Consider the following 89203-nt stretch of genomic DNA (forward strand, 5'->3'; position numbering starts at 1 on the left):
AGGTCTCGCCATCGGCTGCGTGGGAGATGCGAGTCTCGATCATCGGCTGATAGATAATGGCGTGGCCGGGCGCGATCTTCTGCACAGCCGCGTCCTTATGCTGCAATGACAAGGCGCCTTTCACCGGCATGACGATCACCACGTCATAGCTGGCTTCGCTCTGCAACTGCACAAAGCCGGAGCTTGAAATAAGCCGCGCCATGATGGCGTGGGCAGCCGCCCCGGTGTCATGCGGCTTGAGCACGCCCAGATACATCTGCCAGGTGAAATCGGGACCATCCAGGTCACGCGCACAGCTCCAGTCGAAGAACTTACAGATATTTTTCTGGAAGCTGTCGAAGTCCGTGCCTTCGCATTGCCAGGTCTCAATGGAATCCAAAGGATTGCCCTGCATGCGGTTTCGTTCCAGCCCGTAATCTGTCATCTGGCACCTCGCCAGAAAGAATCGATATGGAAGTAAATCAAAAGAACCTCCCTTGAAAGGGAACGGCTATCCGATAATAAACCGGGAAGGCCGTATTCCGAAAAAAACGTCTAGTCTTCCGGAATAATCCACAGCACCATTAAGTACAATTCGATCTACGATCGTAATTTAAAGCAATTTTCCTAAATTATCCATAAAACGAATGCGTTTATCCAAATTTCGCCTGACATTTCTTATCTATATTAAAATCCCTCAAATAAATACGATCGCACTGTTTTAACGCCAACTTATACGCCCGGCTTGAGGCAAGATAATGACTTACCATTTCCTTATAAATAACGATCGCATTGCCCGACCGCGTCAATCACACCGACGCCACAAACATATGTCACAAGAATTGCAAAACCGCTGGCTATGGTCTATAGGCCGCCACTTCTGAATACCCTCCCCATCGCACCGTCTGGGGGATAGCGGGTAAATGACGGGCGTCCACCTTTATCCACCCCGTACCGGGGCGCTTCTCAAAGGAACGCAAAAATGAGCGCAGATACCACTCCCCAATCCAACATGAAGGCATCGCTGCTGGCTGAAACGGTCGAGCACGTCGATATCACTTCGTATGACGCCCGTCCGATCATCGACTCGATGCGCAAGATGTCCTTCTCATCGCGCGATACCGCCCGCGCCGCCGACATCTTCAACATGGCCCTGGCTGACAAGGGCTGCTCGACCTGGCTGATCCTGGCCGGCTCCACCTCGGCCGGCGGCTGTATGCACGTCTACCGCGACATGGTGAAGTTCGGCATGATCGACGCCGTGGTCGCCACCGGCGCCTCGATCGTCGACATGGACTTTTTCGAAGCCCTGGGCTTCAAGCACTATCAGGCCGCCGGCCCGGTGGACGACAACGTGCTGCGCGACAACTATATCGACCGCATCTACGACACCTATATCGACGAAGAAGAACTGCAGAACTGTGACCACACCATCCTGGAAATCTGCAACCAGCTTGAGCCGCGCCCCTATTCATCGCGTGAGTTTATCTGGGAAATGGGCAAGTGGCTGGCCGCCGGTAATGCCAAAAAGGAAGGTTCGCTGATCCAGACGGCTTACGAGAACGGCGTGCCGATCTTCTGCCCGGCTTTCGTTGACTCGTCTGCCGGTTTCGGCCTGGTCAAGCACCAGAAGGAACGTATTGCTGCCAAGCAGCCCTACCTGACCATCGATGCCGTGGCCGATTTCCGTGAACTGACGGACATCAAGATCGCCGCCGGCACCACCGGCCTGTTCATGGTCGGCGGCGGCGTGCCGAAGAACTTCGCGCAAGATACCGTCGTCTGCGCCGAGATTTTGGGGGTCGAAGCCGACATGCACAAATATGCCGTCCAGATCACCGTCGCCGACGTGCGTGACGGCGCCTGCTCGTCCTCGACGCTGAAGGAAGCCGCCTCGTGGGGCAAGGTCTCGACCACCTATGAGCAGATGGTCTTTGCCGAAGCCACCACGGTCGTGCCGCTGATCGGCTCTGATGCCTATCACCGCGGCGCCTGGCAGGGCCGTGAAAAGCCGCGCTGGGCGAAACTGTTCGCTTAAGGGGTGATTTTGGCCTCACGCAATATTCTGTTCAAAAAAGCGTGAGACCGGGAGATTATCCCATAAAATGCGGAGATATTTTGTGCATCGCACTAGCATTTTCCGCATAAAGTATTAAGTAAGGGTTCGAAGCTATAACTCATAATATGAGTCGGCTTTACAGCCAGATAGCTACAAGTTCGTCACCGGGATCATCCCCCCCCTCGAAACCGGTGGCATGCGACGGAGACCATTGCCCCCCAATGGTCTCCGTTTTGCGTTTTAGGACCATCGCGCCCCATCAGGGTTTCGCTAACGTTTTGCGTTTTGGGTTTAAGCAGGCGCTTCGCTACGGCTTGCGGCGATAGATTGTGAAATTGTCCCAGTCCCCCTCTACGCGCGACACGGCCCGATAATGCCGGGCCAGTTCGTCGGTAATAGCGGCTTCACGCTCAGGCAACCGGCAGCCCATGAAAAACCCTCTGTCTGACACCACCAAGAAATCCGGCTGTGTGGAAAAAGCCACCGCCAGCGGATCCTTGTCGGGCGTCGGAAAGGTGCACATCAGGTGCATGGCATTGAAATACTTCGCTTTCGGCAGGGCTCCCGCCAGAAGATAGACGTAATGACCACGACCGGTGACCAGCAGATTATCACCCGGTTTCAGACCGTTTGCCTTCAGACTTTCGGCCGCGCGCACATTGCCAAGATAATCCGGTGGACCGAAGGGGCCAGGATTGAAAAGCGTGTAGCCCTCGACGATGAAGGGCTGAATGGCAGCGGCCAATATGTAAAGCCCCATCCAGACGACACGCCACCGCGCCTTGAAGTCTATCCCGTAATACAACACGGCGCAGAACAGGATCAGGGTTGGCGGCACAAGTGTAAAGCCATACCATATGACCAGTGACTGATTGACCAATATGCCCGCCACGGCGGTTACGTACCAAATCATGATCAGAAATATGAACGGCGAAGACAGAGCCGTTTTCAGACGCGGCAAGCGCATTACCGCCAGCAAAGCGCCCGCTGTGATGACCAGCATGGGCTTGTAAAAAGCGGGAAAATGCCAGAGCCGAAGCAGGAAGCCCAGATGCAGGGAGTCCGGTTTTTCGGACATATCGACCTGGGATCGGTCAATCGCTGTCAGAACGACGGTGTCGAAAGCGTCTTTGAAATGCCCGATTGCCGCAAAATAGAGGCCACAGGCGATCGCTGGCGCCGCTCCCGCGGCACAGAAGAGGGCAAGCGCTTTAAAATCCCTTTGCCGCCACGAATGCCAGGTCACCCAGCCAAACAAACCAAGGGCGGTAAAGGCCGCCGTCTGCTTGACCATGACGGCGCACCCCATCAAGAGGGCGGCCAGAGCCAGCGCAATGAGGTGCTTTCGGTACATTTCCCCCTCGGCCCTGCCAAGCTGAGCAAAGGCTTCGATGGTGAAGGCGGCCTCGATCAGTTGCGTTGGTGAGGATACGCCCATCAGGAAAAGGGAATAGAGCGGGTAAAGGACAGCCACAAGCAGGGCAAATCGTCCTGAGCCGGCGCGCCTAACCAGCCTGAACAGTCCAAACGCCCCCCACAGCGTAGCGAGCATTTCTACCGCCTTGATGACGATCAGATTGGCGCCAAACAAGACCTGGAAGCCCGCCATGATAGCAAATATGCCGGGCGCCTTGATGTCGTAGCTGGCGATATAGGGCGGCTCTCCATTGAGCCAGCGCGAGGCGACCACGCTGTAGAATGCCTCATCGTCGTGGATCACATGCAAAAAGGGCAGGCGAACGATAAGGGTGCAGAATAGCAGGACAATAAAGACCCACAGATAAGGCCGGCCGGAAGCCCTTTGTCGCGCGATGTCAAAGAGACTTTGGAGACTGGACATGACACCTGCGGCGGAAAGAGTTGACCGCCATATGCGCAGAAAAACGTAAAAATTTAGCGTGGATAGCCGGGCCGCCAGGCCGCAAATAATTAACGCCGCCTTAAAATGCGTTAACCATTTAAATACCTGATTCTGCGTAGGGTTCGGGCATGACCACACCCATCCGGCCTTCCCTAGCCCAAATGCTGAACCCGCAGCCGCCCGCAGTCGCGAAGCCGGCGCCGGGCGCCACCGGATTTGCCAGCGCGCTCCAGGCGCAAAAGGCGTTTTTCCAGCAGGTCGCCGCCCCCAAAATCACGCCGGCCACCTATACGGCGGCGGAGGTCGCCAAGGCCACCGGAAGCGCCCCTTCTGCACCGGCACAGTCCCCCGCCATGCAGGATACCAGCCAGCCTCTGCGCCGCCCCGGCTCTTACCTCAACATCGTGGTTTAACACGCTTTCGCGCGGCGCATTTTTTCAAAATGCTGAAAGCACTTGCTTTCGCAGGGAAAATTATGTTCTTTAAACCGAAAGCCGCTGAGCGTACAGGGGTTTAGGGATGATGGACACCATATCAGGCAAGGTCAGGCTTGAAGATATCGCACGGATCGCCGGCGTATCGGTCGCCACGGTTTCGCGCGCCCTGAACGATTCCCCCGCCGTCAATCGCGTCACCAAGCGCCGCGTCTGGAAGATCGCCCGCGACCATAATTACGTCCTGAACCAGGACATGCCGATGTCGATGTCGGGTTCGCAGGCCACCATAGCCATCGTCATTCCGCCGCCGCATGGCCGCGAAGGCCGCTTTTCCGACCCCTTCTATCAGGAACTGATCTCGGCGGTGGGTGAGGCCGCACGCGATATGGGCTGTGACCTGCTGCTGTCCCACCTGACGCCGAGAAGCCAGAACGACCTCGCCACCCTGATGGCCAATATCAAAGCCGACGGCGTCATCTTCCTGGGCCAGAGTTACCTGCACGACCGCTTCAACCACCTGGCCCACTCGACCAACAAGTTTATCGTCTGGGGGCAGGAAATTCCCGGCCAGAAATACTGCACGGTCGGGTCGAACAATCTCCAGGGGGGCACACGGGCCACCTCTCACCTGGCACGCCTGGGCCGCAAACGTATCGCCTATTTCGGCGAAACGGAGGGCGTGGAGATGAAACTGCGCTACCAGGGCTATCTCAATGTCCTGTCGGAAAACGGCCTGGCGCCCGATCCGCGCCTGGTCGTTTCCACCCACTTCGAAATCGCTTCGGCCGAGGCCGCGGTTCTTAACCTGATCAGCAAGGGAATCCGGTTCGACGGTATTTTTGCCTGTTCCGACATCATCGCCTTCGGCGCCATCCGCGGCCTGATGCGCGCCGGCCTGCGCGTGCCTGAGGACGTTTCCGTGGTGGGATATGACAATATCACCCTGGCCAGCCTGACACATCCGTCCCTCACCACCATATCCCAGGATCTGGCGCGCGCCGGCAAGCTGATGGTCTCCAAGCTGATCGGCTCCATTTCCAATGACGAGAGCCATTCCGAGATCGTTTCCACCGAACTGGTGGTCCGAGAATCCTGCGGCGGCTGAGGTCGCGGGCGGCAGACAGCCGTAGGCGCTGTCGTGTCAGCGGCGCTTTGTTAGCGCTAACTTTGCATAAATTTGCAATTTTTTATGCAAATCGTCAAAAACGAAACGCCACAACTTCATATACAAAAGGGGTAATTTCGGGCATTTTGTACGATTTTTTCGCCAAAATAGTGCCAAAAATGGCGAAATTCGTATCTCGAAAGCCACATCATTACGAATTGTACAGGTTTTGGCCTGCAAAATTTTGCAAAGCATTGCAAAAAGAACCGCGTTGTATAGATACTCACGTTCAACAGGCGCCGTCAGAGTGCCGTGAGGGTTGAGATGTCTAAAGGCGAATGTCCTGCACTGAGAACAGGGCAAGCGTTGAAGATCGAAACGCAACACCAGGAGGAAACCTTATGCGTAATTCCAAGGGTCAAAATGCAGCGCTGCGCACGCGCCTGCTGACCTGTGGCGCCACCGCGGCCATTGCAACGGCCTGCGCTTTCGCCGCCCCCGTTATGGCCCAGGATACGGCCGCCGCCGCCCCGGCGCCTGCTGAAGATACCACCACGATCGTGGTCACCGGCATCCGCCGCGGTATCCAGGACGCCATCTCGGCCAAGAAGAAATCATCCCAGATCGTCGAAGCTGTCTCGGCCGAAGACATCGGCAAGCTGCCGGACGCCTCGATCGCTGAATCGATCGCCCGCCTGCCGGGTATCGCCGCCCAGCGCACCAATGGCCGCGCCCAGACGCTCAGCATCCGCGGCCTCGGCCCGGATTTCACCCTGACCACGCTGAACGGCCGCGAGCAGGTTTCGACCAACGACAACCGCTCGGTCGAATTCGACCAGTATCCGTCCGAACTGATCAGCCAGGTCGTCGTCTACAAGACGCCGAACGCCGGCATGGTGGCTCAAGGGCTTTCCGGCACCGCCGACCTGCAGACCGTGCGCCCGCTGGCCTATGGCAAGAAAGCCTTCGCGGTTAACCTGCGTGGTGAAATGAACTCGGAAGATGCGGCCATCGGCGGCATGAAGAATACCGGCAACCGCTTCTCGGCGATGTATATCGACCAGTTCGCCAACAAGACCATCGGCCTGGCCCTGGGTTACGCTCACACCGACTCGCCCTACCAGACCCAGAAGAAGGAATCCTGGGGCTTCCCGTCCTGCTCGGCCTGTCTGCCCGCGGACCAGTCCCTGCTGATCACCGGCGGTGAAAAGGACGCCGTCGATTCGTCGAATCTGAAGCGCGACGGCTATATGGGTGTTCTGGAATTCAAGCCGAATGACCAGTTGCACGTTACCCTCGATGCCTACCACTCGGATTTCAACGAGTTGCAGCGTATCGCCCGCCTCGAATATCCGCTGGCCTGGGGCGCCAACCAGCTTCAACCCGGCTACACCACCAATGACGAGTTCGTCACCCACGGCGTCTTCACCGGCGTCAAGACCGTGGTTGAAAACTACATCAATCAGCGCAAGTCCAAGCTCGATTCGTTCGGCGCCAACGTCAATTACGACCTGAACGATCACTGGTCGCTGATGGCCGATCTCAGCACCTCGAAGGTCGTGCGTGACGACGCCCTGATCGAATCGACGGCCGGCACCGGCCCCAGCGGTTCGGGCGCCACCGACACCATCACCTTCGACCAGGGCGCCTATGGCCTGACCACCCTGTCGGGTGTGGTCGATTACAGCGATTTCGACACCGTCTTCCTGACCGATCCAGGCGGCTGGGGCGGCCCGCTGGCCAACCGCGCCGGCTATGTCAAGACACCGCACATCACCGACGAAATCAAGGCGGCCAAGGTCGCTGCGACGCGCAAATTCGACAACGGCTTCCTGAGCGGCGTCACCTTCGGCTTCAACCACACCGAACACACCAAGGCCAAGGTCGGCGTCGAAGGCTATATCGGCATCAAGGGCGCCGCCTACGCCGTGGTTCCGGAAGCCTATCGCACCGGCACCACCGATGCGAACTTCCTCGGCAACAACAGCGGCATGATCTCCTATGATGCCCTGGGCCTCTACGAATCCGGCTTCTTCGCCTTCAAGGAAGACACCACCACGGCCTCGCTGCAAAAGACCTGGTCGGTGACGGAAAAGATCGACTACGCCTATGTCCGCGCCGATATCGACACCACCCTGTTCAATATCCCGGTGACCGGCAACATCGGCGTCATGTCCGAGCATGCCGACCAGAAGGCCGTTTCGCTCTATACCACCGGCGGCGGCGATTCCGCACCCGTCACCGGCGGCACCAACTATACCGACCTCCTGCCGTCCCTCTCGCTGAACTTCGCCGTGGCTGACGACACCACCCTGCGCTTCGGCGCCGGCACCACCATCGCTCGCCCGCGCATGGACGACATGGCGGCCGGCACCGGCTTCAGCGTGGTGACCGACGGCAATACGTCGGGCAGCACCATCAATGGCCAGCCCGTTTACTGGACCGGCGGCGGCGGCAACCCGGAAATCAAGCCGTGGAAGTCGAACAACTATGACCTGTCGCTGGAAAAATATTTCGGCCGCAAGGGTTATGTGTCGGCGGCGGTCTTCTATAAAGATCTGACCACCTTCATCTTCAACCAGTCGATCATCCACGACTATACCGGCGTGCCCCTGCCGAGCTATTGTACGGTCACCAGCGGCACGACCTCGACCTTCGTGTGTAACAATGCCGACGCCAACCGCATCGGCCTGACCACGGCCCAGGCCAATGGCCAGGGCGGTTACATCAAGGGCCTGGAACTGTCGGCCTCCGTCCCCGGCGAACTGCTGTGGGCGCCGCTCGATGGCTTCGGTGTCATCGTATCGGGTTCGTTCAACGATTCGAGCATCAACCCGACCGGCCATGCCAATATGGATGTGCCCGGCCTTTCCAAGCGCGTGATCAATGCCACGCTCTACTACGAAAAGTACGGCTTCTCCGCCCGTATCAGCGGCCGCAACCGCGCCGACTTCCTGGGTGAAGTGCCGAACTACACCAACACCCTGGAAAACCAGTGGGTGCATGGCGAAACGGTCTATGACGCCCAACTCGGCTATGCCTTCGAGAATGGTCCGCTCAAGGGCTTCTCCCTGTCGCTCTCGGCGCAGAACATCACCAACGAACCCTTCACCCTCTATCAGGGCAAGGGCCAGCGCGACCATACCATCCGCGAGGAAAAGTATGGCAGCACCTACCTGTTCGGCGTCAACTACCGTTACTAGGGCCTGACGCAGACCCAAAGCGCATCCGCCGGTCTTCGGATCGGCGGATGTTTTTGTTTGTAAAGTGTGTAAGCTGCGAAAAACGGGGACATCCATGCCAGCAGAACCCATCCGAAAACTCGTCATCCTGGGCGGCGGCACGGCCGGCTGGATGGCGGCGGCCATGGCCTCGCGGACCTGGGGGCAGCGCCTGAGCATAACGCTTGTGGAATCCGAGGCCATCGGTACGGTCGGGGTTGGCGAAGCGACCATCCCGCCCCTGATAAAGCTGCTGCGGTTCTTAGGCCTCGATGAAGACGTGACCCTGCGCAATATCCAGGGCACGTTCAAGTTCGGCATCGAATTCGATGGCTGGCGGCGCAAGGGCGAAAGCTATATGCACTCCTTCGGCACGCCGGGCGCGCCCATCGGCATCGTGCCCTTCTATCAGTACTGGCTGCGCCGTCACCTGGCGGGCGAAGACTGCGGCTCGCTGTGGGATTACAGCCTCAATACGCAGGTATCCCATGCCGGGAAGATGTCGCGCGAACCGCGTATCGAAGGCAACCTGCCAGGGCCGGAGCGCGCCTTCCATTTCGATGCCGGCCTGCTGGCGCAGTTCATGCGGCGCGGCTGCGAGGCATCGGGCGTGGTGCGGCGCGAAGGCAAGGTCTCCGGCGTCAATCTGCGTCCGGAAGACGGTTTTGTCGAGAGCCTGACCCTGGACAGCGGCGAAATCATCGATGGCGACATGTTCATCGATTGCTCCGGCTTTGTCGGCGTGCTGATCGAGGGCGCACTGAAGGCCGGTTACGAGGACTGGACGCACTGGCTGCCTTGTGATCGCGCCGTGGCCGTACCCTGTAAGTCATCCGGGACTGTCCTGCCCTATACGCGTTCCACGGCCCATGCGGCGGGCTGGCAATGGCGCATTCCGTTGCAGCACCGCACCGGTAATGGCCATGTCTTCTGCTCCGGCGCGATGAGTAATGACGAGGCCACGCGCATCCTGCTGGAAAATCTCGATGGCGAACCGCTGGCCGACCCCCGTGTCATCGGCTTCCGTACCGGGCGGCGCAAGGCGACCTGGGTCAAGAACTGCGTCGCGCTGGGTCTGGCCTCCGGTTTCATGGAGCCGCTGGAATCGACCTCCATCCACCTGGTGCAGTCGGTGATGACGCGCTTTCTCGACTTCTTCCCGGATAAGGACTTCAATCCGATCGAGATCGCGGAATTCAATCGCCGCTGCCGGCGCGAGTATGAATATATCCGCGATTTCCTGGTGCTGCACTACCACGCCAACGAGCGCGACGAACCCTTCTGGCGCGACTGCCGCAACATGGTGGTACCGGACTCGCTGGCGCACAAGATTGACTATTTCCGGCAGCATGGGCGTCTGCTGGTCGAGGAGGGCGATCTGTTCCGCGAGGATAGCTGGGTACAGGTGCTGATCGGTCAGGGCATCATGCCGAAAGCCGCCTCGCCGCTGACAGAAACCGTGGGGCAGGAGGCGTTGGCCAGTTTCATGAACGGCATGAAGATGGCAATGGACAAAGCCGTGGCCGCCATGCCGACGCATGATGACTTTATCGCGCGCCACTGCGCAGCCACCACTGTTTAAAGATTGTCCCTAAGCCAGGCGGCCGCATCGGCGCGCAAAGGCGCTTTCTTGCGGAAAGGTACGGAGAAGGCTGCGGCCGTATCGGGATGGGTCAAACCGTCGTAGAGCTTCAAGGTCACGTCGGTGCCGGCCGTCTTCAGCCGGGCATCGAGATTGACCGCATTGTGGACGCCGACCACCGTGTCGGCGCGGCTCTGCATCAGCAGGAAGCGGGTATCCAGCTTACGCGCATAGGTCACAGGTTGCGTCTCTTCCGGCCTTGGCCACTGGCCAAAGGCCTCTTTCGAGGCCGGCACATCGAAGGGATAGAAGTCATACGGGCCAGCAATGCCGACGCAGACCTTTAAAGGCGCGCCTTCGCCGAGGTAACGCGGATCGAGCGCCATCATGGCCGCTTCATAACCACCGGCCGAATGACCGATCACGCCCAGGCGCTGGATATCACCGCCGTAGGCGCCGGCCTGAGCCATGACGTGCTGTATGGCCAGGGCATTGTCTTCGAGGAAGACCGGGTAGAGCACCTGCGGCACCAGGCGGTAATCCGGGATGACCACCAGATAGCCCAGGGCCGCCAGGGAATGCCCCATCCACACATAGTCGGCTTTCGAGCCTGAGTTCCAGCCACCGCCATAAAAGAAGACCAGCACAGGCAGATCACGACCGCCGCCTTTCGGCGCATAGATATCCAGTTTTTGCCGCGGATCATCACCAAATGACACATCGCGCGCCACACGCGTGGCCTCGTCCTTCGGCGTGAAGGTATTGAACAGGGACAGGGTGTTGCAGGCAGCCAGAAGCGGCGCCAGGCCCAGCATGGCAAGCAGGGAACGTCTGGCCATGCGCTCAGGCACTGAGGCTGACGCTGGATTTTTCGGTCGGCGGCTTCGGCCGCAGACGTATCCCCTTGAGGAACAGCAACAGCGCCTCCCAGTGAATGCCCCAGACAACACCGAGCGTCATCAACGGCATGGCGAAAAAGAGATACAGCAAGGTACGGTCACGCAACGGCTTTCGTATGGCCGTAAAACCGGCGAACAGCACCTGTTGATCGCCTTTTTTCAGGTCAATTTTCAACGCGAAGGTCTCATCCGGCACGATCAGATCGAAGCTGTAGGCCATGTCCATATCCATGAAGGGCGAGACATGCAGGCGCTTTTCACTGGCCTGGTGGATGCGCTTTCCGGATTGCCGAACCGGCAGGACATAGGAATGGCGGTCGCCGAAGGTATTATTGACCTCATAAACCACCGCCTTCATCACACCATCGGCCGATTGCAGGAAATAGAGGCTGATCGGATTAAAGACGAAACCGAGCACGCGCGGCATGGCCATCAGGAACAAACGGTCGCCGTGGGTATATAATCCGTGTCGGGATAATAGCCTTATCATCCGATCACGCAGCGGCGCCGTCCGGGCCTGCGCCTTGTCCGGGCCGTGGTCGCAGTCATGGAAGCTAAACAGATTGAAGCGGTTATGCGAGAAGAAAAGCGTCTCTTTTGGCTGATCGAGATCGATCAGCAGCTGGAAAATGCGGTAGGTCAGGCGGTGGGCCTTCGGTACAAACCGCTGATGGATGACCTCACCTGTGTAGATTCCGGCCTGAAGGGCCGGCAAGGGCGACTGCCCGTCCGCGCTGATGCGCGGAGCCCGCGCGGCCTCTGAGCGCACAAAGCTTTCCACTATTCCGCCGCCTCTCGCACCGGCTCTTCCCACGGATTGTACGAAATGCGGCTCTGGTGCCAGTCGAAATCCCATGGCCGGCGCTTACCTGTGATCGCCTCGGCCACGGCCAGGCCCGATTGCAGGCCGTCCTCATGGAAGCCGGAGCCGAAATAGGCGCCGCAGAACCAGCTATGGTTTTGCCCCTGCAAATCCGCCAGCCGGCCTTGCGCCGCTATGGCGCGGGCATTGAAAAGCGGATGCTCGAACACGATGCGCTTGATGACTTTCGCCGGATCGACCGCGTGCGTCGGGTTAAGGGTAACGAAGTAATTCCGGTCGGTTTTCAGCACCTGCAGCAGATTCATCCAGTAGGTGACGCAAAGCTGCTGTTCATTGGAAGCTGAGCGTTCGCCCATATAGTTCCAGCTTGACCACGCCGCCCGGCGCTTTGGCATGAAGGCGGCATCGGTGTGCAGCACCACCTCGTTCGGGGTGTAGGTAAAGGCGCCGAGCGTCTCAATTTCATCCACGGTGGCATCGGCCAGCATCTTCAGCGTCACATCGGCGTGGGTGGCGAAAACCACCTGGTCGAACAGATGGCTGACGCCGTTCTGATCATGAAGCACAACGCCTTTCGGGCCGCGCGTCACCCGCCTGATGGCGGTGTGGGTGCGGATACAATCAGCAAACGGCGCGACCAGTTTCGTAACGTAGGCTTGCGCGCCGCCGATAACGCTGCGCCACAGGATGCGGTCCATGATCTGCAGCAGGCCATGGTTCTCGAAGAAGGCGATAAAGGCGCGGAAAGGGTAGTCCATGATCTGGCTTGCCGAGGTCGACCATATGGCCGCAGCCTGGGGCAGAAGATGGTCGTCGATAAAGGCACGGCCGTAATTGCGGTCCTTCAGATAGTCGCCCAGCCGGTAATTCTCACGGGCGCGGGCGGCGTGATCTTTCGGCGCTTCCCGATAGAAACGCATGATATCGAGCAGCAGGGAAATAAAGCGCGGCCGGAAGAGGTTGCGCGTCTGGGCGAAAAGGCCTTTCAGGCCCAGGCTCGAATATTCCAGCCGGCCCTTGTCAATGGAAACGCCGAACGACATGTCGGAAAGCTGGTGCGGCACGTCGAGATGTTTGAAGAGTTGGACGAGATTGGGATAGCAGGGCTCATTGAAGACGATGAAGCCCATATCCACCCACAGCGGATTTTCCTCCGTGCCGACATTGACCGAATGGCTGTGACCGCCGACATCAGCCTCGCTTTCAAAAACGGTGATGTCGCAGGTGTCATTCAGCATCCAGGCCGCTGACAGGCCGGCGATACCGGTGCCGATAATGGCGATCTTGGACTTTACGGGGATAACCATTGCGTTGCCGTTATGCTTGTTTTTCGTATGGAGGGTTTACGCCCGCCCACGCCGCATGGATCACCGGGTGTGATCCACTGCGGACATGGCGCCGTAAAAGCAGCAAATACGCGAAAATAACCCGCCTGATAGCTGAATTTCTGAAACGGACAAAATGCACTTTGACCGCGCCCTCACAATCGGCTCTTCTGTCCGCATGATATCGCCGGATCAGAAGAACTGCGCCGAAACGCCCGAAGCGCTCATCACGCGCATTGCCGGCACAAGGGACCGCGCCGCCTATGCCGCCCTGTTCACCAGTTTCGCTCCCCGGATCAAGGCGTTTGTCATGGGCCAGGGAATGACCGCGCAGGAGGCCGAGGATCTGGCGCAGGAAGCCCTGCTCAATGTCTGGCGCAAGGCGCACATGTTCGACGCCTCGAAGGCCTCGGCCGTGACCTGGATCTATTCCATCGCCCGCAATCTGCGCATCGATGCCGCGCGCAAAGCCAAACGGGTCAGGGAACTGCCCGAAGACCTGTGGCAGGGTGACGGCGACAAGGCCGCCGATGAACAGATTGTCGACACGCAATCGGCGCAGGCCGTCGCCCGACTGCTCGATGGATTGCCGCCCGAACAGAAGGATATCCTGCGCCTGTCCTTCTATGAAGACCTGTCGCAAAGCGATATCGCCAAAACCCTGTCCATACCGCTGGGGACCGTGAAATCCCGCCTGCGCCTGGCCATGACGCGCCTGCGCACCGCCATGGACGGCAAGAGTACCGGAGTAAAGTCATGAGTGCCGTTCACCATCCGGGTGAAGATCTTTTATGGGACTATTTCCGCGGTGCGCTGGCGCCGGGCCTGCGTTTGAGCGTCAGCACGCACCTCGATCTGTGTCCAAACTGCCGGGATGACCTGCGGGTCTTCACGGCGATTGGCGGCGCCATGCTGGAAAAGACCGAAGGCGTGGCGATGTCGGACAGCGCGCTTGACTTGGCCCTGGCCCGGATTGAAAGACCGGTCGAGCTTCCGGAAACGAGCAATTCGCCAGTGCCTGCACCAACCAGGGGCCCGGCGTTCCTCGAAGGCTTTGAATTGCCGCCGTCACTGCAAAACGTCGACATTCGCAACCGTTATTTCGTCGCGCCCGGTGTCTGGATGGCGCCGATTGCCTTGCCGGACGATCCAAAGGCGGCAAAGACCTACCTGATGTGCGTCAGGGCCGGCATGGAAATGCCCGAGCATACCCATCGCGGACGCGAAATTACAGTCATGCTTCAGGGGCAATACCGGGATCACAAGGGGCTTTACCAGCGCGGCGATTTCAGCCAGTGCGACGAGGCCGATGACCGCCACATGCCGGTCATGATGGGTGATGTCGACTGCCTGTGCCTGGTGGCGCAGGAAGCCGCGATCATCCCCAAGACCTGGCTGGGCTGGCTGTTGAAGCCCATTGCGAGGATATAGTCATGATCCGCGCTTTTGCCGTCACGCTCTTACTCGTGCTGGCCTTCATGCTGGCCCTGGATTTTGCCTGGCTCAGCCTGACGGCCGAAGCCCTCTACCGGCCGAACATGGCCGGCCTGATGCGCGCCAAGCCCGATCTTGTGCCGGCGGCGGCCTTTTATCTGCTGTATGGCATAAGCCTGACCTGGCTGGTCCTGTTTCCCGTGCTTTTCGGCGGGCGCGGACGTCCCTCTCTCATCGATCTGTCCATCAAGTCGGCGCTGTTCGGCCTGGCGGCCTATGGCACCTATGACCTGACCGCCCTGGCAGTGATCCGGGACTGGCCGCTGCGCCTGAGCCTGATCGACATGGCCTGGGGCATGGTCATCACCCTGGCCACGGCGCTGCTGACAGCGGGCGCGCTCAAGGTCTTGAAGCTCAGGCTCTAGGCCGGCCTTTGGCCACGGCCACCTTTGAGCGCGGCGGGCGGGCCAGCACATCCGATATCTGCCAGGCGGCGGCCACGATGGCATCGAGATCGACACCGGTCTTTATGCCCAGTCCCTTCAGCATGTAGAGCACGTCCTCGGTCGCCACATTGCCGGAAGCGCCCGGCGCATAGGGGCAGCCGCCCAGCCCGCCGACCGAGGAATCGATGGTGGCAATACCGTAATCGAGCGAGGTCAGGATATTGGCCAGGGCCTGGCCGTAGGTGTCATGGAAATGGACGGCCAGTTTGTCCGCCGGTATGACCTTCAGCACCGTATCGAGCAGGCGCGCCACATCTCCGGGCGTACCGACGCCGATCGTATCACCCAGCGAAATTTCATAGCAGCCCATGTCGAGCATCCGTTCCGCCACGCGCACCACGGCGTCGGGCTGGACCGGCCCTTCATAGGGACAGGCGATGACGGTCGAGACATAGCCACGTACCCGTATATGGTCGCGCGCCGCCGACTCCATTACGAAGCCAAAGCGTTCCAGACTTTCCTCTATCGAACAGTTGATATTCTTCTGGCTGAAGGTTTCCGACGCCGCACCGAAAATGGCCACAGAGGTGGCGCCGGAATCACGCGCGGCTTCATAGCCCTTCAGATTGGGCGTCAGAACCGGATAGGTCACGCCCGGCGCGCGCGTGATGCCGGCCACGACCTCCGCGGCATCGGCCATCTGCGGCACCCATTTCGACGAGACGAAACTGGCGGCCTCGATATGTGTCAATCCGGATGCGGACAATTGGTCGATCAGCGCGATCTTGTCGGCGGCGGGTACGATCTCGGTTTCCGCCTGCAAGCCATCGCGCGGCCCGACCTCGTAAAGGGTGACGTACTTGGGCCTCACATTTCCAGAATTCATTTGGTTTCCTCGAACAATTCGCGGCCGATCAGCATCCGGCGGATTTCCGAGGTGCCGGCGCCGATCTCGTACAGCTTGGCGTCACGCCACAGTCGGCCGACCGGGAAATCATTGGTGTAGCCGTTGCCGCCGAGGCACTGGATCGCTTCGCCCGCCATCCAGGTCGCCTTTTCAGCGGCATAGAGGATGCAGCCGGCGGCGTCCTTGCGCGTGGTCTCGCCGCGATCGCAAGCAGCGGCCACGGCGTAGACATAGGCGCGGCAGGCCGCCCAGGTCGAATACATGTCGGCCAGCTTGCCCTGCATCAACTGGAAGGTGCCGATGGGAGCGCCGAACTGTTCGCGTTCGTGGATATAGGGGATCACCACATCGAGACAGGCGCGCATGATGCCGAGCGGCCCACCGGACAGCACCACGCGCTCGTAATCCAGACCCGACATCAAAACGCCGGCTCCGCGTCCCTCCGTACCCAGAACATTTTCCGCCGGCACCTCACAATCGGCGAACACCAGTTCCCCGGTGTGCGACCCGCGCATCCCCAGCTTGTCGAGTTTCTGCGCCACCGAGAAACCCGCAAAGTCCTTTTCGATCAGGAAAGCCGTCATGCCTTTCGAGCCGGCGGCGGGATCGGTCTTGGCATAGACCACCAGAACGTCCGCATCCGGACCATTGGTGATCCACATCTTGCTGCCATTGAGCACATAGCGGTCGCCTTTTCTGTCGGCGCGCAACTTCATCGACACCACATCCGAGCCCGCGCCGGTTTCCGACATGGCAAGCGCCCCGACATGCTCGCCGGAAATCAGCTTCGGGAGGTATTTCGCCTTCTGTGCCGCATTGCCATTGCGGGTGATCTGGTTCACGCAGAGATTGGAATGCGCACCGTAGGACAGACCAATCGAGGCCGAGGCACGGGAGATTTCCTCCATGGCGATGGTGTGGGCCAGATAGCCCATTTGCGCCCCGCCATAAGCTTCCGGTGCAGTCATGCCCAGCACGCCCATTTCGCCCATCTTGCGCCACAGCGGCATGGGGAACCGGTCGTCACGGTCGGCGGCCTCGGCCAGCGGCGCGATCTCGATTTCGGCGAAGCGTCGCACGCCTTCGCGCAAGGAGTCTATTTCCTCGCCATGGCCGAATTGCAGATGGGGAAAGTCGATCATCGCCTGCCTCTTTTTCTTATACCTCCCCAGTTTACTGGGGAGGGGGACCGCGAGCCTCTTGGCTCGTGGTGGTGGGGATTCTTGCTTTACTTACTCAATCTCAACCAGCAGCGCCTTGTCAGCCACCTGATCACCGGCCGCCGCATGGACCGCACGGACCACGCCCGCCATCGGTGCCTTCATGGTGTGTTCGATCTTCATGGCGCCGAGGATCAGCAGTTTCTGTCCTTTCTCGACGCTTTCCCCGATCGTAACGAAGACATCGATCAGCTTGCCCGGCATCGGTGCCTTGACATCGCCGGAAACCACAGCCGCCTCGCCGGCTTCCGACTTCAGGTTCAGCGGCGCCTGCGGCGGCAGGTTGAGCCGCCAGCCGGTGATGTCATTCCATGGCGAGGTCGGATCTGCCGCAGAGGGCGCTATCTCGCTGTCGGGCCAGGGCAGGAGCAGGCGGTCCTGATGGCGGGCGATAAAGCCGGTATCGATCTCCGCCAGCGCAAACGCCTCGTCCGATACCACCCGCCGCAGGAAACCCAGATTGGTCGCCAGCCCGCGCAGTTTCGTCTCGATCAGGGCTTCGCGCATCCGCGCCAACGCCTGTTTTCGGTCCTTGCCGTGAACCACGATCTTGGCGATCATCGGGTCGTAAAACGGGCTGACCGCATCGCCAGTTTCAACCGCCGATTCAATGCGCGCCGCCGCCGGGAAGTCGAGCCGTTCCAGTGTTCCCGTCGCGGGCAGGAAATCGTTCTGCGGGTCTTCGGCATAAAGCCGCGCCTCGACGGCGTGACCGGTGATCGTCAGTTCTTCTTGCCCCTTCGGCAAGGGTTCGCCCGCTGCCACGCGCAACTGCCATTCGACCAGATCAAGCCCGGTGATGGCCTCGGTCACCGGATGCTCGACCTGCAAGCGCGTGTTCATCTCCATGAAGTAAAACGGCGCGTCTTCGATGCCTTTCGACACATCGACGATAAACTCCACCGTGCCGGCGCCGCGATATTTGATGGCCTGCGCCGCTTTCACCGCCGCCTCGCCCATCGCCTCACGCATGGCTTCCGGCAGGCCGGGCGCCGGCGCCTCCTCGATGACCTTCTGGTGGCGACGCTGCAGCGAACAGTCACGCTCGAACAGATGCACCACATGCCCGTGTTCGTCGGCAAAGAGCTGGATTTCGATATGGCGCGGCACCTCGATGTATTTCTCGATCAGCACCTTGGGATCGGCAAAGGCATTCAGACCCTCGCGTTGCGCCGATACAAGGGCATCACTGAAATCCTCGGCCCGATCGACCCGTCGCATCCCCTTGCCGCCGCCACCAGCCACGGCCTTGATCAGCACCGGATAGCCGATCCGCGCGGCCCCCGCTGCGAGATGCTCCGCGTTCTGATCATCACCATGATAGCCGGGCGTCACCGGCACGCCGGCGGCCGTCATCAGCGCCTTGGCGGCCCCTTTCAGGGCCATGGCGCGGATGGCGTCCGGGCGCGGGCCGATAAAGACCAGACCGGCCTCCTCGCAGCTTTCCGCGAATTCGGCGTTTTCCGACAGGAAACCATAGCCGGGGTGGATGGCCTGGGCGCCGGTTTCCAGCGCAACGGCGATGATCCGGTCGCCACGTAGATAACTGTCACTGGCCGCCGCCGGACCGATCAATACGGCGCGGTCTGCCTCGCGCACGAAGGCCGCGCGGGCATCGGCATCGGAATAGACAGCGACGGTCTCCACGTTCATCCGTCTACAGGTACGGATGATGCGGCGGGCGATTTCCCCGCGATTGGCGATCAGAATGCGTTTGAACATCAGGCCGTCCAGTGGGGTTTGCGTTTACCGAGGAAGGCGGCAATGCCCTCGCGGCCTTCATCGGAGGCGCGGCGCGTGGCGATGCGGTGAGCGGTCAATTCCCCCTTGTCGTCCATCTTCGTGATGTCATTTATCAGATCCTTGGCGTCGGCAATGGCTTCCGGACCGCCGGCCAGCAGGGCCTCGACCACCTTGGCACCCTCGGCTTCCAGCGCGCTTGAAACCTCATGGATCAGGCCGATGCGCAGGGCCTCAGCCGCGGTGAAGCGCTCCCCGGTCAGCATATAACGCCGCGCCGCCGATTGGCCGATTTTGGCGATTACGAAGGGCGAGATCACCGCCGGGATCAGGCCCAGCCGCACCTCGGTCATGCCGAAACTGACCTCCGGCTGGGCGATCACCACATCGCAGCAGGCGACCAGCCCGACACCGCCGCCGAGCGCCGCACCGTGGACCAGTCCCACCACCGGCTTGGGGCAGGTATTGATGGTGTCGAACATCTTCGCCAGGGCCAGGGCGTCCTCGCGGTTGGCATATTCGTCCTGTTCGGCGGCGCGCTTCATCCAGTTGAGGTCGGCCCCGGCGCTGAAACTGGCGCCATGGCCGGCCAGAACAATGACCCGCACGCCGTCCTGCCTGCCAAGATCGGCGAAGGCGTCGGTCAGTTCGCCGATCATGCCCTCATTGAAGGCATTATGGACGGCGGGGCGATTGAGAGTGACGCGGACCACGCCGCGTTCGTCGGCGTCTACGGTAATATCCTGCATGGTGGGTTCCTTTCGGCATTACGGCGGTTACATCCTGAAGACACCAAATCTGGTCGGGGCAATCGGGGCGTTCAATGCGGCGGATAGTCCCAGGCCCAGTACGCGGCGGGTATCCGCGGGGTCGATGACGCCGTCGTCCCACAGCCGGGCGGAGGCGTAATAGGGGTGGCCCTGCGCCTCGTAGGTGTCGCGGATGGGCGCCTTGAAGGCGGCCTCGTCCTCGGCGCTCCATTCGCCGCCCTTCGCTTCGATGCCGTCGCGCTTGACCGTGGCCAACACATTGGCCGCCTGTTCACCACCCATGACCGAAATCCGTGCATTGGGCCACATCCACAGGAACCGCGGATCGTAGGCGCGGCCGCACATGCCGTAATTGCCGGCACCATAAGACCCGCCGATGATGACGGTGAATTTCGGCACAGTGGCGCAGGCAACCGCCGTGACCATCTTGGCGCCGTGGCGGGCAATGCCTTCGTTCTCGTAGCGCTGCCCGACCATGAAGCCGGTGATATTTTGCAGGAAAATCAGCGGGATGCCGCGCTGGCAGCACAGTTCTATGAAATGCGCCCCTTTCAGCGCGCTTTCGGAAAACAGCACGCCATTATTGGCGATGATGCCGACCGGATAGCCGTAGAGATGGGCGAAACCGCAGACGAGCGTCTCGCCGTACAGCTTCTTGAATTCATCGAATTCGGAGCCATCGACCAGCCGGGCAATAATCTCGCGGACATCGAAGGGCTGGCGCGTATCGGCGGGGATAATGCCGTAGATTTCCTCGGTCTCGTGGAGCGGCTCAACCACCGCCCTTGTCGCCAGAGATACCTGCTTCGGGCGATTGAGATGACCGACTATGTGGCGGGCAATGCGCAGGGCATCGGCGTCATCGGCCGCCAGGTGATCGACCACGCCGGACACGCGGGCATGGACATCGCCGCCGCCAAGATCCTCGGCGGAGACCACCTCACCGGTGGCCGCCTTGACCAGCGGCGGCCCCGCCAGAAAGATGGTGCCCTGGTTCCGGACAATAATCGATTCGTCGCTCATGGCCGGCACATAGGCGCCGCCAGCGGTGCAGGAGCCCATGACCACGGCGATCTGCGGGATATCGCTGGCCGACATCTGCGCCTGGTTGAAGAAGATGCGGCCGAAATCGTCCTTGTCCGGAAAGACCTCGTCCTGGTTGGGCAGGTTGGCGCCGCCGGAATCGACCAGGTAGACGCAGGGCAGGTTGTTGGTCTGCGCGATCTCCTGCGCGCGGAGGTGCTTCTTGACGGTCAGCGGGTAATAGGTGCCGCCCTTTACCGTGGCGTCGTTACAGACAATGACGCATTCGGTGCCGTTGATGCGGCCGATGCCGGTGATCAGGCCCGCTGCCGGCACATCATCATGATAGACCTTGTGCGCCGCCAGGGCGGAAAATTCGAGAAAGGGCGAGCCGGGATCAATCAACCCGGCAACACGATCGCGGGGCAGAAGCTTGCCGCGCGCCGTATGTTTTTCACGTGCCGATGGCGACCCGCCCTGAGCGATGTGCGCGGTCAGGCTTCGCAGGTCATTCACCAGCGCCTGCATCCGCGCGGCATTGGCGCGAAACTCATCCGAGCCTGTGTCAATCTCGCTCCTGAAGGCGGTCATATGATCCCTGTCTCACGTTTTCAGGGAGGATAGTACGCGCCTGGCCTCAATTGGAAAAATTGATAGTCACAATTCTGTGCATAGACAATATCTATAAATAGGTGCTTCCACATTGCTGTAAGCAATGTGACAAGGGCGACTGCCCGCCCGAGCTGATGCGAGGAGAGCCTAGCGGCGTTTGAGCGACAAAAATGGAACTATATCTTCTGCGCTATTTTCTGGCGGTGGTCGAAACCGGCAGTTTCACCAAGGCGGCGGCCGCCTGCCTGATCACCCAGCCAACGCTTTCGGCCGGAATCAAGCGGCTGGAAGAGCAGTTGGGCGTCGATCTGTTCGTGCGCAACAACAAGCGCGTATTTCTCACGACGGCCGGTTCGCGCTTTTTGCCGCGCGCCAAGGCGATCCTGCACGAAGTCAATATGGCTTCAGCCGAAATCTCCCGGACCGAAACCGCCGATGTGTTGCGGCTGGGTGTGCTGCAAACCCTGCCGGCAGCCCTGGTGGCGCGTCTGCTGGCCGGCTTCTCGGCGGCACATCCCGGCATCCGTTTCGATCTTTATGACGGCAGCGAACAGGAACTGCTGAATCGCCTCGATGAACGTGGCCTGGATTATGCGCTTTCGCTGCGCCGGGTCGCTGACAATACGAGCCTGCCGCTCTTTGAGGAAGGTTACAAACTGGCCCTGCCTGTCACGCACCGGCTGGCGGGCGAGGCCATCATACGCGGCGAAGACCTGGCCAATGACTCGATGATCGTCCGTTCGCGCTGCGAAGTGCTGAGCGAAACCAGCCGCCATTTCACCGATCGCAATGTCCGCCCGCCGCTCGTTTACCGCACGGCGCAGGACGAGCGCGCCCTCAGCATGGTTGGTGCCGGCGTGGGTATAACCGTCATGCCGGATTGCTACCAGGCGTCCGATGTGGTGCGGATCCCCATGCGTGATTTTAATCCGCGCCGCACGGTGGCGCTGTTTTTACCGCGCTTCGCCCTGCCGGATCGTCTGACCGGCGTGGGCGACGCCTTTCAGCGTTTCGCCGGCAACTTCTTCGGCCACGCGGGCTGACGCCTGCGGCATCATATAGTCGCGGGTGATTGGCAGGGTATCGAGCCGCTTGGCCAGTTGCACCTGGAAGACCATGAGGTCACCGTAGCGAAAACCGAGTTCGCACCAGCAGAGATAAAATTCCCACATGCGGCAGAAGCGGTCGTCATAGAGGGCGGCGATCTCCGCGCGGTGCGCCAGGAAGCGCTCACGCCAGTGCCGCAGGGTCTCCGCATAGTGCAGGCGCAGGGGTTCGATATCGGTGATGTATAGCCCGGATTTTTCGACCGAATCCGTTATTTCCGATAAACTCGGAATATAACCGCCGGGGAAGATATATTTGTTGAGCCAGGCCGAACGCCCGCCAGTCTTGCCACGCCGGCCGATGGTATGGATCAACGCCACGCCGTCGTCCTTCAGCCGCTCCGCCACGGTCTGGAAATAGCCATCAAAACCGGCCAGCCCGACGTGCTCGAACATGCCGACGCTGACAATGCGATCGAACAGGCCGCTGACCTCGCGGTAATCACATAGTTCAAAACGCACACGCGCATTGACGCTGGGCGCCAGGGCGCGCTGTTCGGCCACAGCCAGTTGTTCGGTCGAAAGCGTCACACCAGTGACATTGACGCCCGCCTGCTTCGCCAGGTGCAGCGCCATGCCGCCCCAGCCGCAGCCGATATCAAGCACGCTCTGGCCTGGCGACAGATAAAGCTTGTCGGCGATGTGGTCCTTCTTGGCAATCTGCGCCTCTTCCAGAGACGCCTGGGACGACTGAAAATAGGCGCAGGAATACTGCATGTCCTCATCGAGAAACAGGCGATAGAGCTTCTCCGACAGGTCGTAATGGTGCGCCACATTGGCGCGCGAGGCACTGAGCGAATGGGCCGGCAGGAAGCGCTTGATGCCATGCAGCAGACGCGAGAGCCAGCCGCGATCGGGCGCGTTTTGCAGGTTCAGCCCGATCAGTTCCATCAGGTTCCAGAGGCTGCCTTTTTCCACCACGAGGTCGGCCTCCATGACCGCTTCGCCGAAATAGAGATAAGGATGCAGGCCGATCTTGAAGGCCGTCCAGGGACTGTTGATCCAGATGGCGACATCCAGATCGGGCCTGTCCGGTATCAAATTGCCGAAAGTAAAGGTCTTGCCGGGATTGATCCGAACAGTCAGCCTGCCTTGCTGAATAAGAGCCTGAAGATATCTCTGCAACATGGCGATCTCCAACGCTTCTGGGGTGGTAACAGAAGAAAACGGCGGGCGCAAAAAACCGATAGGGTTCACGGTTTGGGAAATAAGGAATTGGTTAAGGCGGAAAGTGTGAAAACTTTTGTGTAAATCGTCATCAAAGGCGTTGACCGGCGAAAAGTTTGCCCCTATAGGTCGCCGCCTTCGCGGAGAAATCGGCGGAGACTACCACCTAAGTAAGTGCCCAGGTGGCGGAATTGGTAGACGCGCTGGCTTCAGGTGCCAGTGGCTTAACGGCCGTGAAGGTTCGAGTCCTTTCCTGGGCACCATTTAGGTGAATTTCCCCTTACATATCAAAGCGTTATTTGGGGTTAGACACTCAGGTTAGACAGCCGGTGTTCACACTCTGTCTCTTGGCAGGCTGTTGATTGCCCGCCGGGCCATCTTCCTTTGGTTGACATCCTTAATGTAAATCTGAAGGGCTTTATCGCTGGCGTGGCCCGATATGGCGCGCGCGGTTTCGCCGTCGCAACCGGCTTCGATGAGGCGACGGCAGGCCGCCTTACGCAGGCCGTGCGGGCTGCGCAGTTCGGTGATGCCGGCTTCCCTGGCGCTGTCCCTGATCCAGTTGCTGAACCCTTCCTGAGACAGAGGCTTGCCGGTGCGCTTATTGACCAGGAACATCATCTGATCTTTTGGCCACAGGGCGATTTCCTCAATGAGGATCGGGTGCATCGGTATCCATAGCCGGGTGCCGGTCTTTTGCTGCACCACGGATATCTCATCAGCACGCACATGCTGATGGCCCATCTTGACGATATCCGACCGGCGCTGGCCGGTGAACAGCAAGAGATAGAGCGCCAGGCGCTCGCGCGTGCCCGGCCCCCAATAGGCAAGGTACTGGTCGATTTCCTCATCCGTCCAGGGCGCAAAGCCATCGCCCGCCTTGGGGAACTTGAACCGCAGCATCGGATTATCCGTGCGGAAGCGGCGGTCGACGGCGAAGTTCAGCAGGGTATTGAGGCGCTTCAGATAGGTCAGGGCCGCGCCCGGCTTATCCGCCATGCGGTCCTTGATCCTGATGATATGCTCGCGCTGCAATCCGCGCACGGTCTGTGCGCCAAACTTGGTTCGGAAGTCCTCAAAGATTCGACGGTAGTTCTTTTGCGTGGTCGCCGTCAGGCGCTTGAACTCGGCGCTGTTATAGAACTGGACGATCAAGTCGGTGATCGATCCGGGAACGATCCGCCCGGCGCCAAGCGGCTCCCGGTCTTCCCACTGGCGAACGGCGTCGTTATATGCCTGGTCAAACTCGAAAGACCCAAACTCGCCCTTGATCGCTATCGCCTTCGCGCCGCCGCGCCGATAGTAATAGCGCATTTTGCCGTGACGGTCGGTGTACGCCTTGACGAAATCGTAGGTCTTAGTGAGCTTTGCCATCTAGTGCGGCGTCCCATGAGGATATTTCGGCGGCGATATGATCACCTTCAACGGTTTCCGGCAAGTCGCCGGTTAGGAAATTGAGCGTGATGGCCCCGGTGCGGGTATCGATGGTGGCGGCGCGAACCACCTTCCCTGCCTTTTCGGCCGCCTTGATCGACCGGGCAATGTCGTTTTCCTTCACGACGCGGATTCGGTGAGCGGTCATATTACAGAGGTCCGCAGTTTGGGCAGTAATGGGTGCCGGGCCTGTGATCGCAGGGTTCGATCATTTTCCCGGCGTCGGAAATGTGGTCCAACTCGTGCATTTTTTGCACAGGTTGCATGGAGGCGCGGAACTTCGGGCCGCAGGTCGGGCACAGATGGTGCTCGGTCTTGGCCTGGCCGAACGTGCCAAAACTGACGGTCAGCCAGCCTTTAGGATCGAACCGGCTTTCGGTTTGGTGTGTTGCGCCGCAGCCCATTTCACAACGGAATTCGCGGATGGTAGCGATGGTCATTGCCCGGCCTCCAGCGCCTTAGCGGCGGCGCGCTTTTCGAAATACGCCACGCGCCACGCCTCGGCTTCTGCTGGATCACCCAGCACGCCTTCGACGCCGCGCCGGGCGCACATGAAGCCGCAGGTCATGTACTCGATCTGCACGGCGCCAGCGGCAATGGCCTTGGCGCGGGCCGACATTGCCACATCATAGTGTTCCTGATGGGTGCCCGCGCTTTGTATCCAGCGCCTAGCCACGCCGATCTTATCGGCCATTGCGTCAAGTTCCTCGCGGGTATCCGCGATCAGGTGCGACATTTTCATGCGGCGGAACTGCCCGACCGGATATTTATACATATCATCGACATAAACGGTCATCGCGCTCTCCAATCAAAAAAGCCAAGCGCGCCCTTAACCGGGATGAATTCACACGGCTGCGGGTCGCGCAGAATGTAGCCGTATTCACCGAAAAACCACGGGCTATCCGAAGCGGTGACGCAATCCACGATTTCAACGCTTCCGATAATCCCGCCGCGCTCGATATTGCCAAGGGCCGGGCGAATGTTGACTCCTACGTTCAACATCATGAAATCGAAGGCTTGCCGCGTTTCCTTGGCGCCGGCAAACAGACTGGCATGGATCGCCACGCGGCCACGGATATTGGTTCGGCGTGGGCGGTTCTCGATATCTTTTCCGGCGTGCAGAATGGCCCATGCCCACGGCTGGCGCACAGAGATTGCCATTTTCGGAAGTGACGAGGCATGGGTCATGCGACGTTCCTTTCGGGCTGCGTTTCAGCATGGGGGAAGTTGGCGCGGGTCAGGGCCTCGGCCATGGCCGGGCAGACGCTGTTGCCGATCTTGGCGATCTGGTGTGTCTTCGGCAGGGGGCCGGTCTTTTCATTCCCCGCGTCGGTCGTATAGGTGCAGACCGGATCAAGGATATAGCTATCGGGGAAGCCCTGGGCGCGCGCGAGTTCGCGCGGGGTGAGCATCCGCATCCCGATATCGGCAATGACGTATTCCTGCCCCTCGATAGTGACGGTTATGAGCCCGAAGCGATCCTTCGTGGTCACGGTGCCCATGGGGGCGTCAAGGCCGTGTCCGTCGATTTCATTGCCATAGTATTTGCACAGGAAGGCCCTGACCTCGCCAACGTGCATCCCGCCTGCGGTCACGGTCGGCATGGGTTCGTCGGTGGCCTGGCCATCGGCGCAGGTGCCGCGCAGCTTGATCAGATTGGACGTGACCAGCGCCGAATCCTGCGAGGCCGTGACTGTCGGGAAGCTTTCGGTGACTTCGTGGCTGCCGCGACCGCGTTTCTTGCCCTTGCTATCCACATCGCCATGGGCGGTGCGGACGAAATGGGCAGTCACAAGGTTCTGGTTGCTGCCCGCCTGGGTGATGGTTGAAAGCGGCGCATCCGCCGCCCGGCCCTCGCCCTGATAGAAGCCGCCATTGTGCTGCGCAATGAAGGCGGCGACCATTTCAGGACTTGTTTGCATTTTCTGCAAAGAAGCCTCCACCAGGCACTGATGCGCGCCTTCGGCGGTAATGGTATGGGTCGGCTCATCGCAGCCCTGCCATGGCTTGCCGCTGTTACGCATGGTCATGACATGCGGAGCGATGATTGCCAGTTCGCCGCCCTTGGCCGTGGTGATAGTGGCCAGCGGGTCTTCGCCGGAGCGTCCGGCCCCGCCATTGCTGGTATGGGTGATCGGCACCACGAACGGATTGACCACGGCCATTTCGCCGCGATGGGCGCCGGTGACCGTATTGAACGGGGCGTCGATATCCGCTGTCCGGTCGCCGCCGTGGTGGGTCAGGGGCACGATGAACGGCTTCGCGCTGTTGACGACATAGCGCATGATGCCTGCGGCGATGCGGCGGCAGGTGGCTTCCTTGAGCGGCTTCGCGCGCTCAAAGATCGACGGGCACGGTATTGACCAGTCGATGCACTCCGCCGCCGTGCGCCACGGTTTCAGCTTGCCCGCCTTCACCGCTTTCGATTTCGGGTCGCCATGGGTCGGCTTCGGCCACACAATGGGCTGGCCGTCGCTGCGGGCGATCAGGAACAGGCGCTTGCGGATGGTGGGGGCGCCATAGTCGCACGCCTTCAGTTCGCGCCACTGGATGCGGGTATAGCCCGCCTTTTTCAGGGCCTTGATCCAGCGGCGGAACTCATCGCCCCGGCGATCCGGGCAGGGCATCAGCCCCCGCTCGGTTTCGACCAGCGGCCCCCATTGCTGGAACTCTTCGACGTTCTCCAGCATGATGACCTTGGGCTTCAGGTGATCCGGCAGGCGCGTGGCCCAGTGGACCACCACCCATGCCAGATCGCGGATATGCTTTTCGACCGGCTTGCCGCCCTTGGCCTTGCTGAAGTGTTTGCAATCCGGGCTGAACCACGCCAGGTCGACCGGGCGGCCCGCGACCACCTCCAAAGGATCTACTGACCAGACCGACTGGCAATGGTGGCGCGTGGCCGGGTGGTTGGCCGCGTGCATGGCCAGCGCCGCCGGATCGTGGTTGATGGCCTCATCCGGCTCATAGCCTGTGCCCGCCGCGATGCCGGTCGATGCGCCGCCGCCGCCGGCGAAGTTATCGACAATGATGCCCCTGCCCGCCGGGCGCTGGGGCGTGTGGGTGGGGAATTCGAGAACGGGGGCGTTCATCGGGCCGCCCCTTGGCCGCGCTGCTGGCACCACTTTCCGAAGTCCATTGCGATGCCTTCGGTTTGTGTCTTTAGGTAATGCTCGTAAGCGATTTCGTCCGGCGTCTGCTCGCTGCGGCGCTCCGGGTCATTGCGGTAGGCGAATTCCTCGCGGGTGCGCTCTTCTTCGGGCTTTGGGAACAGCTCAAGCCGCGCGCCCTCGTTCAGCACCTTCAGGCGTTTCTCTACATCGGCCAGATGGGCGATAATTGCAGAACGTGCGAGGGACCAGGGGACATTGTGCAGCCGCGTGGTGCCGTTGCCGGGAATACCCAGTTCGAGGCCGCGCGCCGGGCGGCCAAAGGCATCCCGGATATTGGTCTGCTGCTCGCGCCCTCGCCGTTCGGTCTCGATGGACTTTTCCACCTCATCCAGCAGGGCTTTGCCGTTTTTCAGTTCCTGATAGCAAAGGGCGATATCGAGGGCGGTTTGGTAGCTCAGCATGTCGGGCGCTCCCGCCCGACGCTTGCGCGCCGGGCTTTAAGTTGCGGTGAAAAGGAAGGGTGGAAAATCAGGAGCGGCAGGCGCCCGGCCAGTATGGGCCGCCTGCCGCTATCGCCACGGGTTGCCGCCCCTGAGGGTTCAAGGGTCCGTGGCTGATGGGGTTAGCGGGTGCCGTAAACCACCTGCACGTCGGCGCGGTCGGCGATATCGGCGGCGATTTCCTTGAAGACCGCCTGGCGGACGCGTTCGGCGCGCTGGAGGGCGATGCCCAGTTTCAGGCTCTGGCCTTCCAGCTTCCAGCGCAGGCATGACCGGACATCGACCGTGGCGCCATTGAAGTAGACCGGAATGCGCAGGGCGAATTCTTCCGGAATAGTCAGAGCGCCCTTGCTGCCCTTGGCCTGGGTGTCATCGACATACTCGAAGCTTTCATTGTCCGAGTTCAGACGCACGGCCTTGGTGAAGTTGACATTGCGCACCGCCTGAATATCCATGGCGACCTCCAGCAGGGTGGCCGGATCGGGTGCGGACACATCGCAGGCGTTTTCCTTGAGGAAGCGGCCGAACTCAAGCTGTTCCTGCCACTTGCCGCTGATGCCGTTCCACAGGGTCCATTCTTCCGAGAACGGCAGGTCAAGAATGGCCATATGGTCCGCGTGATCCGGCGTTTCCGGCTTCTCGTGATAGTCCAGCACGGCCACGATGCGGTTGCGGGCAATATCAGCGAACAGCAGTGTACCGGGCATCCGGAAGCGCTTCACATAGTCGACCAGCGAGTCGGCATCCTGAATGGTGACCGACACGGCGATGCGGGTGGGCTTGTTCAGCAGAAGGCCGTGATCGTCCTTGGTGGGATCATCGGCCAGTTCAAACCCATTTCCCCGCTCGCCCAGAATGAGCGTGGTGCCATTGGGAAGGGTGTGAATGCGTGACTTGGCGGCATCGCGGCCCAGTGCGGCGATGGTATCGATGCCGTCTTCGGTAATTTCTGACATGGGGTTTCCTTTGTCTGTCAGGGGTGGGAGAGCGGGTTAAGCGCGACCGGCGCGGGCGTCGGCGGTATCGACGAACATGTCGCCCTGGTCGGGATCGGCGCGCAGCAGATCGCCATCGACGTTCGACCAGAAGACGGCCTCCGGCGTCGGGTGGGTCGGCAGCTTCGCCTTGATGTCGAAACTGAGGGTCTTCTGGGTGCCGCCATGCTTGTCCGGCTTGACAGTGACCTTGAGGGTCAGTTCGCCGGCTTTGTTGGTGGCGTCGACGGCCTTGACCACGGCGGCCAGTTCGTCGGTCAGGCGATCTGCGATCACGCCCTTACGGGCCTCGCGCAGGGTATCGGTAAAGGGTTTCATGGAAGGCTCCGTTTGGTGGGTGAAGGAAAAAGGCGCGGCGGGCCTTGGGGGCTGTTGGGGGCTACGCCCGCCGCGCCAGGTGCGCGCGCCGATTCAGGGATGGTCCCGGCGCGCGAAGGGGTCAGTGGATCAGGGCTGCGACCCAGTGCCAGAGGGCAAAGCCGCCCCAGATCAGGCCGCCGATGACGGCGATGACGGTGCAGACCAGCCCGGCGAACAGGCCGATGCCGATGGTCAGCAGGCCGGGCATGTCGGTTTCGACGGCGTCTTCGAGATAGCGGTCTTCCTTGGGCGACCAGGGGTGCGGATCGGGTTTCATGCGGCGGCCCTTTCATCCCGGCCGATCTGGCGGCGGCGCGCGAAGGATGCCCAGTCACGCGACCAGGGCGGCGGCACATGGAACCGGCGGCGCTGGTGCTCACCGAACAGCCACCAGTTTTCCGGATTGGCGGGCCTGAAGCGGCTGTCGGGATAGACCCGCACCTCGCCTTCGACCCAGACATCGAACCAGGTCTCGTTGCCGTCCTTACGGTGGCCGCGCAGGGCGTAATAGGTCTGGTCATGCACCAGCGGCCCGCCCTCTTCGACGCAGACCAGCAGGATGTAATGGGGCTTATCCGGCACGGGGGCGACGGGGCGCAGCATGGTCAGGGTCCGGCTCATTGCGCGCCCCCTGCCCGGCTGTGGCGGTCTATAAGGGCCGTCATGTTGCGGATATGGCCGTGGATGTCGGCGCGCTCGGCGGGCGTCAGGTCTTCGGCCAGACGCCGGGAAAGACCATCGCGGATATCCTGCGCGGCGGCGACCCACAGACGGGCCAGACAGACGCTGACATGGATCAGGCCGTCGTCGCCTTCCGTGAAGCCGACAGACCGGTTGATGACCTCGCGGCGGCGGAAGGGCGCAGGCTCCGGTTCGGGGCGCGGCATATCGAGCGGCGCGCGGCGGGCGATCTCGTTGAAACGCTCCAGTCTTTCGGCGCGGCGGGCCTGCTCGGCGGTATCTTCGGGATCGTGCAGGCGGTAGGCTATCACGTCCCATCGGTGGTCGCCTGCGTTCCATTCTTTTTCTGACGAAGGTTTATAGACGACCAATGTGCCGTGCTCACCCCGGCGGGCTTCGGGCTTTCCCCAGGTGAAGCCCAGCGCCTCTTCGCTATTCAAGCGCAAGCGTACATCGAAGGTCTGGCCGTTGCGGGCCGGGATGTCCTCGCCAATGCCAAGGGCAATCCAGCCGTTGGTTTTGGTTGCCGGGGCGCTCATTGGGCACCGCCTGCGGCGTGCGCCGGCTGCGGGCTGGCCGGTTCGGTGCCGAGGTCGGCATCCATCGGCGTGAGCGCGATAATCCAGCCGATCAGCACCGCGACCAGCAGAATGCAGGCCACGGCGCGAAAGAACTCAGTGTAAATCTGTGAAAGAGACATAGCCCCAAACTCCCGATAGTGGGTGTGTGGGGGAATATGTGCGCAAAATTGCGCCTATGTCAACGCATTTTTGCGTCTATTAATTCATGATGCGCGCAAAAACGCGTCTATTTGCTTGCAGGTGAGGGTTGTAGTGGTTCGCCACGTTTCAGCGCTGCTTTCTGTTCGTTAACCAGTTGATGAAAATCCACACCTTCCGGACACATGACAGTAGCCTCCCAAGTGCCACCATCCTTCATGATTGCCTCAACCCTTGGAATTCCGCAGCCGGCTGGTGTAACAAATTGCTCGGCGACACGGCGCCAAACCGATATCGGCGTGTCGGCGCTGCCGGTGCCGCTGCCGAGCGCCCCTTGCATCAATATCGTATTATCAGATTTGTGCACCTCGACAATGTACTTGCCGCCGTTAAGCATCACCGGGTAGCGAGGCCCAGAATAAGCGAACATGGAATGCGTTTTAGCTTGAGTGGGGCTAGCAACGAGAGCAATGGCGCCGAATATTAAGACGTAGGTTCGCATTGAATTTTTCCATCCTTCTCAGCACATTCTCTGATGTCAACTTTAGAAGAATATGCGGGCGTCCCGTAGTCGGTAATGCACCGACGCCTCATTTCTTCGATTACAGCCTTTCGATTTTGTACGTGGCCGTTATCGATGACTGCGTATACCCCTGTCGATAGAGGGCCGGCCAATAAAGTAGCAACGTCGGCGGCTCCGCGCAGAAACCCCTTGTTGTTATACTGCATCGCAATATTTCGAGCTTCCAAACAGGATTGCGAATTGTACAGTGGGTCTGCTTTGTCGAATTCAGAAAGTACCTGTTGTGGAGTTGTGGCAAAACAGGGAGACGCCACAAACAACAAAAGTAAAGCGGCTGAACGTTTCATATCACCACCAATTTAAATCTTTCGCACAATAGCAACAACCCGACCAACAACTTCCATAGAGCCATCAGTTGCGGTGATTGTGCTCACGTTTGGATTGTCAGAAGTCAAAAGGAACCCATAGTTGGTTGGGCGCAAGCGCTTAATCATTCCATGTCCGTACTGGTTAATCGCCCACACTTGATCAAACATTCTCGGCGTTTTCTGGCTAGAATCAACGAGTACAAGATCGCCATCAGCAATAGTTGGATACATTGAATCACCAAAGCCTGATGCCCAAAACAACGATTCAACCGGCGCCGAAGTGAGCTGTTTTATCCAGGCACGCGAGAAAGACATCGGTTGCGATTCAACTGGTGCGTCATACATGCCGCCGCTACCCATGCCGAAACGCAAGTCGATCTGCTCCACGCTCACCTTGTCTTGATCGGCATCTGCGAGTTCAACGTCAAAATTGTCAGCTTCATCGTCGCCAGCTTCCCTTTGGGTAACCGGAAGCTTCTCCACGCTGAGGTCAATTCTCGGTGTCTGCACACCAGCAGTGCGGGCAAGTAGGCTGACAGTTTCCGCTTTAAGCTCTGACATAGGTTCATCTATTACGGCGCGCTGAACGTACGACGGATGAAGACCCGCTTTCTTCGCCCATGCGTATGGGGTCCACTGCCGCACCTCCATTACCTCAAGCAACCACTCACGAAGTTGCGCGATCCGGAGACGTTTTTCTTCCTTCTTATCCATAGGGAATTAGTCGCATAATTGCGGCTACCCGCAAATAGACGCAAAATAGCGCTTGATTGAACGCAAAATTGCGCCTATTTCTGGCGCTATGTCTCAACGCATCCATCATTTTGAAGAGCAGTGTTTGTCTGCCGGCGTCAAACCGGTTCAAGCGCTGGTGCAAGCGAATCTCCATAGGTCACTATGGTGGAAGTGGCGATCCGGGAAGGTCTCTCCAACGCTTGAGCGATTTGAAGCGGCTGAACGGGGCTTACAGGAAATTTTGGCAGGACGTGTCATGCCGACAGCTTCGCAGGCCGACGCGGAGGAGACTACCCGAATTGACGTGCCGGTTTCGGGACAACCCGCCGGGGAATATCAGGGCGGTGCGGTATGACCAAGCAAAACTGCCCCGTCAGCCTGCATGGCGTTACCGAACGCGCCTTCGACCAGATCGGCGGCTTCGATGAGGTGCTGACCGTGCTGGCCGCCCGCAAGCGCGGCGCGCTTTATGACATGATCGATCCCGACCGTGACCCGACCAAGGCGGCAAAGCTGACCTATGCCGACGCCCGCGCCCTCACCCGCGCCGGGGCGACCGCCCTCGCCGAAGACCTGGCGCGGCTTTGCGGGATGCAGCTTGTGCCGCTGGGCGGCGACGGCGCGCCGGTGCCTGTGGAACTGATGACTCGGACATCGGCGCTAATGACCGAGACCGGCGAGGCCGTTTCGACCGTAGCCGCCGCCATAGCCGATGGACGGCTGGAGGGCCGGGAAATCAAGGATATCCGCACGCAGGTGCAGGACGTTATCGAGGCGGGTTACCGCCTGCTGACCGATCTGGAAAAGGGAGGCTGACCTATGTTCGATGGGGCTGGGCGAAATCATAAGTACGTATCCAATGGCACGGGCTGGACCGAGGCGCGGGGCGAAGAGGCCAAGCGGCTGTGGATTGCCGGGCGTTCGGCTTCGGAGATCATGCGGGCGCTTTCGACGCCCGAACACAGGCTTACCCGGAGTGCGGTGATTTCGTATATTCACCGCGCCCTGCCGCAGGGCACGAAACGCGCCACGGTGGCGCCGCCCGCCATGGGCAAGCGCTTCGCCTGGACGCTGGAACGCCGCCGCCGGGCGGCCGAACTGAAGGCCGAGGGCCGGACGCCGACCGAAATCGCCGCGGCGATCAATGCCGGGTTGGCGGACGATGAACGCGCCTCGGTGCATTCGGTGCGGGCCATGCTCAAGCGCGATGCCGAGCGTGACGGGCCGCCTGCGGCTTCCATGCCATGGAGCCCGGCGGCGGTACGGCGCATCGGTGAACTCTGGCAGGCGGGGCATTCGGCGCCGGAGGTGGTGGCGCTCACCGCCGGGGAACTGGATGACGGGCGCGAACTGACGGTTCAGGCCGTGCGGGGCATCGCCGAGCGGGCGGGCTATCGCCGCCCGATAGACACGTCATACCGCACACGCGCCATCACGGCCCGCGCCAAGGCCACAGCCGCCCGACCGCCCGCCACCGTTTCGCCGCGCGAGTATTTGGCCCCGCCTGAGCCGGTGCCTTCGCTTAACGTGACGCTTTTTCAACGGGGTGCGCGGTGCTGCGGCTTCGTGACCGGCGAAACGCCCCAGGGCGAGGCGCTTTATTGCGGCCTGCCGGTCGATAGCGCCACGCGGCAAAAGCTTTACTGCGCCGGTCATCATATCCAGACGCACCGGCCATCGCCGCCGCGAAAGATCAGTGCGCCGGCATCGGGCCTGCGCCGGTCGGGCGGCGGCAGGCGGGATAACGGCTTCCTGTCGCGGTGGGGCTGACATGACCGGGACCGCGCCGGCATTCGGGCGGCGCGCCGCCGCACCGGCTGCCCCAGACGCACATCGGGCCGAGACCCTGGCGGAATGCGGGCGCAGCGTGGCCGTGGCCCTGCTGTGTGTCCGCTTCGACAAGTGCGGCGCGGTTTCGGCCTTTGGCCTGCTGGAGGATGCCCGGCAGCGGCTGGTGATCGCCCTGGCCGTGCGGCAGGCCATCACCGGGCTGGACGATATCAGCGCGCTGGCCCGTACGCTCAATGCCTGCCGCCAGAACGGTGACCGCATCGGCGGGATCATCGATGCGGTCAGGACGGATTTCTTCAATGAGCGCCGCGCGGCGCTGAACGCACAGGGATGGATCGGATGACACCACTGCAAGGCAAGGTGCTGACGGCGATCGAAACGCTGACCCATGACGGGGTATGCCCCTCCTATGACGAAATTGGCCGCCTGATCGGCCTGCGGTCGCGCGGCGGCGTGCGGCGGGTGATCGATGCGCTGGAGGCGCAGGGGCGGATCGCGCGGACGCATGGACGGGCGCGGACGCTGACCGTGCTGCCGGAAGGCGACCTGATGGCCAAGATGCGCGCCCTGATCGCCACCGAGGGTGAATATCTGGTGGGGCGGGCCTTCAAAGCCTGCTGCGCAGAACGCGATGCGGCGGCGATCAATGGGAGGCCGATGTGAGACACCGGTTAATGAATATGGCGCGATGCCTGATCTCAAAGATTGGGCACGGCATCATTCTTCAGATGAAAAAGGCTTTGGGTCAGCACCCATTCCCCGTCCTTATTCTGTTCTCTGACGAAATACGCGGCAGTTATGTGATCCTTGGTTCGTCCGCTGGCCAAGTCCTTGTAACGCAGTGCGATGTCGAGCCTGAGGAGGGCGTCAACGTCTCCAAAGGCCTCCAATGTCGTCGGGCTCAGATGTTGCTTTTCTATGTGAAGTTCCACATCACCCAGCGCATGAGCCGCCAGAACGGGAATGTATCTAGGCTGGGCTTGGTTATATCTTTTCTGTTTTTTCAGGCGTTTAAAAAAATTGGCGACGTTCTCGTCTTGTTTAAATGTCGCGGCCTGAAACCGCGCATAGACCAGGATCATCTCAGCCGGAGAATTACCGGCATTTTGGATCTGGATGGTTGCACTGGCGTAATCGGGATCCGTGAAACTGGCCGGAGCTATCTCGATCTTGCTGGGAACAAGCCAGGCCCGGTTGGTGTGCGCCGCGCGGAATGCAGCCGAGACACCGATGGCCGTGGCGATCGCACTGCACAAGGCTATCAACAGATTCCAAACCTGGGTGGGGTCTGTGGGAAGGGCGAAGCCCTGCGGCCACTGCGGATGCTTCAAAGCGTGAACAACTGCTTTTGGCAAAGGCACATTTGCGATGTTCAGGTACATGATGAAACCAAAGAAAGCCAAAGCGGCAATAACAGCGGCGTAGGCTTTAAGGTTTCGATACAGGAACGGGTTCATTCTACACCCCCCAGTGCTGAGGCGTTAACCTTATCCGTAAATCGAAAGCCCGGCAAGGTACGGCCTTCCGAGGTGCGGTCATGAGGGCCGATCCGGACAAGCATCATGTGCCCACCGCCGCCGATGCGGCGCGTTGGTATGCCCTGGCCGAGGTGGCGCAGCAGATCGCCACCGGCTCATCGAAAGCCTGGCATGAACTGGAGCGGCTGGCGAAGGCGTGCGACAAGGCGACCGTGTTCGGGCCGCTGAATGACATAAATCACTGCTGCCTGCTTCAGCGGATATCTTATGCTGCGGCCCACTCGCTTGAGCCACATAGGTTCGATGACATGCTGCGGGATCACGCCGAAGCGGTGAAGGCCGCCTTCTATGACTGGGAGGCGGGGCGTGGGTGAGATAAGCCATATTCCCTTCAACATAGAGGCCGAGCAGGCATTGCTTGGCCTTTTCCTGTACGATCCATCGCTGATGGCGGAGGCCGGTGGGCTGCGCGCGACCGATTTTTACGACGGCGGGCATCAACTGATCTATGCCGCGCTTCAGGGATTCCAGTTCCGGGGCGAGGCGATCACCGGCCCGGCCATTGCCGCGAAGCTGGCGGGCGAGGCGAATTTTCAGACGCTGGGCGGCGCGCCCTTCCTGTACACACTGGCCGACAAGGCGCCGGCGGCAACCATGCTGGCGCATTACCGGGGGCTGGTGGGTGACCTGTCGTCGCGCCGCGAACTGGTCCGTATGGCGGACAGCCTGAAGGCCGCCGCCGCCGGTGGCGATGAGACCGCCGAGGGGCTGATCGCGCGGGCGGAAGCTGCCCTTGTGCGCGTGGCCAGCGGCGCAGGGTTTACCGATAGCTGGGTGAATGTGGGCGCGCTGGTCGACCGGGTGGGCGATATCCTTTCCGGACGCGCTGCGCCGCAATACATCACCACGGGCTATGACGGCCTCGATGAGGTCATGGGCGGCCTGCGCATGGGCCGGATGATGGTGCTGGCCGGGCGGCCGAGCATGGGCAAATCCGCCGTGATGACCGCCATGGCGCGGCGCATCGCCATGCGCGGCATACCGGTCGGGGTCTTCAGCCTTGAGATGGATGAGGATGAGGTGGGCTTACGCATGGCCTGCGATGCCGCCTATGATCCGGATGATCCGGATTCGCCGGTCTATTACGATGCGCAGCGCGGCAAGATACACCCCGACGCCGCGCGCAAGCTGGCCCTGGGGGCACAGACCCTGCGCGGCCTGCCGATAGAATTCGACTGCCGCCCTGGCCTGCGCACCTCACAGATCGCCATGGCCGCAAAGCGGCTGATCCGCAAGATGGAAAAGGCCGGTTACCCCAAGGGCGTGCTGATTGTCGACCATCTGCACATCGTGGCGCCGGAAGAGGAATATCGCGGCAACCGCGTGGCCGAGGTGGGGGCGATGAGCCACGCCCTGGCCATGCTGGCCAAGGAAACGGGCTGGGCGCTGCTGGTGCTGGCGCAGCTATCGCGCGAGGTCGACAGCCGCAAGAACGCCGACAAGCGCCCGCAGATGAGCGACCTCAGATGGGCGGGCGAAATCGAGCAGGACGCCAATACCATCAGCTTCATTTACCGGCCGGAAAAGTACCTGCGCGAGCCGGAAAACAAGGCCGATCTCGATGCCTGGCAGGAATACGAAATCGAGAAGGATCGCCTGCGCGGCGTTCTTATGCTGCTGAACGAAAAGAACCGGGGCGGGCCTACGGGCACCGAACATGAAATGCGAATATCACTGGCACACAATGCGCTGTGGGAAAGGCGGGCGGCATGAGCGCGACCCTGATGGACATGGCGGCGGACCTGATGCCCGCGCGCTGGGGCCTTCGGGCCTTCGAGAAGTTCGTGCTGGAGCAACTGGGACGGATGGCCGACAACGAGACGGATGACTGCTTTCCGGGCCTGCCCTATATCGCCAAACGGACGGACCTGAGCGTCGATACCGTGCGGCGCTGCATCCGGTCACTCAGCGAAGGCGGATGGCTGGCCGTGATTCCGCGCGAACGGGCGAACGGGGCCACCACATCGCACATTTACCAACTCAACGCGGCGCAGATTACCCAGGCGTGGGTGACCCAGCGGGCCGAGGAAAAGGCCGCCAAAATGGCCGCCCCCCCTAGCACACAGCCGCCCGCCCCCCCTAGCACACAGCTAGGGGGCCCCTTGCTCCCTGCTAGGGGCAATATAACTGATATAAATATAAATAACTCTCTCTCAGGCGCGCCAGCGCGTGAGGATTGGAAGGCTTTCGAGGCCGAGGTGACCGAAGCGGCAGGGGATGCACCTGACCCGACCGCGCCGGGCATACTGGCGGTCTATCCGCTGATGGCGCTGCTGTCGGTCGAACCGGCCTGCACCATGACCGAAATCACCCAGGGCGTGCGCAAGGCGGCGGGCTGGTACGCGGATCGCAACCTGAAACACAAGATGCGCAACTGGGACATGGCCGTGAAAATGGCTCTGGAATTCCGCGATATGCGGCTGGCCGGGCATCCGGTGAAAGAACCGGCCAAGGCCACGCCGGCGGCCTCCGAGGCCGATGTCTCGGCGTGGTCGATCGAGCGGTGGCGCGGTGCGGTCAGGGCCGTGAAGAACCGGGGTGGCGGGGTTTGGCCGCCCGGCTGGGGGCCGGAGCCGGGCGCGGAGGGATCGGCGGCGCCGCCGGAAATTGTGGAATTGTGGAAGGGAGTGACGGCATGACGCGGGCTGTGGCGGAGAAGGGTCGGGAAATGGAAATGCGGGCCCGCTGGGCAGACGAAGCCGCCAGAGAAGACCGCAAGGATGCAGTGGTCTATGCCCGGCATGTGATCGGCGATGCGGCGAACAAGGTGGGTGATGAGGCGATCACCGATATCGTGCTGCCGACCATCGACCGGATCATTCAGGGCGGCGTCGATCTGGTCGATCTGGCAGGCCATGAAGGCAAGGGGTTGGTCAGGGTGCTGCGGGTTTCCAGCCTGGGCGCACGCCTGCGCAAGATCGGGGTCAGCGATGAACTGGCGGCAGTGGCGCTGCGGTTCAGCCGGGATTTCGAGAAGGCGCGCATCGGCGGCCTGACCGCCAACTATGAAGGCGGCGGCGGATCGAAGCGCGCCTGTGAGCCGGAACGCTGGCTGGAGGCTATGGAACGGCTGGCCAGGGCCTCGGCCAAGCTTGATCATGACGAACGGGTGGCGGTCTATGGCTATGTGCTCTTCGACGTGTCGGCGGCCGATCTGGGGGCTTTCCTGTGCGGTGGGCTGTCTCACGACCATGTGAACCATAAATTTTTAGAAAAATTTCTACTCAATAAGTCATTGAATAAATTGGCGTTGTTCTATGAGGATTGCGATTGGCGGGAGTTGAATGGGGTAAAACAGGCAAAAATCGCTTGAAGTTGGTCGGTAAAATGGTCATTTTTTGCATGAGCGCGAACTGTGTCGCAACACTGATTTGGCCTATTCAAAGGGCGGTTTCACTCCGGTGAAGCCGCCCTTGGCATGTCTGGAGGGATGATGGCGAGACTGACCGCCCTGCCCTCGCGGATCGGTGCCTTGCCGTCACGACTGGCCAAGCCTGCCGATCCGAACCGGGGACCGACCCAGCGCATCCGGGACGATGCGGCATGGCGCGCCTGGTACAAGACCAAGGAATGGCGGGAACTGAAGGTCGCCTGCCATTTGCGCGATAACTACACCTGCCAGATGTGTGGCAACGTCTGCGCCGGCAAGTATCCGGCGTATGACAGTCCGGTGGCTGACCACAGGCGCGCGCATAGAGGCGACCGCAAGCTGTTCTTCGACCTCGGCAACCTGCAAACCCTGTGCAAGTTCCCCTGCCATGACAAGCATAAGCAGGCGGAAGAACAGGCGAGCATTCACCATCGCGGCGTTTGGGACTGACCTCAATAGGGGGGGCGGTCGAAAGTCTGGCGGGCCGGTTGGCCCAAGACCCGCGCCCAAGTCATTCGGAGATTTTTTTTGTCTGAGCCCAAAAAACCGGCACATCTCGATTTGCTGGGTGATCCTTGGACGGAGTTGAAAGACCCGCGTGGCCGCAAGCGCCACAAGCGATCACCGCAAATAGCTGAAAAGGTTGCGGTTTTGAAGGCTTCTGGCATTGCGACTGTGGACATTGCCCTTCGGGTCGGGCTGAGTGAACCGACGCTTCGGCAGTATTATTTTCGGGAGCTTTCCAACGGCGCCGCCCTGGCGCAGGCGGTCCTTAACGAAGCCATGTGGTCAAAGGCCATGGCGGGTGTCGTGGGGGCCGCGCGTTATCTGCGCGAGGAATTCGAGAAGGGGCAGATAGAGCGCATCGCGGCACCCGTTACGCCAGTCAAAGAGGCGGCCATGGGTAAGAAGGAACAGCGGCAGGAAGCCGCCAACCAGATTGGCGGACGTTACGCCACGCCGGAACCGCCCAGGCTGAACTGATCAGATGGAATGGACTACAGCCTGCACTGACTGGCGCGAACGGATCGTCGCCAGGCAGTCGCTGATTCCTGCACCTCTGTTTCCGGATGAAGCGCAGGCCGCCCTGGATGTGTTCAAAGGGTTGCGAATTGTCGATGCGGCGGGCAGTCCTACCTTCGGCGAATCCTGTGAGCCGTGGGTGTTCGAGTGGGTGGCCGCGATCTTCGGGGCCTATGACAAGCCCCGCAACAAGAGGCTTATCAAGGAATTCTTCCTGTTGATCAGCAAGAAGAATTCAAAATCTACCATCGCCGCCGGGGTGATGGTTACGGCTTTGATCCGCAACTGGCGGATTGGCGCTGAATTGATCCTGCTGGCGCCGACAATCGAGGTCGCCAAAAACGCCTGGAAGCCTGCCGTCGCCATGATCCGCGCGGACCCCGACCTGAGCACCTTGTTGCATATTCAGGAAAGCGTGCGGACGATCACCCACCTGAAGACGAAGGCGGAACTGAAAGTCATCGCCGCCGATTCCGGCACTGTGGCGGGCAAGAAGGCTGGGTTCGTCTTTGTCGATGAGTTATGGGAGTTCGGCTTTCAGGCGGACGCCGAAAACATGCTCACGGAAGCCACCGGCGGCCTGGCTTCGCGGTCTGAAGGGTTCGTGATTTACGCATCGACCCAGTCGGACAAGCAACCGGCAGGGGTATTTGCCGAGAAGCTGGCCTATCACCGGGGAGTGCGTGACGGTGAAATCGATGACCCGCATAGCCTGCCAACGCTCTATGAGTACCCGGAGGCCATGATCGAGGCGGAAGCCTATCTCGATCCTGAAAACTGGTATGTGACGAACCCGAATCTTGGACGGTCGGTCGATATCGACTACCTGTTGCAGGAAAAGGCGAAGGCTTTCAGCCCGGTGGCAAAGGGCGGTAAGAAACAGTCGTTCCTGGCCAAGCATCTGAACCTCGAAATCGGCCTTCGCCTCTCCGCCAATCGCTGGCGTGGTGTCGATTATTGGGAGGCCGCCGCCGACCCGACACTGCGAACTCTTGAAGCCATACTCGAACGCTCGGAAGTGGTGACGATCGGCATTGACGGCGGCGGCCTGGATGATCTGGTAGGGCTGTCAGTCATTGGGCGGGAGCGCGAGACGCGCCGCTGGATGGTCTGGGCCAAGGCTTGGGCGCATAGCGACGTGCTGTTGCTTCGTCAGGACATCGCCACCCAGTTGCTTGAGTTTGAAAGCGATGGCGATCTGATCGTCTGTGACGATCCGGAGCAACCAAACCGGGACGTTGCCGAGATCGTGGCGATGATCAGGGACCGCGACCTTTTGCCCGCCGCGCATGGCGTCGGCCTCGACCCTTTCTGTATTGCCGGGCTGGTGGACGAACTGGCGATGCGCGGTATCGACGGTGAGCTACTGGCCGCCATCAGGCAGGGCAGCGCATTGTCGCCGGCCTCCTGGGGGTCCGAGATCAAGTTAAAGAACCTGTCGCTACGTCATGGCGGCTCGCGTCTCATGAATTGGTGTGTGGGCAACGCGGCCGCCGTGGTTCGTGGATCGGCAATCCTGATCACAAAAGAGACGGCGGGCCGGGCAAAGATAGACCCGCTGGTCGCCATGTTTAACGCGGTCATGCTGATGAGCCGCAACCCTGAACCGTTTATCACCCGCTCGGTCTATGAAGACCGGGGCATTCGCTCATTTTAAGGACACGCATGGATTGGAATCGCTTCCTGCCGTTCGGGGCTAAACCCGCGACGGCGGCCCGGCCGTCTATCCATGCCGAGGCGGGGGGCCGTGTTTTCAATGGGCTGGATGACCCGGCCCTGCTGGAATATATGCGTTCTGGCGGCTCCGAACGCGCCAAAGAGGCGCTGTTCAATACGACTGCCTTTCGGTGCTGCGAAGTCATCTCCGGTGTCTGTGGCGCGTTGCCTTTCCGCCCGGTGCGTAAAGACCCCAATGGGAAGCTGGTCGAGGACCGTGACCACCCTCTTTACGATGTGCTGAACGGCGCGGCGAATGAATACCAGACCGGCGGAGAATTCCGTCAGCTTATGACGCTGCGGGCACTTACGGATGGCGATGCCATTGCCCGAAAGGTTTATTCTGGCACCCGTATTGCCGGTCTGCTGCCGCTCGACAACGTCACCGCCAGCCTGAACAACTACGGCCAGCCGGTGTACATGGGACCGAAAGGACAGATTCCGGCGACCGAAATCTTCCATCTCCGAGGCATTTCGATCAACGGCATAAATGGCCTGTCTAGGGTTCGCCTGGCGGCCCGCGCTATCGGTCTATCGCGCGAAGCGGAAAACGCCGCGATCAACATCTTCAAGGGTGGCGCCGCACCGGGCGGTGCCATTACGCATAGCGGCAAGCTATCCGACCCTAGCTTCGAGCGCCTGAAAAATCAGATTCGCACCGAATACACGGGCGCGGAAAACGCCGGAAAGTGGTTCCTTCTCGAAGAAGGCATGACCGCCAACCCGTTCGGTGCAACGGGCAAAGACAGCCAGTTGATGGAGCGGTCCATTCACCAGGTTGAAGAAATTGCCCGCGTCTTCGGCGGCGTGCCGCGTCCGCTTCTGTGCGTGAACGACACCACCTGGGGCTCCGGAGTGGAACAACTGGGCATCCTGTTCGTGCGCTTCACCATGCTGCCCTGGTTCACAGCATGGGAGGGGCGCGGAAAGCAGTCCCTCCTGACCCTCCCCGAGCGCAAAATATATTCGCTGGATTACGATGAGCAGGAATTGCTGCGCGGATCGATGAAGGACGTCGGCGACTTCCTCGCCAAGGTAGTCGGCGGCAACGGCAATAACGGGGTTCTGACCCAAAACGAAGGCCGGGACATGCTCGGCTATGGCCACCATGCAGACGGCGACCGTCTGGCTTACAATTCCGGAGATTTGAAAAATGTCCCTGCGCAAGCTTCCTAAAGTCAAAGCCTTCGTCAAGCCGGATGGCTATGAATGGGATGCCCCGGCTGACCTGCTGGAAAAGTGGACCCCGCAGGCGGCGGAGGCCGATTCCGGCGCCAGCATCTCGATCTATGACGTGATCGGTTATGACTACTGGTCAGGCGGTGGTTTCACGGCGGCGCGCGCGGCGGCCGCGTTGCGCCAGATCGGCCCGAATCCGGTCGAGGTGCTGATCAACTCGCCCGGCGGCGATATGTTCGAGGGGTTGGCCATCTATAACACCTTCCGCGAACACCCTGCCGAAGTGACCGTGAAGGTTATGGGCATGGCAGCCTCTGCTGCCTCCATCATCGCCATGTCCGCCGACAATCTGCTGATGGGCATGGGGTCTTTCCTCATGATCCACAATGCGTGGGGGGTGGTGGTTGGCAACCAGAACGACATGCGCGCCACGGCGGCCACGTTCGCTGAATTCGATGCTGCTATGGCGGAGATTTATCAGGCCCGTACCGGCCTCGATCTGACTGTGATTGAGGACATGATGGACGCCGAAACCTGGCTGCGCGCCAGTGAGGCCGTCAGCAAAGGGTTTGCCAATGGCACCATCGACACGCCCGAAAAGACAGGCACGAACGCGCGGGCGACCGTTAGCGCGAAGCGCCGCCTCGATACCATTCTCGCCCAGGCGAACATGCCGCGTGCCGAGCGGCGGAAGCTTCTGGGTGAAATAGCCGGCACGCATGACGCTGCCGGAACGGCTACGCAAGACGCTGGCCCCGACCTGAGCGACGGCATTGCCGCGCTGATTCAAACGCTCCGGGGCTAAGCCCCTTTTTCACAAGAGGAACCAAAATGAAATCTTCCACTCTCAATGTGGTGGCGGGTGCGGCTGTGCTCGCCGCTCTGACTGCTGCCCGCACCGCGCCGGTCGATGCACCTGCGCGTCGTCGCGGCGTGCTGGTGGCCCGTGCCGACGCGGGCAATGCCCCGCAGGTGCTGGCCGAACTGCAACGCGCCTTCGCCGAATTCAAGGACGCCAATGAAAAGGCCCTGAAGGGAAAGGCCGATGCACTGGACGCCGAAAAGCTGGAAAAGACCAATGCGGCCATGACTGAGCTTCAGGCGGAGTTGGACAAGATCAATCTGCGGCTTGCTGCCGCCGATTCGGGCGGCGGCCCGGCTCTGACGGCCGAACGTGTCGAGCATCGCAAGGCGTTCCGGAATTTCTTCTGCAACGGGGTTGATGCCGGCCTCGGCGACCTTCAGGTGAAGGCCGGCCTGACCAGTCAATCGAAGCCGGATGGCGGCTATCTGGTGCCGACCGAAATGGAAACCACCATCAACCGCGTGCTGGGCACCTCTTCGGTCATGCGCCAACTGGCCAATGTCCGCGCCATCGGCACGTCGGAATATACCGCCCTTGTCAACATGGGCGGCGCTGGTTCCGGCTGGGTGGGTGAAGAGGATGCCCGAACCGAAACCGACACGCCAAAACTGCGCGAAATCCTGCTGTCGGTCTGCGAAATGTATGCCGAGCCCTATGCCACTCAGGTCATGCTGGATGACGCCTTCATCGACGTGGAAGCCTGGCTGGCGGACGAAGTGCAGACCGCTTTCACCGACCAGGAAGGCGCGGCCTTCATCAGTGGCACCGGCGGTAAACGTCCGCGTGGCCTGTTGGATTACGACACGGTCGAGAATGACAGCTATGCCTGGGGCAAGATCGGTTACAAGGTCACTGGAGGCGCGGCTGGTTTTGCCGCCACCAACCCAGCGGACGCGCTGATCGATCTCTACTACGCCCTGAAATCGGGCTATCGCGCGAACGCGTCGTGGCTGACCTCCGACAAGGTCATGGGTTCCATCCGCAAGATGAAAGACGGCCAGGGTAACTACCTGTGGGCGCCGCCGGCCTCCGCCGGGGCCGTGCCGACCATCCTCGAAAAGCCGGTCTACACCGACGACAACATGCCCGCCCTGAGTGCCGGTGCGCTGCCGATCGCTTTCGGCGATTACAAGCGCGCCTATCTGATCCTCGATCGCGTCGGCATCCGCCTGCTGCGCAACCCCTACAAGGTCAATGGCAAGGTCGCCTTCTACACGACCAAGCGCGTCGGCGGCGGCCTGGTCAACTTCGAGGCGGTCAAGCTGCTGAAGTGCTCCACGTAACCTGAAGGCCGGGGCAAACCCTCGGCCTTTTCTCGCCTTACATCCTTTATCTCAGAGGTAATTCCATGAAAGACATTCATTCCGGCCTGTCAGCGGTAGCGCTGATCACGGCTGCCGTCCTCGCGGCGGATAACACGCCCACCGCTCTCGACCTTCAGGGGTACAACGCGGCTGAAATCATCCTTGCCATTGGCGCCGGTGGCATCACCTTCAGCGGTACGAACAAAATCGAGTTCGTTTTGACCCATTCGGATGACGATACGACCTATACCGCCGTCACTGATGCCGACCTGATTGGCGTTTCCGGGACGACGGGGGGCATCATCAAGGCCCTGAAGGCCGCCTATGCCGGCGGAGTTCATCGCTTCGGATACAAGGGCGGCAAGCGTTACCTGAAGCTGCTGGCCGATTTCTCAGGCACGCACGGCACCGGAACGCCAATCGCTGCCCTTGCCCTGCTGGGCCACGGTCACGACAACCCTCAAGCTGACCAGGCTTAATCCATGTTGAACGTCGTTGTCATTGAAACCGGCCCCCTGTTTACGCTGGACGAAGCGAAGGCGCACCTGAAGGTCGACTTCAGTGACGACGACGCGATCATCGAAACCTATAGCAACAGTTCGGTGGCCCTGTGCCTCCAGTACTGCAATCGCGATCTGGTGCCGTACTCTGATATCGCTGTCGCGGCCTTCAAGGCTGCCGCCCTGATGACCCTCACTGACTTCTATGAAGGGCACCAGCCTGTGATTAGCAGCGACAGCCCGGCCGGCCGAATGCTCAACCCTTATCGCTGGCTGCGAGTCTGATGGCGCGCGCCCATTTCACCGATGATTTCGACTATGCCGTGGTGGGTCGGTCTGTGACCATCAGCTACAAGGCGGGCCGGGATTACACGGTGAAGCGCGATTGCCTGGATAAGGCCATTGCCGCCGGCAAGGCCACAGAATTGCCCGCCCCTTCGCGGCCGGAGGCCGGTCATGGCGGTTAGCGTACCTACCGCTGGGGATCTGCGCTGGCGCGTCCGGTTTGACCGGCGGGCCACGGATTCGGCGAACACGGACGGTAACCCGCAGGGCGACTGGAAGCCGCTCATTGCCTCGCGCCGCGCCAAGTTGCTGCCGACGAGAGGCGGCGAAATCACCATTGGCGACCGCCTGGCCGGACGCTCCAGCTTCGATCTGTGGGTGCGCGCCGACAGCGAAACCCGACTGATCCGGCCCTCTGACAGGGTGATCGATATCACCTCGGATGACTGCACCCGCCACCGCGTTTTCGATATCCGCTTTGCCGAGGTCATGGATGAGCGCGGCATGTGGATTTTGATGCAACTGGAAGCCACCCAGGGCGAGGATGGCCGCCATGACTGAGGTGCAGGGCCTGAACAAGTGGGAGCGCCAGGTGCGACGGATTCCGGGCTCCGCAAAACAGACGCTGCGGGATACGCAGGGTAAGAATGCCGAGAGGCTGGCCAATTCCATCCGGGCCTTTGTGCCGCGCGGCAAGACGAACAAGCTGTTTAAGTCGATCAACTGGCGGCGCGGCCCGATGCCGGGTGGCGCAGGCGCTACGGGTGCGTTTCGCATTCGGCAAAAAATCCTCACCGATCGTCAACTGGTGCTGATGGATGATGACCTGCTGGTGACGGTCTATGAAGGCAATGACGATGCCTATTATGCGAAGTTTGTCGAGCATGGCACTAAGGCATCCGTTGCCCGTGATCTGAAACAGACCCGCGCTGAACGGGCACGTGGCGCGTCGGTTCGGGTCAAGCGGGCACACCATGCCACAAAGGCAAAGCCGCACTTCTACCCGGTGATCCGCGCCTATAAGGACAAGATCAGGCGGTCGAACGCAGCCGCCGCCAATCGCGGCATCAAGAAGGCGGTGACAGGATGATCGATCCGGCCGATGCCCTACAGGCCGCCGTGGTGGCCGCCGTGCGCGCCCTCACCAATCCAGGGGTGACCATATATGAGGAGCCGCCCGCAAAGGCGGTTTACCCTTATGTCAGCCTTTCCGGTATCGTCGTCACTGATGACGGCGACGGTGATTGCTACCTTGGCAGCGTGGCGGAGGTGACCCTGCACCTGTGCGACCGCGCCGACACCGGCACCAAGGGGGTCAAGCCCATCGGCAAGCGCCTGCTGGCGGCCCTAGATACGGAACTGACCGTCGCCGGCTTTGAGGTGGTGGTTCATGAGGCGCTGCCCGCCCTTTATGCCGCCGACCCGGAAAGCCCGGTGCGTGGCACCCTGCGGTTCCGATACGACCTTGCGCCCATAGCGTAAGCTTCATTCACAAGCCCTGCCCCGGAAACGGGGCTTTTTTTATGAGAGGACGGCCACAATGACCGAACCTGTATATCCTGATGTCGTTTCCGGCTCCAAGCTGCTGGTGCAGATCGGCGATGGTGCCGATCCGGAAGTGTTCGCCACGCGCTGCATGATCAACACCACGCGGTCGATCAGCTTCACGGCGCAGATGATCAACGAAAATATCCCGCCCTGCGATGAAGAGCACGCCGATGATCCGGCCTGGACCTCTTCGGAGGTGGATACGATCAGTTGCGGCATCGAAGGCGCCGGCTTCCTTGATGTGGCTGATGTCGATTTCTTCTTCAACTGGCTGGCATCCGGCCTGGCAAAGAACATCAAGTTCAAGGTCAACAAGGCCGGCTCCAGCGTCTTCAGCGGCGCGTTCAAGCTGTCCAACTTCGCCCTGACGGGTGACCGCAAGAACAAGGCGACCGCCACCATCTCGCTGGTCAATGACGGGCCGGTCACCATCGCGGCTGTGGCCTGATCATGAGCCGTAACGCGACCACCACCCTCGCTTTCGCGGACGGGATTCACACCTTTCGGCTCGGTATCGCCGAACTGGAAGAGCTTCAGGAAAAATGCAATGCCGGGCCACGGGTCATCCTGTCGCGGATCGATACCGGCGCCTGGCGCCTGAACGATATCCGCGAGACCCTTCGGCTGGGCCTGATCGGCGGCGGCATGAAGCCGCTGGAAGCCCTTCAGCTTATTGATCGGTATGTGGAACCCGGCCAGCTTGTCGACCACGAACGTCCGGCCCTGATGGTGCTTTCGGCGGCCCTGGTGGGGTCACCGGACAATGAAGGCACGGACGATGAAGCGGGGGAGATGACGGGGGAGACGCAGGCGAACGTCTCCCCGACGGAAAGCTGAATTTCGCCGCCTTTTACCGCATCGCCGGGGCCATCGGCGTGCAGTTTTCAGAACTGCGCGCCATGAGTCTTTGGCAATTCGACCAAATCTTCCGGGGCTGGCGTCAGGCCAATATGCCACCGGAGACACCGCCGCCCACACAGGCCGAATTCGAGGCCGCAGACTGGAACTGGTAAATGCCGCAAACCGAGCTTGAAGCCCTCATTTTTCAGATGGATGTCAATCTGTCTAAAATGAACAAGAAGCTGGACAAGATGACGGCGGACACAAAGAAAACGTCATCCCAAATTCAGCTTCAACTCGATAAGGCCGGCGGGAGCATTTCCAAGAATTTCACCGGCGCCATCGAAGGCGCGGCCAGTCAGGTGCCGATTCTGGGGGATGCCCTGATTTCGCTGGGCGGCCCAGCGCTAGCGGCTACGGCGGCTGTCGCCGTGTTGGGCGTGGGTCTGCATAAGGCCCGCGAGGCGATGGACTGGGCGGCGGAAACAACCGACCTGGCCGACCATATCGGCATCACGACCGAAGCCTTGCAGGAATACAATTTCATCGCTGATGAGTTTGGCGTCAATGTTTCCGATATGCAGACCGGATTGCAGGCGCTTAATGCGTCGCTTGGCGCTATCCAGACCGGCGTAGGGTCGGCCAAAATCGAAAAGGCATTCGCGGCCATTGGGATCAGCAAGGATCAGCTTGCGAGCATGAATGACGCAACCGATTTGATGCCATTGCTGGCCGATCGTATCAGCGATCTGGGCACCAAGGCCGAACGGGTGCAGATCGCCAAAAAGCTGGGTATCGAGACCCTGCTGCCGATCCTAGAGCAGGGCTCGGACGGTATCGCCGTCATGACGCAGCGTGCAAATGATCTCGGTCTGGTGATCGATGGAAAGACCGTTTCGTCACTCGACAACCTCCAACGTCAGGCGGAAATTGCCAGTCAGCGGATCGATGTACAGCTTAAGAAGGCGTTCATAAATCTCGCACCAGCCATCACTGGGGCCACGACCGCCATCGCCGATTTCACCCAATGGCTGGCAAAACCCGCCCCGACAAATCGGGGATCAATGGGCGAATATCTGCTCAATTTGGCGATTAATCCGCAGCAGGTTATCCGTGATGCGGTCATGTCCGGTGAATACAAGAAGCTGGCCAATGCCAATGGCGGGAGCGACCAGGGCTTCAACAGCAAAAAACGTGGCCGTCTTGATTTGCCGTCTGGCTCTGCTGAGGGCGACAAACCCACAACCCCCACAAAAGCCCAGGCCACGGGTGCGATTCAGCTTATCGAGGCCCTGATGGCCGAGGATGCGCGGCTGGCCAAACAGTATGAAGACGACAAGAAAAAGCTGGCCGCCGGTCTGAAACAACGCGAGATCACCCAGGCGCAATACGATGCCGCCCTGGCCGAACTGACCCGCGAATATAAAAACAAGCAGTCCGGCACCTTCGTGACCCGAAAGGACTATACGCAGGATCAGGAAGACCGGTACGGCAAGATCGAGAAAGACACGCTGGGCACCCAGAAAGACCGGGATATCAATATCATCGATCCGATGATGAAGCTGCCGCAGGTGGTCAATCCGGCCCGCGAGGCCCTTGAGGGTCTGCGTTCTGTCTCGCGGGATATCGCCTATGATCTGGGCGAGGCCCTTGCCTATGGCGATGATCTGGGGGATGCGGTGTCGCATAGCTTCCGCCGCATCGCCGCCGAGTGGATCACAGGCGGACTGGATGACATATTCGCCGCCCTGCTGGGCAAGTCAGGCAGTTCGAGCGGGGGGCTGCTCGGCTCAATACTGAACGGCATTGGCGGCGGCATTACCGGCGCGCGCGCCGGCGGCGGCATGGTTTCCGGGGCGGGCAGCTATCTGGTGGGCGAGCATGGCCCGGAAGTCTTCACGCCCGGCCTCAATGGCAGCATCATCAATAATAACGCCCTGCGCGCCCTGCAAGGCGCACGCGCCGCCGGTTCGCAGGCGATACGGGTTCAGGTGGAAGCCTCGCCCTATTTCGACGTGCGGGTGACGCAGATTGCCCAGCCGATGAGCGAACGCGCCGCGCAGGTGGGGGTCTATGGCGGTGCGCAACTGGCGCGGACGCAGGCCGCAAAACAGCAACGCAGCGAGATGTACTGATGGCCGCCATTTTTCTGCCTGCCCTGCCGAAGCCCCGCAAGTGGACGCCGCACTATGTGTCGGCGGGTAATGACCTGTCGTCGCCCGCCGCCGCTGCCACGCAACGCATCCTTCGGATGGGTGACCGCTGGTCGGTCACCGCCACCTTCCTGAACGTCAAAATGGATAGCAACGGGCGCGACTGGGTGGCCCAGATGCTTCTGGCCTCACGCGCCACGGCGCTGTGGGCATTACCCCTGCCGAAGGGCGGCGTCGGTGCGCCGGGCGCGCCCGTGGTCGATGGCGCGGGACAACTGGGAACAGCGCTCGATGTGAAGGGCCTGACAGCGGGCTATGCCTTCAAGGCCATGCAATGGGTCTCGCTGGTCAGTGGCGGCCGCCGCTATCTGCATATGGTGACATCCGGGGTGACGGCGGACGGCACCGGCAAGGCGACCCTCAATATCCTGCCCATGTTGCGCGTCTCGCCAGCGGATGGGGCCACGCTGGAGGTGGCCGCGCCGAAGATCGAAGGGCTGTTGCCGATCGATCCGTCCTGGCCGATCAATCCCGGTGATATCGTGGAATTCACCGGCAACTTCACCATTACCGAGGCCCGCTGATGGCGCTCGATCCGGACATGCAGGCGGCGCTGGCCGGTGATGTCATCGGCCTGTTCGTGGCGGTTGAGATCGAGCATCCGCTCGGCACCATCCGCCTGCTGGATGGGGCCGGGGTGCTGGTCTTCGGTGGCCATACCTTTGTGGGGCACGATGACGCCTATGGCTCTTTGGGGGCGCTCGATATCTCCGCCGATGGCCAGGGCAATGAAGCGCCGACCGCGCAGATCGCCATCAATGTGGCGGATATGACCATCGGGCCCGCGCTCTGCACCCCTGCGGCGCAAGGGGCGGCCACATCGGTCTGGGTCGGGGCCTTCAATCCGGTCACCGGTCTGGTGCTGGGTCAGCCCGATCTGCGCTTCTATGGCGAAATCGACACCATCGACTGGGACCGGGCAGCGGACGGAACGCCATCGCTGCAAATCGAGGCGGTTTCCGGCTTCGAGCGCTTCTTTGAAAACGATGAGGGCAACCGGCTCAATGACACCTTCCATCAATCCATCTGGCCGGGGGAAAAGGGACTTGAATTCATGACCACAGTGCTCGACCAGATTCCGTGGGGCATTGCCGGGGCCAAGCCGCCCCTGACCAAATCGGGCACGGCCTGACCAGATGGAAATGGTTCACCGCATCGCCTGCGCTTCCGAGACGGTGGCGCAGTATATCGACGCGCGCTTTCAGTGGGGGCGTAAGGATTGCGCGCGCATGTGCGCCGCGCACGTCCGGCGCATGGGCCACACGGTTTCGCTGGTCAAGGCGGGCGATTATTCATCGCTCAAGGGTGCGAAGGCGGCCCTGAAGCGTGCCGGTTTCGACACGCTGGAAGCGGCGCTGGATGCGCGCTTTGACCGCATCGCCCCGGCGGCGGCCCTGCCCGGCGATATCATCGCCCTGCCGAGCGATCACGAATTGCCCGCCCTGGCCGTTCGCCTGAGCAATAATGCCGTGCTGCACACCTCTAACGGTGGGTTCGCGGTATCCGAACCTCTGGCCTTCGTCGCGGCCTGGCGCGTACCCTGTCTGATCGGGTCGCCGCATGTCTGATCCGATCACCTGGGCCGTCGCGGCCATCAAGGCTTATGGCGCATGGGCGGCGCAGCACGCGATTGCTGCCGCCGCTATCAAGATCGTGGCCACGGCTGTGGTCACCAAGGCCCTGACGCCGAAGGCCAAGGGCATAGGCGCCACCGGCACCCAGACCTCTTTCAAGGCCGATCCACAGGCGCCTTCGCCCTTCCTGATCGGTCGCACCGGTACGGCGGGCTACAATGTCTTCACCTATCCCAGCGGCGAAAAGAACAAGTATCTCAACTTCTTCACGGTGTTTTCGCGCTTCGGGCCGCTGAAAGCCTTCGAGGCGTTCACCGCAAACAAGGTGACCCAGACCTTCAATGCGGGCGGCACCCTGACCAGCGGCGGCACCTTCGCCGGCAAGATGTGGCTGATCGCGGCGCTGGGGCTGACGCCCGCCACCGCATTGGCCACGCCGACCGACCTGACCACCTCCGGCCCGGTGGCGGAATGGACCTCAGATCACAAGCTTTCCGGCATGGCGGCGCACCGCTGGACGCTGGAGTTCGACAGCAAGGTGTACGCCAATGGCGTGCCGCAGCCGCTCAGCGTCTGGCAGGGCATCCGGGCCTATGATCCGCGCCTTGACAGCACCTATCCCGGCGGTATCGGCGACCAGCGCGCCGATGATCCGGACACCTGGGGCTATGACAGTTACGACAACCCCTACACGGTGGCCCTGACCTATCTGCTGGGCTATTGGGAGAACGGCAAGCGCGTCGGCGGCGTGGGTCTGGCGCCCGCCATGATCGATATTCCGGCCTTCGTGGAAGGGGCCAATGTCGCCGATGTCAACGGCTGGAAGGTCGGCGGGGAATTCACCTCACAGGACACCAAGTGGTCGGTCCTGACCAATATCCTGCAAGCCGGGGGCGGTGAGCCGCTCAAGATCGGCGCGAAGGTCAGTTGCCGGATCAATGCGCCGCGCACGGCGCTGGCGACCTTTGGCGAAGCCGATGTGGCCGGCGCGGTGCATGTGCCTGGCGTCCGGTCACGGCGCGAGCGCAAGAATTCGATCATCCCGCGCTATCGCTCCGAGGCGCATGACTGGCAGATGGTGGCGGCGGAACCGATCACCGCCCCCGAATATCAGGCCGAGGATGGCGGCCTGCGACAAAAGGAAACCGAATTCCCGCTTGTACAGCAGGATGAGCAGGCCGGGCAACTGGCGGGCTATGAACTGGTCAATGGCCGCGAACTTTATCCGATCACCATCACGGCCAAGCCGGCCTGGATGGGCTATCGCCCCGGCGACTGCATCAATCTGAACCTGCCGGAAATGGGGCTGATCACCCAGAAGGCCATCATCCTCAACCGCGATCTGGACCTGGCGACCGGCACGGTTTCGATGACCCTGACCAGCGAGACGGACGGCAAGCACGCCTTTGCCCTGGGCCAGACGGCCGTGCCGCCACCGACGCCCGGCCTGACCGTGCCCGATTTCACGACCATCATCGCGCCCGCCGTGGAAGCCTTCCATGCCAGCGTCGGTTACCTGACCAGCGGGGCCAATGCCCTGCCCGCCATATCGATCACCGGCGTGGGGGATAACCCCTTCGCCAAATATATCGTGATCGAATATCGCGTGGTCGGGGCAGCGGACTGGATCGAATGGGCGACGGCCCCGGCCACCACGACCGCCTTCACCATCACCGGTCTGGATGCCGGGCAAACCTATGAAATCGCCATCTCCTATATCTCGGTGCTAGGGGTGCGCGGCGCGCGGCGTGTCTATGGCCCGTTCATCACCGGGGCGGTCAATGCCAACCAGTTGGGCGGCATCGATGGCGCTACGATCATCAACGGCCTGAACACCAATATCGAGGGGCTGGCCAAGGAAATCCTGAGCCGCCAAAATCTCGACGCCTTCACCAAGGCCACCTTCTATGACGGCGACGGCAAATCGATCAAGACGGTGGCGCTCAATGCCATCGACAAGGCCGACAATGCGGTCAGCACGATCAACTTCATCGGCGCGTTCAATGCCGATCACAGCGCCTTTATACTGAACGGCGGAACCGTCAGTGTGGTCGATGCCGATGGCGTGACAAAGACGCTTTCGACCTATGTCAATGCGGTATCGACCAAGGTGGGCGATTTGGAAACGACCGTCGCTATCCAGCAGGAATCGCTGGACGGCATCACCGGCAAGCTTACCTTAAGCGTCACGGCGCCGGGCGGCACCGGCGGGATCGTCATCGGGGCGGGCGAGGCAGGTTCCTATATCGGCATGGCGGCCGGGGAGTTCGCCATTTTCGATAATTCCGATCCGAGCGTCTACACCATCGTCTTCGGCTATGCCTCCGGGGTGATCACCCTCAATTCGGCGATCAAGATCAATGGCGCGGCGGTCATCAACGGCACCCTGACCATCAATGCGGTGCCGGTCAATTTCGTCATCGTGCCCGCCTATGCCAAGACGGCGATGATCTATCACGGCGATGACAGCACTACCTTTACGCTGTGCGAGACCACCATCACGCTGGATACAGACGGGTATCTGGAGTGCAGCGCCAATGTCTATCAGGGCTTCCCTTCGGGAGACGATAACTGGAACATATGGCTCTATGTCGATGGCGTGGCCGATGAGCCGACCTCGTACATTCAGGGCGACTGGACGCAGGTTCAGGTGCGCCTCGATACCATCAAATACAAGCCCGCCGGCACATACACCGTGACGCTCAAATGGAAGGGCGGATCGACGGTTGAAAACGTTGTCGGTGTTCTGTTCGCCAAGGGACTGGAAAAGACCTCATGATCTATGTGTCGTATCAGCCGACTGTGCCCGGCGGTAACAGCGGCCCCATCGTGCAGGTGCAGCGCTGCGCCCGCATCGTACCCGAAAAGCTGTCCCTGCCCATCGTGGAAGTGTCCGAGATGCGCGATGACTACGGCACGAATTATGAGGTGGTTGACGGCGCCGTGGTGCCGAAAGTTTAAACCATGACAATTTCAGCCCCGACAAACCCCGCCCTCTTCCTTGAGGACGGGCTGACAGCTTTCGCCCCGACCGGTGGCGGCACCTTCACGCGAAAGGGCCTGAAGGCGGGCCTGGCATATGTGTATGACACCGGGGCGGATGGCGTGCCCAAGTCATTCGTGGCCGGTCTGCAAGCCTCGGTGCTGGACCTGTCATCCGGCAATGAACAGTATGTCGTCACCATCGAAGGCGGCAATGCCGTTGCGACCGATGGCGACGGCAATGTCAGCCTGACCGGTGAGGTACGCGGGCTGGACGAATGGTCGATGTCCGTGGTGGATCAGCAGGATGTGCGCGGCTTCTCTACGCTCGACCCGCTCGATAATACCCTTTGGCGTTATATCCGCCTGTCGATACAGGTCAGCGGCACCACACCGCAGATCGCCATGACGGCCTTTATACGCCCCCTGTCGGACATGGAAGCGTATGAGTTCCATGAACTGATTCAGCTTCAGGTTTTCACGGCGGAGAATATCCAGAACGCCATTGCCTGCTGGCTGCCCTGGGCAAACGGCGTGGCGGGTGGCGGGCCGAACAGCGATGGCAAATATCCGATCTATGACGGGTTCGGTCATTCCTATCTGCTGGCCTGCCCCCGGCAATGGTCGGCGGATTTTCAGGTCGATGTGCCCCTGAGCTTCGGGGCTATCGGCGGTCCCTTCTCGCATCCGGCATCCGAGGTCTTTGATACGCTGGCGGATTGCCAGGCGGTCTATCCCTTCGCCACCTCGCTGGCGCAGGAAATGGATTTTCTGGCCATGCAAAAGGCGTGGAACACCGGCCGCAAGATTGGCAGCCCGCCCATCCCGTACAAGATGTGCAATGCCGATCCGGAAAGCCAGACGAACTTGACCTGCGTTGCGGGTCTGACATGGGTGGAAGCGGCGGGCGCGCGTCTCAATTTCTCGGCGCTTGGCCCGAAAACCAGCGATGACCATTTTGTCGATGACTATGGTTTTGCGCTCACCAGCGGCACGCCCTGGATGAATGCCGCGACCTATGATCCGGGCGAGCATGACGACGCCACGTTTGGCAGCGGGGAAGCCGCCTGCATCGACACCCGCACCGATGGCTCCAGCCCGTTTTTCCAGTTCGGCCAGGAAGTGACGCTTTCGCCCGGCCGCTACACCGCCACCTGCACCTATGAGGCCAGCCGCGGCGTTTCCTATGACCACGGCAACCCGACCGTGCCGACCGCCAACCTGGCTTTCTTTGCCGATAGCCCCGGCGTGGGGGCCAATTTCAGCGGTCGCGGGCAAACCTCGCGGCCTAACGTGGCGGCGGCCGATGCCACCGATACGGTGACCATGACCTTCGATTTCGAGGTCACCGAAGAGGTAACAAGCTGGTACACGCTCTCCGCCTATGGCTGGGCCGACTGGCATGTCACGGATATGGATATCGTGCCCGCCCTGCTGAACTGCGCTGTGCTCATGACGCGCGACGGCGCGCCTGAGCATTATCCGATCATGCAACCGCTTTCCGGCCTATGGATCGAAGGGCCGGGCGTGACTGGTGTGACTGGCGTGCTGTGGAAGTCCTTCACCAATCTGGACGGCAATGTCGCGTCGTTGCGGCTGTGTAACACGACCGGTTTCGACTATGCCCTTGAAACCAGCGATGGCGCCTATCTGGTCGAGATTGACCATTGCAATGAATTTGGCAATCAAGCTGCCTATCGCCATCGTCCTGGCAGCTATAATGCCGGTGAAAACATCCGCTTCACTGGGGGCGGCATCTTTAACAATGGCGTCGGCATCGACAATATCGGCGGCGCGGAAATCACGCTGGACAAGACGGCGCTAGATTTCTGCACGCAACTGGTCATCAACAATAATGGCCGCATCGAATGCACGAACGTCCACTGCGAAACCAATACGCCGACCGATGCCGACAAGCCGCTGTGGCACCTGATCGGCGGCCAGTTTACGATGTTCGGCGGCATGATCCTGATCGCCGGCACGCCCTACACCTCGCCCTGTGCCATGATCAAAAGCGAGTATTCGACCGCAGTCTTTGAAGTGTTCGGCACAGAGCCATACAACCTGTCATCCGATCCGAATGGGGCGGGCAAGGGCGCCATCATGGAAGGGCCTGGCCGGTTCATCAGCCACGGCATCCGCAACAGCGGCAATCCGAACCTGGGGCCGCTGTGCGTCTCATACGCGCCTGTCATGGATGCCCTGAGCGGCGCGGGCCTTATGCCGGAGCCGAACGCCTATACCGCCGATCCGAACGGCATCCTGATCGAAGGCGGGGCCTTCCCGGATGTGCCGGGGCAGATACCCATTACCGCATCGATTTCCGGCAGTGTCATGACGCTGCCCGGTGCGCCTCCTTTCCAGATCTATGAGGGGATGCGGATTAAGGGTCCGGGCGTCAAGGGCGAGCCACTGGTTAGTTTCATTGATGGTGGCGGCACGGGCTGGGCCGGAACCTATCGGGTCAGCGTGCCGCAGACCCTTTCCGAACGCGGGCTGACGGTCGGCAAGGATGCCCAGATCGACCGCTGGAATACCGACTACGGCACGCTGGAATGGTCGGATGATCATTCGATAGATGGCGGCAACTGCCTGAAGTTCACGAAGAACAATGACGGCCTGAATTCGGAGCTTCGGTTCCTGTTCCCGGCTCAGCCCGGCGCCGTGGCCATGGGATTCATGAAGTTCCTGTTTCCGGTCGATTACGCGCCGGTCGATCCGGAGCAGACGGTGCCACTCTATTACCGTCTGCGCTGGGTGAGGTCGATCGGCACGGATAGCTACCGCCGCCCCGTTGTGGTCAAGGAATGGGAGACCGGTAACGAAACAATAAACGTGCTGCGCGCCGGTTCGATGACCCCTGTTTTGCGCACGCTCAACACCACCCACAGCGATGTCAAAAGCGACCCCGCCGATGAGGCCAGCACGCGCGCGCCGGAAGGCACGACGCACCTGGCGGTCTTTATCGGCACGCAATCCCTGCCGGCTGGGCAGGTCTTATACATGAATATCCCGATACTCAACTTCCTGCGATAGGGCCTCAACACATGGACGAACTCGGTTACATCGGTGAAGAACGCCCGCTGCTGATCCGCAAGGGCGCGCCGCTTGGTCCCTATGCCGCCACCCTGACCGATGCCAATGGCCAGCCGGTCAACCTGACCAACTGCACAATTCCCTGGGTGATCAAGAAGTACTGGAAAGACGCCGAACCAGTAGCTTCCGGCGTATTCGAGGTGACCGATGGTGCGTCCGGGCAATACACGGTCTTCATCGATCACCAAGACACAGATGTCCTTTTCGCTGGTGGCACTCTGAACGAACCGGCCTCCATGGGACATTGGCAGGCTGATGTGGTCGATGCCGCCAATGTCCCGCAGCCGCTTTATTATGGCCAGGTGCGCGTGCAGCGGGATTTGATGCCGTGAGTGATTGGAACGTGCAGTGGCCGCTGCCGGCGGCGATTGTAACGCGCCGCCCGGCCGCGCAGGAGATCGTGAGGATATGGCACGGCGGGCCGCTTAATATCGGCGGTTCATTATCGGGACACGTCGCTGCGTCTGCGGCCGTTGCCGGTCATGTCAAGCTGCGCCAAAAGCTTTCAGGCGGCATCGCGGCTGCTGGTGCAATGGTTGGGGCTATCGCCTCGCGCCTATCGTTGGCTGGCCATATGGATGGCGAAGGCTCGCCCGCCGGTCAACCTTCGCTACGTGTGGCGCTCTCCGGTGCGCTGAGTGATGTGGCGGCACTGGCTGGGACCATCTCCGGGCGTTTGGCTATGGCTGGCCATATGGCCGCACAGGCAAATCTGGCGGGCAATATCGCCGGCCGCCTGGCTGTGTCGGGGTCCGTAACGCCTGCCGCGCCTATGGTCGGGTTCGCATCGGCGCACCTGAGGTTAAATGGCGCGCTGGCCGGCATCGCGTCGACCTCCGGCACGGCGGCGGCGGCTTTGCCCGTATCGGGCGGCATCGCCTCCCAGGCCGCGCTATCAGCGACTGTGTCGGCACGGCGAGCGTTGACAGGATCGGTGGCTGCCACTGCCCTGCTGAGTGGATCGATCAGCGAGAGCGAGGCGGCCGACCCTCTGCGCGGTGGCTGGAATACGGAAGCCCTCGATGCGGGCATCCTCACCTTTACGAACGATGATCGCACCGTCACCTCTCCCGGCGCCACCTGGCCAGGCGTGATTTCAAAGGCGTCGTTCTCTTCGGGCAATATCTATCTGTCGGTGAGGTTCGACGCTTATGAATATGGCGGCATCGGCATCAACGATTTCGATAAGTCGCATGAAATCTACTTCGGCTGGGATGGCCAGATTTACACGTCTTCCGGCGGCACCATTGACACCATCACGGGCTTCGCAGCCCCTTGCGATATCGATGTGGCCATACGGACTGACGACCACCTTGTGTGGTTCCGGGTCAATGGCGGCAACTGGAATGATGACGGCACCGCCGACCCCGAAACCTCGACCGGCGGCTATCCTCTGCCGGGTACGGGCCTGACCTACTACGTCCAGGTCGGATTGCCCTATTTTGCCGGTTCCCAACGCACTCTGAACACCGGCACGGCCGCCTTTGCGTATCCGCCGCCGGCGGGATTCACCCCGCTTCAGGAATAAGCTTTCAACAAACGGAGACTAAACCATGCCCGGATTCTCGGACTATCTCGAAGACAAGATCACCGACTGGCTGACCGGCACCGACATGCCGGCTGCGCCCGCCGCGCTCTACATCGCGCTTTTCAACGGCGACCCCACGGATGCCGGAACCGGCGGAACCGATGTCACGACCGACATTCGCGCCGCCGGCCGTGTGGCGGCGGCATTCGATAAGGCCGGTGGTTCCATGACTTCCAATGCGGTCGTCACTTTCGGCCCGGCCGATACCGGCCCGGTCACCTTCACGCACTTCGCTGTCTATGATGCTGCGGCCGACGGGCACATGCTGGGATCGAATGCCCTGGCGGGCGGGTCGAAAACGGTCAGTGCCGACACCGAGGTCTTTTTCGATGTCGGCGACCTGACCTGGACCATTGATTAAGCCGGTTCACGCAGGGCGTTGCGGGCAGCGGCGGCCAGAAAGCCGCTGCGGGTCAGGCCGCGTTGTTTCGCGGCCTTGTCCACCTTCTCGACCAGGCGCTCATCCATTGAAACGCTCAGGCGCGTGGGTTTGCCCGGCAGGTCATATTCGACCAGGGCGAAGGCGACCATATCGGCCAGGCCCTCGGCCTCTTCCGGATCAGCCTTGATGTCCTCAACGGATCGCAGGCGCGGCATATCCTCGCCATCTTCCTGCATGGCTTCGATATGGAGATCGAGTCCATCCTTCGATTTACGCAGGGCCTCTTCGATGGTTTCGCCACCTGAGGCGAGGCCGGGGAAGTCGGGGAAGGATACGCCATAGGCGCCCGGCTCCCCGTGAATAACGGCTACTATATGGGTCATGTGAAGTCTCTTATGAATAGGGATTACAAACGGTTTGTAATCGCAAAGAACTGAGCGTGAAGGGGAGTGGTTTTCACCACTCCCAGCCTGCCATTCGGTAAATATTGCGAAGAGTGCCGATCGGGATTTCCTTGGCTCCGGTGTCGACAGTGACTGTCTTGTGGCCCGGTTTCTTGAAATTCACATGATCGCCCTTCCCTTTTCGCCTTGTCCATCCTTCGCTTTCGAGGCGCTTGATGATTACCGAGGGGCTCACTGTGCTTTTTGCGTTCATTCCATTTGCAACTCCGTGTGTTGTTGATGTGTAGAAACTACACAATTTTGCGTACCGCGTCAACATAAATTGCGCAGAAACTACACAATTTTAGCCGTTTCCGATTTCACGGGGACGGCTTTTTTATGCCCTAAGGAGGGGCTGGGACTATGATGAAACTGCTGAAAAACAAGAAGGTGCTGGGGGCGCTGGTCGCCCTTGGGGTGGCGGTGGCGGCCGCGCTGGGCACGCCCCTGCCCGACTGGGTGGCCTCGGCGGTCACGGTCGCCATCGGCGCTTCCGGCAACTGACCGGAGATGACCGCTGTGATTGAATTCCTGACCGCGAAGGCCGGGTGGATCGTCGCCATGGCGATGGGCCTTGTCGGTCGCCTGCTTTACCACACAACCCTGGTCCAGCGGGGGCGCCGCAAGTTCTTCAGCCGCGCCCTTCTGCTGGAACTGCCGATTGCCGTGGGCATGGGCTGCATCGCCCATGGCTTCTGCGCGCTTCTGCGGATCGAAGGCGATGGCGCGGCGGCCATCATCGCCGCCGTGTCCTACATCGGCCCGCACTGGGTCGATGCCGTTTACACCGTCTGGCTGGCGCGCGTCGGCGGCGAAAAGAAAGACTGACCATGACAATCAAGACTCTGCAAACCCGCCTCATCGAGGCGGGTTTTTCCTGTGGTCCGGCCGGGGCGGATGGCGTCTTCGGCGCGAAGACCTTGACCGCCGCCATGGGCTATGTGGCCCGCCGGCAGCCTGATAAGGCCATCTCAGACCGCGCTGCGCTGATCCTTCAATACTGGAAGCCGCAAAGCGACCAGAACCCGCAGGGCTGGTCATACCTCCGGCTGATTCACTTCCTGGCGCAGGTCTGCCATGAAACGGCCGGCTGGACGAAGTTCGAGGAAAACCTGCACTACACCACACCTGAGCGCCTGATGGCGGTCTTTCCGTCAACCGTTAAGACGCTGGCGCAGGCGGCGGCGCTGATCAAGGCCGGTCCGCAGGCTATCGCCAATCACGTCTATGCCGGTAAGAACGGCAATGGCGATGAGGCGAGCGGCGACGGCTGGCGCTGTCGCGGGCAAGGGGATATCCAGATCACCGGCCTGAAGAATTACAAGCTCTATGGCGATGCCATCGGCCTGAACCTGGTCGACCATCCGGATATCGTGCAACAGCCGGATGTTTCGGTGCGGGTGGCGCTGGCCTATTGGCGGCTGAATAGCTGCAATGCCTGGGCCGACCAGGGCAACACGGCGCGCATCACCCTGCTTATCAACGGCAAGGGCATGGAGGGGCTACAGGCTCGCAAGGATAAGGTGGCGCGATTGAGGGATGTGTGGGGGGTATAGGGGGGCCTGAATCGCCTGCGCCTTCGCATTGTGGTAGATACTGTCCGCGACTCACAGGAGAGCGGATATGGCGAAGTCCCCAAAGAAAATAGATCTGATTTATTTAAAGCATAATATAGATCAGTTTAACCTTGCTGCGCAGCGGGCGGCCGAAGAGGTACATATAGGCGGCAAGGTCATTATGCTACCAATAGCCGCGCATACCTTGCATTGCTTTGTAATCGAGTTGAGCTTTAAGTGGATTATTGCTACTCGCACCGGCGAAATGGAACATGGTCACGACTTAACCTCACTGTTCAATAAGATTGATGATGGAACCAAACAAGCCATCTACATGTTTATGGGCGTTTCCACTGCTGATCAGCCGGTTTTTCTGAAGAAATTAGCCGACATGGCAACCGACTTTATGGATTGTCGTTATTTTGCCGAGGACATGCCAGGGCTTAAATTTGACCCGTCGTTTTCAAGTAAGCTAGCGAACGCAATGGTCGAGTTGATCAGCCTATCACCGAAAAGCAAACCCACAGGCTGACTTGGCTAGGGTGGCAAGTAGCGAGGTTAGGGGCGCTTAAATTCCCACCGGCTCGCCGTTTGATGCAATACGTGTATTGCATAGACCGGCCTAAAGCGTTACGCTCGATTTGAAGCGTTGGCGGACTCTTTCGAGCCCGCCCCCGCTTTGGTTCCTGATTTAATCAGGTGGCTTTCTGAGCCGGATCAGCGCTGTGATAATGCCCAGCAAGACAGAATTCACAAACTGATCCGGTATCAGAATTACCCCAAAGTCTGCCAGATGAATAATCATCGCGGCCTCCTTACTAGGGGTGCGCGGCAAACACAGTGCCTGCCGCGTGCATATAATCCCATATTTTCGAGTTAAGGTAAGAGGTGACGTTTCCGTCACCCTAAGATATTTCGATTGACTCTGTTAACCGATTGAACTTCTTCAACAATTGACAGTAACAAAAAGAACCATACAAAAGAAATTAATCTAAATTACCCATATTATGCGTGTGAAACACCATAAAAATAGCCTCACTTATTGCATTTTCCGGAAGATTAGAATCGTTCTCGCAGGCGTTTCTGATTCGGCTAAGCAAAATTGCGACTAGATAGGTACGGGCCGGTCTGAAGACGCCTATTCGAGTGCGCTATAACCGCCCTGCCAGGGCTGATGGGCTAGGATAAATATATAATCACCTGGTGCCGGGCTTCGAGTTCGCTCGACCCCACGAACACCCGGTGCTCGATCTCCGCAACCCGACGCGAGCCGCAGTCCATGCGGTCGTCGACTATCACTCGCACGGCCTCGCCAATTCTCGGGCAAATCAGAAGTCGTGGCACGACAAATCCCTCGATCTCTTCGCGGGATTCGTAGTCGTAAAAGCTGTAAACTATCCCGTCAGCCAAGCGCTACTCCGCTCCGATCGCAATCAGGTCCAGAAAGGCCGGCACGCCGGCAGCGGCCAGACTTCGGGCTTCATCGATAGAAGTGACGGCCGTGTAGATATCAATGCAGCGGGATTCAACATCAGCAACAATCTGGCCGACGAACGCCTGGAGTTCCTTCAGGTCTTCAGCTTTAAACTGGCCCGGATAGGCTTCTTCGATGACACCAACCAATGACGAAATGGCATTGAATCGGTCCATCTTGGCTTCGTCCAGGGCCGTAAGGGTCTTTTGAATCGCATCAGTCATTCCGTGTCCCTTTGATAAGCGATCCGGATACCACCTATAGAACCGTCCGGCTTGCTGTAGACGACCAGGCTGTGGCCATACTGGTAGTATTTGAGAACATATCCGCGATAAAGTTTCAATGGGCGTCGCACATAGCCACTCCCCCATGTGCGTATCTGCCCGGCGTCGGTGTCCAGGCATTTGATGGCCAGCAATTCCTTATAGTGCGGCCACGACAACTCGATATAAACATCCTGCGCGTCGGCGGGCAATTGGCCCAATGCGGCGTCGATCTCGGCCATGACCGTTCGCGGCGCCGGCGGCGGCGGGGCAGCGAGTTTCATTGAAGGCCGGATGCTAAACTGTGAGGCAATGGCCGGTCCGAAAACGCCCATTCGACCTGCTCTATGGTCAAGGTGCCGCTGATCCGCGCTTCATTTATCAGTTCGTGCACGGTGAGGCGTAGCGGCACCTTCCCCGGCCGGGTGATGGTCAGCACCTCATCGGGGTGCAGTTCCTTCAGCATCGTTTCGGCCTTCCAGTTTTCGGTGCGTGGCCACTTCATTGAAACCTCCATTTGTTCCTTTTTCGTTCTCATTGAAAAAAGAGTCAAGAGGTGACACGCAAGTGGCACGCAACACGCGCCAAACCCTGAACTTATATAAGCCGTCTTGCGGTTCTTTGCTGGCCTATGCCATTGATTTTATTAAACTGGCTTTGCCTTGCCAAGGCATACGTCGTTGCAACAGGCAAGTCAGGAAATATAGATTATCTGGATTAATATTCTCGCCTATGTAATAGCGGTAGCAGCTTAAGATTGCAGAGGTGTGGCATGACCCTAAAACTTAAAGAAGTGTTCACCCCAGGTGGTCAGCCTTCGGTCACTTATGTAGCGCGGGACCACTTGGAACTAGAGGATGCCATTAGGAAGGTGCTGGCCCAAGGATATACTCTCAACGTGGTAACTGGGCCAACCAAGTCTGGCAAAACTGTTCTTTGCACGAGAGTTTTAGACACCGGTTACAAACACGTCGTCGTTGAAGGCGGGCAGGTACGGACGGAAGCTGATTTCTGGTCAAACCTGGCTCACCAACTAAATGTCGCTCAAAGTGCCACTAAAAGCAAAACTGAAACTGACGCCTGGAAAACTGGCGGGGCAGTTGGTGGGGGCTTCCCTGGAATCGCCTCAGCCACTGGCAGCCATGATGTGTCTGGCGGAACTCAAACAACGAGCAGTTTAACCTACCAAAATTCGCTCATGCTAAACTCATTGAAAAAGCTGGCCGATGACGACGTTGCGCTCTTGGTCGACGATTTTCATTACATCCCGTCAGACGTGCAGCGGAGCATAATTCAGGCGTTGAAGGGGCCGATATTTAAGGGGCTTTCTGTGATTTTTTTAGCTGTCCCCCATCGCGCTTTTGATCCCATTACTGTCGAGGACGAATTACAAGGTAGATTCAAGCACTTCTCTATTCCGCCTTGGTCTATATCTGACCTTTCATTGATTCCGAAAAAGGGATTTGATGCGTTAAACGTGCAGTGCTCAACAGGCTTACTTAATAATATTGTTAATGAAAGCTTCGGCAACCCTCTCCTTGTACAGGAAATTTGTAGTAATATATGCATCCGTTCCGGAATATACAGTAAGTCAGATGTGGGCGAAACAATCGACCCAAAGCTGCTTGTTCCTACATTAGAGGACGTGGCCCAAAGCAAGGGCTTTCCGAAATATCGTAAGCTCAAAGAAGGCCCGCAGGCGCGTAAGGAAAGGAAGGCGCGTAGATTAAAAAGTGGTGGGACTGCCGATATTTATGAAGCACTCATGCTCGCGTTGTCGGCGCTAGGACCGAAACCAAGAACACATTACGATGAAATTAGATCTGCTCTGAAGGATCTCATGGAAGAAGGCCAGCTTCCACAAAAGCATGAAATTTCAGCGGCACTAGCCCATATGAGCAAAATAGCCCGCGAGAACATCGAGGGGGAGCCTCCATTAGAGTTTGTAAAAAGTGAGGACGCACTCGTGATAACAGACCCGTTTTTGTTATTTTACATGAAGTGGGAAAAACAGAAATCGTCGCCAGGGTCGGCATTAAACTGAGCGCCCCCGATCAAGGGTGAGCTTTACGGCCCAGATAACGGTTAGACACTGACCGAAAATCTTTAGTGTTTTCAGTGAGCGTTTAACGGTGGTTAGACACCTCATTTAGTTGAAACGACACACTATTGTGAGTCCTTTCCTGGGCACCATCTTACCATCTGCACATGCCCGCAGATGATTGAAAAACCCAATAAAATCTGCTACTTTGACAAGGCTAAGACCTGTCATTGTCGCCCTGTGTCCGCACAAATCGCGGGCTGTCCTGGGTCTAATCCTGGGTCTGATGCCATGGTTTCAATTTTCCCAGGTGGCACCCGCATGACTCTTTCCGACCCCCAAATTCGTAGCGCAAAACCTCAGGACAAGTCCTATTCGCTGGTTGACAGCAATGGTCTCAGGCTCTTGGTCAATCCAAATGGCAGCCGGCTATGGAAAGTGCGCTATTTCTTCGACAAGAGGGAACAAACGCTATCGCTTGGCGCTTATCCGAACCACAGGTATTGTTATCCGCTTAAATGAGGCTTGGTTCGCTGGTGGAAATCCACAAGCCAGCAGCCGACGTGAGAGCGTAGCGCAGGCCTTCATGCAACTGCTCTGTAGGGAGCGTAGTGTCGCGCCCTCTGACGTGGATTGCGCCTTCACGAATATCGCTATTATGACGGACGGAGCCCCAAAAAAAATTAGCGACGCAATCGTCATATACGACACAGTGTATGGCGGTTTGCGCCTGACTGAAGATTTGTATCATCACTTCTCGGAATATGCGGCGCAGCTTGATCGCGCCGCCGGACTTGCAGGTCGAGCGGCTTTAGTGCCGGACGATGTAACGGAACGAATAAAGCTATGGGCTGAAGAGCTCGAGACCGCTGATGTTCTTGCGAACCCCGTGATGATCGCTCCGGGAGGGATGTACATGGTTTATAAACCTGGCAGTACCGTCGGGATGTACTTTCAGGGCGTTCTCGTGAGCCGCGAGATCGTCGCACCTCGTTTGATTGATCTAATGAATGATGGTCAGAAACAATTGGCTTACATCTATGATCATAATGGACGGAAGTCATTCGTCAGCCACGAAGAAATACAACCAATTGATGATGACTCGCAGTTTATCTACTGGAACCCTGACGAAAATACGTTTCATGAACTTGATGAGGGTCGGGATCAAACAGCGACCGAGCAAATTGATAAGGACACGGTGCGGCGAGTGTTTCGCCCCGGTAGTATCGTGATGATACCTCACCACGGCACAATGGTGAAAAGGACGCTACTGGGGCCACGCCAGGTCTTTGATCGAATGGGAATGACGACGATCCAATATGAATATTCAGACGATAACGGCGTTGGATTGGTGATGCACGATCAAATCCAAACTACCGGTGCCGAGTGGGGGTTAATCGGTTGGGACCCGGTGTCAAACCAGTTTAAGGAGCTGCCTTCCTGATGGAATTCCGAATAGCCGATACGTTCACCGACAGCCTCGGTCGATTAACCGCTCAAGAGCAGAAGGCTGTCAAGACGACGGCGTTTGATTTGCAGATGAACCCGTCGGCGCCGGGGCTTTCGTTCCATCGGATCGACAAAAGCAAGGACGACAATTTCTGGTCGGTCCGGGTCAATGCCGACATCCGGCTGATCATCCACAAGACGGCGTCGAGCTTTCTCCTCGCCTATGTCGATCATCATGACGACGCCTACAAATGGGCGGAGAAGCGCCGCATGGACCGACACCCGGTGACCGGGGCCATGCAACTTGTCCAGATACGCGAACGTGTCGAGGACGCGGAGATTTATCAGCTTCCGGTCATCAGCCAACCCGCCAGTCCCGCAAAACCCAAGTTATTCGACAATCTGCGCAAGTTCGAAATCATGGCTTTTGGCGTGCCGGAAGACTGGGTTGACGACGTGCGCAGCGCGACGGAAGAGACTTTATTCGAGGTCATCGCTCATCTGCCGCAGGAAGCTCAAGAGGCCTTGCTCAAACTGGCCGTCGGAGAGACGCCGGAAGCGCCTGTTGAGACACCCGATACGGTTGACGCGTTCGCGCATCCCGACGCCCAGCGCCGCTTCAGGCTGGTTGCCACTTCTGAAGACTTGCAGCTTGCGCTCGACTTTCCCTGGGACAAATGGGCAGTGTTCCTTCATCCGGCGCAGGAAGCACTTGTCAGCAGGTCGTTTTCCGGCCCTGTGCGCGTTTCGGGATCGGCCGGCACCGGCAAGACCATTGTCGCGCTGCACCGCGCCGTCCATCTGGCGAGAAGTCAACCTGAAGCGCGCGTCCTGTTGACGACTTTTTCAAAAGGGCTGGCCAATGCGCTGGCGCGTCGCCTGGATTTGCTGGCCGGGCACGACGCGGGGCTGAAGGCTCGAATTGCCGTGAAGGCGTTTTCCGCTGTCGGCTACGATCTGTATACCGCCAACTTTGGGCAACCTAATTTGGCTTCGACGGCCCAGGTGCGCAATCTACTCGCCAAAGCGGCTTTGGAAGTAGATGGACATAAATTTTCCACGACCTTTCTGTTCAACGAATGGTCTGAGGTCGTCGATGCTTGGCAGCTTGGGAACTGGGAGGCCTATCGCGATGTGACGCGGCTTGGCCGCAAGACCCGGATTGGTGGCAAGCAGCGCGAAACCTTGTGGGCTATTTTCGATAAAGTGCGGGCGGCGCTGGCCGAGCGCAATCTTGTCACTTGGGCCGATGTTTTTGGCAGACTGACGGATCATTTCCAACGAACGGACAAGAGAGCATACGAATTTGCCATCGTTGACGAGGCGCAAGATTTGGGTGTGGCAGAGGCGCGCTTTCTGGCGTCCGCCGTGGGTGTGGACGGCAACGCCCTCTTTCTAGCCGGCGATCTTGGTCAGCGCATTTTTCAGCAACCATTCTCATGGAAGGCATTGGGCCTGGATGTGCGCGGTCGTTCGTCCATACTTCGAATAAACTACCGTACGTCACAGCAAATCCGCTCGATGGCGGATAAGTTGCTGCCTCCGTCCGTCAGCGACGTTGACGGTAATGTGGAAGGGCGGAAAGGCACGATCTCGCTTTTCGACGGTCCTGCGCCTGACGTGCAGACCTACTCGACCCCGGATTCCGAAAATGACGGGGTGGCGGTATGGATCAAGGAACAAGTCACCAGCGGCATGAACCCTTGCGAAGTCGCAATCTTTGTTCGATCTGATGCCGAAATGCCCCGCGCCAGGCAGGCAGCAAAGAAGGCCGGGTGTGATGTCGTAGAGCTTGACGATAAGTCTGAGACTGCCGACGGAAAGGTGAATATCGGCACCATGCACTTTGCCAAAGGGCTTGAGTTCAAAGCCGTAGCGGTCATGGCTTGCGACGATGAGGTTATTCCGAACCAGGAACGCATCGAAACCGTGACAGATGAATCCGAGCTTGAAGAGGTTTACAACACAGAGCGGCACTTGCTGTATGTCGCATGTACCCGCGCGCGTGATCACTTGCTGATTTCTGGCGTTGATCCTGCCTCGGAATTTCTGAGCGACCTGTAGCGATACCGTTGATTTGTAGCCTTTCCAAAATACAACGGATTCGTGCGAATGCTGGTGGACATCAATGGTTATGTTGGTGTAGCTTAAGACCGTCTCTAGAACCCAGCACGCAAGCTTGGGGGAACATTTGGGGGTTCTTTACTCCCCGCACCTTTCCAATAGAAAATTGAATCAATTGACTATTTCAAAGGTGAGAGTTCTTTCCTGCACCATTAGGTTGTTCGCTTTCGTCCTCGAAAGCTGGAAAAACCTTTAAAAATGTGCTGATTATAAGACGCTGAGTTCAACTCCGTCCGCCGGAGTCCACCCGCATCCGCCCTCGTTGGGGGGGGCATTTGAGGGGATTTCTCAGCGGTGCGGTCCTAGTTTTAGGACAGACGCGATGGCACTTTTGGATAGGCGCCTTCTGACTATCACAGCAGGCGAAGAATAAAGATTAGGATTTCGGTCCGCACGACTGAACCTAAAATTCCGCCTTCAATCTGAGACACAAATTGAAGGCGGAATGTAGCTTTCTTTAGTAGCGGTAATGATCCGGTTTGAACGGGCCATCGACCGGCACGCCGATATAGTCAGCCTGTTCCTGGTTCAGCACGGTCAGTTTCGCACCGAGCTTGGCCAGGTGCAGCAGGGCAACCTTTTCGTCGAGGTGCTTCGGCAGGGTGTAGACCGACTTGTCATAGGTCTTGCCGTTCACCCACAGTTCAATCTGCGCCAGGGTCTGGTTGGTGAACGAGGCCGACATGACGAAGGACGGGTGTCCGGTGGCGTTGCCCAGGTTCACCAGGCGACCTTCGGAGAGGACGATGATCTTCTTGCCGTCGGGGAATTCGACGTGGTGGACCTGCGGCTTGATTTCGTCCCACTTGAAGTTGCGAAGGGCGGCAATCTGGATTTCCGAGTCGAAGTGGCCGATATTGCAGACGATGGCGTTGTGCTTCATCTCGCGCATGTGCTCCAGGCGCAGCACGTCCTTGTTGCCGGTGCAGGTAACGAAGATATCGGCCGTAGCGGCCACTTCCTCGACCGTACGGACCTCATAGCCTTCCATGGCGGCCTGAAGCGCGCAGATCGGATCGACTTCGGTGACGATCACGCGCGCGCCGCCATTGCGCAGGCTCGCGGCCGAACCCTTGCCAACATCGCCATAGCCGAGCACGACCGCGACCTTGCCCGCCAGCATGACGTCGGTGGCCCGGCGGATGGCGTCAACCAGGGATTCGCGGCAGCCATAGAGGTTGTCGAACTTCGACTTGGTGACCGAGTCATTGACATTGATGGCCGGGAACGGCAGGTCGCCCTTCTGCGCCATGGCATAGAGGCGGTGAACGCCCGTGGTGGTTTCTTCGGAAACACCCTTGATGGCGTCACGGATGGCCGAATAGAAGCCGGGCTTTTCCTTGAGGTAGCGCTTCATCACGGTGTAGAGCGCTTCTTCTTCCTCGTTCTGCGGATTGTCGAGCAGGGCCGGGTTTTGCTCGGCCTTCGGACCCAGTACGCAGAGAAGCGTGGCGTCGCCACCGTCATCGAGGATCAGGTTCGGATAACCGCCGTCATGCCATTCAAATATCTTGTGGGCGTAGTCCCAGTATTCTTCCAGGGTTTCGCCCTTGATGGCGAAGACCGGCGTGCCTTTGGCGGCGATGGCGGCGGCGGCGTGATCCTGCGTCGAGAAGATGTTGCACGACGCCCAGCGCACTTCGGCGCCGAGGGCCTGCAGGGTTTCGATCAGCACGGCGGTCTGGATCGTCATATGCAGCGAACCGGCGATGCGCGCGCCCTTCAGCGGCTTGTCCTTACCGAACTCCTCGCGCGTGGCCATCAGGCCCGGCATTTCGCCCTCGGCGATGTCGATTTCCTTGCGCCCAAAGGCGGCGAGCGAGAGGTCTTTTACAATATAGTCGGCCATGATCAGATTCCGTTTCAAGAGATATGAGACGGCTTATAACGATCCGGCAGCGAATTGGCAATAAACATATAAAGATATCTTTATATGGCGTCGGAAGTCGGTGCCAGCCACAGCCTTCCGGCCGGCACATCCCAGTAGGTATGCAGACGCCTGAGAACATCCAGGCCGAGCGTGACATCGTGTTCCAGCACATTGTCGGAAATCTCGGCGGAGAGGTCATGGAATGCCATGCCGCCGATATGGATATCGCGGACCGGGCTCAGGGTGAGCGTGCGCAAGCCGTTGATATCGCCGCCCAGGGCCGTGGATTGCGGGCGACCGTCCAGCAGGCCGTTCCGCTTCGCCCAATGCCTTCGCAGGATCAGCGCGGTATTGGCGCCTGTATCAAGACTGGCGCGGACCGGCTGGCCTTCCAGTTGGATATCCACTACCAGAGCGCCCTTCGGACTACGCGACAAGGGAATTGACCTCATGCCATTCGCCGGCCGCTGGCGTCGGAAACTGGCGCGCTGAGCCGGGCCATCGAGATCGAGCGGAAAGGATGACAGGATATCGCGTCCGATCAGCATATCCGAGGTCAAACCGGCCTGCCGCATCGGCAGGATCATGACAGGCGCCGTGTAGGCCGCATCACCCGCACGGATATGTACCGGCGCACTTTCACCCGCGGTAATCTGCCCATAGACGGCCTGCCCCCGCCGTTCGCTGATCGCATTGAGCCCGAGGTTTTCGGCAACCCCGGCATCCATCAGGGTGGCGCTGGCGCCGCAATCGAGAATACCCTGCAAGAATTGGCCGCCCACCATGACCGGCATAATCAGGCCCTCATTAGTCAGGCGCAGATCGAAGCCCACGGCTTCCGCGCGAGCCATGGAAGCGGTAAAGCCGAGGGCCGTAAAGGCAGTCAGAATCTGGCGGCGGTCGAGAGTCATGGCGGCAGAATATTAGCCGAAATGAGCAGAATTTGGGTGCCGGCATGGCGCAATTGGACTAATCAAGGCGCAAAGCTAAGGATTTGATGATGAACGCACCCGCTTTTTTACTCCGTCATGACTGGTCAAAGGACGAGATCGCCGCCCTTTTCGATCTGCCCTTTATGGAACTGGTCTTTCAGGCCGCCACGGTGCATCGCCAGCATTTTGATCCGTCCGAGGTGCAGCTCTCGCAGCTCCTTTCGGTGAAAACCGGCGGCTGCGCGGAAAACTGCGGCTACTGTTCGCAATCGGCGCATTTCGATACCGGCCTGAAAGCCGGCAAGCTGATGGCGGTCGAAAAGGTGCTATCGGAAGCGCGGGCGGCAAAAGGCAGCGGGGCACAGCGCTTCTGCATGGGGGCGGCCTGGCGCGACCTGAAGGACCGCGACGTACCGGCGCTGGCCGCCATGATTGGCGGGGTCAAGGCTATGGGCCTGGAGACCTGCGCCACGCTCGGCATGATCACGCCCGATCAGGCGCAGGCGCTGAAAGACGCCGGCCTCGACTATTACAACCACAATCTCGATACCTCACCGGAATATTACGATTCCGTGGTCACAACACGGACCTATCAGGAGCGGCTGGATACGCTGCAAGCCGTTTCCGACGTCGGCATGAAGACCTGCTGCGGCGGCATTATGGGGATGGGCGAGGCGCGCGCGGACCGGGTGTCATTCCTGCACCAGTTGGCCACCCTGCCGCATCATCCGGATTCCATCCCGATCAATAATCTGGTGGCCATTTCCGGCACGCCGCTGGGTGACAAGGTCGGAAATGATGGCGGGATTTCCGGCATCGAATTTGTCCGGACGATCGCCGTAGCGCGCATCCTCTGCCCGAAGTCGATGGTGCGGCTATCGGCCGGCCGCAACGAGATGAGCGAGGAATTGCAGGCCCTGTGTTTTCTGGCCGGCGCCAATTCGATCTTTATCGGCGACACGCTTCTGACCACGCCCAATCCGCAACCCGGCACCGACGCCCACCTGCTGCGCGAACTGGGCTTAAGGCCGATGGGTGTCATAGAAAATTGACGTTCGGCGTGCTATCTTCAAGGCTATGAAAACAGAAAAGAAAACGGCAGCCCCCCAAATCTCCGCCGCTGAAATTGTCCGCCAGTTGCGCCAGATCTATGACGAAGCCGTGGCTGCGCTCCAGGCCGATCTGCAAGCCTATCTTTCCACCCGTCAGAAACCGTCGCGGCCTTTACGCGATGCCGGGCGCTACTGCTATCCCAAGCTGGCGATCGTCTGGAAGGGTGTGCTCGATGACGAAGACGAGGCGCTGGTCATGGCCAACCGTCATCCGGAGGTCAATCGCGCCTATGCCCGCTTTTCGCGCCCCGGAACCTATTCCTCCTCGATCACCCGGCCGGATATTTTCGGCGACTATATCGAGGAACAACTCGATCTGCTGATCCGCGACTATGGCGCTGAATGCACGGTGTCTCTGTCCGATCAGGAAATCCCCTATCCGTATGTGCTCGACGGTGCCGGGCTTGATCTCAACAGCGTTTCGGCCATCGATCTCTCCCGCCATTTCCCGGCCACCGAACTGGCCCTGATCGGCAATGAGGTGGCCGACGGTATTTCGTTCATCGACGCCGAGGGCCATCATCCGCTGGTGTTGTTCGATGGGCTGCGCAGCGATTTTTCCATCGCGCGCCTGAAGCATTATACCGGCACCCCAGCCGAACATACCCAGGGCTATATCCTGCTGACCAACTATAACCGCTATGTCGATGTCTTCGTCGCCTACGCGCTGGAGCAGTTGAAAAAGCCGGAAAGTCCTTACACGGCCCTGTCTTGCTGCGGCAATTTCACCATCACGAAGGATACCCCCGATCCGGAGGCGATGATCGCTAACTCACCGTGGCGCAAGCACCAGATGCCGGCGTATCACCTGATGGCGCCCGGCCGGCAGGGCATTTCGCTGGTCAATATCGGCGTTGGCCCGTCCAATGCCAAGAACATCACCGATCACCTCGCTGTCATGCGGCCGCACGCCTGGCTGATGATCGGCCATTGCGGGGGCCTGCGCGCCTCACAAAGCATCGGCGACTATGTGCTGGCCCATGCCTACCTGCGCGACGACCATGTGATGGACGATGTGCTGCCGATCGAGATTCCCATTCCACCGATCGCCGAAGTGCAGCAGGCATTCCATCAGGCGGCGGTGCGCGTCACCGGCCAGGATGGCGAAGACCTGAAAAAGCGCCTGCGCACCGGCACGGTGGTCACCACCGACGACCGCAACTGGGAACTGAAATATTCGCTGTCAGCCCGCCGGTTTTCGCAATCGCGCGCCATCGCCATCGATATGGAATCGGCCACCCTGGCGGCCCAAGGTTATCGTTTCCGCGTCCCCTACGGCACGCTCCTCTGCGTTTCCGACAAGCCGCTGCACGGTGAACTGAAACTGCCGGGCCAGGCCAATCATTTCTATGAACGCGCCATCGCCGAACATATCCGTATCGGCATCGAGACGGTCGGCATATTGCGCGACTTCGGTCCGAAACTGCACAGCCGCAAGCTCAGGGCGTTTGACGAGCCGCCGTTCAGGTAATTCATTAAGCTCCTCCCCCGGTGCCAAGGACCGCGAAGCGGTGGAGAGGTAAACAACAGACAACCGCGATTGTGGCTTTACCCCTCCGTCTCGACTTAGCTAACGCTTGCTCGACACCTCCCCTCCAAGAGGGGGGGATCAAAAGAAAAAGGAGCGGGTTGCTGTTAAGGCAAACCGCTCCAGTCAGATCAATGGACCTCCATCCATAGGCTGTAACCGGTGCGGGCGGGCGTCATCTGACGCGGGCTTGTCGACAGGGGTTACATCCTGATATGATTGTGCGCCTTCTGGCCCTCACTATCGAATCAAGTTGCTGTGAATGTTGCCGTTTTCGGCCGTCTCCCTTTCCACTGCTGCGCAAAAAAAACTGCCTTACGAGGCGGTGGGCGCACGGCTGGAAGGCTGGCTGGACCACGCCTTTGCCGCCGGTTTTCTGTCCGATGGCGGTGCCCTCGGTCGGTATAGCTACCTGGTGGCACAGCCTGTCGCAAAATCGCACCTGGCCTGTGACGATCCGCGCGAAACGGCTGATTTTCTGCGCGAAGCGACCGCCCCCATCACGGCCGATCACCACCGCAGTGATCTGCCACCGTTTTCCGGCGGGCTGGTCGGCATGGCCGCCTTCGAGCTGGGCCTGCGGCTGGAGGGCATGAAGCGCCGACCCTTCCGCATCGAGGGCCGCCAGCCGTGGCCCGAACTGGTCATGCTGTGCTATCCGGCGGTTATAGCTTTTGATCATCACGAGCGCACCCTGACCGCTATCGGGCGGGGGGCAAGCCTTGCCGAGGCCGAGGCCGCGCGCGACGCCCTGGCGGCGCTCTATTCCGCAACCCCCGCATCCGCTCCGCACACTGCGCCCTTTACCGAAAGGCCCCTCGACCTCGAAACACCGGACGAGGTCCACGAAGATAAAGTAGCCGCGCTGGTGCGGCAGATCCACGCCGGCGATCTGTTTCAGGCCAATCTGGCGCGCGGCTGGAGCGGTCGGCTGAAACCAGGCGCCAGCCCCGGCCGGTTGATGGCGGCGCTGCATCACAAGGGCGCCGCCCCTTTCGGCGGCTTCCTGACTCTTGGCGATCGGGCGGTCCTGTCCAACAGTCCGGAACGCTTTATCGCGCTGGACAGCAAAGGCCACCTGGAAACTCGCCCGATCAAGGGCACCCGGCCGCGTGGCCAGACACCGGATGAAGACGCGGCCCTGGCCGTCGAGCTTTCCGCCAGTGCGAAAGACCGCGCCGAAAACCTGATGATCGTCGACCTGATGCGCCACGATCTCTCCAAGGTGGCGGAAGTCGGCAGCGTAAAGGTCACCGCGCTGAATGCATTGGAATCTTATCCCAATGTCCACCATCTCGTCTCGACCGTCACGGCGCAACTCCAGACTGGAAAGACAGCCGCCGATGTGTTGTGTGCCACCTTCCCGCCCGGCTCGATTTCCGGCGCCCCCAAGGTACAGGCCATGAAGGTGATCTGTGAGATGGAGGCGGCGCGCGGCCCCTATTGTGGGTCGCTGTTCTTCATCGATGCCGGCGGCGCCATGGACTCAAACGTGCTGATCCGTACCCTGGCGCTGGAAAAAGATGAGGCCGGCTGGCATTTTCGCGCGGCGGCCGGCGGCGGCATCGTGGCCGACAGCGACCCGATAGCCGAGCGCTTGGAGACCGAAACCAAGCTGTCCCTGATCAGATCGGTTTTGGAGGGTTAGGGGCACAACGGGCAGGTGACCTCCGAGCCATTGCGCGGATGGTGCATGAAGGTGTCCTTGAAGACGGTGCCCGTCTTGAAGAAATTGCCGATGGGCGAATCGTAATCGTATTCCACCTCGGTCAGGATCAGGCTTTCACCGACCGCAATCTGATCGGTCGTGATATCCGTGATCGCCTTGTCAGTGTTGGTATGCTTGGTCCAGTTGGAAGGCTCGCTCCAGTCCACCGTCGCCTTTTTCGTGCTTTGCATCGTCACCGATGTCAGGCGAATTCTCAAGGAGGTGCCGCTGGTCGGGAAAGGGTCCAGCATATTGGCGCCGATCGCCCACAGATCGGTGATATTGGTCGGCGTCAGGGTTTGCGACTGCGCCGCCAGATCGCCTACCGTGGCGGCCAGGTGCGAGACGCGGCGCGCGGCCATCATGCCGAGCGTCAGTTCGGCCATGCCGAGATAAAGCAGGATAAGAATCGGGGCGACCAGGGCGAATTCAATGGCGGAGACGCCGCAGCCGTCAGCGGCGAAGCGTTTGCCAAAGGCTTTCAGCGTGACCAGGCGGTTGAGGCGGCGCAGGGAGATCATGTTAAAACGGCTCGTTTCTGAAAACGGCTTTGGCGGAGACAACCGCATCGTTATTGCCCAGCTTGGAAAGGGCGCCATCGAGCAGGGGCGTGATCAGCGGCCATTCGTAATAGACGCGCACCATTTGGATTCTGGAGCCCGGACCGATATTGAAGTTGAAACTGGATGCCTTGAATTTGCCATCCTCGATCGGCGGCGGCGCATTCGACAGGTCGGCAAAGCTGCTGTAGGTCTGGACATCGACCTGAAGGCTGCTGATGCAGTTGCCGCCCAACCAGCCCATCTTGTCACAGATCTTCTGCTTGAACTGCTCAACACTGGTATTGGCATTGGTGGTCAGGCCCGTGCGGATATCCCGCGATGCCCTGTCCGTGGCGTTATCGAGCGTAACCGATACCAGGAAAATCAGCGCCAGTTCGGCGCAGGCGCAGATCAGGAAGATCAAGGGACCGGCCACGAGTGCGAACTCCACTGCGGTGGAACCGCGCGTGTCTTTCAGGCCCCGAATGGCCCTACGAAGGTCCGCAAGCCTGGCTCGCATGGTGGTTTTCGCGCCCCTGTTTCAATAGTCGCCCCCAGATTACAGTGTCGCGGTCAATAGTCCGTTAAAGCCGGTTTACAATTGTCACCGGCCAGGGACACAGGTCTTACGGCGTGACGCCCGCTGCCGCTGGCGTGCCAAGCGCGACCGGCGAACTGGTGCCGGCATTGCTGCTGCCGGTGTCTTCCGAGGTGCAGATCGTCGAACAGACCATCAATGACGGGGTCAGGCCCTTGTAAACGGTGATGGCGCCCTTTTGCGAGGCGGTGACCACCACCTCGCCATCGAATAGCGGACGGCCCATCTGATCGGTAATGATGACGCTGGAATTTCCGAAGCCCTTGCCGACAATATATACGGTGCGGGAATCGACAACGTTAACATCGGCGATGTCCGGATTGGCAACAATGACCGAACCCGCCGCGCCATTCAGCGATATGCGCGCCGAATGGTTCTTCTCAACCACCAGGCGCTGGGCAGCGGAAGCGCTCGAAGCGATGCCTGAAGAAATGAAAGCGGCGGCGAGCACAAAGGCCATCACGCCAGTCGATTTGATATTCATGTGTTTCATTATCCAAATGGCTCGTGTTTCGCAGGTCACCCGAAACCGTTTCGGTCCCTTCAGTGACTTTATAAGGATCATGCGTAAGGCCCGCGTTAGGAAACAGGCTAAATAAGATTTGTTTAAATTTGTTAAACGCAATATTAACATGAAAAAATACGCATTAATACAACGATAAATATCGTTAAATCAAATTAAGGTTAATTCAATTTAATAGTAACCGCAGATTAACTATAGAATAATTTTATTTTCATTTGATTGTTTACTTCAATTTAATCATGGCTTGCTAATTTGATCTCGTGTTCGGGGGCAAATGAGCCGTTTACTCGGTACCCGATACGAAAATGGTTCACTTGCTTTAAAATTATCCAGGAGAAATCACATGACCAAGTTCTTCAATCGCTTTGCCAAGGACGAATCCGGCGCCACCGCCATCGAGTATGGCCTGATCGCCGCTCTGATCGCCGTCGCCCTGATCACCGTTCTGGGCGCTGTCGGCACCAACCTCGGCCTGACCTTCACCAAGATCTCCGACTCTGTGAAGCCGGCCGCCTAAGCCTAAAAGCTTAGTCCTGACGGACTGAAAGTATTCGGGCCGCAGACGAAACACTGTCTGCGGCCCGTTCTTTTTAGCCCCTATACTTGCAGGTGCAGGCAGATGTTCAAGCAATTTCTGGCGGATGAAAGTGGCGCAACAGCCATCGAATACGGCCTGATCGCCGGTCTGATCTTTCTCGCCATCGTCAGTGCGGTTCATTACTACACTGAAAGTACTGAGGCTATGTATAACAAGATCGGGACCGCTGTCGGGGGCGCGACAAACCCCGGCTGATAAGCACTGCTTAACCCGGACCTGCTACTTACACACGGCCACTCATCTCGTTCGAGGTACTGTCCGTGTCGATAACCATACTGCTGGCCTGTCTGTATCCGATCGCGCTTTTCTGGGCCGCAGTGTCTGATCTCACCACCATGACCATTCCCAACCGCCTGACCCTTGGCCTGGCGGTTCTTTTCGTGCCGGTCGGCCTGCTGGCCCATCTCAGCCTGTCGCAATGGGGCATCCATCTCGGCCTGGGCCTCGCCGGACTGGTGCTCGGCATGACGCTTTTCGCCCTGCGTTTCATGGGCGGCGGCGACGCCAAGCTGATCGCGGCGGCCTCTTTGTGGCTTGGCCTTCATGGCTTTGTGGCCCTGCTTCTCTATACGGCGATCTTCGGCGGAGTCCTGACCCTGGGCCTGCTGGCCCTGCGCCAGTTCTTCTCGCTTTATGCTCCCAAACTGCCGCACTGGCTCGGCCAGCATCTGGAGCCGAAGGGTGGTATTCCCTATGGCATCGCCATCTGCGTCGGCGGCATCGCCGCCCTGTGGCAGAGCGATTTCATGAGCAGCCTGCTGCCCCTGCCGGCGCTCTAGGTTTGCGGCACCGGACGCCAAAATCCGGAAACCTTCATGAATCTAAAGAATTATGCGCCCGCACACTTTCTTTAGTCGGACGTTAACTAACCTTAAGCGAAGATTCCTTAAGTTCAATTTCGCAGATGATTTGGCCCGCATGACGCGGACTGCCGGATTTTCTCAGAGTCAGATTTTCTCAGGGGATATGGGGTCAATGAAGACGTCACGCTACGCCGTTATCGGTCTCGCGGCCATCGCGGCGCTGATCCTGGCCTTTCTGGTGCGCGGCATGATGGCCGGCAGCGGATCGCACAAGGCCGAAGCCTCCGTCCAGGCGCCGCCGGCGCAACCCACCGTCCGCGTGCTCGTCGCCGCCCGCGACCTGCCCGCCGGCGCCCGCATCACCGAGGCCGATCTCAACTGGCAGGACTGGCCGGTCAATACCCTGAACCCTGCCTACATTGTCGATGGCGGCGCGCCCGCCGCCGCGGCTCCGGCCGCCGGCAGCGAAGATGCTGCGGCAAAGAAGGGCGATTCTAAAGAGGGCCCCGTCGCCGTCAAGAAGCCCGGCAGCGAACTGGTCCAGGCCGTCGCCGACAAGGTGGCGCCGTCTCCCACCAAGGAAGCCTATGTTGGCGGCGTGACGCGCGAAGCCATTCTCGCCAACGAGCCGATCATCGACGCCAAGATCGTCCGCGCCGACGAAGGCGGCTATATGGCCGTCATGCTCAGCCCCGGTATGCGCGCCCTGGCCGTGCCGGTGAGCGTCGATAATACTGCCGGCGGCTTCATCCTGCCCGGCGACCGCGTCGATATCCTCGTCACCCATCAGACGCCGCGCACGACGGGCGGCGGCACGATCGATTCGGTCCAGCCGGTCCTGCGCAATATCCGCGTGCTGGCCATCGATCAGCAGGTCAATGTCGAAGAAGGCAAGCAGAGCGTCATCGGCGCTACCGCCACGCTCGAAGTGTCGCCCTCTGACGGCCAGGTTGTTACCCTGGCAAAAGCATCCGGCACCCTGTCCCTGATGCTGCGTTCCTATGCCGATGCCGCCGGTCCGTCCGGCGCCGTGGCTGCTGCGCCCACTGGCGCCGGCGACAAATCGGTGCGCGTCTTCCGACCCGACCAGACCACAGAGGTAATGGTGTCACGATGATCTCTCTCACCCGTCCCCTTGCCATAAAAGCGGGCCTGAGCGCCGCGGTTCTGGTATGTCTCCTTGGCGCGGCATCCGTTTCGGCGGAGCCGCGCACCTACGCATCCACCGGCGGCCTTCAGGTCCATACGCAAACCGCGTCGGTCAAGACGCAGGTTCTGAACCTCTCCAAGGGCCGTTCGGCGGTCATCGACCTGCCGGTCGACGCCAGCGATGTCTTCGTCTCCAACCCCGCCGTTGCCGACGCCGTGCTGCGCACGCCGCGCCGCATCTTCGTGCTCGGTGTGGCCAACGGCCAGTCCGACGCCATCTTCTTCGATGGTATGGGGCGCCAGATCCTCAACCTGTCGATCATTGTCGATGCCCCGACGGATGGCCTGGCCGACGCGGTCCAGCGCCTCTTCCCCGGCACCCATGTGGAGGTCCAGAGCGTCAACGGCCATGTCGTTCTGTCAGGCATCGCGCATGATGCCGGCGAATCCGACCAGATCGGCCGTCTGGCCGCCAGCTTCGCCGGCTCTCCCGATAATGTGCTCAACCTGATGACCATCGCCGGCAAGGACCAGGTGACGCTCAAGGTGCGCATCGTCGAGGTCAACCGCTCGTCGATCAAGCAACTGGGGCTGTCCAGTTCCATCACCTATAATGACGGCACCAAATCCTATTCCTTTGGCCGTCCCAATACCTACGGCGCCAATGGCAGCTATCAGGGTGGCAAGGGCCTTTGCTATGGCCAGGCCAAGACCGCGACCTTTGACGGCTCCACAACCACCACAACCACCAACGGCGGCACGACCACCACGGTTACGAATGCCGGCAAGCTGGCCAACGGCACCAGCAGCGATGCCTGCCTTGAAGCCTTTGAACATGCCGGCCTGGCCCGCACCCTGGCCGAACCCAACCTGACGGCGGTTTCCGGTGAGTCGGCCAAGTTCCTGGCCGGCGGCGAATTCCCCGTGCCGACCGGCGAAGACGACCAGGGCCGCGTCACCATCGAGTTCAAGCCCTTCGGTGTCGGCCTCGGCTTTACACCTGTGGTGCTTTCCGGCGGCCGCATCTCGCTCAAGATGTCGACGGAGGTCTCTGAACTGACCAATACCGGCGCCTTTACCGTCACCGGCGGCGTCACCATTCCGGCGCTCAGCGTCCGTCGCGCCGAAACCACGGTCGAGATGCAGTCCGGTTCATCGCTGATGATCGCCGGCCTGTTGCAGTCGAAATTCAAGGAAAGCCTCGATTCCCTGCCGGGCATGACCTCCCTGCCGGTTCTGGGCTCGCTGTTCCGCTCGCGTGACTTCCTCAATGACGAAACCGAGATGGTCGTGCTGGTCACGCCCTATATCGTCGACCCCACCAACCCCGACGCCATGCAGACGCCGGCCGACAACCTCCAGGCCGCCGGCGACATGAGCGCCACCTTCATGGGGCAACTCAACAAGATCGTCAAACCGGCCGCCGTTGCCTCCGGGCAGCCCCCCGAGCCTTATCAGGCGCCCGTCGGCTACGTGATTGAATAGGACACAGGCATGACACATCTTTTACGTCCTTTGGCCTTGACCACCGTCCTGCTTACGGCTCTTTCGCTCGCCGGCTGCGCCACCGATTCCGGCAAGGCAGGCAGCATGGCCCTGACGGCGCCGACGCCCACCGAGCAGTATCCGCTTCAGGCGCAGACGATGACTAAAACCATCAACCTGCGCATCAATCCGAACGGCCTGTCGGGCAACCAGCGCATAGCGCTCGACCAGATCGCCCAAAAGGCAGGCTGGACCTCCGGCGCGCCGGTAAATGTCGAAATCATCACCAGCGGCGATCCGGCCGCCATCGCCGCCGGACGCACAGTCGGCGACTATCTGGTCGATAACGATGTCGCCGCAACCAGCCTGTCGCAACTGAGCCAGGCCGGTCAGCCTGCCGATATCGTCACGGTCAATATCGTCGATTACCGCGCCCGCACCTATGCCTGTGGCCAGACCTGGGAAAACCTGGCGGCCACGCGCAACAACACGCCTTACCAGAACTTCGGCTGCGCCGTTTCTTCCAACCTGGCGGCCCAGATCGCCGATCCGCGCGACCTGCAGACACCGAGGGCCGCTACATCGGCGGACATGGGACGCCGTTCCGTGGTGTTCGACAAGTACCGCAAGGGCGACGTCACGTCTTCGGCGAAGGACGACAACGCCACGGGCGCCATTTCCAACGCGATCAAGTAGAGCAAGGCAGATCATGGCAAACCCCGCCAAACATAATGACCCCTTCGACAGCCTTGATGACCTGGACGATGAGTTCGTCGACTACAAGGCCAGGCTCGATGCCGAGGACGACTATGCCGTGGACAGCTACGCGGCGCCGTATGCGGCGGAAACCCCGGCGCGTGATCCGTTTGCCGACGCGTTCGACGACGAGCCGGAAGCACTCCCGGCCGACCTGCAACGCCAGGCTTTCGCGGCCCCGGCCTCCGGATCGGCCGCCCCTTTGAGTTTGCGTGAACCGACCGGCCTGCATTTCAGCCATGATGATGAGGATATCGGCGCGATTTCCATTCCGCGCATCGCCATACACTTCTTCCCGGACAATGAAGGCTCGGTCGCGGCCTGTGACGCGGCGGCGCTCGACCGCCGCATGACACGCGCCCAGTCTCTGGTTCGGCGCGGCGGTATGGCCGAGGCGATCGAAACCTACCGCAACGAGCCCACCCCCTCGCTGATCTTCGTCGAAAGCGCCGCGCGCGGCCGCGACCTGCTCGATCAGCTTGGCCAGCTTGCCGAGGTGTGCGACGCCAATACCAAGGTGGTGGTCATCGGCGCGCATAACGACATTTCCCTTTACCGCGAACTGATCCGCCAGGGCGTCAGCGACTACCTGGTAGCGCCGATCCAGCCGATGCAGTTGATCAAATCAATCGCTACCCTGTTCAACGATCCGGAAACGCCCTTCGTCGGCCGCACCATCGCCTTTGTCGGCGCGCGCGGCGGCGCCGGTTCTTCCTCCATCGCCCACAACTTCGCCTACAATCTCAGCGAACAGATGCAGTCGAACACGGTCATCGTCGATTACGACCTGCCGTTCGGCACTGCCGGCCTCGATTTCAACCAGGATCCGCTGCAGGGCATGGCCGAGGCGCTGAACGAACCGGACCGCCTCGATTCCGTGCTGCTCGACCGGATGCTGGCCAAATGCACCGATCGCCTGTCGCTCTTTTCGGCCCCGGCTGCCCTCGACCAGGACTATACCGCCGACCAGGACGCCTATGACGAGGTGACGCGCAAGGTGCGTTCCGCCGCGCCCTACATCGTCATGGACCTGCCGCACCTGTGGTCGCCGTGGCTGAAGGCGAACCTGATCGCCGCCGACGAGGTCGTTATCGTGGCCACGCCAGACCTGGCCTCTTTGCGCAACGCCAAGAACATCATCGACCTGCTCAAGCATTCCCGCCCCAATGACTCCGCGCCGAAACTGGTGCTGAACCAGACCGAGATGCCGGGCCGTCCGGAAATTCCGGTCAAGGATTTCACCGCTGCGCTCGGCATCGAGCCCTGCGCCCTGATTCCTTTCGACGCCAAGCTGTTCGGCCAGGCGTCAAACAACGGTCAGATGCTGAGCGAGGTCGCGCCCACTGGCAAGGTGGCCGATGCCATGGCGCAACTGACGGCCCGCATCACCGGCCGCAATCCGGAACCGAAAACCAAGAAATCGTCCTCCTTCCTGGGCAATCTGTTTAAGAAGTGAGGTTCTGAACGTGTTTGGTAAACGTCCGACCGAAGGAGCTCAAGGGGCAGGTACGCGCGCCCTCGCCGATGCGGCCAGATCCGGCCCGTCGCCGCTGGAGATCCGCGCCCAGGCCCTGAGTGCGGCCCCGCCGCCCGCCTCGGCCCGGTCGGATATCGCCACGCGTCCGCAAACCCTCGACGCCAAAACACCCGCCCAGAACACGGGCGCACCGCGCGCAGCCCTCCCCGAACTGTCGCAGGAAAAGCGTGTTGGTGGGGATAGTGGCGGTGCAGCGGCGGCCAAGCCGAAGCTCGCCCCCAACAAACTGAGCAAGGGTCTGGAGCAGATGCACCAGGCGCAGGCGGTTACCGAGATCGTCCGTGAGCAGTCGGACTATTACCACGCCACCAAGACGGCGATCTTTAACGCCCTGCTCAATACAATTGATTTAAGCCAGCTCGCCTCGCTCGATCATAAGGCCGCCTCCGAGGAAATCCGCGATATCGTCGCCGAACTGGTGGCGATCAAGAACGTGTCAATGTCGGTGGCCGAACAGGACAATCTTGTCCAGGACATCATCAACGACGTCCTGGGCTATGGCCCGCTGGAGCCGCTGCTGGCGCGCGACGATATCGCCGATATTATGGTCAATGGTGCCACGCGCGTCTTTATCGAAGTCGGCGGCAAGGTGCAGCTCACCAATGTGCGCTTCCGCGACAACCAGCAACTGATGAACATCTGCCAGCGCATCGTGTCGCAGGTCGGCCGGCGCGTTGATGAAAGCTCGCCGGTCTGTGACGCCCGCCTGCCTGATGGTTCCCGCGTCAACGTCATCGCCCCGCCGCTGGCGCTCGATGGCCCCACGCTCACCATCCGGAAATTTAAAAAAGACAAGCTGACCATGCGCAACCTGGTGGAGTTCGCCTCCATCAGTCCGGAAGGGGCACGCGTGCTCGGCGTCATCGGCGCCTCGCGTTGCAACGTCCTGATCTCCGGCGGTACGGGCTCCGGCAAGACCACCCTGCTCAATACCCTGACCGCCTTTATCGATCCGACTGAACGCGTCATCACCTGCGAAGACGCCGCCGAACTCCAGCTCCAGCAACCGCATGTGGTGCGTCTGGAAACGCGCCCGCCCAATCTCGAAGGCCAGGGCACGATCACCATGCGCGACCTGGTCAAGAACTGTCTGCGTATGCGCCCCGAACGCATCATCGTCGGCGAAGTCCGCGGCCCGGAAGCCTTCGACCTGCTCCAGGCCATGAATACCGGCCACGACGGCTCAATGGGCACGCTGCACGCCAACTCGCCGCGCGAAGCCGTGTCGCGTCTCGAATCCATGATCACCATGGGCGGCTACGGCCTGCCCTCACGCACCATCCGTGAGATGATCGTCGGCTCGATCGACGTCATCGTCCAGGCCGCCCGCCTGCGCGACGGTTCGCGCCGCATCACCCACATCACCGAGGTGCTGGGCCTGGAAGGCGATGTCATCGTCACCCAGGACCTGTTCGTCTATGAAATCGAGGGCGAGGACAAGCAGGGCAAGATCATCGGCCGCCACCGTTCCACCGGCATCGGCCGCCCGCGCTTCTGGGACCGCGCCAAATATTACGGCCTCGAACGCGAACTGGCCGAAGCTTTGGATGCGAGTGAATAATCCATGCTCATGACCATCCTGATCGCCTTTCTGGGCTTCGTCATCATCGCCAGCCTCGGCTTCGCCTTCACCGGCGGGGGCGGCGGTTCGGCAGCCCTGACCAAGCGCACCCAAACCATCGGTCTCGGCAGCAATACCCGCACCAAGCAGCGTCAGAAGGCCCAGGCCAAGACCCCCGAAGAGCGCCGCCGGCAGATCACCGAGCAGCTCAAGGAAGCTGACAAGCGCGAACGCAAGGCGCGCCTGACCCTGCGCGCGCGGATGTTGCACGCCGGCGTCACCCCGGATATCACCAAGTTCTGGCTCTATAGCGGCATCCTCGGCGCCGTGGTGTTTGTCATTCCGCTGCTGGCCCTGGGGCACATGCCTTTCCTGGTGCGCCTGCTGATCGCCTGCGGCGCCGCTTTCGCGGCCTGCTATGGTCTGCCGCGCTGGGTGCTCGGAATGATGGCGACACGGCGCATCAAGAAGTTCACCGAAGAATTTCCCAACGCCATGGATATCATCACCCGCGGCATCAAGTCCGGCCTGCCGGTCAATGACGGCCTGAAACTGGTGGCCAAGGAATGCAGCGCGCCGCTCGGTCCGGAATTCCAGCGCCTGGTCGAAAATGTCGGCGTCGGCATGTCGCTTGACGGTGCGCTTGAAAAGATGAGCGAGCATATTCCCGCGCCGGAACTGCGCTTCTTCACCATCGTTATCGCCATCCAGGCCAAGACGGGCGGCAACCTCTCCGAAGCGCTCGGCAACTTGTCAGCCGTGCTGCGTGCGCGCAAGATGATGCGTGAAAAGATCAAGGCACTCTCCTCCGAAGCCATTGCCTCGGCTTCGATCATCGGCGTACTGCCGCCGGGCGTCGGCATCATGATTTCGATCGTGCGTCCGGAATATATCGCGCCGATGTTTACCGATACGCGCGGGCAACTGATGCTGCTGGGCGGCGCGACCTGGATGTTCATGGGCATCATGATGATGCGCAAGATGATCAACTTCAAATTCTAGGGCGAGCAAGCACATGACCGATTTCGCCGCCTTTATCATGACGCCGGGCAACCTGGTCTTCGGGTTCGTCGCCGTCCTCGCCTTCTTCAGCCTGCTGACGCTCGGCCAGAGCCTGACCTCTGGTGACCAGCTCGACAAGCGCATGAAGTCCGTGGCCACTCGTCGCGACGAACTGCGCCGCCTCTCGCGCCAGACCGTGAAGGAAGGCTCCAGCCTGCGCCATACCGACACCAGCCCGTATCGTGCGCTGGTCGAGAAGCTGAACCTCAAGACCCTTCTGGAAGACCCCAAGGTGGTCGATAACCTGGCCACGGCCGGTTTTCGCGGTCCCAAGCCGGTCTCGACCTTCTACTTCTTCCGTTTCGCCATGCCGTTCGTGCTGGGTGCCATCGCCGCCTTCGAGATGTTCGTGATCGATATCGGCCACTATCCGGTACAGATCAAGCTGCTGATCACGGTCGGCGCCTTCGTTATCGGCTATTATGCGCCGAATATCTATATCAAGAACCTGGCCACCAAGCGCCGGACCTCGATCATGCAGGCGTTTCCCGATTCGCTCGACCTGCTGCTGATTTCGGTCGAGGCCGGCATGTCGATCGAAACCGCCCTGCAAAAAGTGGCCGCCGAAATGGGACCTTCCTCCATCGAACTGGCCGAGGAACTGTCCCTGCTGGTGGCCGAACTCTCCTACCTGCCGGAACGCCGGATGGCCTATGAAGGACTATCCAAACGCACCAACCACCCCGGCATCAAGGCCGTCTGCACCGCCATGGTCCAGGCGGAAAAATACGGCACCCCGCTTGGCACCGCCCTGCGCGTCATGGCCAAGGAAAACCGCGAACTGCGCCTTTCGGCGGCCGAGAAAAAAGCGGCGGCCCTGCCAGCCCAGCTTACCGTGCCGATGATCGTCTTCTTCCTGCCGGTACTGTTCCTGGTCATTCTGGGCCCCGTCGTGCTGCGCATTACCGACATGCAGAAGAAGGATCACTCTGCACCGATGATCGGCGACCGCCCGGCGGCTGAGCAGAAGAAGTAAGACGTGGGGTCACAGACCCCACACCCCGTAAGCTATTAGAGCGTTATGACTTTAAGTGGAAGCATAGCCTGAGTTCCTGAAGTAGTTTGCGCATTCGTCTGGAGGAAATCGATCAATGAGTTTTCCGATCTTCCTCCAGACGGTTTCTTTGGTTCGCTCCGCCGCCTTCCTCATG

General features: G+C 60.2%; 100 protein-coding genes and 1 tRNA gene (1 of these 101 cut by a window edge). 64 read left to right on the top strand and 37 right to left on the bottom strand.

Going from position 1 to position 89203, the window contains the following annotated elements:
• A protein-coding gene (locus ACTHND_RS08740; protein ID WP_440177559.1) for an AraC family transcriptional regulator crosses the window boundary here: on the bottom strand, positions 1–379 show its 5' portion. The gene continues 632 nt to the left of window position 1, outside the view; only the first 379 of its 1011 coding nucleotides appear in the window; the start codon lies at positions 377–379; its stop codon lies off the left edge, out of view.
• 582 nt (positions 380–961) lie between these two features.
• Between ACTHND_RS08740 and ACTHND_RS08745 the strand changes: the two genes are divergently transcribed.
• Complete coding sequence (locus tag ACTHND_RS08745; protein WP_090649148.1) at positions 962–2017, top strand: 1,9-bis(guanidino)-5-aza-nonane synthase; 1056 nt, start codon at positions 962–964, stop codon at positions 2015–2017.
• 328 nt (positions 2018–2345) lie between these two features.
• Here ACTHND_RS08745 and ACTHND_RS08750 read toward each other — a convergent pair whose 3' ends face one another.
• Positions 2346–3878 (bottom strand): ArnT family glycosyltransferase, encoded by a 1533-nt coding sequence (locus ACTHND_RS08750; RefSeq protein ID WP_440177560.1) that lies wholly within the window; start codon positions 3876–3878, stop codon positions 2346–2348.
• A 149-nt stretch (positions 3879–4027) separates the two neighbouring features.
• Here ACTHND_RS08750 and ACTHND_RS08755 point away from each other — a divergent pair, with 149 nt between their 5' ends.
• The 4 genes from ACTHND_RS08755 (at position 4028) to ACTHND_RS08770 (ending at position 10244) form a co-directional block, all read left to right on the top strand.
• Complete coding sequence (locus ACTHND_RS08755; protein WP_440177561.1) at positions 4028–4312, top strand: hypothetical protein; 285 nt, start codon at positions 4028–4030, stop codon at positions 4310–4312.
• 106 nt (positions 4313–4418) lie between these two features.
• Positions 4419–5441, top strand: coding sequence for a LacI family DNA-binding transcriptional regulator (locus ACTHND_RS08760; RefSeq protein WP_440177562.1), 1023 nt, complete (start codon positions 4419–4421; stop codon positions 5439–5441).
• 401 nt (positions 5442–5842) lie between these two features.
• Positions 5843–8644: a TonB-dependent receptor gene (locus ACTHND_RS08765; protein WP_440177563.1), complete on the top strand. Its 2802-nt coding sequence runs from the start codon at positions 5843–5845 to the stop codon at positions 8642–8644.
• 94 nt (positions 8645–8738) lie between these two features.
• Positions 8739–10244, top strand: coding sequence for a tryptophan halogenase family protein (locus ACTHND_RS08770; protein ID WP_440177564.1), 1506 nt, complete (start codon positions 8739–8741; stop codon positions 10242–10244).
• On the opposite strand, the gene ACTHND_RS08775 is transcribed toward ACTHND_RS08770, so the two are convergent.
• Genes ACTHND_RS08775 through ACTHND_RS08785 form a run of 3 tightly spaced genes read right to left on the bottom strand, consistent with a single transcriptional unit; the run spans position 10241 to position 13273 of the window.
• Positions 10241–11083: an alpha/beta hydrolase gene (locus ACTHND_RS08775; RefSeq protein ID WP_440177565.1), complete on the bottom strand. Its 843-nt coding sequence runs from the start codon at positions 11081–11083 to the stop codon at positions 10241–10243. The genes ACTHND_RS08770 and ACTHND_RS08775 overlap by 4 nt on opposite strands.
• Positions 11084–11087: 4 nt before the next feature.
• Positions 11088–11912, bottom strand: a complete 825-nt coding sequence (locus tag ACTHND_RS08780) for a DUF1365 domain-containing protein (protein WP_440177566.1) — start codon at positions 11910–11912, stop codon at positions 11088–11090.
• Between the two features lie 11 nt (positions 11913–11923).
• Positions 11924–13273, bottom strand: a complete 1350-nt coding sequence (locus tag ACTHND_RS08785) for an NAD(P)/FAD-dependent oxidoreductase (RefSeq protein WP_440177567.1) — start codon at positions 13271–13273, stop codon at positions 11924–11926.
• 154 nt (positions 13274–13427) lie between these two features.
• Between ACTHND_RS08785 and ACTHND_RS08790 the strand changes: the two genes are divergently transcribed.
• Genes ACTHND_RS08790 through ACTHND_RS08800 form a run of 3 tightly spaced genes read left to right on the top strand, consistent with a single transcriptional unit; the run spans position 13428 to position 15150 of the window.
• The gene (locus ACTHND_RS08790) at positions 13428–14051 is read left to right on the top strand and encodes a sigma-70 family RNA polymerase sigma factor (protein WP_440177568.1); all 624 of its coding nucleotides are present in this window, start codon (positions 13428–13430) and stop codon (positions 14049–14051) included.
• Positions 14048–14722, top strand: a complete 675-nt coding sequence (locus tag ACTHND_RS08795) for a ChrR family anti-sigma-E factor (protein WP_440177569.1) — start codon at positions 14048–14050, stop codon at positions 14720–14722. The genes ACTHND_RS08790 and ACTHND_RS08795 overlap by 4 nt, the downstream gene beginning before the upstream one ends.
• Positions 14723–14724: 2 nt before the next feature.
• Entirely contained in the window at positions 14725–15150 is a 426-nt protein-coding gene (locus tag ACTHND_RS08800) for a DUF2177 family protein (RefSeq protein ID WP_440177570.1), read from the top strand.
• Here the strand turns inward: ACTHND_RS08800 and ACTHND_RS08805 are convergent.
• The 5 genes from ACTHND_RS08805 to ACTHND_RS08825 form a co-directional block, all read right to left on the bottom strand.
• On the bottom strand, positions 15140–16057 hold the full coding sequence (locus ACTHND_RS08805; RefSeq protein WP_440177571.1) for a hydroxymethylglutaryl-CoA lyase: 918 nt from the start codon (positions 16055–16057) through the stop codon (positions 15140–15142). The genes ACTHND_RS08800 and ACTHND_RS08805 overlap by 11 nt on opposite strands.
• Positions 16054–17220: an isovaleryl-CoA dehydrogenase gene (locus ACTHND_RS08810; protein ID WP_440177572.1), complete on the bottom strand. Its 1167-nt coding sequence runs from the start codon at positions 17218–17220 to the stop codon at positions 16054–16056. Before ACTHND_RS08810 ends, ACTHND_RS08805 begins: the two co-directional genes overlap by 4 nt.
• Before the next feature lie 90 nt (positions 17221–17310).
• Positions 17311–19020: an acetyl/propionyl/methylcrotonyl-CoA carboxylase subunit alpha gene (locus ACTHND_RS08815; RefSeq protein WP_440177573.1), complete on the bottom strand. Its 1710-nt coding sequence runs from the start codon at positions 19018–19020 to the stop codon at positions 17311–17313.
• Complete coding sequence (locus ACTHND_RS08820; RefSeq protein ID WP_440177574.1) at positions 19020–19787, bottom strand: enoyl-CoA hydratase-related protein; 768 nt, start codon at positions 19785–19787, stop codon at positions 19020–19022. Before ACTHND_RS08820 ends, ACTHND_RS08815 begins: the two co-directional genes overlap by 1 nt.
• Positions 19788–19814: 27 nt before the next feature.
• On the bottom strand, positions 19815–21422 hold the full coding sequence (locus ACTHND_RS08825; protein ID WP_440177575.1) for a carboxyl transferase domain-containing protein: 1608 nt from the start codon (positions 21420–21422) through the stop codon (positions 19815–19817).
• Between the two features lie 191 nt (positions 21423–21613).
• On the opposite strand from ACTHND_RS08825, the gene ACTHND_RS08830 reads away from it, so the two are divergent.
• Positions 21614–22486: a LysR family transcriptional regulator gene (locus ACTHND_RS08830; protein WP_440177576.1), complete on the top strand. Its 873-nt coding sequence runs from the start codon at positions 21614–21616 to the stop codon at positions 22484–22486.
• Here the strand turns inward: ACTHND_RS08830 and ACTHND_RS08835 are convergent.
• Positions 22397–23677, bottom strand: a complete 1281-nt coding sequence (locus ACTHND_RS08835) for a class I SAM-dependent methyltransferase (protein WP_440177577.1) — start codon at positions 23675–23677, stop codon at positions 22397–22399. The two genes, ACTHND_RS08830 and ACTHND_RS08835, sit on opposite strands and share 90 nt — an antisense overlap.
• A gap of 215 nt (positions 23678–23892) precedes the next feature.
• Between ACTHND_RS08835 and ACTHND_RS08840 the strand changes: the two genes are divergently transcribed.
• Positions 23893–23979, top strand: a tRNA-Leu gene (locus ACTHND_RS08840).
• Between the two features lie 70 nt (positions 23980–24049).
• Here the strand turns inward: ACTHND_RS08840 and ACTHND_RS08845 are convergent.
• The 15 genes from ACTHND_RS08845 to ACTHND_RS08915 form a co-directional block, all read right to left on the bottom strand.
• The gene (locus ACTHND_RS08845) at positions 24050–25090 is read right to left on the bottom strand and encodes a tyrosine-type recombinase/integrase (protein ID WP_440177578.1); all 1041 of its coding nucleotides are present in this window, start codon (positions 25088–25090) and stop codon (positions 24050–24052) included.
• Entirely contained in the window at positions 25074–25298 is a 225-nt protein-coding gene (locus ACTHND_RS08850; protein WP_440177579.1) for a hypothetical protein, read from the bottom strand. Before ACTHND_RS08850 ends, ACTHND_RS08845 begins: the two co-directional genes overlap by 17 nt.
• 1 nt (position 25299) lies before the next feature.
• On the bottom strand, positions 25300–25590 hold the full coding sequence (locus ACTHND_RS08855; protein ID WP_440177580.1) for a hypothetical protein: 291 nt from the start codon (positions 25588–25590) through the stop codon (positions 25300–25302).
• Positions 25587–25946 (bottom strand): DUF4031 domain-containing protein, encoded by a 360-nt coding sequence (locus tag ACTHND_RS08860; RefSeq protein ID WP_440177581.1) that lies wholly within the window; start codon positions 25944–25946, stop codon positions 25587–25589. The genes ACTHND_RS08855 and ACTHND_RS08860 overlap by 4 nt, the downstream gene beginning before the upstream one ends.
• Complete coding sequence (locus ACTHND_RS08865; RefSeq protein ID WP_440177582.1) at positions 25943–26338, bottom strand: ASCH domain-containing protein; 396 nt, start codon at positions 26336–26338, stop codon at positions 25943–25945. Before ACTHND_RS08865 ends, ACTHND_RS08860 begins: the two co-directional genes overlap by 4 nt.
• A complete protein-coding gene (locus tag ACTHND_RS08870) occupies positions 26335–28242 on the bottom strand; it encodes a DNA cytosine methyltransferase (RefSeq protein ID WP_440177583.1) in 1908 nt (635 codons plus the stop codon). Before ACTHND_RS08870 ends, ACTHND_RS08865 begins: the two co-directional genes overlap by 4 nt.
• Positions 28239–28724 carry a hypothetical protein gene (locus tag ACTHND_RS08875; RefSeq protein ID WP_440177584.1) on the bottom strand — a complete coding sequence of 162 codons (486 nt, stop codon included), beginning with the start codon at positions 28722–28724 and terminating at the stop codon, positions 28239–28241. Before ACTHND_RS08875 ends, ACTHND_RS08870 begins: the two co-directional genes overlap by 4 nt.
• A gap of 161 nt (positions 28725–28885) precedes the next feature.
• The gene (locus tag ACTHND_RS08880) at positions 28886–29719 is read right to left on the bottom strand and encodes a DUF2303 family protein (RefSeq protein ID WP_440177585.1); all 834 of its coding nucleotides are present in this window, start codon (positions 29717–29719) and stop codon (positions 28886–28888) included.
• A 36-nt stretch (positions 29720–29755) separates the two neighbouring features.
• Positions 29756–30076, bottom strand: a complete 321-nt coding sequence (locus ACTHND_RS08885; protein WP_440177586.1) for a hypothetical protein — start codon at positions 30074–30076, stop codon at positions 29756–29758.
• A 121-nt stretch (positions 30077–30197) separates the two neighbouring features.
• Positions 30198–30395, bottom strand: coding sequence for a hypothetical protein (locus ACTHND_RS08890; RefSeq protein ID WP_440177587.1), 198 nt, complete (start codon positions 30393–30395; stop codon positions 30198–30200).
• Positions 30392–30739 (bottom strand): hypothetical protein, encoded by a 348-nt coding sequence (locus ACTHND_RS08895; RefSeq protein ID WP_440177588.1) that lies wholly within the window; start codon positions 30737–30739, stop codon positions 30392–30394. Before ACTHND_RS08895 ends, ACTHND_RS08890 begins: the two co-directional genes overlap by 4 nt.
• A complete protein-coding gene (locus tag ACTHND_RS08900) occupies positions 30736–31338 on the bottom strand; it encodes a hypothetical protein (RefSeq protein ID WP_440177589.1) in 603 nt (200 codons plus the stop codon). The genes ACTHND_RS08895 and ACTHND_RS08900 overlap by 4 nt, the downstream gene beginning before the upstream one ends.
• On the bottom strand, positions 31335–31499 hold the full coding sequence (locus tag ACTHND_RS08905; RefSeq protein WP_440177590.1) for a hypothetical protein: 165 nt from the start codon (positions 31497–31499) through the stop codon (positions 31335–31337). Before ACTHND_RS08905 ends, ACTHND_RS08900 begins: the two co-directional genes overlap by 4 nt.
• A gap of 107 nt (positions 31500–31606) precedes the next feature.
• The gene (locus tag ACTHND_RS08910; RefSeq protein ID WP_440177591.1) at positions 31607–32020 is read right to left on the bottom strand and encodes a hypothetical protein; all 414 of its coding nucleotides are present in this window, start codon (positions 32018–32020) and stop codon (positions 31607–31609) included.
• Positions 32021–32400: 380 nt separating this feature from the next.
• Positions 32401–33123, bottom strand: a complete 723-nt coding sequence (locus ACTHND_RS08915) for a S24 family peptidase (RefSeq protein ID WP_440177592.1) — start codon at positions 33121–33123, stop codon at positions 32401–32403.
• Positions 33124–33175: 52 nt separating this feature from the next.
• Here ACTHND_RS08915 and ACTHND_RS08920 point away from each other — a divergent pair, with 52 nt between their 5' ends.
• Genes ACTHND_RS08920 through ACTHND_RS08940 form a run of 5 tightly spaced genes read left to right on the top strand, consistent with a single transcriptional unit; the run spans position 33176 to position 35598 of the window.
• Entirely contained in the window at positions 33176–33499 is a 324-nt protein-coding gene (locus tag ACTHND_RS08920; protein WP_440177593.1) for a hypothetical protein, read from the top strand.
• Complete coding sequence (locus ACTHND_RS08925) at positions 33496–33960, top strand: phage regulatory CII family protein (protein ID WP_440177594.1); 465 nt, start codon at positions 33496–33498, stop codon at positions 33958–33960. The genes ACTHND_RS08920 and ACTHND_RS08925 overlap by 4 nt, the downstream gene beginning before the upstream one ends.
• A 3-nt stretch (positions 33961–33963) precedes the next feature.
• Positions 33964–34914, top strand: a complete 951-nt coding sequence (locus ACTHND_RS08930; RefSeq protein ID WP_440177595.1) for a GcrA family cell cycle regulator — start codon at positions 33964–33966, stop codon at positions 34912–34914.
• A 1-nt stretch (position 34915) separates the two neighbouring features.
• On the top strand, positions 34916–35278 hold the full coding sequence (locus ACTHND_RS08935; RefSeq protein WP_440177596.1) for a hypothetical protein: 363 nt from the start codon (positions 34916–34918) through the stop codon (positions 35276–35278).
• Entirely contained in the window at positions 35275–35598 is a 324-nt protein-coding gene (locus tag ACTHND_RS08940; protein WP_440177597.1) for a LexA family protein, read from the top strand. The genes ACTHND_RS08935 and ACTHND_RS08940 overlap by 4 nt, the downstream gene beginning before the upstream one ends.
• Positions 35599–35633: 35 nt before the next feature.
• On the opposite strand, the gene ACTHND_RS08945 is transcribed toward ACTHND_RS08940, so the two are convergent.
• Positions 35634–36392, bottom strand: coding sequence for a hypothetical protein (locus ACTHND_RS08945; RefSeq protein WP_440177598.1), 759 nt, complete (start codon positions 36390–36392; stop codon positions 35634–35636).
• Positions 36393–36472: 80 nt separating this feature from the next.
• On the opposite strand from ACTHND_RS08945, the gene ACTHND_RS08950 reads away from it, so the two are divergent.
• The 28 genes from ACTHND_RS08950 to ACTHND_RS09085 all read left to right on the top strand — a co-directional run bounded on the left by ACTHND_RS08950 (position 36473) and on the right by ACTHND_RS09085 (position 60917).
• Positions 36473–36787: a hypothetical protein gene (locus tag ACTHND_RS08950; protein WP_440177599.1), complete on the top strand. Its 315-nt coding sequence runs from the start codon at positions 36473–36475 to the stop codon at positions 36785–36787.
• Positions 36780–38186 carry a replicative DNA helicase gene (locus ACTHND_RS08955; protein ID WP_440177600.1) on the top strand — a complete coding sequence of 469 codons (1407 nt, stop codon included), beginning with the start codon at positions 36780–36782 and terminating at the stop codon, positions 38184–38186. Before ACTHND_RS08950 ends, ACTHND_RS08955 begins: the two co-directional genes overlap by 8 nt.
• Positions 38183–39112, top strand: a complete 930-nt coding sequence (locus ACTHND_RS08960; RefSeq protein WP_440177601.1) for a helix-turn-helix domain-containing protein — start codon at positions 38183–38185, stop codon at positions 39110–39112. Before ACTHND_RS08955 ends, ACTHND_RS08960 begins: the two co-directional genes overlap by 4 nt.
• Complete coding sequence (locus ACTHND_RS08965; protein WP_440177602.1) at positions 39109–39786, top strand: hypothetical protein; 678 nt, start codon at positions 39109–39111, stop codon at positions 39784–39786. Before ACTHND_RS08960 ends, ACTHND_RS08965 begins: the two co-directional genes overlap by 4 nt.
• Before the next feature lie 120 nt (positions 39787–39906).
• Entirely contained in the window at positions 39907–40293 is a 387-nt protein-coding gene (locus ACTHND_RS08970; RefSeq protein ID WP_440177603.1) for an HNH endonuclease, read from the top strand.
• Between the two features lie 78 nt (positions 40294–40371).
• On the top strand, positions 40372–40827 hold the full coding sequence (locus tag ACTHND_RS08975; RefSeq protein WP_440177604.1) for a hypothetical protein: 456 nt from the start codon (positions 40372–40374) through the stop codon (positions 40825–40827).
• A 4-nt stretch (positions 40828–40831) separates the two neighbouring features.
• Positions 40832–42523, top strand: a complete 1692-nt coding sequence (locus ACTHND_RS08980) for a terminase large subunit (RefSeq protein ID WP_440177605.1) — start codon at positions 40832–40834, stop codon at positions 42521–42523.
• An 8-nt stretch (positions 42524–42531) separates the two neighbouring features.
• A complete protein-coding gene (locus tag ACTHND_RS08985) occupies positions 42532–43758 on the top strand; it encodes a phage portal protein (RefSeq protein ID WP_440177606.1) in 1227 nt (408 codons plus the stop codon).
• Positions 43736–44566: a head maturation protease, ClpP-related gene (locus ACTHND_RS08990; RefSeq protein WP_440177607.1), complete on the top strand. Its 831-nt coding sequence runs from the start codon at positions 43736–43738 to the stop codon at positions 44564–44566. The genes ACTHND_RS08985 and ACTHND_RS08990 overlap by 23 nt, the downstream gene beginning before the upstream one ends.
• A gap of 26 nt (positions 44567–44592) precedes the next feature.
• The gene (locus ACTHND_RS08995; RefSeq protein WP_440177608.1) at positions 44593–45909 is read left to right on the top strand and encodes a phage major capsid protein; all 1317 of its coding nucleotides are present in this window, start codon (positions 44593–44595) and stop codon (positions 45907–45909) included.
• A gap of 65 nt (positions 45910–45974) precedes the next feature.
• The gene (locus ACTHND_RS09000; RefSeq protein ID WP_440177609.1) at positions 45975–46409 is read left to right on the top strand and encodes a hypothetical protein; all 435 of its coding nucleotides are present in this window, start codon (positions 45975–45977) and stop codon (positions 46407–46409) included.
• Positions 46410–46412: 3 nt separating this feature from the next.
• A complete protein-coding gene (locus ACTHND_RS09005) occupies positions 46413–46715 on the top strand; it encodes a head-tail connector protein (RefSeq protein ID WP_440177610.1) in 303 nt (100 codons plus the stop codon).
• Positions 46715–46897: a hypothetical protein gene (locus tag ACTHND_RS09010; RefSeq protein ID WP_440177611.1), complete on the top strand. Its 183-nt coding sequence runs from the start codon at positions 46715–46717 to the stop codon at positions 46895–46897. The genes ACTHND_RS09005 and ACTHND_RS09010 overlap by 1 nt, the downstream gene beginning before the upstream one ends.
• Positions 46887–47276 carry a phage head completion protein gene (locus tag ACTHND_RS09015; protein WP_440177612.1) on the top strand — a complete coding sequence of 130 codons (390 nt, stop codon included), beginning with the start codon at positions 46887–46889 and terminating at the stop codon, positions 47274–47276. The genes ACTHND_RS09010 and ACTHND_RS09015 overlap by 11 nt, the downstream gene beginning before the upstream one ends.
• Positions 47269–47805, top strand: coding sequence for a hypothetical protein (locus tag ACTHND_RS09020; RefSeq protein WP_440177613.1), 537 nt, complete (start codon positions 47269–47271; stop codon positions 47803–47805). The genes ACTHND_RS09015 and ACTHND_RS09020 overlap by 8 nt, the downstream gene beginning before the upstream one ends.
• Positions 47802–48197 carry a tail completion protein gp17 gene (gp17, locus tag ACTHND_RS09025; protein WP_440177614.1) on the top strand — a complete coding sequence of 132 codons (396 nt, stop codon included), beginning with the start codon at positions 47802–47804 and terminating at the stop codon, positions 48195–48197. Before ACTHND_RS09020 ends, gp17 begins: the two co-directional genes overlap by 4 nt.
• Positions 48198–48255: 58 nt before the next feature.
• A complete protein-coding gene (locus ACTHND_RS09030) occupies positions 48256–48711 on the top strand; it encodes a phage tail tube protein (protein WP_440177615.1) in 456 nt (151 codons plus the stop codon).
• Between the two features lie 2 nt (positions 48712–48713).
• Positions 48714–49100, top strand: a complete 387-nt coding sequence (locus ACTHND_RS09035; RefSeq protein WP_440177616.1) for a gene transfer agent family protein — start codon at positions 48714–48716, stop codon at positions 49098–49100.
• A 176-nt stretch (positions 49101–49276) separates the two neighbouring features.
• Positions 49277–51238, top strand: a complete 1962-nt coding sequence (locus tag ACTHND_RS09040) for a hypothetical protein (protein WP_440177617.1) — start codon at positions 49277–49279, stop codon at positions 51236–51238.
• A complete protein-coding gene (locus ACTHND_RS09045) occupies positions 51238–51840 on the top strand; it encodes a hypothetical protein (RefSeq protein ID WP_440177618.1) in 603 nt (200 codons plus the stop codon). Before ACTHND_RS09040 ends, ACTHND_RS09045 begins: the two co-directional genes overlap by 1 nt.
• The gene (locus ACTHND_RS09050; RefSeq protein ID WP_440177619.1) at positions 51840–52448 is read left to right on the top strand and encodes a hypothetical protein; all 609 of its coding nucleotides are present in this window, start codon (positions 51840–51842) and stop codon (positions 52446–52448) included. The genes ACTHND_RS09045 and ACTHND_RS09050 overlap by 1 nt, the downstream gene beginning before the upstream one ends.
• A gap of 4 nt (positions 52449–52452) precedes the next feature.
• A complete protein-coding gene (locus ACTHND_RS09055; protein WP_440177620.1) occupies positions 52453–52884 on the top strand; it encodes a DUF6950 family protein in 432 nt (143 codons plus the stop codon).
• Positions 52877–55669, top strand: a complete 2793-nt coding sequence (locus ACTHND_RS09060; protein ID WP_440177621.1) for a hypothetical protein — start codon at positions 52877–52879, stop codon at positions 55667–55669. The genes ACTHND_RS09055 and ACTHND_RS09060 overlap by 8 nt, the downstream gene beginning before the upstream one ends.
• Complete coding sequence (locus tag ACTHND_RS09065) at positions 55666–55851, top strand: hypothetical protein (RefSeq protein ID WP_440177622.1); 186 nt, start codon at positions 55666–55668, stop codon at positions 55849–55851. The genes ACTHND_RS09060 and ACTHND_RS09065 overlap by 4 nt, the downstream gene beginning before the upstream one ends.
• Positions 55852–55854: 3 nt before the next feature.
• Entirely contained in the window at positions 55855–58908 is a 3054-nt protein-coding gene (locus ACTHND_RS09070) for a hypothetical protein (protein ID WP_440177623.1), read from the top strand.
• Positions 58909–58919: 11 nt separating this feature from the next.
• Positions 58920–59300, top strand: coding sequence for a hypothetical protein (locus tag ACTHND_RS09075; protein WP_440177624.1), 381 nt, complete (start codon positions 58920–58922; stop codon positions 59298–59300).
• Entirely contained in the window at positions 59297–60496 is a 1200-nt protein-coding gene (locus ACTHND_RS09080) for a hypothetical protein (protein ID WP_440177625.1), read from the top strand. The genes ACTHND_RS09075 and ACTHND_RS09080 overlap by 4 nt, the downstream gene beginning before the upstream one ends.
• A 25-nt stretch (positions 60497–60521) precedes the next feature.
• Positions 60522–60917 carry a phage tail fiber protein gene (locus ACTHND_RS09085; protein ID WP_440177626.1) on the top strand — a complete coding sequence of 132 codons (396 nt, stop codon included), beginning with the start codon at positions 60522–60524 and terminating at the stop codon, positions 60915–60917.
• Here ACTHND_RS09085 and ACTHND_RS09090 read toward each other — a convergent pair.
• Entirely contained in the window at positions 60914–61321 is a 408-nt protein-coding gene (locus ACTHND_RS09090) for a type II toxin-antitoxin system HicB family antitoxin (protein ID WP_440177627.1), read from the bottom strand. The two genes, ACTHND_RS09085 and ACTHND_RS09090, sit on opposite strands and share 4 nt — an antisense overlap.
• Before the next feature lie 73 nt (positions 61322–61394).
• A complete protein-coding gene (locus ACTHND_RS09095; protein ID WP_440177628.1) occupies positions 61395–61661 on the bottom strand; it encodes a type II toxin-antitoxin system HicA family toxin in 267 nt (88 codons plus the stop codon).
• 83 nt (positions 61662–61744) lie between these two features.
• On the opposite strand from ACTHND_RS09095, the gene ACTHND_RS09100 reads away from it, so the two are divergent.
• The 4 genes from ACTHND_RS09100 to ACTHND_RS09115 all read left to right on the top strand — a co-directional run bounded on the left by ACTHND_RS09100 (position 61745) and on the right by ACTHND_RS09115 (position 63469).
• Positions 61745–61885, top strand: coding sequence for a hypothetical protein (locus ACTHND_RS09100; RefSeq protein WP_440177629.1), 141 nt, complete (start codon positions 61745–61747; stop codon positions 61883–61885).
• A 6-nt stretch (positions 61886–61891) separates the two neighbouring features.
• On the top strand, positions 61892–62209 hold the full coding sequence (locus ACTHND_RS09105; protein WP_440177630.1) for a phage holin family protein: 318 nt from the start codon (positions 61892–61894) through the stop codon (positions 62207–62209).
• Positions 62210–62211: 2 nt separating this feature from the next.
• A complete protein-coding gene (locus tag ACTHND_RS09110) occupies positions 62212–62937 on the top strand; it encodes a glycoside hydrolase family 19 protein (protein WP_440177631.1) in 726 nt (241 codons plus the stop codon).
• 67 nt (positions 62938–63004) lie between these two features.
• Complete coding sequence (locus ACTHND_RS09115) at positions 63005–63469, top strand: hypothetical protein (RefSeq protein ID WP_440177632.1); 465 nt, start codon at positions 63005–63007, stop codon at positions 63467–63469.
• A gap of 881 nt (positions 63470–64350) precedes the next feature.
• Here ACTHND_RS09115 and ACTHND_RS09120 read toward each other — a convergent pair.
• From ACTHND_RS09120 to ACTHND_RS09130, 3 genes are read right to left on the bottom strand one after another with little or no spacing between them, the layout of a single operon-like run.
• Complete coding sequence (locus ACTHND_RS09120; RefSeq protein WP_440177633.1) at positions 64351–64635, bottom strand: hypothetical protein; 285 nt, start codon at positions 64633–64635, stop codon at positions 64351–64353.
• A complete protein-coding gene (locus ACTHND_RS09125; RefSeq protein ID WP_440177634.1) occupies positions 64632–64958 on the bottom strand; it encodes a hypothetical protein in 327 nt (108 codons plus the stop codon). The genes ACTHND_RS09120 and ACTHND_RS09125 overlap by 4 nt, the downstream gene beginning before the upstream one ends.
• Positions 64955–65179 carry a hypothetical protein gene (locus ACTHND_RS09130; RefSeq protein WP_440177635.1) on the bottom strand — a complete coding sequence of 75 codons (225 nt, stop codon included), beginning with the start codon at positions 65177–65179 and terminating at the stop codon, positions 64955–64957. Before ACTHND_RS09130 ends, ACTHND_RS09125 begins: the two co-directional genes overlap by 4 nt.
• A gap of 267 nt (positions 65180–65446) precedes the next feature.
• Here ACTHND_RS09130 and ACTHND_RS09135 point away from each other — a divergent pair, with 267 nt between their 5' ends.
• From ACTHND_RS09135 to ACTHND_RS09150, 4 genes are all read left to right on the top strand, one after another.
• Positions 65447–66718: an AAA family ATPase gene (locus tag ACTHND_RS09135; RefSeq protein WP_440177636.1), complete on the top strand. Its 1272-nt coding sequence runs from the start codon at positions 65447–65449 to the stop codon at positions 66716–66718.
• Positions 66719–67006: 288 nt separating this feature from the next.
• On the top strand, positions 67007–67237 hold the full coding sequence (locus ACTHND_RS09140; RefSeq protein ID WP_440177637.1) for an Arm DNA-binding domain-containing protein: 231 nt from the start codon (positions 67007–67009) through the stop codon (positions 67235–67237).
• Complete coding sequence (locus ACTHND_RS09145) at positions 67134–68159, top strand: hypothetical protein (protein ID WP_440177657.1); 1026 nt, start codon at positions 67134–67136, stop codon at positions 68157–68159. Before ACTHND_RS09140 ends, ACTHND_RS09145 begins: the two co-directional genes overlap by 104 nt.
• Positions 68159–70228, top strand: a complete 2070-nt coding sequence (locus ACTHND_RS09150) for a 3'-5' exonuclease (RefSeq protein ID WP_440177638.1) — start codon at positions 68159–68161, stop codon at positions 70226–70228. The genes ACTHND_RS09145 and ACTHND_RS09150 overlap by 1 nt, the downstream gene beginning before the upstream one ends.
• A gap of 517 nt (positions 70229–70745) precedes the next feature.
• Here the strand turns inward: ACTHND_RS09150 and ahcY are convergent.
• Both ahcY and ACTHND_RS09160 read right to left on the bottom strand, forming a co-directional pair.
• A complete protein-coding gene (gene ahcY, locus ACTHND_RS09155) occupies positions 70746–72137 on the bottom strand; it encodes an adenosylhomocysteinase (RefSeq protein WP_440177639.1) in 1392 nt (463 codons plus the stop codon).
• An 80-nt stretch (positions 72138–72217) separates the two neighbouring features.
• Positions 72218–73069, bottom strand: coding sequence for an aspartyl protease family protein (locus tag ACTHND_RS09160; protein ID WP_440177640.1), 852 nt, complete (start codon positions 73067–73069; stop codon positions 72218–72220).
• A gap of 89 nt (positions 73070–73158) precedes the next feature.
• Here ACTHND_RS09160 and bioB point away from each other — a divergent pair, with 89 nt between their 5' ends.
• The 3 genes from bioB (at position 73159) to ACTHND_RS09175 (ending at position 77378) form a co-directional block, all read left to right on the top strand.
• Positions 73159–74142 (top strand): biotin synthase BioB, encoded by a 984-nt coding sequence (bioB, locus tag ACTHND_RS09165; RefSeq protein WP_440177641.1) that lies wholly within the window; start codon positions 73159–73161, stop codon positions 74140–74142.
• 25 nt (positions 74143–74167) lie between these two features.
• Positions 74168–75673, top strand: a complete 1506-nt coding sequence (locus ACTHND_RS09170; RefSeq protein WP_440177642.1) for an AMP nucleosidase — start codon at positions 74168–74170, stop codon at positions 75671–75673.
• 319 nt (positions 75674–75992) lie between these two features.
• A complete protein-coding gene (locus ACTHND_RS09175) occupies positions 75993–77378 on the top strand; it encodes an anthranilate synthase component I family protein (RefSeq protein ID WP_440177643.1) in 1386 nt (461 codons plus the stop codon).
• Here ACTHND_RS09175 and ACTHND_RS09180 read toward each other — a convergent pair.
• The 3 genes from ACTHND_RS09180 to ACTHND_RS09190 all read right to left on the bottom strand — a co-directional run bounded on the left by ACTHND_RS09180 (position 77375) and on the right by ACTHND_RS09190 (position 79062).
• Positions 77375–77959 carry a TadE/TadG family type IV pilus assembly protein gene (locus tag ACTHND_RS09180; protein WP_440177644.1) on the bottom strand — a complete coding sequence of 195 codons (585 nt, stop codon included), beginning with the start codon at positions 77957–77959 and terminating at the stop codon, positions 77375–77377. The genes ACTHND_RS09175 and ACTHND_RS09180 overlap by 4 nt on opposite strands.
• Position 77960: 1 nt before the next feature.
• Positions 77961–78500, bottom strand: a complete 540-nt coding sequence (locus tag ACTHND_RS09185) for a TadE/TadG family type IV pilus assembly protein (protein WP_440177645.1) — start codon at positions 78498–78500, stop codon at positions 77961–77963.
• Positions 78501–78606: 106 nt separating this feature from the next.
• Positions 78607–79062 (bottom strand): pilus assembly protein N-terminal domain-containing protein, encoded by a 456-nt coding sequence (locus ACTHND_RS09190; RefSeq protein ID WP_440177646.1) that lies wholly within the window; start codon positions 79060–79062, stop codon positions 78607–78609.
• 382 nt (positions 79063–79444) lie between these two features.
• On the opposite strand from ACTHND_RS09190, the gene ACTHND_RS09195 reads away from it, so the two are divergent.
• The 10 genes from ACTHND_RS09195 (at position 79445) to ACTHND_RS09240 (ending at position 89028) form a co-directional block, all read left to right on the top strand.
• Positions 79445–79618, top strand: a complete 174-nt coding sequence (locus ACTHND_RS09195) for a Flp family type IVb pilin (RefSeq protein ID WP_440177647.1) — start codon at positions 79445–79447, stop codon at positions 79616–79618.
• Positions 79619–79720: 102 nt separating this feature from the next.
• On the top strand, positions 79721–79894 hold the full coding sequence (locus ACTHND_RS09200) for a Flp family type IVb pilin (RefSeq protein ID WP_440177648.1): 174 nt from the start codon (positions 79721–79723) through the stop codon (positions 79892–79894).
• A 65-nt stretch (positions 79895–79959) separates the two neighbouring features.
• Entirely contained in the window at positions 79960–80478 is a 519-nt protein-coding gene (locus ACTHND_RS09205; protein WP_440177649.1) for an A24 family peptidase, read from the top strand.
• 196 nt (positions 80479–80674) lie between these two features.
• Entirely contained in the window at positions 80675–81619 is a 945-nt protein-coding gene (gene cpaB / locus ACTHND_RS09210) for a Flp pilus assembly protein CpaB (protein ID WP_440177650.1), read from the top strand.
• Positions 81616–83136: a type II and III secretion system protein family protein gene (locus ACTHND_RS09215; RefSeq protein WP_440177651.1), complete on the top strand. Its 1521-nt coding sequence runs from the start codon at positions 81616–81618 to the stop codon at positions 83134–83136. The genes cpaB and ACTHND_RS09215 overlap by 4 nt, the downstream gene beginning before the upstream one ends.
• A gap of 9 nt (positions 83137–83145) precedes the next feature.
• Positions 83146–83832 carry a CpaD family pilus assembly protein gene (locus ACTHND_RS09220; RefSeq protein WP_440177652.1) on the top strand — a complete coding sequence of 229 codons (687 nt, stop codon included), beginning with the start codon at positions 83146–83148 and terminating at the stop codon, positions 83830–83832.
• 13 nt (positions 83833–83845) lie between these two features.
• A complete protein-coding gene (locus tag ACTHND_RS09225; protein ID WP_440177653.1) occupies positions 83846–85348 on the top strand; it encodes an AAA family ATPase in 1503 nt (500 codons plus the stop codon).
• Positions 85349–85358: 10 nt separating this feature from the next.
• Positions 85359–86990, top strand: coding sequence for a CpaF family protein (locus tag ACTHND_RS09230; protein ID WP_440177654.1), 1632 nt, complete (start codon positions 85359–85361; stop codon positions 86988–86990).
• A gap of 3 nt (positions 86991–86993) precedes the next feature.
• Complete coding sequence (locus ACTHND_RS09235; RefSeq protein WP_440177655.1) at positions 86994–87992, top strand: type II secretion system F family protein; 999 nt, start codon at positions 86994–86996, stop codon at positions 87990–87992.
• A 13-nt stretch (positions 87993–88005) separates the two neighbouring features.
• Positions 88006–89028 carry a type II secretion system F family protein gene (locus ACTHND_RS09240; protein WP_440177656.1) on the top strand — a complete coding sequence of 341 codons (1023 nt, stop codon included), beginning with the start codon at positions 88006–88008 and terminating at the stop codon, positions 89026–89028.
• Positions 89029–89203: the final 175 nt, after the last annotated feature.

It is taken from the genome of Asticcacaulis sp., assembly GCF_051954415.1.
Lineage (GTDB): Bacteria > Pseudomonadota > Alphaproteobacteria > Caulobacterales > Caulobacteraceae > Asticcacaulis.

What these genes read in the sequence shown, in the direction of transcription:
- ACTHND_RS09130 (WP_440177635.1), bottom strand. Translation starts at nt 65,179, where the DNA reads ATGAAGTGGCCACGCACCGAAAACTGGAAGGCCGAAACGATGCTGAAG.
- ACTHND_RS09015 (WP_440177612.1), top strand. Translation starts at nt 46,887, where the DNA reads ATGGCGGTTAGCGTACCTACCGCTGGGGATCTGCGCTGGCGCGTCCGG.
- ACTHND_RS09075 (WP_440177624.1), top strand. Translation starts at nt 58,920, where the DNA reads ATGGACGAACTCGGTTACATCGGTGAAGAACGCCCGCTGCTGATCCGC.
- ACTHND_RS09190 (WP_440177646.1), bottom strand. Translation starts at nt 79,062, where the DNA reads ATGAATATCAAATCGACTGGCGTGATGGCCTTTGTGCTCGCCGCCGCT.
- ACTHND_RS09180 (WP_440177644.1), bottom strand. Translation starts at nt 77,959, where the DNA reads ATGATCTCCCTGCGCCGCCTCAACCGCCTGGTCACGCTGAAAGCCTTT.
- ACTHND_RS09000 (WP_440177609.1), top strand. Translation starts at nt 45,975, where the DNA reads ATGAAAGACATTCATTCCGGCCTGTCAGCGGTAGCGCTGATCACGGCT.
- ACTHND_RS08895 (WP_440177588.1), bottom strand. Translation starts at nt 30,739, where the DNA reads ATGAGCCGGACCCTGACCATGCTGCGCCCCGTCGCCCCCGTGCCGGAT.
- ahcY (WP_440177639.1), bottom strand. Translation starts at nt 72,137, where the DNA reads ATGGCCGACTATATTGTAAAAGACCTCTCGCTCGCCGCCTTTGGGCGC.
- ACTHND_RS09095 (WP_440177628.1), bottom strand. Translation starts at nt 61,661, where the DNA reads ATGTTGACGCGGTACGCAAAATTGTGTAGTTTCTACACATCAACAACA.
- ACTHND_RS08965 (WP_440177602.1), top strand. Translation starts at nt 39,109, where the DNA reads ATGACGCGGGCTGTGGCGGAGAAGGGTCGGGAAATGGAAATGCGGGCC.
- ACTHND_RS08905 (WP_440177590.1), bottom strand. Translation starts at nt 31,499, where the DNA reads ATGTCTCTTTCACAGATTTACACTGAGTTCTTTCGCGCCGTGGCCTGC.
- ACTHND_RS08925 (WP_440177594.1), top strand. Translation starts at nt 33,496, where the DNA reads ATGACCAAGCAAAACTGCCCCGTCAGCCTGCATGGCGTTACCGAACGC.
- ACTHND_RS09110 (WP_440177631.1), top strand. Translation starts at nt 62,212, where the DNA reads ATGACAATCAAGACTCTGCAAACCCGCCTCATCGAGGCGGGTTTTTCC.
- ACTHND_RS08890 (WP_440177587.1), bottom strand. Translation starts at nt 30,395, where the DNA reads ATGAAACCCGATCCGCACCCCTGGTCGCCCAAGGAAGACCGCTATCTC.
- ACTHND_RS08870 (WP_440177583.1), bottom strand. Translation starts at nt 28,242, where the DNA reads ATGAACGCCCCCGTTCTCGAATTCCCCACCCACACGCCCCAGCGCCCG.
- ACTHND_RS08790 (WP_440177568.1), top strand. Translation starts at nt 13,428, where the DNA reads ATGCACTTTGACCGCGCCCTCACAATCGGCTCTTCTGTCCGCATGATA.
- ACTHND_RS08950 (WP_440177599.1), top strand. Translation starts at nt 36,473, where the DNA reads ATGAGGGCCGATCCGGACAAGCATCATGTGCCCACCGCCGCCGATGCG.
- ACTHND_RS09240 (WP_440177656.1), top strand. Translation starts at nt 88,006, where the DNA reads ATGACCGATTTCGCCGCCTTTATCATGACGCCGGGCAACCTGGTCTTC.
- ACTHND_RS09120 (WP_440177633.1), bottom strand. Translation starts at nt 64,635, where the DNA reads ATGACTGATGCGATTCAAAAGACCCTTACGGCCCTGGACGAAGCCAAG.
- ACTHND_RS09140 (WP_440177637.1), top strand. Translation starts at nt 67,007, where the DNA reads ATGGTTTCAATTTTCCCAGGTGGCACCCGCATGACTCTTTCCGACCCC.
- ACTHND_RS08900 (WP_440177589.1), bottom strand. Translation starts at nt 31,338, where the DNA reads ATGAGCGCCCCGGCAACCAAAACCAACGGCTGGATTGCCCTTGGCATT.
- ACTHND_RS08775 (WP_440177565.1), bottom strand. Translation starts at nt 11,083, where the DNA reads ATGGCCAGACGTTCCCTGCTTGCCATGCTGGGCCTGGCGCCGCTTCTG.
- ACTHND_RS08765 (WP_440177563.1), top strand. Translation starts at nt 5,843, where the DNA reads ATGCGTAATTCCAAGGGTCAAAATGCAGCGCTGCGCACGCGCCTGCTG.
- ACTHND_RS08940 (WP_440177597.1), top strand. Translation starts at nt 35,275, where the DNA reads ATGACACCACTGCAAGGCAAGGTGCTGACGGCGATCGAAACGCTGACC.
- ACTHND_RS09200 (WP_440177648.1), top strand. Translation starts at nt 79,721, where the DNA reads ATGTTCAAGCAATTTCTGGCGGATGAAAGTGGCGCAACAGCCATCGAA.
- ACTHND_RS08990 (WP_440177607.1), top strand. Translation starts at nt 43,736, where the DNA reads ATGTCCCTGCGCAAGCTTCCTAAAGTCAAAGCCTTCGTCAAGCCGGAT.
- cpaB (WP_440177650.1), top strand. Translation starts at nt 80,675, where the DNA reads ATGAAGACGTCACGCTACGCCGTTATCGGTCTCGCGGCCATCGCGGCG.
- ACTHND_RS09215 (WP_440177651.1), top strand. Translation starts at nt 81,616, where the DNA reads ATGATCTCTCTCACCCGTCCCCTTGCCATAAAAGCGGGCCTGAGCGCC.
- ACTHND_RS08745 (WP_090649148.1), top strand. Translation starts at nt 962, where the DNA reads ATGAGCGCAGATACCACTCCCCAATCCAACATGAAGGCATCGCTGCTG.
- ACTHND_RS08860 (WP_440177581.1), bottom strand. Translation starts at nt 25,946, where the DNA reads ATGACCGTTTATGTCGATGATATGTATAAATATCCGGTCGGGCAGTTC.
- ACTHND_RS09220 (WP_440177652.1), top strand. Translation starts at nt 83,146, where the DNA reads ATGACACATCTTTTACGTCCTTTGGCCTTGACCACCGTCCTGCTTACG.
- ACTHND_RS08820 (WP_440177574.1), bottom strand. Translation starts at nt 19,787, where the DNA reads ATGCAGGATATTACCGTAGACGCCGACGAACGCGGCGTGGTCCGCGTC.
- ACTHND_RS09060 (WP_440177621.1), top strand. Translation starts at nt 52,877, where the DNA reads ATGTCTGATCCGATCACCTGGGCCGTCGCGGCCATCAAGGCTTATGGC.
- bioB (WP_440177641.1), top strand. Translation starts at nt 73,159, where the DNA reads ATGAACGCACCCGCTTTTTTACTCCGTCATGACTGGTCAAAGGACGAG.
- ACTHND_RS09225 (WP_440177653.1), top strand. Translation starts at nt 83,846, where the DNA reads ATGGCAAACCCCGCCAAACATAATGACCCCTTCGACAGCCTTGATGAC.
- ACTHND_RS09145 (WP_440177657.1), top strand. Translation starts at nt 67,134, where the DNA reads ATGGCAGCCGGCTATGGAAAGTGCGCTATTTCTTCGACAAGAGGGAAC.
- ACTHND_RS08770 (WP_440177564.1), top strand. Translation starts at nt 8,739, where the DNA reads ATGCCAGCAGAACCCATCCGAAAACTCGTCATCCTGGGCGGCGGCACG.
- ACTHND_RS08845 (WP_440177578.1), bottom strand. Translation starts at nt 25,090, where the DNA reads ATGGCAAAGCTCACTAAGACCTACGATTTCGTCAAGGCGTACACCGAC.
- ACTHND_RS09115 (WP_440177632.1), top strand. Translation starts at nt 63,005, where the DNA reads ATGGCGAAGTCCCCAAAGAAAATAGATCTGATTTATTTAAAGCATAAT.
- ACTHND_RS09090 (WP_440177627.1), bottom strand. Translation starts at nt 61,321, where the DNA reads ATGACCCATATAGTAGCCGTTATTCACGGGGAGCCGGGCGCCTATGGC.
- ACTHND_RS08885 (WP_440177586.1), bottom strand. Translation starts at nt 30,076, where the DNA reads ATGAAACCCTTTACCGATACCCTGCGCGAGGCCCGTAAGGGCGTGATC.
- ACTHND_RS08785 (WP_440177567.1), bottom strand. Translation starts at nt 13,273, where the DNA reads ATGGTTATCCCCGTAAAGTCCAAGATCGCCATTATCGGCACCGGTATC.
- ACTHND_RS08945 (WP_440177598.1), bottom strand. Translation starts at nt 36,392, where the DNA reads ATGAACCCGTTCCTGTATCGAAACCTTAAAGCCTACGCCGCTGTTATT.
- ACTHND_RS09070 (WP_440177623.1), top strand. Translation starts at nt 55,855, where the DNA reads ATGACAATTTCAGCCCCGACAAACCCCGCCCTCTTCCTTGAGGACGGG.
- ACTHND_RS09175 (WP_440177643.1), top strand. Translation starts at nt 75,993, where the DNA reads ATGTTGCCGTTTTCGGCCGTCTCCCTTTCCACTGCTGCGCAAAAAAAA.
- ACTHND_RS09010 (WP_440177611.1), top strand. Translation starts at nt 46,715, where the DNA reads ATGGCGCGCGCCCATTTCACCGATGATTTCGACTATGCCGTGGTGGGT.
- ACTHND_RS09050 (WP_440177619.1), top strand. Translation starts at nt 51,840, where the DNA reads ATGGCGCTCGATCCGGACATGCAGGCGGCGCTGGCCGGTGATGTCATC.
- ACTHND_RS09030 (WP_440177615.1), top strand. Translation starts at nt 48,256, where the DNA reads ATGACCGAACCTGTATATCCTGATGTCGTTTCCGGCTCCAAGCTGCTG.
- ACTHND_RS09055 (WP_440177620.1), top strand. Translation starts at nt 52,453, where the DNA reads ATGGAAATGGTTCACCGCATCGCCTGCGCTTCCGAGACGGTGGCGCAG.
- ACTHND_RS09040 (WP_440177617.1), top strand. Translation starts at nt 49,277, where the DNA reads ATGCCGCAAACCGAGCTTGAAGCCCTCATTTTTCAGATGGATGTCAAT.
- ACTHND_RS08805 (WP_440177571.1), bottom strand. Translation starts at nt 16,057, where the DNA reads ATGAATTCTGGAAATGTGAGGCCCAAGTACGTCACCCTTTACGAGGTC.
- ACTHND_RS08795 (WP_440177569.1), top strand. Translation starts at nt 14,048, where the DNA reads ATGAGTGCCGTTCACCATCCGGGTGAAGATCTTTTATGGGACTATTTC.
- ACTHND_RS08755 (WP_440177561.1), top strand. Translation starts at nt 4,028, where the DNA reads ATGACCACACCCATCCGGCCTTCCCTAGCCCAAATGCTGAACCCGCAG.
- ACTHND_RS09150 (WP_440177638.1), top strand. Translation starts at nt 68,159, where the DNA reads ATGGAATTCCGAATAGCCGATACGTTCACCGACAGCCTCGGTCGATTA.
- ACTHND_RS08815 (WP_440177573.1), bottom strand. Translation starts at nt 19,020, where the DNA reads ATGTTCAAACGCATTCTGATCGCCAATCGCGGGGAAATCGCCCGCCGC.
- ACTHND_RS08995 (WP_440177608.1), top strand. Translation starts at nt 44,593, where the DNA reads ATGAAATCTTCCACTCTCAATGTGGTGGCGGGTGCGGCTGTGCTCGCC.
- ACTHND_RS08830 (WP_440177576.1), top strand. Translation starts at nt 21,614, where the DNA reads ATGGAACTATATCTTCTGCGCTATTTTCTGGCGGTGGTCGAAACCGGC.
- ACTHND_RS08835 (WP_440177577.1), bottom strand. Translation starts at nt 23,677, where the DNA reads ATGTTGCAGAGATATCTTCAGGCTCTTATTCAGCAAGGCAGGCTGACT.
- ACTHND_RS09125 (WP_440177634.1), bottom strand. Translation starts at nt 64,958, where the DNA reads ATGAAACTCGCTGCCCCGCCGCCGCCGGCGCCGCGAACGGTCATGGCC.
- ACTHND_RS08970 (WP_440177603.1), top strand. Translation starts at nt 39,907, where the DNA reads ATGGCGAGACTGACCGCCCTGCCCTCGCGGATCGGTGCCTTGCCGTCA.
- ACTHND_RS08810 (WP_440177572.1), bottom strand. Translation starts at nt 17,220, where the DNA reads ATGATCGACTTTCCCCATCTGCAATTCGGCCATGGCGAGGAAATAGAC.
- gp17 (WP_440177614.1), top strand. Translation starts at nt 47,802, where the DNA reads ATGATCGATCCGGCCGATGCCCTACAGGCCGCCGTGGTGGCCGCCGTG.
- ACTHND_RS08960 (WP_440177601.1), top strand. Translation starts at nt 38,183, where the DNA reads ATGAGCGCGACCCTGATGGACATGGCGGCGGACCTGATGCCCGCGCGC.
- ACTHND_RS08825 (WP_440177575.1), bottom strand. Translation starts at nt 21,422, where the DNA reads ATGACCGCCTTCAGGAGCGAGATTGACACAGGCTCGGATGAGTTTCGC.
- ACTHND_RS08760 (WP_440177562.1), top strand. Translation starts at nt 4,419, where the DNA reads ATGATGGACACCATATCAGGCAAGGTCAGGCTTGAAGATATCGCACGG.
- ACTHND_RS09020 (WP_440177613.1), top strand. Translation starts at nt 47,269, where the DNA reads ATGACTGAGGTGCAGGGCCTGAACAAGTGGGAGCGCCAGGTGCGACGG.
- ACTHND_RS08915 (WP_440177592.1), bottom strand. Translation starts at nt 33,123, where the DNA reads ATGGATAAGAAGGAAGAAAAACGTCTCCGGATCGCGCAACTTCGTGAG.
- ACTHND_RS09065 (WP_440177622.1), top strand. Translation starts at nt 55,666, where the DNA reads ATGATCTATGTGTCGTATCAGCCGACTGTGCCCGGCGGTAACAGCGGC.
- ACTHND_RS09005 (WP_440177610.1), top strand. Translation starts at nt 46,413, where the DNA reads ATGTTGAACGTCGTTGTCATTGAAACCGGCCCCCTGTTTACGCTGGAC.
- ACTHND_RS08910 (WP_440177591.1), bottom strand. Translation starts at nt 32,020, where the DNA reads ATGCGAACCTACGTCTTAATATTCGGCGCCATTGCTCTCGTTGCTAGC.
- ACTHND_RS08875 (WP_440177584.1), bottom strand. Translation starts at nt 28,724, where the DNA reads ATGCTGAGCTACCAAACCGCCCTCGATATCGCCCTTTGCTATCAGGAA.
- ACTHND_RS09135 (WP_440177636.1), top strand. Translation starts at nt 65,447, where the DNA reads ATGACCCTAAAACTTAAAGAAGTGTTCACCCCAGGTGGTCAGCCTTCG.
- ACTHND_RS09170 (WP_440177642.1), top strand. Translation starts at nt 74,168, where the DNA reads ATGAAAACAGAAAAGAAAACGGCAGCCCCCCAAATCTCCGCCGCTGAA.
- ACTHND_RS09035 (WP_440177616.1), top strand. Translation starts at nt 48,714, where the DNA reads ATGAGCCGTAACGCGACCACCACCCTCGCTTTCGCGGACGGGATTCAC.
- ACTHND_RS08930 (WP_440177595.1), top strand. Translation starts at nt 33,964, where the DNA reads ATGTTCGATGGGGCTGGGCGAAATCATAAGTACGTATCCAATGGCACG.
- ACTHND_RS08880 (WP_440177585.1), bottom strand. Translation starts at nt 29,719, where the DNA reads ATGTCAGAAATTACCGAAGACGGCATCGATACCATCGCCGCACTGGGC.
- ACTHND_RS09085 (WP_440177626.1), top strand. Translation starts at nt 60,522, where the DNA reads ATGCCCGGATTCTCGGACTATCTCGAAGACAAGATCACCGACTGGCTG.
- ACTHND_RS09045 (WP_440177618.1), top strand. Translation starts at nt 51,238, where the DNA reads ATGGCCGCCATTTTTCTGCCTGCCCTGCCGAAGCCCCGCAAGTGGACG.
- ACTHND_RS08935 (WP_440177596.1), top strand. Translation starts at nt 34,916, where the DNA reads ATGACCGGGACCGCGCCGGCATTCGGGCGGCGCGCCGCCGCACCGGCT.
- ACTHND_RS08980 (WP_440177605.1), top strand. Translation starts at nt 40,832, where the DNA reads ATGGAATGGACTACAGCCTGCACTGACTGGCGCGAACGGATCGTCGCC.
- ACTHND_RS08985 (WP_440177606.1), top strand. Translation starts at nt 42,532, where the DNA reads ATGGATTGGAATCGCTTCCTGCCGTTCGGGGCTAAACCCGCGACGGCG.
- ACTHND_RS08855 (WP_440177580.1), bottom strand. Translation starts at nt 25,590, where the DNA reads ATGACCATCGCTACCATCCGCGAATTCCGTTGTGAAATGGGCTGCGGC.
- ACTHND_RS08865 (WP_440177582.1), bottom strand. Translation starts at nt 26,338, where the DNA reads ATGACCCATGCCTCGTCACTTCCGAAAATGGCAATCTCTGTGCGCCAG.
- ACTHND_RS08750 (WP_440177560.1), bottom strand. Translation starts at nt 3,878, where the DNA reads ATGTCCAGTCTCCAAAGTCTCTTTGACATCGCGCGACAAAGGGCTTCC.
- ACTHND_RS08800 (WP_440177570.1), top strand. Translation starts at nt 14,725, where the DNA reads ATGATCCGCGCTTTTGCCGTCACGCTCTTACTCGTGCTGGCCTTCATG.
- ACTHND_RS09195 (WP_440177647.1), top strand. Translation starts at nt 79,445, where the DNA reads ATGACCAAGTTCTTCAATCGCTTTGCCAAGGACGAATCCGGCGCCACC.
- ACTHND_RS09185 (WP_440177645.1), bottom strand. Translation starts at nt 78,500, where the DNA reads ATGCGAGCCAGGCTTGCGGACCTTCGTAGGGCCATTCGGGGCCTGAAA.
- ACTHND_RS09100 (WP_440177629.1), top strand. Translation starts at nt 61,745, where the DNA reads ATGATGAAACTGCTGAAAAACAAGAAGGTGCTGGGGGCGCTGGTCGCC.
- ACTHND_RS09160 (WP_440177640.1), bottom strand. Translation starts at nt 73,069, where the DNA reads ATGACTCTCGACCGCCGCCAGATTCTGACTGCCTTTACGGCCCTCGGC.
- ACTHND_RS09105 (WP_440177630.1), top strand. Translation starts at nt 61,892, where the DNA reads ATGACCGCTGTGATTGAATTCCTGACCGCGAAGGCCGGGTGGATCGTC.
- ACTHND_RS09235 (WP_440177655.1), top strand. Translation starts at nt 86,994, where the DNA reads ATGCTCATGACCATCCTGATCGCCTTTCTGGGCTTCGTCATCATCGCC.
- ACTHND_RS08850 (WP_440177579.1), bottom strand. Translation starts at nt 25,298, where the DNA reads ATGACCGCTCACCGAATCCGCGTCGTGAAGGAAAACGACATTGCCCGG.